The sequence below is a fragment of the Paenibacillus cellulosilyticus genome (assembly GCF_003182255.1).
GTDB lineage: Bacteria > Bacillota > Bacilli > Paenibacillales > Paenibacillaceae > Paenibacillus_T > Paenibacillus_T cellulosilyticus.
Map to the genome: position 1 here is coordinate 389,305 of NZ_QGTQ01000001.1, position 115,343 is coordinate 504,647.

The window sequence follows — 115,343 nt, forward strand, 5'->3', positions numbered from 1 at the left end:
GGATTCAATTAAGACCTCCTATAGATTCGTCAACCTATGCGAAAAAGCCTGCCTCCCAGCGGCGAAGTTTAATGAAAATGACACAAGCCCGTTACCATCCGGGGTACGGATGAACGGGCTTGCATGCTGGCTGCTGCGGACGTCATTCATTGTCACTTGGCGTAGATGCCGTACGGAATTTTCCTATAATATCCCGCACATACTTGATCATGACGGACAGTGCCCCTATGAAATAGAGCACGACGAGCGTCCATTCCGTCGGATCGATGGATACCATCGAGAGGATGAAGTTGAGCGGAAGTACGTAGAATACGATGTCCTTCAAGTAAGGGAGGAATGTCACTTCGAACGTTCCTGCCCAGAAGGAAATAGCGAACGCGATTAAGAAGTCGATGATCATTAGGCCGAATATGCCCAGCAGGCAGTATGTGATCCAATCCACGAGTGTTTGTGTCATTGTTATCACCACCTTCCTACACCATATGTATAGGAAGCTGACATGTTCACCAGTGGACCTGCCTAGAAATAAAACGTGAGAGACGGCACTTACCCTTTTATAGTTAATAAAAATTTAGTACACTATTCATACTTACTTATGGAGGCGATACATAATGGCCGAGACGGCAAAGAAAATGGAAATAGGGATTAGTACGTTTCTGGAGGCGACGCCTCATCCGGTAACCGGTGAGACAGTCAATCACGCAGAGCGGCTGCGCAACGCGGTGGAGGAGATCGTGCTGGCGGATCAGGTCGGGCTCGACGTCTATGGCATCGGCGAGCATCATCGCCCGGACTACGCGGGCAGCGCGCCGGCGATCGTGCTCGCTGCAGCGGCTGGGATGACGAAGAACATCCGGCTGACGAGTGCAGTAACCGTATTGTCCTCTGACGACCCGGTTCGTGTGTATCAACAGTTCGCAACGATTGACGGCATCTCGAACGGCCGTGCCGAGATTATGGCTGGCCGGGGCTCGTTCGTGGAGTCGTTCCCGCTGTTCGGCTACAGCCTCGAAGACTATAACGAGCTGTTCGATGAGAAGCTGGAGCTGCTGCTTGAGATCTGCAAGTCGGAGAAAGTAACATGGCGCGGCGGTCATCGCCCAGCTATTCAAAATCTCGGCGTCTATCCGCGTGCGGTGCAGGAGCCGCTGCCAGTATGGATCGCAACAGGCGGTAACCCAGAGTCCGCTATTCGCGCGGGCATGCTCGGACTGCCGGTCGCATTCGCGATTATCGGCGGTATGCCGGAGAGCTTCGCGCCGCTGGTCGATCTGTACAAGCGTGCTGCAATCCAGGCGGGACATGACCCATCGAAGCTGCAAATTGCATCGCATTCGCATGGCTTCGTCGCCGATACGATGGAGCAAGCGGTCGAATCGTTCTACCTGCCGACGGCAGCACAGATGACCAAGATCGGCAGCGAACGCGGCTGGGGCCGGCCGTACGATCGCGCTACTTACGACGCTTCGCGCAGCCTGCGCGGCGCGCTCTATGTCGGCGACCCTGAATATGTCGCAGAGAAAATCGTTCTGCTGCGCAAAAACCTTGGCCTGACGCGCTTCTTCCTGCACGTGAACGTCGGCACGATGCCGCACCGCGAGGTGCTTCGCGCGATCGAGCTGCTCGGCACGAAGGTCGCGCCGATCGTCCATAAGGAGCTTGCTCGCCTAGAGTCGAACGGATAGTACGCAGTGGCATAAACGAAATATGAACCAGCGGCAGCCCGGCACCTCGATGAGGTGTTGAGCCGCCGCTGGTTTATTTTATAGAGTGTGATATTCGTTCCGGACCTTGAAACCACCCACTATTAATGCCGCCACCCTCTGAGCAACCTCTTCTCTGCTCATCACGGTTTGGCCCGTGGCCCACTGCAGGGCACCCTCGTGAATCATCTGCGCAAATATCGGGACATACATACTCTTCTCATCCGCTGTAAGGATCTGTTCCATGCTTCTCGTCAAATATGCCTTCAGCTCATTCACTGCTTTGTCCTTTAACTGCGGAACAACTAGGCTTACATAGCTGCTGCGGCACTGAATATTAGGCTGTTGGTAGAAGTCGCATAACGCTAGAACGAGCTGCTGCATGCTGGCCTGATCGAATTTCACTTCACCTTGCGTGCGGTTAAGGATAGCCGTTGACGCAGAATCCCCCATCATATAACCCAGCAGCTCGTATTTGTCGTTGAAGTGGGCATAGAATGTCGCTCGATTCACCTGTGCGCCTTTCGTGATGTCCGCAATCGTTATTTTCTCGAAATCCTTGATTGAAACTAATTGAATGAATGCGTTGATCAAAGACTGCTTCGTCTGTGTCGTTCGTATATTTCTTACTTTCTCCGCCATAGCGTCCTCCTTATGCCGACAATTAGCCGCACTTGTTGCTATAGCAACATTCGCATACCGATTGTTGGTGGTTCCCCTCGTATTGTCGACGGTATAGTACCAATTAAAGCAACGCCTGTTACTTTAACATATCACGGACGAGGAGCGGATAAACAATGAAAACTGTTGCAATCATAGGTGCAGGTCCTGGACTAGGCTTGTCGCTGGCGAAAAAATTCGGAGCAAACGGATTTAATGTGGCCGTTATCTCCCGTAACCCTGATAAATTAGCTGCGATCGTGAAGGAGCTTCATGAGCTGAACATTGAGGCGCGTTCATTCGTGGCGGATGTAACGGATCTAGAGAGTTTGAAGGCGGCTCTTCAAGCTGCGAAAGAAGCGTTTGGCCCGATTGATGTGCTGGAGTTCAGCCCTTATGCAGGATGGGACAAGTTCACAAGCGTGTTGGAAACGACGCCTGCGAGCGTATCGGAGCAGATTAACAGCTACTTGCTGCCTGCCGTCCTCTCGGTCAATGAGGTACTGCCGGACATGATGAAGAATGGCTCTGGCGCCATCCTGTTCACGACAGGCATATCTGCAATGTTCCCGCTGCCTTTCGTCGGCAATGGCGGAATCATTATGTCGGGTGTACGTAACTATGCGGCCAACCTTTATAATGTGCTGAAAGAGCAAGGCATCTATGTCGGTCACCTCTCCGTCGGAACGCTGATACAGGCTGGTACTGCTGGAGATCCGGACGTTATCGCTGATGTTTGGTATGACATGTACGAGAAGAAAGAGCTTTTTGAACAAGTATTCCCGCTTGGGTTCGATCCGACGAAGATGGGCAACTAGTGCTAGATAAGTAGATACTTGAAGACAACTGCTGAAATAGCAGTTGTCTTCTTTCTGTTGTTTCAACAAGATCGCTGCGCTGGCGTTGCGGCTCCAATCTATGGTCAATTGCCAGACGGCATTCATCCCTTGCGATTGGTAGAGAGGGACATATACTTAATCAAATCCAATTGAGGAGGGTCATCGTGTCCAAACGAGGGGATCGTCTGACCGTTATCATTGAGAAGCGCGGCAAGCGAATCATTACACGCGCGCCGCTTCATGGCGTGGATCGATTCGTATTCGTCGTCAACCATCAGTTTACGAATGCGCCGAATACGACACAGCTGGCGAGTGGTGCGGGCCGCAGCAGCGCGGCTGGCAGTAATGCCGCGATCAAGTCGCCGCATACCGAGCAGCAGCAAAGCGTTGGCGCAGGAGGAACAGCCAAAAACGTTTGGGTACCTGACAAGCACAAACACAAATATCTGTATGATCACGGCCATGGACATCCTAGCAAGCATGGCCATCAAGCGCAGCGTGTACACCGCAAGGAAGTCATTATCGTTCTCAACGATCAGGTTGTGAAGCTTCCGAAGAACGCAGCGAACGCCTCGGCTACTCAAGTCGCCAGCGGCGCAGGCAAATATAGCACAAGCGGCACAAACTCAGCTATCGAGAGCGCCGGAACACGACAGCAGCAAGCCGTTGGTGGCGGCGGCAAGGCGATCAACAAGCAGCAGAAGCAGCGTGTTCGGAAGCCTGGGCACAAGCACAAGCATTCTGGAGGCCGGTACGGGAAATAAGCCCTGCCATGCTGGTACCAAGAGGCAGCGCTGTGTACATGGTTCCGAACTCGGCCTAAAGTGGCAAGAAGGCATCCCATACACGGGATGCCTTCTTGCCACTTTTTTTTGCGTTATTTCACGTTATCATAAAGCTCCACAGTCTCGCTAACGAACTATAGGGCACTTGTTCGAGGCACTAGGCCCTTTGTTTGCCCCTCTTACTAGGCTTCCATTTACCCCAAGAAGTCAGCTTGCGTTCTATCACCGCGCCATGCCAGTATTCAACGCGTAACAGCTCTGCTTCCTTCTTCGCCGGCCCAGTCAAGTCAGATGTAGTTATAAGCAGCGATAGCACGCAATTGTGATTCCGCTTAGCACCTACCAGCTCACGTACAGTTTGAACATTCACCGCATTCGTTTCAGCATAACATTTTGCCTGAACGGCGGTTCGTTCTCCTCGTTTATCGACGATGACTAGATCGACCCCGCCATCATTACCTCCAACCCCTACCTCATGCACCTTGTATCCCCGGTCTTTGAAGTAAAGGGCAAGCAGTCGCTCAAATTCCGTACCATTTATTTCATCCAATGGAGTAAGCAGCAATTCCTCGTCTGGTCGACATGTTTTGGAGGAACGGGAAAAGGAAGAGCTTGCACTTTTATTACTTTTACTATGTTTATTCGTGCTTCTTGTCTGTTTCTTGCGTCTCTTTCTCTTAGGTGGTTCTAATATACCTCTAATTGCTCCAAGTACGATGCTTACAATAACAAATCCCCACAATAATGTCATATGTACCCCTGTAAATTTGATATGAATTCCATCATATAGGAACATCGACTAATTGACTAGACTACCAGCGTGTCAATTTCTTGTTTTTGTTAATTATATGTCGAATATTGCCGTTTTGTGGTATTATTGATCTAATTATCAAGCAATATATTCGGCAAAGGAGGATGAATTGTGGGCTTTCTAGAAACACTGCACCGCCGTAACAAATTGCTAGTTTATATTATATGGGGGATGCTGCTCCTCGGGGTAGTCGTAGACGTGATCACAGGGGCAGGCGCGGACTCCATCCAGATGTTAGCGATTGTCGGAACGATTACTTGCGGACTAACAACGGTGCTGCATGTCAAGCGCTGGCTGACAACGTACATCATGTATATCATCTCAACAATAGTCACCGTACTGACGCTGTTGTTGATTACGACTGGGCCTATTATTACGACTTACTTCCTCGTCTATGTGAACCTAGCGATTATGACGCTGTACTGCAGCTCGCGTGCTATCGCTTATTCGACATTGATGGGCGGTGCGCTTACTGCCTTTCTGTACCTTAGTGACTACAAGGAAGACGTGTTCGGCATCAACGACTGGATGACGGTGAGTATGTACTTCCTCATGATCGCCATTCCGCTGTATGCATCAACCCGTTTCAGTGAACGGCTGCAGAACGAAGTATTCGCACAGCGTGAAGAAGCGATCCAAGAGAAGAATAAATCGCTTGAGCTCGTCGGCCAAGTATCTGCATCGGTCGGCATGCTTAATGAGTTCAGCTCTAACTTGAAGTCGAACATCACCTCCACGGGCACGATTTCCAAAGAAGTGACGACCGCCTTTACCGAAATTACATCCAGCATCGAGACGCAGACATCCAGCATTAACGATATTAGCGAATCGATCCGCTACATAGAAACTTCCGTTACATCACTGGCTGACCGCTCGACAGAGATGACCCAGTTGTCCGTAAGCTCCGCTCAATTAACGAAGGTCGGCAGCGACGAAGCTGAATCGCTCGATACGCAGATGAGGCAGGTTCACGAGACGATCGATACGGCGGCACAGCTGATGAACGAGCTCGGCGATCAAAACTCACGCATTAGCGACATCGTCGCAACGATCAAACATATCTCGACGCAGACGAACCTGCTGGCACTCAATGCGGCCATCGAAGCCGCTCGTGCAGGTGAGCATGGCAAAGGTTTTGGTGTTGTCTCCCACGAAATCCGCAAGCTGGCCGAAACATCGCAGCAATCGACCGAAGAGATTGAGCAGATTCTCGCAAGCATTCAATCGAAAACGCTACAGGCTGCAGATTACGTTCTTCAGGGGCAGCAATCGGTCGCAAATGGCAGCTCTGCCGTACAGAAGGTCGTTGAAGTTATGCGTTCGCTCGCCAACGACTCGATCCACCTCGAGCAGCAATCGACGCAGGTGGATCGTTCCGCCGGCGAATTGCATGAACAATACACGCGCATTACGGATCAAATCGTCACGATTGCAAGCATTACCGAAGAGAACATGGCTTCGATTCAAGAAATGTCGGCCAGCATGATTACACAGGACAGCCGCATTCTCGAAGTCGTCGAGAGCTTCCTGCAGTTGGACAAGCTTACATCCGATTTGAACAAAATGACCGATCGATAACAGCAATGGTCTACCTAAGCTATCATTAAATCATCCTCTTACAGAGACAAGCCCTCATCATCAACGACGAGGGCTTGTTGTTTTTATTTCAACAACAAAACAGGACAGGGCGCATGCTGAGCTACCGCGTGACTGACACTGCCAAGCAGCATTTCTTTCACCAGACCAAGGCCGCGGCTGCCCATCACTATCAGATCGGCAAGGTTATCGGCTGCCGTATCACAGATAATGGTGGCTGGATCACCTGTCTGATGAATCGCTTGAAACAGTACGCCGGCTGCCTTCAGCTTACTAACGGCCGCATCAAGCACCTGCTTGTCCTCTGCTGCAATATGATGATCCAGCTCTGTGCCGAATATCGGCTCATTCAAAGCAAAGGATGCGTTGACATGAATAACGATCAGTCGGATATCGGACGATAATGTCTGGGCCAGCTTAATGGCATGCTCAAGTGCTTTGAACGCCTGCGGCGAACCGTCTACCGGAACAACAATTCGATTATACATCTCCTATACGCCTCCTCGACCATTCATTAGTTGTGTACACCATACCCTAATGATATACCCCATATGCCGTTAGTGTAAGCGCATCCAGTTGACTGCATTATGACTTACATCATTATGCAGCCAAGCCAACACAGTCCCCCTGCGCAACGCAATAAGGGTACCCATCCCCACACAAGGATGAGCACCCCTTCTACTTCCTGAACTATTCCTCTCCCTCATCTTCGAGCACAATATCGAGCACTGTCGTCTGCCCTGCGATGATGAGAGCCTCACGGACAACCGTCTGTTTCTCTGGGAAAGAGAACACAGCTGCGATGGTGCCTGGAGGCAAGTTCGTAAGTGTATACCGGCCACTTGCATTGCCGATCGTAGAGCGCATAAAGACATTGACGCTAACGCTTATCGGAAGAGCCGGCAGCTGTGGGCGGTTTACTCTCCTTCTTCTGCGCGTGGCTGCATGAATCTGTACCTGCTGCTGTGAAGCCGGTTGGCGCACAATGAGGAACACCTCTGCCAAAGACATATCAAGCGGTCGGCCATCCGTATCGCGGATCGTACCTGTCAGGTTGCCAAACTCAGACGGCAGGTCAAAATTAACTATCGCCGATCCGCCGCTTGCAATTTGAGCAATCTGCGCCGACGAAGCGTAGGTCGGTGCTGTCGCCGTTACAATATAGGAGCCCGGCGCCATGGAGCGGAAAGCATATCGTCCTTCTGCATCGCTTGCGATTGACTCGATGACAATCTTGCTCTCCGTCAGGACCGACAGCACGACACCAGAGACCGGTGCACCGGTAGCCGCGCTACGCGTAACACCGCTGATCGACAGCGGGCCCGGGGCAAGCGACACATTCAACGTCGCACGCTGGCCTGGCGAGAGGTTAGCCGTCGTCTGTCCGAACTGAAATCCTGGAACGACCGCTATTATCGCCGTCTCGCTCTGCGAGCCAGTGCCAACTAGGTAAAGTCCCGTGCTGTCCGTAACTCCCTGACCGACTATGATGCCGTTGCGATCGACAACCGTAACAAGTGCATCCGGTACAGGCTTCCCTGTCGATTGGTCCGTAATGGTACCATCCACCAGAGCGGTCGTCCGCCGCACCGCAAAATCCTGCCGAATCTGCTGCCCTCTTCCTGCAAAGAAGGAGGACTGTATCGTATTGTAACCCGAAACAGACAGATTAAGTGTGTAATTGCCCTCAAGCAGCTCCTCCAGTACATAGCTGCCATTATGATCGGTTGACGTCAAACTAAGCGGAGCGGCAAAATTGTTGAACGGCCGCAGCACGACGACGCCGTTCACAATCGGCAGTCCGGTCGCAGCATCGGTCACACGACCGATAATAGAGGCTGGGAGCGGCTGCAGCGCGAAGCTGTATTTGACCTCGGCACCGGGCGTGATCGTAAATCCCCCCTGGCTGGCCGCGAAGTTCTGCGCAATTGCGATACAGAGATAATCGTCCGGCGTCAGCTGCGGATAGCTGTAGCTGCCGCTGTTATCGGTCAACACCGTTGCCAGTTGAACCTGACTGCGCGTAAACAGCTTCACCTCTACCCCCGCCAATGCGGTACCATCCACAAGGTTCGTTACGAAACCGAAGACCGTTCCCGGATTCGGCTGCAGGCGAAAATCAATCGTAATGTTCTGACCCGGCAGCGTATTGAGGGCCGCCGACCGGGAGCCAAACCCTACCGCCGAAACGAACAATGTCAAGCGGGTGAGCGGTGAGGAGGACAACATGAACGTGCCGTTATTATCGGTAAAGGTCGTATCGATCGGAAACCCTGTTCGACCGTTCTGGCCGACTAACGCCCCCTCGATCGGCTTGGAATTCGAATCGTCGAATACTGTACCTGTAATTCGGATAACCTCCGGTACGAGCGTGAACGAGACTGACACCACCTGATTCGCTTCCAGAAAAATCGTCTGTGAATCGGTTACGAAGCCCGGTGCGGTGACACTAAGCTCATACGTGTTCGGAGGCAGGTCAGGAATATTGAACCGACCACTTCCATCTGCGAACTGTGTTGTGTACAGCGTGCCAGACACGGTAAACAGCCGAATCGACGTACCGTTGCTGTCCAGCGGCAATCCGCCAGCAACCATAATGGAGCCAGAAATGGTACCCGTCAGCTGCACGAGTGAGAGCGAAGCACTTGTCGTCTGATCACTTACAACCGTTGCTCCAATGACGCCAGTCGCATAGCCAGCGGCAAAGACGAGAATGGCATATGCAGCGGGGGCTAAGCTTGTAATGAGGAAATCGCCAAGCTCGCCTGAGACAGCGGCTGCGACAGTCAAACCCGACGCGTCGGATTGCCGGACTTGAATTTCCGCACCTGTAATGGGAAGTTTGGTCACGGCGTCGATTATATTGCCGCTAATACCGCCAGCATTCGCAATCAACACGAAATCGATGTCCTGTAAGCTTGCACCCGGCGTAATTTGTACTGCACCGATAACATTCGTGAAGCCAATAGCTGATACGATGAGGCTTAGCGTTCCCTGGGGCAGATTGCCGACAACATAATGCCCGAACTGTCCTGTCTGACCATCCCCACGTACAACCTCATTGCGATCGACTACAATAATCGTCGCATTCGTGATGGGATCACCCTGCTCACCTGTAACAGTCCCTGCGATAGAACCGGGATTCGCACGAAGCTGAATTATCGTTTCTGTTGTCTCTCCTGCCCGTATTGTGGCACCAACCGCATCAGCGGAAAATCCACTTGCTTCCGCAGTCAACGTATAACTGCCCGATTGTAGAAAAGGGAACCGGAACCCGCCATCGGCTATCGTATAGACACTTTGCAGAAGCGTGTTGTGAACGGTATAAAGCTTGATCTGTGCGATATCGACCACCGGATTGATCGTACCGACCAACACCCCTGTTACTTGTGTAATCGCGATATTCGCTACGGTGACCGTGTCGGGTACAACAACTGCTCCGGTCAGGTTATTCTCATATAGCGGGGCCGAGGCCAATATCGTATATCCGCCGGGTCGCAGACCGTCAAGTCGATAAAAGCCACTGCTATCACTTAGTGTAATTGCGAGTGCGATGCCGTTCTGCGTATAGGCCGCAATCGAAATGCCTGCGATCGGTTCGCTAGTTATCTGATCGGTAACGGTTCCCTGGATCGATCCAGGCTGTGGCAGCAAAATGATATTCGCTTCCGTAACCGTATCCGACAGCACTTCCCTTGTTACCTGATCCGTCCGGAAGCCAACTGCCGACACAGCAATCGCATAAAATCCCGGGGCAAGGTCACCGCTGACATAGCGACCGGTGAGATCAGCGAAAATGAGAGATATTTGTAATCCAATACTATTAATAATGGCTACGGCCACCGTCACATCCGTAATCGGCTCACGCAGATCATTCAGCACGACGCCTTCAATTCGGCCTGGATTGCGCAGCAGCTGGAATGACAAGGTCTCCTGTCCCGGCGGTTCAATCTCGATGACGCCGACCGTGCTTTGAAAGCCCTGCAGTGAAACATTCAGAAGGAAAAGCCCCGCTTGCAGATCGTTCACAATATACTGCCCCTGCTCATCTGTAAGTGTTTGGGTCAACAATGACATCGAAGACAGCCGATTGAAAAATACCCGGACACTAACGCCCGCCAGCGCTGTACCTGTCTCATCCGTTACGAAGCCACTGACCTCGCCTGTAAGTGACTCCAACTTAAATTGAACAACCGTATCCTGCAGCGGCTGAACCAACACCCCTAACGACTGAGTAGAGAAGCCCGCTGCCTCTGCACGGATGATATATACATCAGGGAACAGGCCCACGATGTTGAACTGTCCGTCGACATCGGTTGCGCTCTTAACAATAACCGTACTGTTCAGCAATACCGTCAGAACTGCATTCTCGACCGGCTGACCAGACGTCGTGATGACCGATCCGCTGATCGAGCCAGATTGACGAATGAGTGCAATGCTGACGAATGTATCCTGATTAGAGACGATCTGCACCCCCATCGACCGATTCGCAAAGCCGGACTCGTTCACAATGAGCGTATAGCTGCCAGGTGCAAGCGACGCGATACCAAATTGCCCAGCCTCGTCCGTTGACGTTGTCGTAAGCGTAATGCCATCGACATCCTGCAATATAAGCGAGACCCCCGGCAGAGCCGCTCCGCTTCCCCCCTCTTCTCGAACCTCTCCAGATAAACTGCCGGGCGCTGGCGAAAGTACCAAATCCACCGTAACGATTGCCCCCGCTCCTACACGTACAGCGGTAGATGCGGCAGTAAATGCCGGAGCAGTTGCACGGATGAGGTATACGAGATTCGGTACGAGCTGATTAACCGTATACTCCCCGTTTGCCGCAGTCGTCACTTCGATTAAGGATACTGTCTGATCGTTCGTTAATGATACAAGTGCGTCAGCAACCGGCTGGCCCGCCGATGTGGTAACTATACCCGTAACTCCGCCCGGACTTGGCTCCAATGCAAGATCGATCTGGAGGGCGGCCGCCGGCGTGATGTTCAATACACGGGATTGTTGTTGGAAGCCGTCAGCCCCTGCAACTAATCGAACCTGCTCCGCTGGGATGCTGGGGAAGGTATAGCGTCCGTTCGTATCTGTCATGGTCTCGCTAATCATGACACCTACAGAATCAAGCACACGCAGCGTTGCCCCTGGCACAATCGCGCCGTTCTGTGCAGACGTGACTGTACCTGATACGGTGGCCGGCTCTGGCACAAGCATCACATTCAATGTCACACTTTGTCCTGCCTCGATGGTTACCGGAAACTGAAGCGTCTGGAATTGTGCCAAGGAGAACTGAACCGTATAGCTGCCGGGCGCAATGCCCGTTAAGCCATATCCCCCTTCCGCGAACGAGAGAGTTTGCGGCGTACCTGCCGGAAGCAGCTGGACAAGCACATTTTGGAGCGGCTGCGCGGTATTTTTATTTTGAATAATACCCGACACGCTCCCTGATGCTTGTACTTGAACCTGCAACTCACCCGTCACACTAGGCAAAATGTTGCCGGTAAACTGATCGATCCCCGTTATAAGGAACGTATTGAGCGTCTGCGTGCCGGCGTTCGTTAGAATGATGTCGATGGAGGCCACCAGCAAGGCGGATGCACTGCTGTCCAAGCTCCCGATATTCCAGCTGAGCGTCCGCGTCGTCGCATTATAATTGGCACTGCCAACGGTTGTACTAAGCGGGGTTACATTCTGAATATCGCCTTCATTAAAAGGAAGTGACGCGAGAATCGTCGACGCGCCGCTAGAACCAGTGTTGCTCACTAGGAGCTGGAACTGCAAGGTGACGAGTTGACCGGCGTTCAACACCGCAGGCGGATTCACAAGCTGCTGCTGCGCTGTTAACGATGCACGAACGTTGGCCTGATTGAAGGTGACGATGTCGGAGAAAGGCAGCGAATCCTTGTCGAAGCTTCGCGTTGTCTGGGACGTGAAGAACAGCATTCGTATCGGCGTATTCGCATTAATGACAAGCTGGCTGAACAGCGTGCCCGTATCGAGGATGAAATCGAGAAAGTAGTTCGACGCACCTCCAAACGTAGAGCCGTCCTCTGTCAGCCGCGCACGCCCCAGATCAAAGTTATTGATCGGACGCGAGAAGTTCGCGTACTCATCGGGCGGGTCATCGAGTGGACTGCCGCTCTGCGCGCTGTTGCGGAACAAATTAATGTGACTGTTAGCGCCTGTTAGCGCCAGCATCCATTCATAGTTCGAAGAATCACCGTTAATGTCGAACAGAACGCCCCATACATTGCTTTGGAACGTCGTATTTACACGCGGATCACCCTGCAGCCGGAAGCGGAAATACGCATTTTGCCCATCATAGGCGTAATAGGCGGGAGGGAACTGTGCATCACCGACAATATCGAGGTAAACGGGGGTTACATCACCTGCAGGATCAGATGGGATCATTCCATTGACCCGTATCGGCACGAACTGAATATTCGATGGGAATGTCACGCTATGATGCCTCCTTATAACCGAGTAAACACGCTACTTCTAGCTATATGTAGGTGTCTAGCGCACCATAACTATCCCAATTTTCTAATGTTTTTGTAAGATGCTGTCGATATAGGTAGATGGGTCTATTCGCTTCCAAAAGCAGCCTACAATTCATAATGTTTAGGGATGGTGTCTCATGGTTCATGTAACACAACGCAGCATTGCACTCTCAATCATTCTTTCACTGGTAACTTGCGGAATCTATGCAATCTACTGGTTCATCGTCTTAACCAATGACGTTGGTAAGCTGAGTGGAGACAATAACTTCACGGGCGGCAAGCATTTCCTGCTTACGCTTGTCACCTGCGGCATCTGGTCCTATGTATGGGCTTATCAGGTTGGCAAGCACGTTGAGGAGGCACAGCGCCAGCGCGGCATGCACTCATCCGACAATTCGATCTTGTACCTCGTGCTTACATTCTTCGGGCTCGGCATTGTGGCATATGCGATTGCGCAATCGGATGTTAACAAAATGGCGTAATGTTCTAGCGCATCCCTCACAGCGGCGTTTGTTGGTTCGAGGCTCTTGGATCGTTGGTGCTGGTCTAACGTACTTACTCGTCTGGCTGCCGCTGACGGGAATCGGCATTCCTTGCGTCTTTCATCTAGCAACCGGGCTTTATTGCCCGGGCTGCGGCATTACGAGGGCTGTCACCAGTCTATTACATCTACAGCTTTATCAAGCATTCCGGTACAATCCGCTCGTCTTCACCCTTGTCCCGATCTACATCCTCTATTGGTTCGCCGTTAGAGGCCAGCATTTCCGGATGAGCAAAGTAACGATGGGCGTTATGCTCGCGATCACCATCGCTTTCGGTATTCTTCGTAATTTACCGGCTTGGGACTTTCTAGCCCCAACCCTCCTGAATTAGCGAGCCGTCAGGCAATGGCGAAATCGACAATCAATAGACAAAGGCGCTGCATATGCTGCAGCGCCTTTGTTGTGCTTGAACGAGGCTAACGTTACTTATACAACACCTTGTCCACGTTGTACTTCGCCCGGTACTTATTCACAATGTACGTCTCATAGATCTCACGTTCAACCGGATCCTCTACGATGTAGACCTCGATTGTAGCCACCTCTTCACGGTGGTTCTTCATTAGCGATACCGTATCTTCAAAATGCTTCTTGATTCTCGGCCGCAGCTTCCGCGCCTTCCCAACAAACAGCAGCTCCTGTTTATCGTTGTAGAATAGGAAGATCCCGCCCTTTTCTCTCGTAATGAGATGGAAGTCGGTAAACCCGTATATGTTGCTCATTTGCGGGTTCTTCTGCTTCTCGATCGATACGTCCATTGCCGGCATCGTGATCGTAATCACGTTCGTTCACTCCTCATCGTTAACCACAGTCTACAACCACACTATCATATCTGTCCGCCTAAACGCAAAAAAAGGATTGGACCGCTGCAGATGCAGCAATCCAACCCTTGTCCATTATAGATGGATTACGCTTTGTTCGACGAACCGAACTCACGGATTTTACCGATAACCGTCGTTTTAATCGCTTCACGGCCTGGTGCCAGGAATTTACGTGGATCGTAAACTTCAGCGTCGTTCGTGAGGATTTCACGAGCAACTTTCGTGAACGCGATTTGGTTTTCCGTGTTAACGTTGATTTTAGCCGTACCGCGAGCAATCGCTTTTTGGATGTGCTCCGTAGGGATACCCGTGCCGCCGTGCAATACGAGTGGCAGGCTGATCGTTTTGCAGATCTCTTCCATTTCAGCAAAGCCCAGTTTAGGCTCGCCTTTGTAAGGACCATGAACGGAACCAAGTGCTGGTGCGAGGCAGTCGATGCCCGTGCGTGCAACGATCTCTTTGCACTCATTGATATCAGCGTAGATAACGCCTTCAGCTACTACGTCGTCTTCTTGGCCGCCAACCGTACCAACTTCAGCTTCTACCGAAACGCCGCGTGCATGAGCGTATTCAACAACTTCCGAAGTGATGCGAATGTTCTCTTCGATCGGATCATGCGAAGCGTCGATCATAACGGACGTGAAGCCTGCGTCGATTGCCGCTTTACATTTGTCAACGCTCGAACCATGGTCGAGGTGGATTGCCACAGGAACTGTGATGTTACCTTCTTCGATCAGGGATTTAACGATTGCCGTAACAACCTTGAAGCCGCCCATGTAACGAGCTGCGCCTTCGGATACGCCCAGAATAACTGGCGATTTCTCTTCTTGAGCCGCCGCCAGGATTGCTTGCGTCCACTCGAGGTTATTGATGTTGAATTGACCAACTGCATAACCTTCCGCCAGAGCCTTGATAAGCATTTCTTTCATCGAAACCAATGCCATTGTAAATCCTCCTTAAAAATAATTACAGGTGTCAACCTTTCAATCATACCCAATTACAGCATTAGCTATAATCGGCCCGAACGGAATGGGGGCTTTCGGCTTTCCACGTTCACGTTCTACTTATATTCCTACATGTTATCACAAATTTTATTATAAAACTACCAATAGCAGGGCAGCAATTTGGAAACCGCTTCGCTGCACAATTGTGACTGCAAACCTATAGGTCGCCACTAGATATGACTTTCTTCCTCTTCGCTCTATTGCGTGTATGGAAACATTTTGTTGCGCTGTAAGTATTGAGTAGAGAGTCCGAGAATGGAGGTTTCCGTTGTCGATCATAAGACAGCCAAGCAGTTGAGGCGCTCTAGGCATCCGCTGGCGAGGAAGTGCTGTCACTTCGTCATTATGTCCCGAATGCCCGAATCATAGGCGCTGAGATTCGTACAAAAAAGAGCAGCAGGCGCGATGCCTGCTGCTCTTACTTCTTTTGGTCGATTGTCTTCCCTTCTGCAGGAAGGCGAATGGCAGCAACCGTTCCTTCACCCGCCTCACTGCTAAGCGATAGAACGCCGCCGTGAGCTTGGATGATTTTGAAACAAACCGTTAATCCAAGGCCCGTACCCGACTGTTTCGTCGTATAGAACGGCTCGCCTAGACGATCGATGACATGCTGTGGAATGCCGACCCCTTGGTCCACAATTTCAATTAATACGTCCCCTGCCTCATCCGTCCGAATCTGGATGCGCAGCGTCCCGCCCTCTGGCATCGCTTCGATGGCATTCTTCATCAGATTGACGAGCACCTGCTTAATCTGATTCACGTCACATAACACATTCGGCACATCCGGCCGTTCATCGATCTGAATGATGACATTCGTCAGAATGGCCTGCGAATCCATAATGGGCACGATATCTTCCAACATGCGTCCGATCCGATAGGAAACAAGCTGACTCAGCTGTCCAGGTCTCGAAAGCACCATAAATTCGCCGACGATATAATTGATCCGCTCCAGTTCAGTTAACATCATCTCGTAGTAACGCTGCTTCCCCTCTGCCGACCGATGCAGCAGCTGCGTGAAGCCTTTCAGCGCTGTCAATGGGTTGCGAATCTCGTGCGCCACGCCTGCCGCTAGCTGGCCAACGACCGACAGCTTCTCTGATTGAATCATCCGCTGCTCGGACAATTTACTCTCCGTTACATCGAGCAGTGTACCCGATATAGCCGGCCGTCCTTCATAGAATGCACCTGATGCCTGCATCTCCAGATAAAGCTCTGATTGATTGGATCCAAGCCCAGTTACACTGAGACGAGTCGTATGTCTCACATCCGATATCGACTGAAAATGCACCCTCAGCCTTGCCTGATCTGGCTCAGGTATGTATTCGGCCAGCGGCCTGCCGAGCATCTGTCCCGGCTTTACGCCAAATATGCTCTCAACCTGCTGATTTACATAGACGAGCCTGCCATCCTGCTCAATAAATACGCCGAATAAGGAGCTTTCGACGAAGTTCCGATAATTGATATCCGTCTGCAGCAGCGTCACACCGGCTGAATCCAGCTCATGGATACCTATGGTTAGTCTTACGACGAGCAGCACGATCGTAAGGATCGCGCCTACGCTGAATATCGTAAACTCTCCGTTATAGCAAATCATGACGATAAGTGCCGCATTGGCGATAAGAATGAGTCCATACCTACGAATAAACCAGGCGAAGGAGCCTTTTTGAGCCGTATCTCCACAAGCGGGACGGCGGGGATCCAGCTCCGGCAATGCGGCGAAGCCCGTCATCAAGATACCAAGCATCCAGCAAGCGTCCGATATCCACGAATTAGTACCGGGCAGCAAGTAAATAAACATCGTATTGCCGGCGAGCCGAAGTATGAATCCGAATAGCAGCAGCCGGTTGGCGCGCGAAGAGTATCCCGAACTGCCCGATAAAGTGAGATAAAGCAGCAAAAAAATAACGACCGCATTCGCTGAGGAGTTAACAAGAATATAACCGATAACGTCGCCGTTTATGTTATTATCCTGCCAGAACAAGGACTCAAGCTGAAGCTTCCAATACAGCGTGCTCGCAACCACGACAAGCAGCGCGATCTCGACAATGAAGCCGCGTGCCAACTTCGCTCCGCGAAGCCGATCTCGATACTGGTAATAGATGCCTATAATAATAAATCCATAGTATAGCAGCCACAGATATCCGGGGAAACCGAAATAAATCGGCTCGCTTCCTGTAAGCAACACGCGTGATATCCAGCCTATATGTGCAATCGTATGATCAATCATGCCAAGGCCGAAGAACAGCCATAGCTTCGACTGCTTGCCTGACAGTCGATAGGCCCGAAACATCATCATCATCGTATAGAAGGATGCGGACAGCTGAAGAAGGTTGCTGACAACGACGCCGGAGAACGATTCCTTACGCCAGAAAGCCAGCCAAATTGCGCATCCTGCTAAAAGCATGAAACCTAGGTGTACGTAATATTTCTTGTTATTTATCATGCTGCCCCCCAGATAGCCGTGCTATCGAGCCGATTATTCATGTTGAAATATTGTATTCGGTTTAATAGGTTAAACTCCTTCATTATGCAGCCACCTAGCTAACTTTATCGTTGCGATAACCGAGTCTTATCTTGGAATACTTCACTCAAGCAGTCGGATACAGGATATTCGCGTTCAATGAAGCTTTGAGAACGAATGCCCACAACAGGAGGATGCTGCTCATCCGGCCGGAGAGCAGCATATAGGATGCCTTCGACAAGACTTATTCCATCACTTCGGGATCGGTGCTGTTCAGGGATGGGAGACTGCTCGGGGATGGGTATTACCCAATTTAGAGGAACTACAAGATTCCGTTGCATCATTATAGCAAACAGATACCAGGACTAGGGTCGATTTCCGATAATAATGTAAAAACCCATAAACATACACCTAAATCGAATAAAAATAACCCCCGATCCCACAATGATAGTAGTTCGGAGGCTTTTATCCGTTTATGCGCATAATTACAGCAATCGTCTAACCAATGCGAATATCAAGCCGCATGAGCATGGATAAAACAGTTGTTGCGTCATTCGGCTTGCAGCTGAAACGCATCAATCATCCGGTTCATATGCTTTTCTTTATCCGCCATATAAGTCTGCATATAATCATTGCCGTTACGGCGATCGAAGGCATCTGCCGCTGCAGCTATCTCTTGATCCAGCCAAGCAAGCGTAACCCGGCCGTCCTCGACAAGCTTCTTCCTGCGTTTCTTCTTATGCCATTCCCGGAGGAAGAAGCGCACCGACAGCAAATAGTTGAGTCGTTCCCAGCTGGACTTGCTCTCCAATCCATAACGAATCGTCTCGTTATAGATTTTGACCGCCTTCGGCAGATCGGTCACGGTGAAGAACTCCAGGAACACGCCTTGCTCCTCGATAAACTGCGGCCCCTTAATAACACGGAAGGCCTTCTTCCCGACAGCGATAGCCTCTTCGTATTGCTTCAGCTTCAAGAGCGGCACCATGACCTCGCTGTAGGTTGCCTGCGGGATCGAGTGACAGCTCATTTTGCCGTCCAGAATGGGCCGCACGGCTTGCATCCCTTTCTTCAGCTGGTTCGCCGCGAACAGGTAGTGGCCGAATGCGTTCTGCTCGCATGCCCGGCAATCCGCTAGTCCATCGCGTGACGCTCCGCGCCATTGCTTATAGCACTCCGCCGCCTCCTGCGTTAGTCCTCTCGAAAGCAGAAATCCGCTTCTCTTATGGTAATAGGGGCGAAGCGAATACCCATACTCGATGCATCGCTGTTTGAAATCTTCGAATACAGCCTCTATCTGCATCAAGCTGAATACGGGGAAGCGCCAGATCATGCCAATGACCCACTTGTAATACCACATCAACTCGTGGCGGGAATACATAGAAGGCGATTGATCGTACTTGGATAGACACCACGCGAATGCGGTAATCATTCGCTCCTGCGCACCCGCCTCCGATGCTGCCGTAAAGTAACTGATGCGTGCATGATAAGCATCCTCTTCGGTCATATACTGATCGGCGATTCGAATCATTTCCTCCAATACGGCCAGCTTCTGCTTCCCTTCCGGCATGCTCCAGCTGCTGCGTCTCAGCTCGTCATATCGGTTCTTCATCGGTTAACCTCGGCTCCATCAAGCCCTCGATTCATGAACTGCAGCAGCGAGTCATTCATCATCCTCAGTTCCGCCGGTCCCATCGGATGGTTGCCGAGCAGCAGTGCCTGCGTATAGAACAGTTCGATGCTCGCCTTACGTAGGTGAGGATCACGCGCCTCCATCGCTTTACGCACCATCGGGTTGTTGTAATTGAAGCACAGCTTCGCGTACGGCACATCGTACAGGTCATCCTTAATGACGCGCACGACATCAGCAAAGAGCGCATTCGCCTGCTGCTCGCTCTCCTCCGCCAGCCTGAAGAAGTTGACGTCCTGATTCGTGTTATACAATACCGGAATATCGGCTGGTTCGAACCAGCGAACGAGTGCGCGGCATTGGAAGTCCTCGAGCAGCGCATTGCTCTGATCAATGAACGGCTGTGCCGTCAGCTTGTCCTCCAGATCGAGCTCCTCGAATTGATTCGCGAACTCCAGCGTATTCAGAATGTCGACCTTTATGTCCTCGTCCAGCTCTGTTACTTTGCGCACCAAGTCTAAATCATGGACGTAACCGCCGTTAATCACCATCAGCTCCTGCGCACGCGCCACACGGGCAACCTGCCGGTATTCATCCAGCGTTGGCGTTACGAGCAGCTCCTTGTGGTCGCGCAAAATCTCAGCCATCGTCAGCTCGCCATAAGATGTCTCAAAGCGCAAATGCCGAACGAACAGCGCATACAGCTCGTCATCCTCAACGGCCATCGTCTTGATCGAGGCATAATGAATGAGCACGATGCGCCGGAACAGATCGGGATCACGATCAGCCAACTCGATCAGATAGCGTTTAATGCATTCGCCCAGCTCATCGCGGACGGCGAAGAACAGATCATTCTCTTGGAATGCCTCGCGCGATGCGGTAGGACGTAGACTGTTCGTATTAATGATGCCGTTGACGAAGAACGCCCACGGCGGAAGAATGTTGTTCATTCGATCCGAGAGCAGCATGTTTTTGAGATAGACGCGATGCTTCTTCTCGTCCTGCAGGCTGACTGCATACGGCAAAATATGCGCGATGCCGTTCACGCCTCCAATGAGCGAGGTTAGCGGGATGATATCGAGCGGCTTGTTGTACGTGATACCTTCGACATACGCCATCGCCTCCGGCTTATCCAGCAGCCATGGCGGCTTCGACTCATTGATCGTTCGTTCGAATTTATCTTCGACGAGCATAATGGTTGTCGGCAAATACTGCCCGTATTTCTCCAGCAGCTCGCTCACGCGATAATACTCAAAATATTCCTCGAACTCCGGCTTCGCCTTCAGGTAGACGGTCGTCCCGATCGGCACCTGCCGCTTCAGCTTCTTGATCGAGTAGGTGCCATCCGGCTTACCCCGCCATTCCAGTGCATCGTCTTCGAGTGCAGAACGCGTAATAAGCACAATCTCTTCGCTGACAACGAAGCAGGACAGCAAACCAACACCAAACTGGCCGATGAAATCATCCGCCGAATCTTGATCGTCCCGCTTCGTAGAACCGCCAATCCGAGCGAGAAACTGATCGATCTCGTCCTCCGTCAGCCCACAGCCGTTATCTGTGAAAGAAATGTTGTGCGAAGAATAAATTTCAACTTTAACTGCCTCGTCGAACGTGTGCCCCAGCCGTTTGCGCGCGGTAACCGCATCTACTCCGTTCTGCAGCAGCTCGCGGATAAATACACCCGGCTCGGAGTAGAGATGGTTGGACAGCAGATCGATAACGCCTTGCAGATTCACTTGAAAGTTCATATTTTTCATAATGGCACCCTCAATGTTTGTAGGAATAGAAATGAGTAAGCTCATTCATTCATATCGGTTAAGCTGCAAGATTCATTATATCAAATCGGTATCAACGCTTGGTGCGATTTCCGAGAATGGTATAAGAGGGCCACATTCATCCGACAAAATAAAAGCCTCCGATCCCACTACTATAGTGGTTCGGAGGCTCCATCTGCTTACCTGAAATTACAAGACGCGTCTTGCTGTGGCATAACGGCTTGAATAGTCGCTTAAGTTGCGAATATAGACGCCGTTCATGTTCGTGCCAATCGTGTTATGAATGAATTGGCCATTGCCGATATAGATGCCAACATGGTTAATCGTCGATGTCTTGCCATTATTGAAGAAGATCAAATCGCCCTTTTTCAAATTGCTCTTTGCTACATATGTACCTTGAAGCCGTTGGCTGCTCGTGCCCCATTTGAGACTGACGCCATATTTGCCGAATACGTACTTCGTGAAGGAGGAGCAGTCGAATATAAGCTTACTCGTGTTGTTCGTCCCGAACTTGTACGTTACTTTGCCTTGCAGCGACTTCGCATAAGCGATAATGCTGTCAGCCTTCGCCGATGCTGTCGTCGCGGCAGCTGCATGGGCTTGTCCGACATTGATGCCATCTATAACGGAAGCGCCAGACAGAAGAGCGAAGCAGCAGGTCGTCGCGATGACCGTCTTTTTCATCCAATTGAGTGTCACGATGATATACCTCCTGATGTTTGTCTCGAGTTGCAGGGAGAGTATACCATGGATTTTTAACCTATTAGTGGAATCTGAATAGTTTCTCACTTTGGCAATAAGTACATCCGTTATTAAAATATTACCTCTTTCGGTTCGTCTTCGCCTCTCGCGGATGCCAATTAATGATTAATATGAGCTGCTCCTGCATGTAGGACGGCGGGTACTTAAACCCGCCCTCAATCCAGTGAAAAATGAGGCCCAACAGCGCATTGATCGCATAAACCGCGGACAATTCGGGATTAATATCACTGTCCTCCCGCTCGTAGACAAGCTCCTCCATTGCGATCTGCTTGATCGCTTGGAACATTCGCTCCTTCAGGCCAAGAATAACCTTACTTTTAAGTAGAATGGTGTATACGGCCTCATTGGTATAAATATGCTCGAAAATTTGAACCGAATTCGCCGTCAGCTCGTCGATTCGGAATACGTCCTGATTCTCGTACGGCGCGCGGAACGATCGCAGCAGATCTTGAATCAAGTCCTCCATAATGTCGCCAAGCAGCGCTTCCTTGTTCTCATAATGCGTGTAGAACGTGCCGCGATTATAGTTAGCTCGCTCGACGATCTCGGTGATCGAGATCGCATCAAAGTCCTTCTGCTCCATTAGGTTAAGAAGCGCCTGTTTGAGTGCTTCCTTACTGCGCAGAACACGCCGATCCACTTTTTTACCCATCCCGGTCATAAAAATCCACCCTTCGTTATTCAACAAACAGGGTCAAAACGATCGATAACTGACAAACGGACCTTTTTTACTGATTGTTTGTCCAGTTCCACATTCATTATACTCGAATTACACAGATGTATGGTTATTGAACATCTGTATATAAACTAACTTAAACCTTTGGAGGTCATCCGAATGAGACTTTCTGGACAAGTAGCTGTAGTAACGGGCGCTGCATCGGGTATGGGCAAAGCAATCGCCGAGCTGTATGCGGCTGAAGGAGCGAAGGTCGTTGTTTCCGACTTGCGTGTAGAGGCTGCGCAGGCCGTTGTAGACGGTATTGAAGCCAAAGGCGGAACTGCCCTTGCAGTGGCAGCGAACGTAGCGAAGGAAGAAGACGTGCAGCAGCTGATCGACGCGACAGTCGAGAAGTTCGGCACGGTTGATATATTGGTGAATAACGCAGGGATCATGGACAACTTCGTGCCTGCCGGCGACCTGACGGACGATCTGTGGGAGCGCGTATTCGCGGTAAACACGACAGGCCCGATGCGCACGACGCGCAAGGTTCTGCCATTGTTCCTTGAGAAGCAAGCAGGCGTCATCGTCAACATCGCATCGGCAGGCGGCCTGCACGGCTCCCGCGCCGGCGCAGCATATACGGCATCGAAGCATGCGGTTGTCGGCTTCACGAAGAACGTCGGCTTCCAATATGCGAAGCAGGGCATCCGTTGTAACGCAATCGCGCCAGGCGGCGTTGCTACGAATATCGGGGCATCGATGACGGCTCCGAATCCATTTGGCGCTGAGCGTGCGATGGCGGGTCTTGGTATCAACCCACGCACAGGCGAGCCAGAGGAAATCGCGAAGGTCGCATTGTTCCTCGCGTCGAGCGAATCGAGCTTCGTCAACGGTACGGTCATTGCTGCAGACGCAGGATGGACGGCTTATTAATCACATTGGAACGTATAAGCTCCTAACGTGCAAAGAAGCACCCGTGGTTTGAACACGGGTGCTTCTTTGTGCATGCTGCACATTCATTGGACAAGCGAGGTTGCCTCTCGTACCACGGCTGCAATGACAGCCGTAATTCGAAATGGCTTGTCCGTCAGCAGCGTATATAGCTGCGCAACGCTGGCTAGTGACAGGACCGCGAAGACAGCGATCTCCCGCTTCAGCCGCTTCTGCTTCCGGTAGTAAAAGAAGAGCGTCACGGCAAACAGAACCACTAGAAGAAACGGAATCATCTCGCACCTCCTTTCCTTCCGGCATCGATTATATAAGCACCGATCAAGATCACCGGTATACGAACCGCATACAAAATGTGATTTATGCAGCACAGGTGGAGATATCGCCATTTATCGTACCCACAACTTTTTGTTTTATTCCAAATTGGTTATTTATGGATCCCCATTTGCGCCATTGTTGCATCAAGAATGGGCAACTTGTCCGCACCTTTCTATAACTCTTGCATAAGCTATAGTAGTCTTAGAAGAGAGGAGGATGCGCATATGGGAAGATTAATCGATGGAAGAACATCCCAGAACGCAAGCTATGGCAACTCCATATCGATCCCTATTCTTGTCGTCAATACTCCTCAACTGTTTGGCCAGATTGGACTCAACACAGCTGGTGTAGGCGACACGCCTCGCGTTCAGCTGAAAGGCACGATTGCACTGCAATTGCCACTTGATCTTCTTGGCATCACAATCTCGGTTGTACGCGGTACGGAAGCTACGGATCCATTGGTTTTCTCGATGAATTCGACATTCGAGCTCAGTATTCTTTCAGCACAGATCCTTACGTTCTCCGCTAATGATTACAACCCGCCGATCCCTGATGATGGACTGCTTGTCTACACGGCATTCGTATCGTCCGACCTGCTCGGCACGATCCGTGTTGGCCCTGAGAACTTCGACGGCATTCTGATCAGTGAATAATGTAATCGTGTAAGACCCTAAATCCCCTCTATTTGTTGGTACCGCTAACATACGAGGGGATTTTTTCGTTGAGCTATTATCCCAAAATAGGATTGACAGCCCATGATCATCCCCCTATTATTGATAATGATAATTGTTATCAATTAGAGAGGCCGACGGACCGGCCTTCCAATACAAGTATGAGGTGATTGGGTTGTTTACAAGAAGGAAGCGTAAGAAAGCAGCATTGACGATTAGTTTGACGGTCATGATGTTAGTTGCTGCAGCATGCGGCAGCAGCACGACAGACAAGGAGAATACGATTTTGAACCATAAATAACCGCAACCACGATAAGAAGACCATCCCGTGAAGGATGGTCTTCTCTGTATATCAAGTTCTCGCGGCTGCAGCAGCAATTACGTCTCCGTCATAATGCCGCCGTTAACGTGCAGTACCTGGCCCGTAACGTATGAAGAATCATCCGATGCGAGATAGATATAAGTCGGCGCAAGCTCGAACGGCTGGCCGGCCCGCTTCATCGGCGTCTCTAGTCCGAACGTCTTCACGTACTCGGCGGAATAGCTGGAGACAATAAGCGGCGTCCAGATCGGACCTGGCGCCACCGCATTAACCCGAATGCCTTTGCTCACTAATTGCAGCGACAAGGAGCGTGTGAACGATACGATTGCGCCTTTGGTGGACGAGTAGTCGACCAGCAGCGGAGCGCCCGCATATGCCGTTACAGATGCCGTCGATACGATAGCGCTGCCAGGCTTCAGGTGTGGGAGTGCCGCCTTCGTCATATAAAACATCGGAAAGATGTTCGTCCGGTACGTATTCTCCATCTGCTCATTCGTAATGTCCATAATGCTCGGCTGCGGGAACTGCACGCCTTGATTCAGGACGAGCACGTCCAATCTTCCGTAAGCCTCCAGCGTTCTTCTAACGACCTCTGCTGAAAAAGCCGGCTGACGCAGGTCGCCTTCAATGAGCAGGCAGCGGCCGCCGTACTTCTCCACCATCTGCTTCGTCGCTTCCGCATCCTGACGTTCATACAGATAGACGATCGCAATGCATGCGCCTTCTTTGGCAAAGCCAATTGCGACCGCGCGGCCAATGCCGCTGTCTCCTCCTGTTATGATCGCGACCTTCCCGGCTAGCTTGCCGCTTCCCTTGTACTGCGGATTATCCGAGATCGGAATCGGGTTCATGATGTATTCCAGCCCAGGCTGCACATTCTGATGCTGCGGCGGGAATGTAATCGGCTGCTGGGTACAGCGCGTCTCATAACCGTAATACGGGTAGTAAGGGATCACCGTTCATATCCTCCTTGGCATAAGGCTTAGCTAGAGCAGGATATTCGCCTATCTTCCGTTTGGTGACCCCTATACGTTATCGAATCGCGTGCAGGGCTTCGAGCGCCTCCTGCTCGCTGCTCATGAAGAAGAACTGCTTGCCATGATTGCACTCATATATGAAGTCCCTTAAGCTCTTGCTGTCATACACGCTGAAGTCGCCGACGATGGCTAACTTGAACCCATAGTTCACATACTTCTGCAAAATCTCGCCCGCCAGCTTCGTCTTCAGCTCGAAGAAATCTTCTGCAAGACCAGACTTATGAAGCAGCAGCTTGTCGCAATCCGCCTCATATCTTACCGTTGCCATCAGATCCAGTGCGTCCTGAACCTCCTTGATGACAACCTCATCACTTCTAATAATTGCAACGGTCGAATTGCCTTGCTGATCCAACTGAATTTGCATCTCTTACGCCACTCCTTTCCATGACTTGCTGCGAATAAAGGCACAGTGCGCGGCACTGTGCCTTCTCATTATTTTGGACAACGAGTATCGTTATTCCTCTTCTTCCTCCAAACGAATATCGGTATGCACAGCAACATCGCCCAGACCCGCAGACGGAATCGGATCGTATCGACCTCGCCGGGCTGGTTGATGCCTAGATCAATTTCAGCATCGGGTCAATAACGAGCGTTTCATTATGATCGTAATCTCCCACGGCCTCGAAGCCATATCGATTAGGCCCAAGCTGGCGAAAGCGGCACTGGACCGGAACCTCCAGCCCGCCGAACAATTGATGGCACACCGGCGGCTCTTCGATTAAGCTTCCCATCGACGTAGCGAGAATGAGGCTTCCACCACGATCCACGCTGAGCATCTCGATCCCGCTTATATCGAATTGAATGTCCCCTAGGTTACCGCCCGGATGGACCATGACATCGTATTTCAAGCCGCCTTCAGATCCGTAATACACGACGTCAATCTGCGGCCATAGATTGCGATAGATAACCCGTTGATGAAGCGGTACCGACTCCGTCACGATGCCCGCTTCCGTCTCGAGTAAGCGATGCCTCGTACTCGGCAGCTCGTCAAGCAGCTCAGGCATAACCGACCGTGCCGCCCCTGCAAAACGGTAATCCAGCCGAACTCCGCTCATTTGGCGCGATCTGCTTCTTCCTTCACATCCGTTTACCTTATCAATCATGAGCACGAACCGATCCGTTGCGAAGCCGCCCCGCATGCCATCCGCCCGCGCCGTGTAAAGGAAGCCCTGCTCCCGATTAGCCTCGTACTCGGCGAATGCGAACATCGGTGACTGCTCCTGCAAATTGCGCTGGACGCCTCGCCCTGGTTGAGACGAATTTCCGGACATGAATAAGACCCCCTTCTTACACATGATCGATGGACTTGGCAAGCGAGCCGAGAGAAACCATCGTCTCATGCATATGTGGAAGAGGGCCTTTCCTATTCGATGAATGACGAACCTGCAGCTTTCGAGCGACCGAATCTTGAATCTGTATTATCCACGCTCAGATGCAGACGATCAGATTGCGTTTCCAGATCGGCATCGCCTTTAGGCTAAAGAACCGGCCCATTGTTCAACCGTCATGACATCCGCCTGGCGTGGGAATACTTTGTCCATCAAGACGTGATGAACCTCTGGATCTATATCGAGACAAGCATCGGACAGCACGGTGATGGCAAAATCTTTATCAGCAGCTTCTCGTAAAGTCGACAGCACTACGCCGCTCGTTGATATGCCAGATAAAATGAGGGTGTCGATGCTTTTGGCACGAAGAATCTGTTCGAGCGAGCTGCCAGCGAAGGTGCTGACGCGTACTTTCGTGATGACGGGCTCGCCCGGCTGAGGCTTCACCGACTCATGGATCTGGATAGCTTCGTCTCCAGCCGAGATGCCTGACTGTGCGAGACGACCGAACATTTTGTTCCGTGGATGTACTTCAGGATAGCCTTCCATAAACCCTACACGTACATAAATGACAGGAATATGATGCGTTCGCGCCGCTTCGATTGCTCCCTGGAACGGTGCAATAACCTCTGCACTAGCTGCGTATCTTGGTACGATTGAATTTTGCAAATCCATCACTAATAATGCTTGTTGACTCATTCTTTGCCCACTCCTCTTCCCTATGCAAATATTAAGCGGAGACCTCTCCACTTGATAATAAGTGGAGAGGTCTCCGCTTGTCAAGGTGACGAACAGTGTCTATTGGACAGGGCGTTAGAGCCGTGGAATAATGGAATAATAGAAGAAGCTATGAGCAAGGAAGTGATTCTAACATGAATGAGGATACGGGTAGCGTAACCCGCCCCGAACGGCGTGATGCAGCAATGAACCGGCAGCGAATTATCGAGGCCGCTCTGCGGCTGTTCGAGCAGCATGGTGTCGAGCAGGTCAGCATGAACCAAATTGCGATGGAAGCGAAGATTGGCCCCGGTACACTCTATCGCCGTTATAGGAATAAGAGCGAGCTGTGCCTCGATCTGATGAAGGATAATCTTGATCTACTATTCGATGATCTGGAGACTTATCTGGATAGCAATAAGAGCAAGCCACCTGCTGTGCGATTGAGGGGAATGCTTCAGCTGTTTATCCGCTTCAGAGAGCGGAAAGCGCAGCTTCTCGCAGGAGTAGAGGACGGTACAACAAGTCCGCGATCGAGGCCGCGATCCGCCAGCCCTGTCTATGACGAGCTGCATCAGCTTGTTGTTCGTCTGTTCGACGAGATGGACCTGCCAGAGCTATCTGGTGGGCACAGCACTTTCCGAGCGGATATGCTGCTGTGGCCGCTCGCCAGCGACGGGTACTTGTTCCAGCGAGATGTTCGCGGGCATTCGCCGGATCAAATTCTTGATGAGATCTGTCGTACGTATATCCCGCAGCAGCTGCTTGATTGAATGCGAACGCGATTAAGGCAGCCGTCCGACTATGCGGATGGCTTGGGTTCAACAAAGAAGAAACAGTCGTGCAAAGAGCAATCTTTGCGCGACTGTTTTTAGTTGCAAGTCTATTGGCGACTTGTGACCGAGCACGACGCGTGTGGCGGGAGGCGCTGCGCGGCGGTAAAACCATTAATTCATTGGTCAATTCCCCTCGATGTCGATTAAGAGTGGTGAAATCACACTTAATTGTCTCTAGCGCTTACTTATAGGCATTTAAGAGTAGTATAACCGCTATTAATCTTCTGCCAGCATTCAACTATTGGGGTATGTATTGTTTTAAGTACGGTTTAACCACGCTTAATAGTACCCCGACCTCACATGCAAGCATTTAAGAGCGGTTTAACTACGCTTATGGCCTGGTACCTGCCCGTGTTCTGTTAACCCGCTGTGGCCTCGACGATTAGAGCCTGAACACCATATAATCCTCGTCCCAATACTGCTCCTCGTATTTCAGCGCACGCTGCTCCGTGCCATAAGTGATGAAGCCAAGCGATTGATAGAGCCTGCGGGCAGGTGCGTTGTCCGTGATGACCGCTAGGTTGATCTGCTCCAGTCCGCTGCAGCCTCGTGCTCGGTCAATAAGTGCAAGCAGCAAAGCACGGCCTGCACCTTGACCGCGTACCTCCGGCGCTGTGTACATCCCGTAGACATTGCCCTTATGTGAAATCTTCGCGCTGCTCTCCCGCACGAAAGTCACAATGCCGACCAGTTGGCCCTCTGCATCGAACGCGCCTAGCGTAAACTTGCCTTCTACTGGCTTCAATCGTTCCTCCACGAACGCCAAAGTAAAATCAACTTCACGCTCGTAGGTCGAGCCGAATGCTTCGGGGTTCGTCATTAACCCGCGAAGCCGCAGCGCTTGATATTGTGCGGCATCCGATGATTCCAATAGTCGAATATGCAGCATCGGCACCACCTCACCTTACGCTCCGAATTCACTACGGAGCATGCCATAGTAGACCAAATCCTCGTACGTATCTCCCTTACGAATATGACTGCGCAGCACGCCTTCATGCTTCATGCCGAGCTTCTCCATGACTTTGTACGAGCCCGGATTGCGTGTCATCGCCGCTGCATACACCCGGTTAAGCCCAAGCTCCTCGAAGGCGAATTGCAGGATACGTGCCGCCGCCTCTGTGCAATAACCATTGCCCCAGTATGGACGGCCAGTCCAATAACCCATCTCGGCTGCGTTGTGCCTCTGCTGCAGGTGAAGTCCTACAACACCAAGGAAACTTCCATCCTCCGTGCGTATCACAGCGAAGGAATAGCCTTCACCCCGGTCTGCCGCTTCCATCCTTCCTTGAATGAAACCAGCGGAGGAACCCGCCGGATAAGGATGCGGAATACCAAGCGTCGTATCTGCCACCTCCTTATCTGACACCAAATGTTCCATCGGTTCAGCATCCTGTGGCGCTAATAAGCGCAGCGTTAACCGCTTTGTCTGCATCATGGTCATCGAACAAACTTCCCTTCTCTTCTCTTCTCTTGATATTAGGACAACTACGACAAAAAAGCCCCATCCCCTAAGGGACGGAGCTGCTCCGCGTTACCACCCTGATTGACGTTATACGTCCACCTCGCCATCGTCCAACAACGATGCTTCCCTGTAACGGTGGAAATCCGTGCCCGCCTACTAAAGGTTCGGGGGCCTGCTCAGAGGCGATGCTTCCATCCGGCGTCCCGCTGCCTTGCACCAACCGGCAGCTCTCTGGCGGGTAATGACCGAATGTACTTGTCCTCTTCGTCGCATTTGACAACGTATCTAGCTATATATTAAGCAACACTATAACGGATAAGTAAGAATCTGTAAACGATAAAACAATAAAAAAGCACCTCCTGCAGCGATCAGCAGAAGGTGCTTCCTGTATAACATTGATCCTAAATCCTTAACCCTGTTCTAGCCCTTCCAGCAATGCTGCCGCTTCCTCGTGATCCGGCTCCAGCTTCAGCAGTTCCTTCAAATAATGAACGCCATCGTCCTCTTGCTCCAGCTCGAAGCTGCAGACGGCGAGGCAGTAGAAGACTGTCGATACAACATCGCCATTCTCCTCCTCCACCGCGATCTGCAGATAACGCTTCGCATCCTCGTACTTGTCCATCTCGAACAATATCAAACCAGCATCCATCGCGAGGTTATACCGCTGCGCCATGACGTAGTAAGCCGACCACATCCGCTCGATTCCTCGGTGAAGGTCCTCGATCTCTTCGTCGTTCGCATCCGGCAGCAGACTTGAGATCCGCTTCGAGCTCTGGATGAAGAATTCCGCATCGTAGCCGCCCAGACGCCAGAAGCTCATGAAATGGTGAAGGCTCATCGTATCCAAATGCTGATCGACCAATTCCTTCAGGCTGAAAAACTCATCCGGACCGTACCGCTCGATGAATCGGCGATAAGCGAGCTTCGTCTGATAATATCGCTTAGCGTTATCTACATGGATGATGCAGCCGACGTTTATATTGCGATAATGCTGCTCCGGGAACAGAGCAAGCGCCCCTCGCTGCTCGAATACATGCACGAAAGCATGATAGTTCGCCATAAGCGAGAAGCTGCCGTGCAGCGTCAGAATCGGCGGCTCAGCGAATTTCCAATTATCGAGCAAATGGTCGCCCTTGTCCGCTGTAAGCAGGACGAAGCCCGACTGGGACAACCCATTCATCCGTTCCAAGCAGGTCAAGCCGGCAACCGGGAACAGAAAATGCGAATCCTCCAGCTCCTCTTGATAGAGGGAAATCAAATCGCGGTAGAGGTAATCCTCCCGCTCGTAAGCGGGCTCCCGTCGATGCTCATATCGCAGCGAGATCTGATTGAGCTCGTCCGCAGGTTTCAGCTTCCCGTTAACCGTATCGCGCGCGGCTTTCTCCGTATACTCGACGTATACGTCCGCTTCATAAACACGTCCGTCCCCGATATAGAGCAGCTCCTGCGGGATGCTGTCGAAGACGTAGTTGGCAACAACGACGACAGGCTGCTGCAGATCGCCCGGCCGAATCGTCAAGCCGGATACGAACAGGTTCAGCTCTGTATCATTGACCGCATCAAATCGTGCAAAATCAAGCAGTCCTTCCGCTGCATAATGCTGCAGCTTCGGATGCTGCTGCCATGCCGTCACGTTGCTCATCGCCAGATCGGTCATGACATAGCGGAAAGGAGGCAGCTCCTTGCCCGCATAGTCCAAGAGCTCGCACAGCTCATGGATCACATGGTAGGCGAGCCTTCCCGCTCCAGCCCCCAGCTCGACGATATAGACGGTCTCCTCGATATGTCCCTGGCTCGCTCGATCCTGCATGATCCCCATGATCATCTCGGCATATGCGTTTGCGATCATCGGATTGCATGTTATATACTGCGGAACCTGATCATTGTTCCACGCCTTTAATCCCAGCTGTTCGTAATACTGCCGCTGCAGCTCCCAGAAAGGTGCTTCGGTGAAACGATAGCGTTGGCTGCCGTTATTTACTGTCATTATCAATAGTCCTGCCTTCTGAACGTTATGGTCTTATCTCCTATCGTAACAAAGGCAACCGTACAAGAACAACCTATGAGATCGAACATGAGAAAAAGGTACCCGTCGCCGAGTACCTTCCTTCCGTTCTATGCTGCGCCTACTCGCGCATGATGAATTAGCGGCTTGTATAGCCTGCGTCTACGTGAATCGTCGTTCCTGTCACATAAGAGGATAGATCGGAAGCGAGCCAGAGGCTGGCTTGCGCAACCTCTCTCGGCTGACCGAAACGGTTCAGCAGGCTGAGCTGTGGCGCATATTCTTTCTCGTCGAGGCCTGCTTCCTCCAGCGCACCGCGCAGCATCGGCGTGTCGATCGCACCTGGTGCTACGGAGTTGACGCGAATGTTTTTATCCCCGTTCTCGAACGCCGCTACCTTCGTCATACCAACAACACCGTGTTTCGCCGCTACATAAGCGATGTTGAATGGCTGCGGACGGAAGCCGCTGACCGAGGAGATGTTAATGATCGAGCCGCCTTGGCCTTGCTTGATCATTTGCTGCAGCTCGTATTTGAGACACAGTGCCGTACCTTTCAAGTCGATGGACATGAGGCGATCCCAGTACGCTTCGTCGAACTCCGATGCAAGCGCTTGGTCTGGCGTAATAGCTGCGTTGTTAACCGCAACATCGAGACGTCCATACAGCTTCACCGTTTCTGCGATGAGCGCTTGAACTTCTTCGGATTTGGAGATATCTACTTTAACGAACGAAGCCGTACCACCTGCTGCATTGATCTCCGCAACGACTTGGCTTCCTTTCTCAGCGTTGAAGTCGGCAACAACAACTTTGGCGCCAGCCTCAGCGAACAGCTTCGCCGTTGCTTCCCCCATGCCCATTGCTGCACCTGTAATGATGGCTACTTTGTCTTGCAATACTGGAAATGTCATTTTGCATAACTTCCTTTCAATATTTATTTACAATTAATGTAAGTTTAATGAAATGTGTGACGTCTTTGTTACAATTCAAGTATACGAACTTTGTTAATTTCGATTCAATGTGCAATAATACAAGCAATGTATGTTACTTTACATTCGCAATCCAAATGTATTGTAAATGTTTACAGAAGGGAGCTGCGCCTATGACTGTCCAATACCCTGATCGCCGAGTGAGGAAGACGAAGGAATGGCTGAAGACATCGCTGCTGGCCCTCATCGAAGAGAAACCTTTTCACCACATTACGATCACGGAGCTGGTTCAGCGGGCGGATTGTACGCGCGCGACCTTTTATGCCCACTATGATCAGTTGGAACGATTGCTTGATGAAATCATCACCGAAGCGTTCGAGGCGATGACGACTGCATTCCGTATGCCATACGCCGGCCAGAAGGCCGTTCGGTTCGACCAAATGCCGTCTAACGCGGTCGTCCTGTTCAATCATTTCTTAGCATACCGTACCTTCTACAAGCTCATGCTTGGTCCACATATCAATTACAACTTTCGCGAGAAGCTGACGAAGCATCTCGATCAGCTGTACCGACAGGAATTCGACCTCGTCGTCAGCGAATCGGACAAGCCGCTCGACCTCAAATATTTCAGCACGTACCGCATTCACGGCATTATCGGCCTCATCCTGACGTGGATCGACGAGGACTTCAAGGAGTCGCCGGACTTCATGAGTCAACAGCTCATACAGGTGCTGAAATTCAGTACGCCTGGTTTTTATGTGAGGACTTGAAACAGACGTGAAACACAAAAACAGCCGGATCATCGGTTACCCGAGATACGGCTGTTTTGTCGTTCATGCGATCCATCTATTCGTTATCCTTCTGGCAGTCCCCCATATAGTACGCGAAGATCTGCTCAATCGGCTTGAAGTACAGATGCCCATCCTCCCACGGCTGAAAATGCAGATCCATCCGCGAGTCGCTCCAATTCTCCGGTGTTCCCTTCGTATTCAAGCGTCCTTGTACGGTTGGCTCCTCCACCACATTCGGAAACTCCTGATACCCGAACAGCAAATTTTCGTGCATGCCGATGATCTCGTATTTGGGGCCGAAGAACGCACGCTCTTCCTGCAATTGATAATGGTAATAAATATAGCTGCTCGCCATCTCTGGCTTCAAATGCGCCACACGACCCCCGCGCCGCTCAACCGGCGACTTGCGCAGCCAATGCTCCGTGTCCGCGGGTTCGTTGAAGTGGAACACATCGACCATTCGAATCCACTTGCACGGCTCAGATCTTCCCGGCCAATCGCATAAGTACGGCTCTGCTGCGCCCGCCATCTCTTCCGGAGATACCTCTTGATCGATGCTTTCATAGTACAGGAACAGATTATCCTGCCAGTGGAAGGCTGCCGCCGTCATAAGGCGTCCCTGCCGCACAAGTTCTAACGCCTGCCCGCTGTCCGCCAGCGCCTTGATCCCTTCTTCCTTCCGCCCTTGCTGCCATGCTGCTCGATACATGAACCGTTGAATCATCGACTGCGCCCCCGTATTCACATGAAGTATCGTAGATTATCCTCATCCGCAAAATGTGCTGCCTGCCCGCCGTCCTATGTACGGGATAGCAGCCGCTGAATATGCCCCGCTAACGCCTCTGCCGCCTGCTGGTGCCCAAGCTTGCCTGGATGGCTTCTTGCACCGACCGTAGCTTCCGTCATATTCGGAAGCTCGCAGATCGTCACCTTACGGTCGCCTGATTGCTTCGAATAAGCGTCAACTGCGCGGCTGATCGCCGGAAGCATCGGCGTGCCCAGCATGCCGTAAGCCCACACGATATGCGCGTCCCGATTGTTTCGTCTCAGCTTCACCAGAAATTGCTCGGCCGCCGCTTCGAACGCCGTAAGGTCCTCCTCGTTATAGCTGCCGTACTCGTTCAACCGCTGTTTGTGCGTCTTCCCGGTCGACGGATTCCGCCATTCCGGCGAATGAAAGGCTCCACCGTCGTTCGTTCCCAGATTCACGACTACGACATCCGGCCTCCACGCTTCACAATCATAGGGTTCATGCGCGCCAAGCGCCTCATTATCTGCACCCTTAAGCAGGCCGCACACCTGCTCGTAGTAGGCGGGAATGTTGTTGTACGGATTGTTGTCCCAGCTCGTCAGTACGCCCCATCCGCTCTGCGAGACGACGCGGTAATCGGCATTCAGCGCATCCGCTGTCATCGCCGTGTAGTTGTCGAGCGCGCTGAACCACATCGGAATCCAGTCCGCTTCTTGCTGCGCGCCGATCGCGCCCTCGCCGGACGTAATGCTGTCCCCGATGAATTCGACCTTGCAGGGCTTGTCCTCCACAGGGAGAAACTCCCCATCGAACCTCACCGCATGAACCTGGAGTGAACATTGCGGATCTCCGCTCATTGCCTGCATGTCCTTGATGATCCGAACGTTTTTGACCGTGTCCCCATTCATCCCGCGGAAAACACAAATCCAGCGACGACCGTCGGTCACCATCTGCCTGCTTACTGCCGCCCCGTTGATGACAATGCTGATCCATGGCTCATAGCTGCTGTAGTGTGCCTCGACTTCAACCCACAGCTCCGTGCCCTTAGCATTCAGCTCCATTGCGCTTCCTGTCCAGAACAGCGTCAGCGGTGACCGCCGTCCCGTCGTCCTGCCGTGAATCTTGAGGTTCTCGATCTCGGTTAGTGCATGAACTCGCAATTGCTCATCCGTTCTCAATGAATACCCCTCCCGCTAGCTTGCCTATCTCCCAATGGAATTCATCATCCGTACAGCACTTTCCTCTATAGAAGATGCATCTTCGCCTCTGCCTCATCCCAAGGCACGATATACCCATGCCCCTTCGCGCAAAAGATCGAGGAAGACGTGTACAGTAGGTCCGCGTCTTTCCGATATCCCTTCCGTTCGATGATCTCCTGCTCATTATGGCAGCGGTCATAGCCGCCGAACGAGAGATGAATCGTGCCTCTGCCATGCGTATTCGCGGCAAGCTCCGTGCTGTAGTGCATGAAGGTCGCGACAGGCGCACTTCCTGTGACGATCGCATGCGTCGCCGTCGTCTGCGGCGCATCGAATCGGCCGCTTGCCCGTTGAACGTCTGACAGCACCTTGCCTAAATCGTCGATTTCGACTTTAATTTTGAACAAATAATAGGGCTCCAGCAGCACATTGTCCGCTTTCTCCAGCCCCTGCCGCAGCGCGCGGAACGTCGCCTCGCGGAAGTCGCCGCCGTGCGTGTGTTCGTTATGATCGGCGCCCTTCAGCAGCGTCACCTTCATATCCGTCACTGCCATGCCTGTCAGCAGACCGTGATGCTCGCGCTCGAACAGATGTGTGCGGATCACATTTTGACTGCCGATGCTCAGCTCATTCGGATGACATACGCTCTCGAACGCAAGGCCGCTACCTCGTTCGGCAGGCTCAAGCAGCAGATGCACCTCGGCATAATGTCTCAAAGGTTCGAAGTGTCCGTAACCTCGCACCGTGTTTGCAATCGTTTCTTTATATAGAATCTCAGGACTGCCGAACGTAACCGCTATCTGGAACCGATCCTTCATGATCTGCTGAAGTACTTCAAGCTGAATGACACCCATTACATGGATGTGGATCTCCTGCAGCGTTTCCTCCCAGATGACATTCAAGGATGGGTCCTCTGCGTCGAGCATCCGGAAAGCGCGAAGCACATCCTTCACGTTCAGCGACTCTGCGTATTCCACCTTCGACGTCAATGTAGGCACCAGCTCGTAATCAAGCTTGTCCGTACAGGTTCCAACGCCTTGCCCTGTCTCTGCAGCAGACAGCCCGATGACTGCGAACAAATCACCTGCAGACACCTGATCAACTGGCTGTGATCGGGTTCCGTTCACGATGAGCAGCCGAGTGACCTTCTCGGTTAACTGCTCATCGCCTTCACTTCCAGTAATGCGGTACGTCAGCTCATCACGAACCCGCAGCGTTCCGCCGAGCGCCTTCATATACGTCAGGCGAACGCCATTCTGATCGTAACGGATTTTGTAGACGCGTCCCCCGAACTTGGCCTGATCATCGTAGTTCACTGCGGTCAGCAGGTGAAGCTGGTCCAGAAACTCCACAACGCCCTCATCCTGCAGTGCTGAGCCACTCGCACAAGGATAAATTGCACTGCTCGCAACCATCTCCCGCAGCGTCTGCAGCCAATACGACTGATCCCCTGAACCAGACAGGAATGCGTCCAATACCTGCTCGTCCCGCTCCGCCATACTCTCTCGCAGCGCTTCTCCAACCTCACCATTAGCGAAGCTGCCGGTCAAGCTGCACACATCCGCCGTCAGATGCATCCGAATCTCATCCATGACACGATCGGCATCGGCGCCGACGCGATCGATTTTATTGAGGAAGAAGAACGTCGGAATACGATGCTTATGCAGCAGCTGCCACACCGTCTCCGTATGTCCCTGCACCCCTTCCACCGCGCTCACGACAAGAACGGCGTAATCCATCACCCGGATAGCCCGCTCCATCTCCGGCGAGAAATCGACGTGGCCCGGCGTATCGATCAAATAATAGGTTGTATCTTTATAGGACATGACTGCCTGATCGGCGAACACCGTAATGCCCCTCGCCCGCTCAATCTCATGGCTGTCGAGGTACGCATCCTTATGATCGACCCGGCCCCGTTCTCGAATGCTGTGCGTATGGTAAAGCAGCTGCTCGGCCAGCGTCGTCTTCCCTGCATCGACGTGCGCGAACATGCCTATCGTAATCGGTTTCATGCGACTCTCCTTGGTTCTCGACCTAGAATTTGAATACTGCTGTCACTTGTCCCTCTATCATAGCGCATCCTGTCGGATTTCGTCCTGCCCTCTCCTATTTGTTATAGTTGTGTGAATAGTGAGAATCGTTCTCCCTTGCGCATAGTGCAGCGTCTATATTTATGGTAAAATGAACCTTGTCTACGCCCAGTTGGCGCGATTACATACGTCTATAGTGAATGATTTGACTGTTCTTGGAACACAGTATCCTGTGGGACTTTGTCGAGTGCCAGATTGAGTCCAGATCCGATTGAAAAAACAACGTCAGTTTTCTTGACAATTGCCTAGATTAGAATTATTATAAACAGACAATAATTATCGCCCAGCAAGCTACCGGTCATCCGCACAGTATGCCAGGCAACACTATATATATTTGGAGGTAATGAACAATGTCTCTTATCGGTAAAGAGGTACTCCCATTCAAAGCAACAGCTTATAAAAACGGTCAATTCATCGACCTGACGGAAGCTAACTTCAAAGGTCAATGGAGCGTAGTATGCTTCTACCCAGCGGACTTCACGTTCGTATGCCCTACGGAGCTCGAAGACCTGCAAAACCAATACGAAACGCTGAAAGCACTCGGCACTGAAGTATACTCCGTATCGACGGATACGCACTTCACGCACAAAGCTTGGCATGACAGCTCGGCAACGATCGGCAAAATCACGTACGCAATGATCGGCGACCCTACGCACACGATCTCCCGCAACTTCGACGTTCTGATCGAAGAAGACGGTCTGGCTGACCGCGGTACGTTCATCATCGATCCAGACGGCGTGATCCAATCGGTTGAGATCAGCGCTGGCGGCATCGGCCGTGACGCAAGCATCCTCGTAAGCAAAATCAAAGCAGCTCAATACGTTCGCAACAATCCAGGCGAAGTATGCCCTGCTAAATGGCAAGAAGGCGCTGCGACGCTGAAGCCTAGCCTCGATCTCGTAGGCAAGATCTAAGGAGCGATTAACTATGGCACTCGACTCCGAAATCAAAGCACAGTTAAATCAGTATCTGCAGCTCTTAGAAAGCGACGTCGTGCTGAAGGTTAATGCGGGGTCGGATAGTATATCTGAAGAGATGCTGGCATTGGTCAATGAACTCGCCAGCATGTCTTCCCGCATTACCGTTCAGCAGGCACAGCTGGAGAGAACGCCAAGCTTTAGCGTCAACCGTGTTGGCGAAGATACTGGTGTTACGTTCGCCGGCGTCCCTCTGGGACATGAATTTACTTCCCTTGTACTCGCCCTGCTGCAAGTGAGCGGCAGAGCGCCGAAGGTCGAACAGAACGTTATTGACCAGATCCGAGCGATCAAGGGTGAATATCGTTTCGAATCCTACATCAGTCTAAGCTGCCACAACTGCCCGGATGTCGTGCAGGCGCTGAACGTCATGAGCGTCCTCAACCCTGGCATTTCGCATACGATGATTGATGGCGCAGCCTTCAAGGAAGAAGTTGAAAGCAAAGACATTCTCGCTGTACCAACGGTTTACCTGAACGGCGAATCGTTCGGCAGCGGCCGCATGTCGCTTGAGGAAATCCTTGCGAAGCTTGGTACTGGCCCCGATGCATCGGAGCTCTCCGATAAAGAGCCATTCGATGTGCTCGTTGTTGGCGGCGGTCCTGCTGGCGCAAGTGCAGCTATCTACGCAGCTCGCAAAGGCATTCGCACAGGTATCGTGGCAGAGCGCTTCGGCGGTCAAGTCATGGATACGCTCGGCATCGAGAACTTTATCAGTGTGAAATACACGGAAGGTCCGAAGCTCGCAGCAAGCCTCGAAGAGCATGCGAAGGAATACGGCATTGATATTATGAACCTTCAGCGCGCGAAACGTCTGGAGAAGAAAGACCTGATTGAGCTGGAGCTTGAGAACGGTGCTGTGCTGAAGAGTAAGACAGTCATCGTCTCGACTGGTGCACGCTGGCGTAATGTTGGCGTTCCAGGTGAGCAAGAGTTCAAGAACAAAGGCGTAGCCTACTGCCCGCACTGCGACGGTCCGCTGTTTGCAGGCAAGCACGTAGCCGTTATTGGCGGCGGCAACTCCGGTATCGAAGCCGCGATTGACCTCGCTGGTATCGTAAGCCACGTTACAGTTCTTGAGTTCATGCCAGAGCTCAAAGCCGATTCTGTATTGCAGCAGCGCTTGTACAGTCTGCCTAACGTGACGGTACTGAAGAACGTTCAAACGAAGGAAATTACGGGTACGGACAAAGTAAACGGCATTACCTACGTTGAACGCGACACCGGTGCTGAGCAGCACATCGAGCTGCAAGGCGTGTTCGTCCTGATCGGTCTTGTACCGAATACGGATTGGCTCGCTGAAACCGTCGAGCGTAACCGCATGGGCGAGATCGTTGTTGACCGTCAAGGCGCGACGACACTCCCTGGTGTATTCGCTGCAGGCGATTGCACGAACAGTGCATACAAGCAAATCATCATCTCGATGGGTTCGGGTGCTACGGCATCGCTTGGTGCATTCGATTACCTCATCCGCAACTACTAAGTCATTATCCAGCCGTCTGGCGATCGATTGATTCGATCGTTGGGCGGCTTTTTCGCGTTTATTGGGTTTATGAAAAAAGAGGCCGTTCCCCATTCATTCGGGGAACAGCCTCACTCGTCCGCATCACTTATTCGGTTCTAAGGTACTTATCCATAAAGTCCAGCACGCGATTGACATTGGCCGGCGTCTCGAATGCCTCGCTGCCATGGCCAGCGCCCTCCAGCAGCTCCAAGCTCACCTTGTCGCCGCCGATTACAGCCTGAAGCTTCTCTGCGAAGATGACCGACTGCATCGTCGGAATGAGCGGATCATGCGTTCCGTGTTGAATCAAGAACGGAGGCGTACGCTCGGAGATATACGTCTCCGGATTCGCTGCCTGCACCTGCTCGGGCACTTCCGCGATCGCGCTGCCAAGCAGACGCGACTCCGGCGAATCTGCCGCATGATGCACCTGATGCGGCGCCACGGCGCTGTGGACGAACAGCTCATCCATCGTCAGGAAGTTCGTTGGACCGAACCAATCGACGACGGCCTGCACCTCGCATGAGATCGATGCGTTCTCCCTGTTCGGGTCGTCCAGCTCTTCCGCATGCGCCGATGTACCCGCAAGCGCGGATAGATGGCCGCCAGCAGAACCGCCCCATAAGGCGATGCGGCTTGCATCAAGGCCGTACGCTGCTGCGTTTGCTTTCACCCAGCGAATCGCCGCTTTCACATCATAGATTTGTGCCGGGAACAACGCCTCGCCGCTCAACCGATAATTGATCGATACGATCGCATATTGTCGAGCGAGCCCTGCCAGCATCGGCCGGAGCTGATCATCCGCCTTATCGCCGAACATGAACGCCCCGCCATGAATATGAATAATGATTGGGAACGGGCCGCCGCCGCTCTCAGGAAGATAGATGTCCAGCTTCTGACTCATAGACTCCGTTCCATAGGACAAGTCTAACCATTTGCGTGTAATAGATTGCATTAGCTCCGACATCAGTCTCGGCTCCTTCTTCATGTACTAGTCCAAATAAGTGATTCGCGTATCGATCGGTGTTCTTGGTCTTGCAGCAGGCACTTCCGCCGGATAGCCGATGCCGAACACGCCGATTACGTCATAATCCTGCGGCACGCCGAGGATATCGCGGTTATGCGGCAGTGCACCAAGCGATGCCCAGTATACGCCGGCGCCAGCTTCGTGGGCGGCAAGCAGCAGGTTTTGAGAGAAGCAGGAGACAGCCATTACATTCTCGTCACGTTCGAATGGCGTTGCTGCTGGTCTCGACACAATGGCCAGCACGACAGGTGCGCCGCCAAAATCTGTTTTGTGCCGCAGTCTAGCGCGCGTCTCAGGCCCAACCATCCGAATCTCCCACGGCTCGTTCAGCCGGTGGTTCGGTGCATAGCTGGCTGCTTCGAGCCAAGCGAGCAGGTCGCCTTCGGCAATGGGGTCTGGCTTGAACATTTTGATCGTGCGGCGGCTTTTAATTAGGTCCATTACGGTCATCGGTAACTTCCTCTCCATCTTCGTCTGTTGGTTTATCGATATGTTCATTCGGTTCTTTGTCTTCTTGCGGCGGCATCTCGCGCAGCTCGAAAGCATGGATGAATTGTTGAATGATCGCATCCGTCGCCTTGAGCTCCCCGCTAATAACGGGCTTGATCGCTTCGTATTCGGGCTGATTCAACTGCTGGAGCAGCGTGGCGCGTTTCAGGCTCAGTGTTTCTAGGAAGGCTAGCGCTCTGCCTCTGCGGAACGTCTGCGCACTATGGAACCGATGCTTGCCATGCCCGCCGTGCTCATGCCCTTCCTCATGTCTGTGCCCATGCCCTCTATGACCATGATGCCCCCGATGTCCTCCGTGTTTGCCTTCTCGCATCTCCACATCCTCCTCACAAAGTTATCGTATACGTTTGTATACGTTAATGTTGATGTATACAAATGTATACCACGCCAACGGAAATGTCAAGCGATGACAGTTTGCAGGGACCGCGACTGCTGCCTTCATCGACAAAGAGCACCTCGATTGAGGTGCTCTCCTGACCCATCCATTATAGAGGAAGCGCTTCTGCTGCTTCCGACTTGCTCTTCCGAATAGCAAATACAGCCTGCAATATGACCAGCACTGCGAACAGCCCCATAACACCAGCCGAGTACATGTACATCGTCGAATAGCTCGTTGCCGAGGATACAACGCCAAGCAGGATCGAACCAATCGCGATACCGAAGTCGGTCGAATTGTAGTACATACTGTTGGCCATCCCGTACTGCTCTGGCTTAGAGGATCGAATCATCCAAGCTTGAATCGTTGGCTGAATGGCTCCGAAGCCGAGTCCATAGATCAGCGCCGATACGATCAGCATCGGCATGCTTTGCGCGTTCGACAGCATCACCATACTGATCGCGACGAGTACGCCAGCTGGAATCAGTACAGCCCGGTGACCCCTGCGGTCAAAGATACGGCCTGAGATCGGACGGATGAGAATAATCGTAACGGCATTGAACAGGAAGAACAGACCGACCTGCTCAATATGTACCGTTTTGCCGAACAGTACCAGGAAGCTAAGCAATCCACTATACGTAATGGACAGCATCGCGTTAAGAATAACAGGGAATACTAAGTTTCGGCTTACACCAACCTTAGCTGGTTTGCCCGACGCATTCGCTTTAGGCGCCTGCGCTTCAGCTTCCAATGGCGAACGCTTAGAGCGCGAAATCAACAGCACCGGGAAAATAAGCACGACAGAAGCTAGTCCAACCATCGTCAGCGGACCGAAGCCTGCCTGGTCCATCACGTTAAGTCCGATCGATGGCCCAATCGACATCGCAAGGCTCGTAGAAAGTCCGAAGTATGCGATGCCCTCACCCATTCGTTTGATCGGAATAATGCTGGAGACGAACGTCGGCAGGATCGTACTTGCCATACCAAATCCGATGCCGTACCCGATCCGCAGTCCCAAGAAGCTGTAGAAATCGCCGACCGTTGTGTACAATGCCGTCGTGATGCCGGCGATAATAAGCCCGGCAAGCAGCAGCTTCATCCGAGTGAATCGGCGCATAAGCGCCGCCGTTGCGAATCGTGCAACGATAGCTGACAGTGCGAATACAGATGTAACCATGCTGGCCGCTACGTTGCCAACATGAAATTCCTCCTTCACATACGCGGGGAAGGAGGAGATGAGCATTTGCAAACTTAAGAATAGTAGAAAAAAGCTAGCGGTAAGTGCGATAAAAGGCCGTGTCCATAACGGAGCCGGTGATTGTTCTTGCTGCATAAGTGCGTCCCCCTTTATGATGTTAGTTCTCTTCGTCTGTCTGATGGCCCGAATCGTCTAGGCTGCCAACCGTCTGCTGTATGCGCTGCAGCAGCTCCAGCATCAAGTCATACTCTTGATCGGACAAGCAGCGACGGACGTCCTCGGTCACGCTATCCTCAATCGACGTCGTCTCGCGAATGATCGATCTCCCGAGCTCCGTGCTGTAGACGAGGAAGGAGCGTCGATCGCGTTCGCCCGGTTTTTTGTAGATGAGACCTTTCTTCTCTAGATGGTCCAGAATGCGCGTCGTCGTCGGCTTATCCTTGCCCGTGCGCTCCGCGATTTCCTTCTGAATCAATCCTTGCGCACGATCAATCTGATTAAGCGTCGACCATTGCTCGGGTGTAATCCCATAAGGGCTCAGCCGATGCTGGAACAGCCCCGATACCTTCCGATAGGTCAGCCCAAGCGCGAAGCCGATCGGCAGCTGGCTCGTCTTGTTCGATTTATCCACTGTCTCAGACATGTTCAATCACCCGATCTCTAATTTAGTTGCTTAGACAACTATAAGCCTAACAACTAATTTTGTCAACTGTGGTGAGCGTGTTCTTCCGTCTGTCGGAGTAAAACCGCGTGTAGGAAGAGCGAATGAATCGTTAACCATGATTGTGCACAAAAAGGAGTAGACCCATCCAGCGCGCCGGACGGTCTACTCCTCAACTTAATGACTCGTTATTTATTGATAAATCCGATCGCCTGAAGCATCCGCTTCAGCATAACCGCTGCTTGCGCTCGGCTTGCAGGCTGGTTAGATTGGAATGTCTGATCCGGCATGCCTTGCACGATGCCAGCATCGGCTGCATGGGCAATCGCATCCGCTGCCCATGTCGGAATGGATGCATGATCCGCGAACTGTGCCAGATCATCGCTGCTTCCTTCCTCTTGCGCACCTGCCAGCTTCATCGCTTTGTCGATCATAACGGCCAGCTCTGCTCGGGTAATACGAGCGTTTGGACGGAATGTGCCGTCAGGGTACCCACCAACAAGACCTGCTTCAACAGCTGCATGAATGGCACCAGCGAACCAGTCATCAGAGCTAACATCAGAGAATGCGGTATGCTCACTGTTCGATGCATCGAGGCCCAGTGCCCTCGCCAACATAGCCGTAAATTCAGCGCGCGTAATGCTGGCATCCGGGTGGAACAGCCCTGCCGAATCTCCTTGTACCACAAGCTTCGAAGCGAGCAGCTCTACATCATTACGTGCCCAATGGCCAGCCAGGTCATGGAACGTACCCGCGAACTGCGCCACTACATAGATACTGTTGCCTGGACGCTGGAACGTGACGCTCGTTGTATCTCCAGACGTAGTGAACACGGCTGGTACGAAGCTGAACGCGCCCGTTGCAGGGTTGTACTGAAGAACGGTCGTCTCCTTCGGATCGAGCGTTCCAGGAAGTACGATCGTTCGAGCCGCATAGACCGTGCCGTAACTGTCGATGACGACCGCGGACTCATCGCCCGAATCCGGTTCGATTGAAACAATGAACTCGATCGGATCTCCCATCGGCTTCAAGCCTTTAGCATCCATTCTTGTCTGAAGGACTGCTAGCTCGTCTTTCGAAATGCTCTTCATTCGAATCGCGATATGCCAGCCTTCCTTCACAGCGCCAATAGCGTCCAGCTTCAAGGCTTGAACTGGAAGATCATACGTGACGTTACCCAAGTGCAGGGACAGGATCAGGTCTGGTTGACTATTCTGCAACTGAGCAAGTGCTTCTGTAGAGAGCTGTACGGTCGAATCTCCCGAACTCGCATCCGATCGTACGATAATCACGTGCGGCGCAGACTCCCCTGCCTGCTCAAGCATCGACAGCGCAGCCGTCATGTCGTCCGAATTAATTATCGCCGCGTTTGCTCCCGTTCCCGGCTCAAGCGTAATGACTGGGGCACCGGTGGCGCTGTCTACCGTCAGATTGCCCTCCTGCTGCTGCGAGCCACTGCTACCGCCTGGCACGAATACCCCGCCGCCCGCACTGCTGGTACTAACCTTTGCCGATGCCTCATTCCAGCTGACGAACTCCCCCGTGCTTGCTGCTGCTGTCACAACGTAATAATACGTTGTGCCCGAGGTTACCTGCTTGTCGGTATAAGTGGCTTGGAGCTGAAGCGAATCGGTAATATCCATCGTGCTAATGACCGTATAATCCCCGCCGCTTGTCTCGCTTCGCTTCACGATATAGCGGGTTGCATTCGGCACGCTGTCCCAAGTCAATTGAACAGCCGTACTCGATGCCGTCGCTGTGAGCCCGATTCGAGCGGCGTTACTCGGTACTGCCAAAGTCCGGCCCTCCGCGCCAGCCTGCGCAAGCACGACAGCTTTCACTTGCTCGGCTTGATCAGCCGTGTACGTGTACATATTGGAGGGGTTCCACATAACGCCCGGCTTCAAGATTGGATTGCCGCTGTTGACGAATACACTGCCTTTATCTTCGATCGCTCCTGCCGCGGCGCCGTCATAGTACGCAACTGGCACCCGTACATTCTCGAAGTAGTTCGCTTCAGAGTAGATTTGTGCATAAACCCCTACCCCGATCGAATACAGCTTATCTGCGCCGGAGGAAGAGTTGAAGTAGTTGTTATAAATATGCACTTGGCCGAAACGAACGCGTGGTACACGCTGGACGATGTCCTCGAAGTAGTTATGATGAATCGTCGTCCGAAGATCCCCGCTGTCCGCCGCCGAGTCGCTGCTGCCGATCAGCATCGTTTTATCATGCTTTGCAAAATGGTTGTACGACAAGGTTACCAAATCAGCGTTATTCGAAATATCGACGAACCCGTCGTGGTGCTGATAGTGTTTGCCCAGCAACGTGCCCTCTGCGCCGTCCGCGAACCGGTCGCCCGTCTCGTCGTTGAACGAGTTATGGTCGATCCACACTCTCTCCGCCGTCTTGATCGTAATGTTGTCGTACTGCGAATTCCAGTTGCCCGTCGAACCATCCGTCGGATCCCATTGCGGGAAGTAGTCGTAGGCGTTCTGGAACTCAATATTGCGGATAATGATGTTCTGAACCAGCTCCACGCTCAGGTTGCCCCCGATGATCTTCGCATCCGAGCCGAGGCCGATAATCGTCGTGTTCGACCCGACACTGAGCTTCATCCGAGCAGCCTGCGTCAATTGGGATGCTCTTCGCGCAGTCTCCAGCGTACCGCTAGGCAGCTGCTCCCAACCCCACACTGCAGGATCGTATGCTTCCAGATAAGCCTCCAGCGTATAAGCCGGATCACGATACTGCTCATAACCAAGCGGATTGTTGCTGTCGTCGACGTTAATATCAATGGCGCCTTTGATAAAAATGATCTTAGGCGTCGCATTCGTCTTCGCCGACGCACCGCCAAGCGCATCGACGAGCTCCTTGCGGGTTGACACGACATAAATATGGTCTTCGCTCGCGCTCTCGCCACCGCTGATGCCAATGCCATAGGTCGCCCAACCGTTCGTGTTCGGGCCAAGCGCCTCAAGCATCGACGTATTAATGACTTTCACTTGCAGCGTCAGAACGGTTCCAGAGGAATAACTCAATTGCAGATCATGGATACCGTAATCGAGCGAGTCCAGATAGTTGCGCTTGATTGTGAGCCCGCTTCCTGTGACAGCATAGTCGGTTGACGCGATCAGCGTGTAAGCACCGTTCGCTACAGATTCAAGCGTATCGCCAGCTGAATTCAACTGAACATCGAGATCGGCGGACTTTGCTGTATTTTTATCATAAATCACGCTGGTTCGCGACAACGAAGGCTTGTCCACGATCATCGGCATGGCGATATGCTGCGTAGGGTCCCAGCCCTCGAAGATCACAGGAATCGTCAGCTCGCTTGCCTCCTCCGCCGTCAGCTGCGTCGATAGGGAGACATCTCTGCCGATAGCATTAGCGCCCGCGCCATAGCTGTTATACTCGCCATAAATCATAGGCTGGACGTTCCACGATTTCCAACCCGCCGCCGTAATATGGTCGTCGATCTTCGTGTTAATGAATCGAACGCTCGGACTGTTCTTCCAAGGACGGCCGAGATAGTGAGCGCCCGTAGCGGAAGCGTCCTTCGTCAACCGGCTGTCCATGAACACATAGCCCGGGTCGGTCGCATTCGTCTGCGCCGCAGCCGTCACATATCCCCCCGACGTAACCGTCGAGTCCGGATGCTCGCGGCTAATAATGTCGCTGTCGTCGATGACGATTGCTTTCGCCTCGCCGAAGATGAAGTCGACGTCGCCAGCAATGGTGCTGTTATGGAAGTATTGCCGTCCCGAGCCGTTATAGAGCGTATCTTGATAGCCCAATAGGGTCACATTCTCGAAGCTCGACTGATCGCTCTTCACGGACAACGCTACTGCCGTGCCCACCGTATCGCGTGGTCCCGCATCGTTGGAGATTGTCAGATTAGCCGCAGTGAAGAAGCTGCCCGTAACCGCCACCGTCGGCGTATCAAATGTGCTGCTAATGCCCGGAATTTGCATGCCATCGGCAAGCTTGCCATTGCCGCTCGGACCGGCATAATCGCCATACACGATCACCGTGCCTTCACGGCTTTCGCCGACAAAACTTACGTATGGCGCATTGACCTTGATCTTCTCGCGATAAGTGCCGTTTCGGATGTAGACGACTTTGCGAACGGCATTGTTATCCCCAATGGAGTCGACTGCGGCCTGAATCGTCGTGTAATCCCCCGCTCCCGAGGCATCTACCGTTATGACCTCAGCTGGCAGCGCCAGCACTTCTTCGGAGTCTGGGCTGGAGACATCGGCGTTGTCGGCTGTGACGACATAAGCATAAGTTGTTCCGTTTATCACCGTGGTGTCTTCGTATGCGGTCGTCGTAATATTTTGCGCAACGATGCCATAATCGCCGCTTTCAACCGCTTTCCTCTTCACCGTATAGGAATCAGCATCGGCAACAGCCTGCCAGGTAAGGTTCACCTTGCCCTCGTCAGCGGCTGCGGACAGTCCTGCAGGTACACTTGGCGCACCTTCGGCCGCTTGGTAAGGCGTCGCCTGTGCTTGGTTGGAAATCATGCTCTCAGACTTGGTGCCTGCAGCGGTCACGACATAGTAATATTTCGTGCCGACTGCGGCCGACTTATCGGTGTAGCTCGTTCCAGCCGTCTGGTCGAGCAGCGTATACGGACCGCCATTGATCGCGCTCCGCTTCACCTTATAAGAGTTGGCTGCGGCGACAGCGCCCCACGACAACTTCACCTCGCCATTGCCAGCGACTGCCGTTAGGTTAACGGGACGCGGCATCGCACTCGTCGGAGCGACCAGCAGCGGCGCCGATTCTTCGCTCTCTCCTCCGGTGCTGAATGAGCTGATTTTGTAATAATACGGTGTCTCATTAGTTAACCCGGTATCGCGATAGGAGGTCTCTGTGATCGGGTCGTTCGGACTCAGCTCCGTGTAGATACCATCAGCTGAAGCGCTCCTCTTCAAAATATATCGAATAGCATCCGGCACCGCATCCCACTGCAGCGTGACCATACTATCGCGTGCGACCGCATGAAATCCGCTTGGTACAGCAGGCGGACTGATGCCGTCCGATGGCGTTGCCGACATCACGGAGGATGCCGTTTCCCCGTATGCATTGCTAGCTGTGATCCGGTAGTAGTACGTCGCATCGTTCTCCAATCCGGCTCCACCGTTATCATCGAGATAATCGATCGTGGCCGTGGTCCCGTCTGAGGCCTGAATGCCTGCTGCAATTGGGGCGAACGGACCTCCGATGTCGCTGGACCTGCTTACGGTGTAACCCGCAGCCCCATGCACACGATCCCAGCTCAAGCTCACCATCGCGTTGCCGGCATAAGCGTTCAAAGTGCCGAATGCTGCTGGTGCTGTCTTGCGCTCGTAAACCTTCACATTATCCAGCTGGATATAGCCCGGATTACCGTCTGACGTCGAAGCGTCAAGACCGCCAATATTGACCGTGCCCGTCTGGAACATCGTCTGGCCATCCAGCCTCCACGTCCTGTCGCCGTCCGTAATCGTGACGTTCACACCCTTCAACGTATAGGACAAATCGACCTCAACCCGGATATGGTACCACTTACCTGGCGAATAATCGGCTGCCGGAACGATCGGATAATAGTTCGAGCCGACCCGCAGATATATATTTCGGCCGTTGGCGCCGTTCGTCGTCTCGATATCCGCAATTACGTTCGAGCCCTTGCTGTCGACCAAGCGCATAATCTTCGTGTTGTTCTGCAGCACCGCATTAATGGATGTATCTTGGCGGAAATCCAGCTCGCCCACGATTACGTTGTTTTCTTGCGTGGCGAACAGCTTCTGCATTTTGATGCCTTTAGAAGTGTTGGCATCTTGCAAGTAGGCTGCATGGTTGTCCGCGGCTGGCGCCCAGTCCGGCGCGCTTGCGCTGACGATCTGAGCGAACGTCTCGTTAACCGTCGTCGACACGGAGTAACCAGCCAAGGTGCCATTCACAACGGCGTCGGCTGACAACCCTCCTTCGAAGCCGTCATCTATGAGCATCGCTGTTGGCATAACGGCCGCTTCCTCGGACGAAGCACCTTCTTCTGTGCCGTTCGCTGCCGATACGGTATAGTAGTACGTCTTGTCGTTCAGAAGCCCGCTATCCTGATAGCCAATCGCATCGACGTTAGCAGCAACTGTCGTATACGGACCGCCGCTCGCCTCACTTCGCTTCACTGTATAGGAAGTCGCACCTGCCGTACGATTCCAGATCAAGCTCGCAGTCGTATCCCCTGGAGAGACCAGCAGCCCTTCCGGTGCACTTGGTGCATCTGACGAGATCGACGACTGCTCTATGACTTGGTCCGATTCAGCGTCAGCCTCTGCGTCGTCGGCGTTCTCCTCCAAGTCGGACGCTCCAGTGCCTGAAAGGTCCCCCGTATCAGCAGTATCTTCGGCCGATGTCGATTCCGATGAGGAATCCGGCTGCATAAGCTCGGAGTCAGCGTGCGCTCGCTCCGCCGACCATACCGGCACCAGATAGGACATTAACAGCAGGCATAAGACCATTTTGAATAATCGACTCATATCAACAGTTCTCCTTCGCCCTTAGTTATTCGATGTTAGCGGTTACAAACATTGGATGACCGCCTCTTCCTGCAGCGATACAAGCCCTCCCCTCTCCCTCGCGGATCTATAACAGCACTACTTACAGCGTACGAGCAGTAGGAAGCATCCAACAATAATCAATCAGGAAGAAATATACATATTGGACCATTCCAATACAGAAAGTGAGCTAATGATTATTGCGTATTCGGGCATACACAAAAAAAAGCTGACAACGGACAAACCCGTCGTCAGCTTTCCTTCTATTATCTGTGGCTTATTACGCAATAACGAGCTGCGCGAACTTGCGCTTGCCCGCTTGAATGATGTCGCCGTCCTTGATCGCAATGCGCTCGTTCGGGTCGAGCAGCTTCTCGCCGTTCAGCTTAACCGCTCCTTGTACAAGGCTGCGGCGCGCTTCGCTGCTGGACGATGCGAATCCGAGCGCCACGAGCAGCTTGCTCACGATTACGCCACCGTCCTCAAGCAGCTCTGCGTTAACTTGGAATGGCTCAATATCGTCAGGCATTGCGCCTTTCTGGAATACCGTAATGAAGTGCTGCTCCGCCTGCTCAGCCGCCTCTTCTCCGTGGTACATGCTGACGTATTGCTTCGCCAGCTGCACCTTTGCATCACGCGGGTGAACGGTTCCGTCCTGCAGGCCTTCGCGGAGCGCGGCCAGCTCTTCGTTCGTAATCATCGTGCTCAGCTCGTAGTACTTCAGCATAAGCTCATCCGGGATCGACATCGTTTTGCCGAACATTTCGTTAGGCGCTTCGTCGATGCCGATGTAGTTGCCGAGGCTTTTGCTCATTTTCTGAACCCCATCAAGACCTTCGAGCAGCGGCATCAGAATGGCAGCTTGGCTGTCTTGGAAGCCAAATGCGCTCTGCAGCGTCCGTCCCATCAGGATGTTGAACGTCTGATCGGTACCGCCGATCTCAATATCGCTCTCGAGCGATACGGAATCATAGCCTTGCATCAATGGGTAGAAGAACTCGTGAATATGGATCGGCAGGTTGTTCGTGTAGCGCTTGGCGAAATCGTCCCGCTCCAGCATACGAGCAACCGTCAGCTTCGCCGCTAGCTGCAGCACATCCTCGAACTTCATCGCTCCGAGCCATTCCGAGTTGAAGTAGAACTTCGTCTTCTGCGGGTCGAGGATTTTGAACATTTGCGCTTCGTAGGTTGCTGCATTCCGCCGTACATCCTCTTCCGTCAACTGCTTCCGCGTCTCGGATTTGCCCGTCGGATCACCGATCTTTCCGGTGAAGTCGCCAATGATGAGCTGTACTTCATGGCCGAGATCTTGGAACTGCCGCATCTTGTGCAGCACAACGGTGTGACCGATATGGATATCCGGTGCGGAAGGGTCTAGCCCGAGCTTCACCTTCAGCGGCTTGCCGCTCACGACGGATGCAGCGATCTTGCTCGCCAGCGCATCCTCAGGAATGATCTCAGCCGCACCTCTACGGATGATGCTAAGCTGACGTTCTACCTCACGCTGCTGTTCTACCGATAATTGCATGCTTGTGTTCTTCTCCATGTTCATCTACTCCCATCGAATGATTTGATTCGGATGAAATAAAAAAGACAGCCTTTCATCCCTGTAAAGGGACGAGAGACTGTCTTCTCGCGGTACCACCCTAATTAAAGAAGCTTCCGACGCTTCTTTCGCTCATTCGTATAACGACATGGTTACATGCCGGGACAAGTGACGCCAGCACGAGCTGGGCCGCTTCTCCAAACTCCGGATACGGTAATTCAGACAGCTGACCTGCACCGGTTCGCACCACCCACCGGCTCTCTGTAGCATTCCTTCGGCTATCCTACTGCAGGGCGCTTAAGCGCACTGCCTTATCCATCATGGTTTGTTGAGTTATTGAGTTGATTGAATATTGTTACACATTTAATCACATATCCGATCGAGTGTCAACCATCCGGAATCACTCCCGCTATCTAACGGATGCCGTTAAGGCTATCTTGTCTTATACGCGCATTTTGGGCTCTTAACAGTTCCATCAGAGGCTATTGCCTCCGTTCCCATGGGTTTAGAAGTGAACCGTGCCCCATAAGCTCGATTACATCCGTTATAAATCCAAATGTCGTATTTTCAAGCCAATAGGCGTTATAGCACACAATAGCGATGGAAGCTGAAGCTGCTACACGCTCGAGGCAAATTGGTTCTGATACATGTGATTATAAAATCCATTCCTTGCAATCAATTGATCATGCGTACCCTGCTCCGTAATCTGCCCGTCTTGGATGACTAGGATCGCATCGGCCTCCTGAATCGTGCTCAGCCGATGGGCAATAACGAAGCTGGTCCGGCCCTTCATCAGCGTCTTCATCGCCTCTTGAATATGGAGCTCCGTGCGCGTATCGACGCTGCTCGTCGCCTCGTCGAGAATGAGGATGCACGGGTTCGCCAGCACCGCGCGAGCGATCGTCAGCAGCTGACGCTGCCCTTGGCTGAGGTTGCTGCCTTCGGCGTTCAACGGCGTGTCATAACCGCGCGGCAGCTTGCGGATGAAGGTGTCGGCATTCGCCAGACGTGCGGCTTCCTCAACCTCTTGATCCGTCGCATTCAGACGGCCATAACGGATGTTGTCTCGAATGGTGCCGGAGAACACATAGGCATCCTGCAGCACGAGTCCGATTTGCTGGCGAAGCGCCTGTTTATCCAGCTGCTGAATGTCCTCGCCGTCGATCAGAATGCGGCCCGAACGGATGTCATAAAACCGCGTCAGCAGATTGATGACCGTCGTTTTGCCCGCACCCGTCGGACCAACGAGAGCGATCATCTGCCCCGGACTCGCATGGAGCGACAAGCCCTTCAACACATCTACCTCCGGCTTGTAGCCGAAGCATACATCCTCGAACACGACTTCGCCATGGATGAGCGCCTGCTGCGACTGTGGCGCATCATCCGTGACTTCCGGCTTCAGATCAAGCACTTCGAATACACGCTCAGCACCCGCAATTGCGGATTGGAACATGTTGTACTGGTTGGCGAGCTGGTTGATCGGCTGGCTGAACTGGTTGGAGTAGTTCAGGAAGCTGACAATAACGCCAATCGTGATCATATCGTGATACGCAAAGATTGCACCGAATACAGCGATAACAAGGAAGCTGATGTTGCGCATCGTGTTCATCATCGGACCCATCGAGCCAGACAAGCTCTGCGCCTTGACTCCGATCGCGCGCAGCCGCTCGTTAATTTCACGGAACTGCTCGACTGCTTTCTCTTCCCTGCCGAATACCTTCACGACCTTAAGGCCTGAGATGTTCTCCTGTACGAAGCCGTTCACCTCGCCGAGCTGCTTCTGCTGCTCCGAGAAGAAATGGCGCATATGCTTCGAGATCCGCTTCGTTATGAACGCAATGAGTGGAATCGTAAGCATCGTAATAAGCGTCATCCAGATGCTTAAAGAGAGCATCATGACCAAGCTGCCCACGAGCATCAGTACACTAGAAATGAGCTGTACAACCGTCTGGTTCAGCGTATTGGAGACGTTCGAAATATCGTTCGTCGTCCGGCTCATGAGCTCGCCGTGCGTTTTTTGATCGAAGAATTGAATCGGCAGCCGCTGATATTGGTTGAACAGATCCTCGCGCATATCGCGCACCGTGTTCTGTGATAGACTCGAAGCCATGTATTGCTGAATCCACGTGAATAGTGCACTAAACAGGTATACGCCAAGCAAAATCATACCCATTCGTACAAAACCATCAAACTGCTTCGGCATGATATAATCGTCAATCATCCGACCGATCAGATAAGGACCTAACAGTGCAAAGACGGACGTCAGCACGGTACATAGGATAACCCAAACCAGCGCTTGGCGCTGCTGCTTCAGATAGCCCCAAATGCGGCGCATCGTGCCTGAAGCATTCTTCGATCGAACCTTCGGTACACCTGCATGGTTCGGTCCGCCGCCTGGTCTGAAGCCCATTTGGTCAAAGTTCGTCGGTGCCTTACTGGTGGATGCATTAGGATTGGAAGGATTGCTGTTTGCCATAAGACACCTCCTGCTTGCCGTATTGCGAGCGATAAATATCTTGGTACACGTCACACGATGCCAGCAGCTCCGCATGCGTACCTCTGCCAACAATCTCGCCCTCGTCGATGACGAGAATTTGCTGCGCCTCCATCACGGACGAGATGCGTTGTGCGATAAGGAATGTAATATTGTCTTTCGTCAGCTGCTTCAGTGCATCACGAAGCCGTCGTTCGGTCACAAGATCGAGTGCGCTTGAGCTGTCATCCATGATGAGAATCGGCGGCTTCACGAGCAGCGCCCGCGCAATCGACAGCCGCTGCTTCTGCCCGCCGGACAAGTTGACGCCGCGCTGACCAAGCTTTGTGTTGTAGCCATCCGGCAGCTTGGTGACGAAGTCGTGTGCTTGTGCTGTTATTGCGGCAGCTTCGATCTCCTCCTGCGTCGCATTCGGCTTGCCGAACGCAATGTTGTCACGGATTGTACCTGTGAATAGGAACGCATCCTGCAGGATCATCCCGATCTGCCGACGCAGCTCAAGCAGCGGCAGATTGCGAATATCGATGCCATCAATCTGAACGGAGCCGGAAGTGACATCGTACAGCCTTGGCAGCAGCTGAACGAGCGTTGATTTGCCCGAGCCCGTCGCACCGATGATCGCAACCGTATCGCCGCGCCGCGCTTCGATGTTGATGTCCTTTAGGACGAGGTCTTTAGCTGCCGTAGAATGGTTATAGGAGAAGGAAACCTGCTCCAGCTTCACGTGTTCAGCCGTGATAGGAGCGCGCTTCTCCTGCTTCGACTCCTCAATTGCCGAATACGTGTCGAGCACCTCACGGATGCGTTTCGCCGATACGTTCGCCTGCGTAATGTTCATGAGCAAGCCGCTAACCATCAGCAGAGAAGACAGCACCTGTACGACATAGTTAACGAAAGCAACCAGGTCGCCGACTTGACCCATGCCGGACGATACTTGATCGCCACCATAAAGCAGGATGGCCACGAGGCACCCGTTCATAATAAACGTAACGATTGGGGAGTTAAGCGCGATAAAGCGCGCTGCCCGAATCGAGATTTCCGTATAGTCGCGGTTCACCGCTTGGAACTGCTCTTTCTCATAACCGGAGCGTACGAATGCTTTAATAACACGGATACCAGCGAGATTCTCTTGGATCCGTGTATTCACGGCATCGAGCTTCGTCTGCACCGCCGCGAACAGCGGCGACGAGGACCGAATCAGCAGAACGAGTACAACGATGAGCACGATTAATGTACCAAGAAGAATGAGTCCGAGCCGCAGGTTAATAATAAGCGCCATGACAACACTGCCGATAAGCAGACTTGGCGCCCGCACAAGCCCTTGCAGCGCCATCTGCAGCAGGTTCTGCACCTGCACGACATCGTTGGTCATCCGCGTAATGAGCGAGCCGGACTTGAACGTGTCCATGTTGTCGAACGAGAAGGTCTGAACCTTCTTGAACAATGCTTCACGAATGTCCGCGCCGAAGTTCTGCGACGCGCGGCTGGCGAACAGGTTGCACCCGACGCCTGTGACGAGCGAGAGCAACGCCACGACCGCCATCAGAATGCCTGTCCGCTCGATCACATGGAAGTCGCGCGGGACAACCCCGAAATCAACGATATGAGCAGCTAGTGTTGGCTGCATGAGATCGAAGAATACCTCAAGAATCATGAACAGCGGGCCAAGGATGACGAACTTCAAATATGGCTTAATGTACGAGGCTAATCCCCACATGGCTCACCGTCTCCTTCTGCGATCGACTCTGTCTGCGGGTTCTCTGCATTTGCATCTTCCTCTACCTCTACCTCTACCCGGTTAAGTTCGAAATGCTGCGTATATTCTGCTATGACAAGCTCGATCGCCTTCAGTTCGCCTAGTACAACCTGGCGAATGGTCTCAAGCTCTGGTGCATCCAGCTGTTGTCTCAACGTTTCCCGTCTCACATGAAGACGCTCAAGAAACTCAAGCGCCCGTCCTCTACGGAACGTCTGTGCACCATGATGATGGTGATGATGTTTTCCTCTATGCCCTTTATGTCTTCCACCTCTATGTCTGCCTTCCTCTGGCATAGGGCCTTCCTGTTCTCTCATTGTCACACGCCCTTTTGCATACATTTGTATACAACTAAATGTATACAAATGTATGCAACGTGTCAAACACTATTGTTCCAACCACGATGCGCTGCTCGCTTCTAGCCATCCCCCTTCCCGCATACCCTATACCAAATTATTTGGGTGCAGGAGGCGGCTCTCATGATCAAGCAGCCTAACATTCTTCTCCTACTCGTTGATGAAGAGCGGTATCCGCCTCCCTACGAGAATGCGGAAATTAGAGCCTGGCGGCAGTATAATCTGCTCGCGCAGCAGTGGCTAAGAGAGAACGGGTTGGAGTTCCACAGCCACTACATCGGTAGCGCGGCGTGTGCGCCAAGCCGCACTACGCTGTTCACCGGTCACTATCCTTCGCTTCACGGTGTCACGCAGACGGACGGCATCGCCAAGCAGGCGGCGGATTCGGATATGTATTGGCTCGATCGGAACACGGTGCCGACGATGGGCGATTATTTTCGAGAGGCAGGGTATGAAACGTACTACAGGGGGAAGTGGCATCTGTCCAACGAGGACATTATGATTCCGGGAACGCAAAATGGGCTGCCAAGCTATGATCCAGTAACGGGGATTCCGAACGCGGATCAGCGCTTGTACGAGGAAGCCGACCGACTGGAAGCGTATGGCTTCTCGGGGTGGATCGGACCCGAGCCGCATGGCCGAAACCCGCGCAACTCCGGGTCATCCGCCGGCTTCGGAGCGAGCGGACGGGATGAATATTATGCAGATGAGGTTGTGAGGCTGATCGGGGAGCTTGACCGCAGACGCAATCGTAAACCATGGCTGATTACAGCCTCAATCGTCAATCCGCATGATATCGTTCTATACGGTGACCTGACCACCCGCTTGCCGCAATTCCGATTCGATGTCGATCCATCGATTCCAGAGGTCTCGCCGCCGCCGACTTTGCACGAGAATCTCCAGACGAAGCCTCGCTGCCAAGCCAGTTACCGCGATCTATACCCGGTGGCCCTGCAGCCGATAACGAATCATTCGTACTATCGCAGACTTTATTACCAGCTTCAAAAGAACGCCGATCAGCAGCTGCAGAAAATACTTGAAGCGATCACGCACACCTCCTGCTTCGAGGATACGATTATCATCTTCACATCCGATCATGGTGACCTGCTGGGCGCACATGGCGGGCTGCATCAGAAAATGTACTGCGCATACGAAGAAATGCTTCACGTTCCCCTCGTCATTTATAATAAAAAGCTTATTCCGCAAGCCCGATCGATCAGCGGGATGACGAGCCATCTCGATCTGCTCCCAACGCTGCTTGGACTGGCGAACATCCCGGTCGACGATGTACGGAGCCGACTGCAGGGCCGCTTCAGCGAGGCCCGCCCGCTGGTGGGACGCAATCTTGCTCCCGTAGTCAGAAACCCGGATGCGCCCTTTCCTGATTCGCCGATCTACTTCATGACCGACGACGACATGCTGCGCGGGCAGCACCAGACCGGCCCGCTCGGCAATCCGTATCCGCCCGCCGCACAGCCTAATCACATCGAGGCGGTCATTATAACCCTACCTCGTAATGGGCGAAACGAGCGTTGGAAGCTCTCCCGATATGCGGATGACCCGAAGTTTTGGAGCACGCCGGGGGTACAGGACGTTACGTATTGGCCGACTCATCCGGCCCATAATCCAGCCGAAATTGCCTGGGCTCCGCGAGTCAAAACAATTCCCGTTCCTGATGAATACGAGCTGTACTGCTTAACCGATGATCCGCTCGAAACCCGCAATCTCGCTCAGGCTGCCTACTCGTCAGCATACGCCGATGTGCTCGCCTCCATGATGAGCGTGCTTGCCGAGCAGCGTGCAAGGAAGCGCCTAACGCCGGGGAGGACACGTTCATATAAAATTTAAAAGAAAAAGAGATCACAGCTCGAAGCCGTGATCTCCTCCACATGCGCTTATTGTGTATTCATACACTTGAGCACGGCCTCGAGCCGATCGAAGTTCTGTTCATTGCCATCGCCCTCTTTGTCTGAACAACCAATTACAGTGACTTGCCGAGTGCATCCAGCATCTCGCCCGTGCCGTGCTCACGAATTTCCGGCGTATCATGCCCGTCGAAGAATGCTCCCTGCTCCGTGAATACGAGCTTCGTACCTTCCTCCACCGGAATAAGCTCAACCGTTGTTAGCGAAGCGGAGATGCGCGTCTCTCCCATATCCAGCGTGTACGTATATACGATGCGCTGCTCCGGCACAATCTCTTGGTAGCAGGCGTCGAACGTAAAGACCGGACCTTCCGGCGGCCCGCCGCTGCTGTACTCGCGTCCCCCGACGCGGAAGTCGAATATGTCTGCCTTCGAGAACCAACGAGCCTTCGCCTCAGGATCGGACCAAGCTTGATAAACACTTGCCAGCGAAGCGTTATAGGTGCGCTCCACCGTGAAAGTTGCATGTTTGACGAATCGTTCAGCCATCGTTATTCCTCCTTCGATTGGTTGCCCTCATTATCTCGAACAATAAAGCTTCCCAGCGCATTCAATCGGTGTTCCCAGTTCTTCTGCCGCTCAATGACGACCTTCTCGTGGCTGACCCGCATCGCTTGCAGCAGTCCCGTGAAGTCATCTACCGTCAGCAGGGCCTGTCCCTGCATTCGCTTAGATACGTGCTGCAGCTGCTCTAACAGCTGTTGCTGCTGCACAATTTGCTCCTTCACCCGCGTCATCTGAAGCTTGACGATCTCGGCCGGACTAATCTGCTTCCCATCCAGTGCCGACTTGATCTCCTCAAGTGACAAGCCCAACTCCTTCAGCGAAACAATCTGCTGCAACCGCGACAGGTCGGATGCGTCATACAGCCGATGGCCGGAATCGGTCTGATTCGATGGTGAGAACAGCCCAATCTGGTCGTAGAACCGAAGCGTCCGCACCGTAAGCCCCGTCAGTTCAGCTAGATCTCCTACTTTCCAATATTGCGTCATCGCAGCTCCCTCGTTAGCGCTAACTTGTTTACCGGTATCTTCACTATAAAAGATGACGTAACGTAAGGTGCAAGTGTTTTTCGTAAAAAATGATAATTATTCCCTGGGCAATAGCATGAACAAAAAAGAGGCACCGAAATTACTCGGCGCCCCTTTCTATTTGGCTCAATATTCGTTCTACCCGCTATCCCTCAGCATGCGAGGACCTCATGTTGTCCTAATATTTTTTATTACTAATCCTCCAAGCAAGCCAATAAACATAGGAGTGAATGGTTATGTCTCATCATGCGTGAATCATGCGTGAAGAAGAATGTACGGGAGGAGTGAACAGCCAGACAAATACCAGCCCCATTAACGGACACGGTTGCTGCCAGTCAAATCACTATGGAGGGGGATGACGTTGGAGGGGTATTTCCAATGTATTCACCAAGTTGTTCAGTAATGCCGCCTTTACCCGATCACCGACGTTGTCTACCGCTTAACATTTAAAATTAAAACATGAGGAGGATACCTGTGTTACCAAATCAAACAAAGAGCCGGATGCCGGTTGAGGAGCTTTTGAATTTCCCGCTGACCTTCGTTCAAAATGTAGGGCAGACCCGTGAAGAAATCCGTTTCTTGTCCAGTAAACCAGGGTGTCATGTTGCCTTCTCCTCCGAAGAGGTACTGTTTGTTTTGACTAGGAAGGATATGCCGGATGAGTCGGTTGGCACAGCGCTCTCCTTGCAATTTATCGGTGCAAATCGGTCTGTTCAAATCACAGGGCGTCGCAAAGACTCGAATAAATCCCATTATTTTATGGGCAATGATCCAGCGAATTGGCGTACTGACCTGCCCAACTATCGAGAGGTTGTCTACCAAGAGCTATGGCCAGGCGTTGATCTCGTTTTCTACGGGGAGAATGGAAAATTTAAATACGACGTTGTGGTGAAGCCCGGCGCCAAACTCGATGATATCCGGTTCATATACCGTGGCGCAGAACGGTTATCCCTGAATGAGGCAGGCGATCTTCAGATCCATACCTCGTTAGGCACACTCGTGGAGGAGAAGCCCGTCAGCTACCAGATCATTGATGACCGCAAGGTTTTGGTGGAGAGCCATTACCTTGTGCCTGACGAACAAGATGCCTGCGTCTATGGCTTCGCAATCGAAAACGATTACCGGACGGATCTTGAGCTCATCATCGATCCGATGTTTTTGCTCTATTCTACTTATCTTGGCGGAAGCGACACAGATATCGGATTTGGTATCGCGGTCGACAATCAAGACAATGCCTATATAACGGGGCAAACCTTATCGCTTGATTTTCCCATTGCCCCCGGTGCATTTCAACCTGGCAAAGACGGATCTTCGAGTGTGTTCGTCACGAAAGTGAATGCTTCCGGTACTGCTCTTGTTTATTCTACGTTTCTAGGGGGCAATAGTTCGGACCTAGGACGGGGCATCGCGATCGATGACGCAGGCAGCGCTTATGTGACGGGGCAGACTCTTTCTCCCGATTTTCCGATAACAGCCGGAGCTTTTCAACCGTTCATCGGCGGCACCCAAGATGCGTTCGTAACCAAATTAAGTCCATCTGGAGGTTCTCTCGTATACTCCACGTTTCTTGGCGGAGATGGCGTGGACACTGGCTTCGCTATCGCTGTTAATAGCGCAGGAAACGCTTATGTTGCGGGAGGCACCTCTTCCGTCAATTTCCCTGTCATCAACGAAATTCAGCCTTTTATCGCGAATGAGCATGCCTTTGTTTCCAAACTGGATCCTGCCGGAAGTTCGCTTGAATATTCTACTCTCCTAGGCGGGCATGGGCTGGATGAGGCGCGCGGCATCGCAGTCGATGAATCGGGCGATGCATACGTCACAGGCTCCACTACCTCGCCAGACTTTCCAACGACACCTGGCGCTTTTCAGATTTCACTGACGGGTGTCATAGCCGTTTTCGTATCGAGAATAAATGCAGCGGGGTCCAGTCTGGCGTACTCTACTTACCTGACCGGGAACGGAGACGATGAGGGCAGGAGCATAGCTGTCGATGAGCTGCGTCAGGCATACGTGACGGGAAGCACGACTTCATTTGATTTTCCGGCTACGCCAGGGGCGTTCCAACCGGGTTATAACGGCGGGGCGTCGGACGCTTTTGTAACCAAGTTAAGCCCAGAAGGCAATTATTTGGTCTATTCGACCTTCTTAGGAGGCAATGAATCGGACGCAGGCAATGGCATCACGCTGCGAAGCGGCTTCGCTTATGTAACTGGAAGCACTTCATCGTTGAACTTCCCTGCCACGCCTGATGCATTCCAGCCATTCCCTCATGGCGGCGGAGATGCATTCGTTACGCAATTGAACATTCAAGGCAATGAGGTTGTGTTCTCTTCCTACATCGGGGGCAGCTCTAGTGATGTCGGCAATGCCATTGCCGTTGACAGCTCGGGCTGCGTATTTGTAACCGGCCAGACGTTTTCCACTGATTTCCCAGTCACGCCTGGCGCCTTCCAGCCGTTCTTGCATGGAGGCAGCGATGCCTTTGTGATCAGGATTTGCTTGAGCTTAGGAACGGGGATTCTCAAGTTTCCAGATCGATTCGAAGTGCGCCGCGGCGAAACCGTGACCTACACCATTGAGATCCAGAACCCTAGCGCGGCAACGCTCACGAATGTCGTCGTTAAGGATCCCGAGCTTGGTGTTAGTGAATTGATACCCGAGATCCCGCCATTTTCAGTTTTTGTCATCAAATTTGAATTTGTCGTTCCTTTCGATCTGCCCTTTGGCATATTCAGAAACACGGTGCTCGTCTCTTCCGATCAATTCGGCAACGGCGGCGAATCCGGAGAACCGCTTACTGCCGATGCAGAAATACTCGTTACCGGATCTCCAGTACTCGTAGCTGCCAAGACTGTAAACCCGCCTGCTGCCCATCCAGAAGAGACCGTTATCTTTACCATTACGCTGGAGAACCACGGAGACGCCGATCTGATCAATGTTCACCTTATCGATCCGCTTCTTGGATTGGACCATTTCTGGGGCATCATCGCCCCTGGCGAGGTTGTGATCATCGAATGGCCGTTTATTATTCCTCCGGATGCGCAAGCCGGTGTCACGATTGTCAATACGCTGACCATTACGGCTGACAATCTTCCTAATCCTGAGGAAATCGGAACAACGGTTGAAGTGCTGCCGGTTCCTAGGGTGGAAATCACGAAAACAGCTGATCGAAACTCTGTTTTCCCAGGCGAGATTGTTCATTACACATTAACGATTAGCAATACCGGAAACGTGGATCTTACGAATATTCAAGTATTCGAGGATCTCACGGGACAGAACTTTCATTTCGCTATCCTTCATGTAGGGCAAACGATTGAGTTCGTTGTACCTTTCTTTGTGCCGTTGGAAATGGAGCCGTCGACGTATGTGAATACAGCAACTGTTGTCACAGACCAGACGGGAGAACCCGAGTCCTCCAGTACGGAAGTGACGGTGCTCGCGGAGCCGCGCCTAGGGATTCGCAAGGTTTCGGATACGTCTACTGCGGTGATTGGACAGACAATTCAATACACCATTACTCTGGAGAATATAGGGAACCAGACACTAACCAACATTAAAATCTTCGATCCGGTCCTCGGGATCGACTTCCTGGTGCCCGTCCTTCATGTAGGGGAAATCCAGGATCATTCTTTTGCATTCACCATCCCTCGTGATACACCGGTCGGTTCGGATATTGTTAATATTGTCACCATTCATTCAGATCAAACCGGCCCTGAGCAGGCCGAGTCGATCGTTACCGTTGTGGGGATCGGTCTGTCGCTTCTGAAGGAATCGAGCCTTGCTGCGGCAGAGCCGGGGGATACGGTGATTTACACGCTGACCGTATCGAATTTGCTCGACGTTCCGCAGACCAATGTCGTGCTGTTCGATGAGCTGCTGGGACTGAATGAGACGATCCCCGTCTTGCTCACAGGCGAAACGATCACTCGAACGTTCTCGTTGACCGTTCCAGTCAATACAGCACCCGGTACCGTTATCCTGAATACGTTCATCGTCAGTTCCGATGAAACGCCACAGCAGGAGACGATCAACGAGGTAGTCGTGGTGGAGCCACCTGGACCAGCGCTGCTCATTCAGAAGCTTCCTGACCGCAACTCGGCTGTACCTGGCGAAACGATCACTTATACACTGACCGTGATGAATCTGCGCAATTTCCCTCTGACGAATGTCGTGCTTACGGATGCTCTGCTGGGGCTGAACGAGACGATTCCTATTCTGCTGGCGAATGAGGTGGTTACTCGGGTATTCACTTTTACCGTTCCAACAGACGAAGCTGCAGGCAGCATCATTCGAAACACGTTCATTGTCAGCTCCGATCAATCGCCGGAGCTCGACACGGTCTCCGAAGTCATTGTTGAAGAACTGCCTGGACCAGCTCTTCTGATTCAAAAGGTTTCCGACCGGAATGCAGCTGCACCGGGCGAGACGATCACCTATACACTCACCGTAACGAATCTGCGTAATTTCCCGCAAACAAACGTTGTGCTGACGGATACGCTGCTGGGACTAAGCGAGACGATTGAGGAGCTACCTGCCAACGCGACCATTTCCCGAACTGTGACGTTCACCGTTCCTGCAGGCGCAGTGCCCGGCAGCGTCATTCGGAATACATTCATCGTCAGCTCCGATCAATCGGAGCCGGCGGAAACGGTTAACGAGGTCATCGTACAATTGCCGCCGGAGCCGGCTCTTCTTATCCATAAGCTTCCCGACCGCAATACAGCGGTTCCTGGCGATACCATCGCTTATACATTGACCATAACGAATCTGACTAATATTCCTCAGACGAACGTCGTGCTCACCGATGTGCTGCTGGGACTGAGCGAGACGATCGCGGAGCTTCCGGCGAATGCTACCATTACCTTGGAGGCAGCCTTCGTCGTCCCTGCAGATGCGGTGCCCGGCAGCATTATTCGCAATACGTTAATCGCCAGCTCTGACCAATCCGTACCGACGGAAACCATTAATGAAGTGACCGTGGAAGAGCCCGTCGTGCATGCGCTTCTTATCCAGAAGCTTCCCGACCGCAATACGGCTTCTCCTGGCGATACGATTACCTATACGCTGACCGTAACCAACCTGGTCGGCATCCCTCAGACGAATGTATCGTTGTCCGACCCGCTGCTGGGGCTGAACGAGACGATTGCTGAACTGCCGGCGAATGCAACCATTACCTTAACATTGACGTTCACCGTTCCGGTAAACGCGGTGCCCGGCAGCATTATCCGCAATACTCTCATCGCCAGTTCTGATCAAACACCGTCGGAGGAGACCGTTAATGAGGTGACGGTAGTTCCGGGACCGGTGACAACGTTAACTGTGCGCAAACGCTCTGATCGAACTGCCGCAGAGCCGGGTGAAACGATCCATTACACCATTGAGGTTACAAACACCGGCGGGATTCCGGCAACCAATATCATCGTACGCGACTCCTTAACAGGTCAGCAGTTCACGATTCCGGTCATTGCTGCGGGTGAAACAGAGAGAGTGAATCTCACGTTCACAGTACCGGCGGGTATGACATTCGGCAGCATCATTGCTAACCGAGTCACCGTCACTTGGGATGAGCAAGCACCTGGTTCGCCGCCTGCGCAAGATGAAGAAAGAGTAACCATTGCCGATCCTGTTGAATTGCCGGAACTTGAGATTGAAGCAACACCGGAAACGCCAAGACCAGGGGAGACCGTGGTCAAAACGATCACCGTCATCAACGTCACTAGCAACACGCTGACGAACGTGCGCGTCTCTGACTCTCTGCTTAACTTCCGGACGATTATTCCTACGCTTGCACCTGGAGAGAGACAGGTATTTACGCTGCATTTACCAGTCCCACCCCGAACAGAAGGCGGGACACAATTCCGCAACATCGTTACGATTTTCTCTGACCAGACACCACCTCAGCAGCAGGAGGTCGTGATTACGGAACAGTCATTGCCGGATGCATCTTTGACCGAAACAGTTGATCCTGCAATAGGAAGACCGGGTGAAACGGTGTTCTTCACCATTCGGGCTTGTAATACAGGAAATGTTCCGCTCATTAATGTCCGTCTCGTTGCCCCGCTGCTCCGAGTGCAGCTGCATATTGAAAGGCTCGAAGTAGGGGCATGCGAAACTTTGCGAGTACCCTTCGTGCTTCCGGATGTTGATGAGGATACCGTCATTGTTAGTCCAGCGACGCTCACATCGGACAACGGACCGACTCGTACAGCCCGTGCATCGGTACAGGTCATTGCCGAAGACGAAGAATAAAACAAGCGGACCGATTTGTCTCATGAACATTCACCATCCCAGCGGAACAACGCTTACAATGAACAGCCTTCTGGCGGCTATTGCCGCTGGTGGGCTGTTCACTTTTTATGGTGCGGCATCGCCCTCGTTAGCGCTAACTTGTTTACCGGTATCTGCGCCGAATCACTCGGCACCCCTTTCTTGTTCGATTGAACCACCTTTTTCCCGTTAATTCATTGATTTGTGTGAGAAAACCTCTATCGAGGCCTTTCGAAGATGAGCGACCGCGTGTAGAGGTTGGTTTTATCGCCAATAAGAATTGGTATTTTCGAGAGACTCGAAAACTTATAAATTCTTATGTGGTAAAAAAACAAATTATCAAAACATTACCTATGTCCGATATATATTCCTGTAGCCCGATAATCTGAAAATAAGTGCTGGCACTTCCACGCGGGCGGAAAAATTTGTATGGAAATTTCACTTAAATAAACGGGGGAAGACAGCATGAGAATTTTGACAAAAAGTATACTGACGTTTGGCTTAATTTTTCTGTTTCTAGCAATCGGCTTCGCCATCCAGATCAACGCTTCGTTGAAGCAGAGCAGCTCCATTCGCGAGATTAACGAGAGAACGTTAAAATCGACGCTGCTTGCAGACGACGTCAACCTGACGCTGGCGCATATTCATCAGCAGTTTCTAAGTTACATGAATCAGCAAGGCGGACCGGGCGGTCCACAAGGACAAGGAGCGCCAGAGCAGAACGGCCAAGAACAGCCGGCAGCCAGCGGACAAGACGGGAAGAACACCGACGATAAGGCTCCGCAAGAAGGCAGTCCAGATAGAGTAGATCCGCTTGTTGCTGCGGAGACATACAAGGGTGAACTGCTCAAGATGTTAAACGAATATGTACAGCTTAACCCAGATACCAAGGAAAATATCGCACATATCGAGCAGCTGTTCTCAGCGTTCTACGAGCAGGCATCTTCCATGCCCAAGCAAGGTGCCCAGGGCCAGAATGGTCCTCAAGCGGCAGAAGATGGCTCTGATTTCGGCAGCATCATGACGGAAATGAACACGAAGGTTAATGATTTACGCTCAGTAAACGCGGACAAAATTACGCAGGCGCTTAGCGAGGTTTCCCGCAACAGCACGCTGATCGGAAAATACTTGAATGCACTGCAGCTGTTCATTCTCATCATCGGCATTATTATTACTGCTTTGTTCGCAAGATCGCTTATTCGTCCGATTAAAGGACTGATCGCTGCGACTCAGGTTATTGCCGATGGCGATCTGCGCAATCCGGTTCATGTCAAATCAAAGGATGAAATGGGCATGCTGGCGGCGATTTTCGAGCAGATGCGGCAGAACCTCTCGGCCTTTATCGATGCCTCGCAGCGGACGGCAGAGCAGTTAGCCATGGCATCCAGACAGCTTGGCACGCAGGCGGGACATACAACCGAGTCCATCGAAGGAATGGTCGGATCCGTGCAGCAGATCGCATCAGGCGCCGAGTCGCAAACGAAGAGCGCCGACGAGACGCTCCGGGCGATGGAGGAGATGGCTCTGGGCATTAACCGTATTTCGGAGAACACGGTGAATGTAGCGGATATGTCCGATGAGACCGATAAAGAGGCGAAGGAAGGTAATCGGCTGCTCCTTACGGCGGTTCACCAGGTGGACAGCGTGCATGAGGTTGTTCGCCAATGTGCCGATATCGTCCGCAAGTTAAGCGAGCATTCGGCCGTGATTACTCAGATGCTTGATGTTATTAAAAATGTTTCCTCGCAGACGAATCTGCTATCGCTAAATGCCGCAATTGAGGCAGCTCGTGCCGGCGAGCAAGGGAAGGGCTTCGCTGTAGTCGCACAGGAAATTCGCAAGCTGGCCGAGCAGACAACGCAATCGTCCGGCCAGATCGATGCCATTATTGAGCTCATCCAGCTAGATACGGAGAAGGCGGTCAATATGACCGAGTCCGGACTTACGGAGGTCGCGCGAGGCCGCGAGGCGATTCATCTGGCAGGACAGGCATTCGGCAAAATAACGAATGCGACGGAGCGCACCTCGGAGCAAATCCAGGAGGTATCCGCTGCCGCCGAGCAAATGTCGGCAAGCGCACAGCAGGTGCTGGCGACGGTCAACCATCTCGCTGCAATCGCGAAGGACGCCAACGAACAGAGCAGCGATGCGGCAGCAGCGACCAATGAACAGCTGACGGCTGTTCAAGGTATGCTCGCCTCGACGCAATCGCTGTCTAAGCTCGCACGCGAGCTGCAGGAGAGCATCAGCCAATACAAGGTTTAATACTCGTAAAATAGACAGCCCTCTGGCGGCATTGCCGCTGGAGGGCTGTTTCTTATTCGATTGGTGCGAATATATCGATGGTAATGCGGCCTTCTCTGCCTTCATTGGCGAAGGCATACTTCTCGATAACCATCCCCCGCGGGTCCTCCTTCAGGCCATGCTCATCTCGGTAGCGCTGCAGCTCCCCGTAAGGGTCAGGCTCCCATGGCGACACTCCATCATACTCAACCTTCAAGTACATATGAGCAGGAACCGAGAAGCCCATCATTCCTTCGGGTACATGCTCCAGGCTGCTTACCTGCATGCAGTAGAAATACGTAAACATGACTTCGCAGCTGTACCACGGGGCATAGAAGCAATCCGGGTCAATAACGTTCTGAATCTCAGCTCGTCTGCGCAGGAAAGCTTCTTTGACCTCGCCGATTCGACTGAAATCACCATGCTTGAACGTTACATTAACGATCATTCCGATGAACAAAAGCTCCGGCAGCTCCTGACGGCTGATCGGAATAGCCTGCTTAATGACTTCTGACTGGCTCGACATCTCAATCGTCCTCTCTTCGCGCTTAGTTGGCAATTCGCCTCATGTGGAGCATGACCGCAAGAATGGAGTTGCTGGCAAGATGCTGCTCGAATGCGGCATGCCCAGGCAAAGCAATGTGCGGCGACTGTACAAGCAGCGGCTTTGCCACTCGTACCATAATGCGCGGCTCATCTACAGCTGCTAGAATGCTTCGAAGCTTCCCTCTTGCCCGGCGAATCCGGCTCTCAACCGTGTTGATCGATTCCCGCGTCATCGTACTAATCTCTCTTGCGGTGTAGCCGCGCCATTCATGCCAGATGAAATCACGTCGGAAGGGAGCATCCAGCATTAAGAGCGCGTCTTGCAGCTGTTCTCTTCGTATGTATGCATCTTCGAGCCTGTCGGGCCCGCTCAACTCCTGAGGCATCCAGCTCATCTCCGGCTGCCGCTGCCGCGCCCGCACCCAATCGATTGCTTTTCGCTTCACCATCGTGTAAAGCCACGATCTCACTCGCTCAGTATCTCGAACGGTGTCCAACTTCACATACGCTTTCGTGAACACGTCCTGCGCCACATCTTCAGCAATCTGCTCGTCGCGCACGATGCGATAAGCAACTGCTCTCACCATCGGATAGTAAGCATCGAATAGATTCGTGAACGAAGCTTTACGATCGTCCCTATGCATGCCGCTCCCCTCCTCCCCACATGCGTACAGACGATGAAAAGATGCCGAAACGTGCGGGCATCTTCATTTTTTTCAATATTTTGTATGAGATTCTCCGTTCACCCTGCACGATCCTGCTGCTGCTCGCAGCCGCTCTTCCGAATGATACAGCACAGCAGCGCATTAATATCGTTATCATCCTCGAGTATGCTTGCTGCCTCAGCCGCCGCATTCGCTGTTAAGCGCAGTACCGCTACACCTATTCCTCCGCATCCATTAACAAGCATGGCGTGAAGTCTATTATTCGTCCCCCGTACCCTTCTGCTTCTCCCTTATCGCGCCGGAGCCAATTCCTCCGATGACCATTAGCGCGAGCGGTCCAATATTCCAGATGAATTTATCGTTGAATGCCGGCATGCTCAGGCCTACCATTTTATCCAGCACGAGAAAGACCAGTTTAATCAGCATAAGGATAAGGCCAATAACGAATATAATATCGAATGTTATCTTCAGTCCGGCACTTGCTGCTGGTTTGTTGTTGTTACTCAATCGAGTTCACTCCTTATAGTTGAAATCCGTGTACGGAATTCATCGATATAAGCGTTCAACCAATCGTCTCCGTAATCCAGAACACCTGCATCACTCGGGATAAAAGCAACGTCCAGGCTCATCACCCACAGCCGTCGCACCGCGATAAACAAATCGACCGACAGCTCTTCGTGCTTCGAGAAGCTTCTCACGGTACGATAACCGGCCATCAGCGCATCCCACAGCTCCTGCCGTTTCTCCTCCGCTGGCTGGCGTTTCCTTGCCTTTACCTGTGCTAAATCATAAGCCCGCCACCCTGGCGATGTCCATTCGAAGTCGTAATGCACGTAATGATCGCCAACGAGAAAAGCATTATTGTTGCCGTGCATATCGCCATGGCACATGCCCCAACCCAACCCCTGCTCCGCGGCATGTTCAATGCCAGCCTTCAGAGCGGCTCCATACTTACGCAGGAACGACGTATGGGGATGCGCCTCTCCTATATACTGTACAATTCGGCCTAACGACTCATCGATTAGGCAGGTGGTATCGAGCTGATAACGATTCGCTGGCCGTTCCACTGTAATACGATCCATTGCAGCATGCAGCTGCGCGGCGGATTTGCCGAAGGCGAAGCAGGATTCCGCATCCTGCAGCATCTTCTCCTCCCCACTGACATATTCGAATAGAACAGCCATCCGCTGTCCCTCTGGCGCGTTAATAGCGCTGTACAGCCCATTATCCTGCTTATAGATTGGCTTAGAAACGCCCGTACTCACCTTGCTGCCGCCAAGGATATCCGCTAGCTGAACTAATACGGACAGCTCATAGTCTACATCTGACTCTCTAACTTCTGTGCGGTACAGTCGTAAAATATACAGTCCGCTCGTCGTCCGTACCTGGTACGTATCATTCAATCCTTTGAGCAGATATACGCACGCCAGCCATTCTCCGATGTTGTATTCTTTCTCTAGACAGTATGTAAGATAATTCGGCGATAAGACCGATCGTACCGCAATTGGTTTCGTATACATGACAGTGTCCCCTTGTATGATAATCGGATTTATAAAGACGACAAGCCCACCTGATAGATGGACTTGTCGTTGTCATTGTCACCGCTTACTGCTCGTTGTGCCGCTTCTTCGTGAGCCTATTGTAGCTGTTCCTATTTTATTGGGAATTCCAACTTCTGTATACTGGACTTAAGGATTGGAACGATTCCATCTCTCCATCAGCAGCTCACCGTTGAGGCTCATGGCCGCCACTGCTCCTGTGGATGCCGCTGCAATCGCCTGATACATTTCTGTCCCGGCATCGCCTGCGCAGTAGACACCTGGCACATTGGTTCTGCCGAGCATATCGGTCACAACCGATCCCGTCTCCTTCATCTCACAGCCGATGGATGCAGGCAGCTCAGATCCAATCGTAAGCTGCGGCGCGAAGAAAATACCGGTGCACGGCACCGCCGTGCCATCCTCTAATTCCACACGCTCCACCATGCCGTCATTCGATAGGATCGAACGAATCGGCGCATCGAACACGGAGACGCCATGCCGGCGCAGTTCTTCGCGTTCCTCCTCCGTCATCTCATCCGGCCCGTTGGTGCAAATGGTGTAACGGCTGGACCATCCGGGAATCATTTTGGCCAAATGAACCGCGCCTGCCCCCTTAGCGATAATAACGAGCTCTTGGTCCCGCAGCTCCCAGCCATCGCAGTACGGGCATACGAACGCACTCTTCCCGTACACCTCTGTAAGTCCAGGGATCGGAAGCGGCAGGTCCTTCTTCCCGATTGCAAACAATACCTTCCGGCTCGTATACGTCTGCCCTTGCTCGGTTGTAATTTGGAACTGCCCGTCGCTTCCCTCGATGGATACTGCCGTCTCTGCAGCGAATTCTACCGATGGATACTCGCTAATCTGCTCCTTCGCGATACGCCGGAATTCACTTGGTTTAATCCGATCTCGCGACAAGAAGCCATGCATCTCATGGGTTACCGCGTTGCGTGGACGCGCATCATCGAGCACGAGGACGTCCTTTCTCGCTCTGCCAAGCGCAAGCGCACCGCTCAGCCCTGCCGGGCCGCCACCGATAATGATGCAATCGTAAGTTTTCATTTGTTATTTCCTCCTCGGTTTTTATTAGGGACATTAAAGACTCCTTATATCTACAATACAGCGATAAAAAAACGGAACTTAATCCGTTGCAGGGAGACGCTTTGCGACATCGCTTAATTTCTTGCTGGCGAGCAGCTGCTCCATCTGACGTTCTGCATCCCGTACGACTTGTTGAATGAGACATTCATCCCCGTGATCCAAGCTGCATTCCAGTAAGCTTGCAGTGCCTTCAATGGCTTGAATGACGTGGAGGAAAGAAATCTCATCCTGCGCCTTCCGCAGCCGATAGCCACCGTTCGCGCCTGGTGTGGAGACGATAAGTCCTGCTTTGACGAGCTTCGTCATCAGCTTCGAGAGGTAGGTCGGCGATACGCCCAGCTTCTCCGCCAGCTGCTGCACGCCAACCGGCTTATCCGGCGCTGATGCCACGAGATTAAGCATCGCATGAAGCGCATAATCGGTTGCTTGGGAATATTTCATGATGGGAAAACCTCCATTAACCATTAAGGACTATATGTATCTATAATAGCTTTAATGTGCGTGGTAGGCAAGTCTCCAATGCGTTCCCTAAATAATTCGCCGACAACCCGATCAGACTATTACTCTTCGTGACAGTCACACATCCGTCTACAAGCAGAAAGCCGCCCTGCAAGGACGGCTTTCGTTTCAATATAGCCTCAAGAGAAAGGCTTGTATTAAACCTCAACAGGGATGAGGATATCGAATTCAGGCTCGCTTGTATACGGGTCCTGATCCATCGGCATGATTTCGAAGTGCGTCACATCGCCTACATGCAGCTTGTATCCATTCCTTTCAATCCATGAGAAGATATTGCTATAGGAGGCGTTGATCGTCTGTCCCTTGCGATGCTCGCATTTGGCATAGGTCAGTGTCGGGAGCTCAATGGTGATCATCCCTTCCGGGATGTCTTCGACGTGAGACACTTCGACAACCCCGTAATGGGTGAACCCGTCCTCGCCGTTGATATGATGGGACAAGCCCAGAAGCTTATCCGGGTTGATGACATGCTTAACTTCGTGTACACGATTAATAAATTCCGTATGCATCGCCCGAATCTCGCCTGCTGCTGCGCCAGCGAACGTACCCACCCATTTCAATCCGACCGCCACAAAAGCTTCCTTCGTCACCAGCATCGCATCTTTCACCTGTTCCATCGACTCGCCTCCGAATGATTTGTGGTATGACTTTCCTATACGTCCACTATACAATAAAATAGTGACAGAAGCTGACAGATTATCAAATCGAGTAGGTGAAAGCTTGACCAAAACACAGCGGCTCCATGAATTGATCGCTCGAATCTATGAGAGACAGCAGTTTACAGTAGATGAGTTAGCAGAAGAGTTCCATGTGTCTTATCGGACCATGCTCCGGTATTTGCAAGAGCTGAGCGGCATGGGGGTTCCGTTATATGCGGAACCTGGCCGGGGCGGCGGGTACAGTCTTCTGAACCAAGCAGCCTCGCGCCGCGTCCAGCAGCAGCCCGGTCTGTTCAGCCGATGCATCAAGCCGATGACGCATATTGTGGGCGTTGAATTCAAGGCACCTTTTACTGCCGTATATATGGCTCGCGTTCATATGCCTGCGGTGTGGGAAACGCTGATGAAGAGAGAACATGAGATCATAAATGTGGTGGATCGCACAAGTTACGTGGGTGTTGCGCTAAGCAGAAGCCATATCTATCACTATGTCGCAGGCATCGAAGTCACGCATCCGCGCGCCGTGCCCGAAGGGATGATCAGCATCACGCTGCCCCCGCGCGAGTATGCCGTCTACAACCACGCCGGTGCTGTCGGTCGATCTGAGGTGGACGACACTTACTTCTATCTGCTCGATAAGCTCCGCAAGCAAGGGCTCGATCATGATCCGAATGCTTATACGCTAGAAGTATTCGATGGAGCGAAGCTGAAGGAATTGACGGTCTACATACCGTTGAAATCATGATGCATTTGCCAGTCTACTATCTCGCCTGATTCTCGTAATAAGCTTTGTCCGCCGCTTTCTTGCTTTTCCCTTTGCCACCGGTCCAATAGCCGAGGATGATGCCAGGATTCTTGAATAGACCCCAGTCTCCGTGCGTATCGAACTTCCGGGTGGACGTGCACAGCTGCGCATTCCGAATCGTACCGAACCGCTGCCCTTTCTTCTGCCCATGCTTCTTCAGACGCTTCGCGAAATCCGCATCCTCCGTCATCAGCATCTGCTCGTTGAAACCGCCAATGGCGAGGAAATCTTCTCGACGGCACCAGAACATTCCGACTGAGATATTGCCGTACTTGAGCATGAGCGGCAGCAGGATAATGAGCAGCGAACAAATAATGCCGGCCGACACTCGATCCATCCGAATCGCCCCTACGCCGCCGCCAATCGTCTGTCCATCGGACAGCAGCCGCTCGACTTCGGCCAGCATGTTCTCGGACATGCGGCTGTCCGCGTCGATCGATACGATCCACTCTCCTCTTGCGGCTCTAACGCCCGCATTACGGATGACCGACAGATTTTTCGTATCTTCTCGAACAATTACGCAATTATACGACCTTGCGATTTCCTCCGTTCGGTCCTCGCAGCGATTCAGAACGACGACGACTTCGATCGTCCCCGTGAAAGCTTTAGACGCCTCTTGAATCGAGTCTAAGCAGCCAACAATGTACTTCTCTTCATTATGCACTGGAATAATGACGGACAGCTTAATCTTCTCGTTAGCCTCTGCACCAATAAACATATGAATGCCTCCCTATGAGCGTCGAATGCCGGATAACAACAGTTCGGTCGATTTGCGGAACAGCACCTTCATCTCATCCTTGGACATGAAAGCATGACTGTCGCTTAGACCGGAGTAAAAGCTGAGCACGATAAACGCTAACGTCTTCGGGTCCTCTTCCTTCAGGTAGCCCGATGCGATTACCCTGCCGATAAAATCCTCGAAATGCCGCATGTAGTCATTCATAATCCCGATAAAACGAATGGCGCTCTCGCTTCCCGCCGTAACGCGTAGAAACTCCTCCGCCGCCTTCGATAACGGCCGCTGCAGCGTATCCACGAAATAGTCCGAGAACACATAGAACAGCTCTTCCATATCGTCGATGCCAACGGATCGTCTCGACCACTCCTCCCACGAACCGGTGAAGGCTGTCTCTGCAATGTGGACGAACAAATCCTCCTTGTTAACGAAATGGTGATACATGCCACCCTTGCTACAACCTGCAGACTTGCAGATGTCTTGGATGGAGGTGGCCGCATAGCCCTTCTGTGAAAATAACGCCTTCGCGCAATCAACGATGCGCTGCTTGGTGACCTTGTCTGACGCTTGGCTCAACTTATACATCCCTTTCCTCAGGTGCATACCGACCGTTCGGTATGTAGTGTATATTACCTGTTATTCTTCCATTTGTGAACCAGATTTTATAATAACTTTTTGTACAAATTGTGTAATTTTACAAAAGTGGAAGGTGTAACCCTCCCCGCTGGCCGAAACTCTTACGAGAGACTGTTGATCAAATAAAGGAGGCAAGAATATGCAGCGCTCTATCTTTTACTTATGGACAACATTTTCGAGCTATATGATTGGAATCGGGGTTTATATATTGATTTTAAAATATTTAGGGGAGCCATTAACGAGTTCGGGGATAAGCCGGCTTATATTCTGGACATTACCCACCTACCTCTGTATCCTGTTAGGGCTGTTTTTATTGATTATCGTTTTACTTAGAAGTATCAATAAATACACGTTGTGGCTTCAAACGCTTCTGTTTATTGCTGCCAGCCTACTCCCAGCGAGTGTTGTTCCCATTTTATCCGGAGCCGGTGTTATTTTTGAAGCATCTTTTCTGCTGTCCAGTGAAGGATTGCTGTTTATGACGGCGTTTGTGACAACCGCAGTGTTATTCTCTTATGGGATATGGATTGCGCTAAATCATAAAGGTAGACGTGCATATTGGATTGTCACAGCCAGCCTCGTCTTGATTATGTTTATTGTATAGAAAGAGGATCTATTTCGACCGTAAGCATAGTTCCCCCAGTCCTGTTTCGTGTCTCTGTTGCACAGGTGTGTGTAGGTGTGCACTGTTAATGCGTTATAATAGCACTCTACGGGGGTGGAGACAGTGAAGGAGCAGAATCATTCGAACCTTGAGAGTAAAACAGGCATGAGCGCCGGGAAAGCAATCGTGTTACGCGAATCACGGGTGCCCGTTTTGATATTTGTTATATTAATTTACTTATCTGTACTAACGTCACACGATTCTGACGGTAAGACGCCATTTGAAACGCTTTTATTCTCGGGGCTCATCTTAATCCATGCGATTATGCACAGTTATGCCGGTGTCATCTTTCTTACTCGACCATGGGGTTATTTCATGCTGCAAGGGTTGATTATTTTCGGCAGCGCACTCCTGATGCCAGGCTCGTACTCGGGCTTATTTCTAGGGTTATCGACCGTTCTGGTAGGTCAAAGTATAGGCGTTTATACCGAGCGTTTAAAACCGATTACGGTAGGTATTTATTGCTGCGTATTGTATGCCTTAGCTGTAGTTTGGGTCGGAAAAGCCGAAGATTTCTTAACTACATTGCCATCGCTTATTTTATTAATGGTCATCGTTCTTGGTTATGCTCATTTGTTCTTCAAACAAGTTCGAGAAAAAACGCAAACCAGACTGTTTCTTAATGAGTTGGAATGGGCGCATCAGAAAGTCGAACAGTTGACGATCGCCAATGAACGTCAACGGATGGCCAGGGACCTGCACGACACTTTAGCGCAAGGCGTTGCGGGGATAATGATGCAGCTTGATGCTGCAGACTTGCAACTGAACAAAGGGAATGTGTCACGAGCCCAAGAGATTATTCAAATGTCAAAAGGACAAGCCAAAAGAACCTTGTCAGAGGCAAGAGGTGCAATTGACGACTTGCGAAAGCATTCCTCCAAAGTTATGGATTTAGAAGAAGCGGTGTTGGACGAAACAGATCGTTTCTCTCATTCAACAGGTACGCAAGTACAAACCCAGATTTCGATACGTCAGCAGTTTCCGAAATTAGTGGAGGAACACACCTTACATATCATTCGAGAGTGTTTAGCGAATACAGCCAAATATGCAAAGGCAACAAATATAAATATTGTCCTTACAGATAGTGAAAACGAATTGTACCTTCGTATTGAAGATGATGGTGTCGGCTTCGATACGAAGCTAATCGGAAAGCAGCTAGGCAAATATGGATTGATTGGGTTGCATGAGCGTGCAAGAATAATGGGTGGACAAATCAACATCGAGAGCGGAAAAACGGGTACCCATGTTTCGCTGCATATTCCACTGCAACAGGAGGAATGATTGACATGACCTATAGGATTCTGATTGCAGATGATCATCGAGTCGTCCGAGAAGGACTGAAATTAATATTAGAGACCGATCCCCAATATGAAGTTGTGGCAGAGGCTCCGAATGGAACGGAAGCCGTTGTACTTGCTGAGCAGTTTAAGCCTGATGTGATCCTCCTAGATCTGAACATGCCTGAGATGGGCGGTTTGGATGTCATGATCAAACTGAAAGAGTTGTCTCTCGATATTCCAGTCATTATATTGACGACGTTTAACGAAAATGAGCTGATGGCTCGCGCCTTAGCTTTAGGGGCAAAGGGCTACCTGCTCAAGGAAATGGGAGGAGAAACGATATTTCGCTCCATCGAAGCTGCTGTGAGAGGGGAAACGCTGCTCCTACCGGAAATCACCGATAAAATTTTTAAAGACAATATCCTATTTGAGCAAGAACATAAAGAAGTTAAACAAGAAAAGAGCTTGTTGACGGAGAAGGAGTTGTTGGTTCTACAAGCCATTGCACGTGGTTATCGAAGTAAAGAAATCGGCCATGAAATGGGGATAACCGAACGAACCGTCAAACACCATTTAACGAGCATCTATCAAAAGCTAGCGGTCGACTCTCGATCGCAAGCTGTCGCTGTCGCGATTGAGCGTGGCGTTCTGCAAATTTAAGTTAAAAATTGACGAGGTGTTAGCCTGTGTCGTTACCCGATCGTACAGTAAGGGGGTTTCCCTTATGTACGATTTTTTTTGTGCCAAGAACGATTAAGATGGGTTTATTGCTAGTGCGTAGATAACAAAGGAGTGAAAGAGAATGGCGAATATGCTGTACAAATTAGGCAAGTGGTGTGCGCAGCATAAAGGAAAGACGATTCTAATATGGGTAGTTATTGTGGGAATTATTGTTGTGCTGGGTAGTACTTTTACTGGTGAGAAGTCTGACCAATTAACCATACCAGGAACGGAATCGCAAAATGCCATTGACTTGCTGGCCGAAGAATTCTCTGTTGATGGTGCAGATGGAACTACAGGGGGCACGGTTAGAGTCGTATTTAAAGCTCCTGAAGGAACAACCTTTGATGATGCAGCAATAAAAGAAGCTATAACGACATTTGTAGACAACGCTAAGAAAGACACAGAGATCGGCTCCGTGTCCAATCCCTATACACAAGGTACGATCAGTGCGGACAAACAAATCGGTTATATGGATCTGACTTACAAGGAAGCGGCAGCAGACGTCTCTGACGAGTCTAAAGAACTTATCAGGAACAATATTGAACTCGTTCAGAGTGAGGGCATTCAAACAGAGTCTAGCGGAACTGTCCAAGTGGCAGAAGGTGGGGAAAGCGCAAGTTCAGAACTATTCGGTATTGTTATCGCGTATGTTGTTCTAGGCATCACCTTCTTATCCATCTTATTGGCGGGAGTTCCGTTAGTAGCTGCGTTGATTGGTGTGTTGTCCGGAACGATGCTTTTGAATTTCGGATCGAGCTTCATCGAGGTAACGGGCACAGCATCTTCTCTCTCGACCATGTTAGGACTAGCCGTCGGTATTGATTATGCGCTATTAATTATTTTCCGAGTCCGTCAAGAAGCTAGAAAATGCAGTATTATTGAAGCCATTGCTACTGCAAATGCAACGGCTGGCAGTGCGGTATTATTCGCAGGATTGACGGTAATAATCGCACTGGTTAGTTTAGCTGTTGTTAACATTCCGTTCCTAACTCAGATGGGATTGGCAGCTTCTCTAACCGTTCTGTTCGCGATGGCGATTTCTGTAACGCTTGTTCCGGCACTTCTCTCCTGTCTTGGTAATCGCCTGATACCCAGGAGACAAGTAGAAACTAGAAGTCATACAACCAACGTTATGAAGCTCAACATTTTCGGTAAGTGGGCACGATTTGTTTCCCGGTTTTCTGTCCCTGTGATTGTCATTTCACTGGCATTAATTGCTTCAATAAGTATTCCTGCTTTGCACATGAAGACAGGTTTGCCCGATGACGGCTTCAAATCAACAGATACAACCGCACGAAGAGCATACGATCTGTTGGCGGAAGGGTTCGGACCAGGCTTCCATGGACAAATAACAGCCGTTGTTAAAACAAACAGTGGCGATTCGACCGCGAAGGCAGCTTCTGATTTTACCAACCTTGTTCAAACCATGAATGGAGTCGTAACGGTAACTCCTCCCGTATCTAACGAGTCGGGCACTGTCTCTATTTTGACCATTGTTCCAAGTACGCTGCCAACATCGGAGGATACCGAAGAGCTTGTACACAGCATAAGGGCTCAAAGCAGTACAATTAAATCCGATTACAATGCGGACATTATGCTAACCGGTACTGCCGTCGTAAATATTGATATATCAAACACCTTGCTTGACGCATTACCCGTATTCATTGCCACGATTGTAGGACTTGGCGTCATCATTCTTGCTATTGTGTTCCGCTCCATACTCGTACCGCTGAAAGCGATCATCGGCTTCTTATTTACGATCTTCTCTTCACTAGGTATTGTGACGTTGGTGTTCCAAGACGGCTATTTGAGCGAGCTGTTTGGCATCTCAAGCGTCGGACCGATATTGAACTTCTTGCCGATTCTATTGGTAGCGATCGTATTCGGTCTTGCCATGGATTATCAAGTATTCTTGGTCACTCGCATGCGAGAGGATTACGCGCATAGCGGAGATGCGAAGAACGCTGTCATATCGGGTATGCAGCATAATGGTCTTGTCGTTACAACTGCAGCCGTTATTATGATCTCGGTATTCGGCAGCTTTATAATGGCAGAAGATGCAATCTTGAAATCATTGGGCCTTGCCCTCACTGCCGGCGTAATCATCGATGCATTCTTAATTCGAATGACGCTGGTACCAGCCATTATGTCTTTGTTGGGCAAGAAAGCATGGTACATGCCGAAGTGGTTGGATCGATTGCTGCCGAAAGTGGATATTGAAGGTGAAGGTTTTCAAAAAAATGAACAGCTATAAGTCGAGCCAATAATCGGATGCACTGCTGCTTTATGAGGGAAAAAAGGACAATCGCGAGAGGTTCGCGATTGTCCTTTGGATTTCTAGCACACCGTTCAAGTTATACACTTATTCTCGTGCCGCAATAAGACTGCCTCTTTTATACCAATGCAAAGTAATCATCAGACACACGCTGATCACGACTACCACGAAGCTGGTCCATTGGCCAGCCGTCCAGTCGAGTGCATAGCGCGGCGAATCGCCGCGAAGAAACTCCAGGTTGAACCGTCCGACGGAGTACAGGATGTTATAGATGAGAAACAGCATGCCTGACTTCAACTGACGTCTCTTCAACAGCAGCAGCAGGGTGAAAATAATAAGGTCCCATTGGCTCTCGAACAATTCGGCCGGCCACAACGGCTCTGCACCGTACTTATCATAAGCCAGCGTACCTTCCCGGTACACCATACCGAAACCAAGTCCGGTCGGCGAGCCGTAGGCGTCACCGTTCATGAAGCAGCCGATTCTGCCGATCGACTGCCCTAATACGATAGCTGGCGCAAGCACATCCGCCAGCCCCCAGAACGACAGATGATGTTTCCTCGTATACACGATCATCGCTAGGAAGCCGCCAATAAGCGAGCCCTGAACGGATATGCCGCCATTCCAGATTGCAATAATCTCCGCAGGGTGCTGGGAATAATAGCCCCATTGGAAGAAGAACACATGCCAAATACGTGCACCAGCAATCGCCCCGACGAACAGGTAAGGCACCATATTCGTGATGTGCTCCCGGTACGGTGTTCCTGCAGCTAAGTAATGGGCGATCCCAAGTGCCAGCATCGCGGCCAGTGCCGTAATGACTCCATGCGTATACAGCGTAAATCCACCGATTGAAAACAATTCAACACTCATCGTAAAGCCCCCCTCAATCGTACTACGATATGTAGTATAATAGTCCAAAAAAATGAGGATTTTAGGAATCCCCACTAATCATCAGCAGCGTCAACAAGGACAGTGATATTAGCATCGGTCTCACAATCGCAACCTTCACCTTAACGGCCTGATCCGGCTCCAGCACCTGCGCAATCCGATACTGCATCGTCGCCGAGGCAAAATGTACGGCAGCCGCATGCTGCCTCCTATTCCCCAGCTTCGACAGCCTCAGCAGCACACTGGCAAGCGGCAGCTCCGTACCCATTCGCTCGATGGCGAACCGATCGGCAAGCAGCTCCATCCACGTATGATAATACCGATAAATCGGACGCATAATCGGCAGGTACCCGAAGCTTTCCGTCAGCAGCTTCGTGAAGAACAGCTTCGCATTGTCGCGATTGCGGCAGTGATGCCATTCATGCAGGATGATCGCCTTCAGCTCCTCCTCGCTGAACATGTCCATCACCGTATCGGAGATGACAATCGTCGGCTTCCGCATGCCGATCGCCATCGCGACGAACGCATCGTCTCTGACGACAAGCATAGGGACGCCAAGGTCACGGTACTTGTAGCGCAGACGCTTAGTCAGCTTCTCGTGCCGGATGAAACGGAAATGCTTCCCCCATTTGTATGACAGATACGCTTGCGCACTAACCCGCCATATGACTCTTACAATCGTATAACCCGCAAGTAAACCAAGCTCGATATACGCCACAAGCAGGCATTGCGCACTGTTGCTGTGTATCGAATGGTTCGTATATATCGCAAGCTGCACACCCACCATAACGATGAAGAAGATTGCGAGCGCATAAATCCATCTCAGCTTCGCCGGCGCGTTCATTGCTTGTTCCTCTTCTTGATCTCGCTCAGCTTGTGCTCAAGCCTCTCAATCATCTCTTGATCCACATCCTCAAGCGCATCGATCATGTGGCTGACGACAAGACTGCCATACTCCTGAATCAGCCCTTGCGATACCGCCTTCGTCTGCTCGGACAGAAACTGCTCCTTGGACTGCACCGTGCTGAACCGCGCCGCTTGCGTGCGGCCCGTACCAACCAGCACTTTGGACAGATGACCCTTCTCCAGCAGTCGATTCATGACGGTCGTCACCGCATTGATCGAGATCGGATTGTCTTGATTCAGGATAGACTGCACTTCCTTAATGCTCATCCCTTCAGAAGACCAGAGCAGGTCCATGATCTTCGCCTCGAGTGGCCCGAAGAATCTGTTCAGTCCTTCGCCGCCGACGTTCAGCTTCTTGATCCTCATTTCCTCACATCCTTATATACTACACATTGTAGTATGATGAATGACGAGCTGTCAATAACATGGGAATTACCGGTAGTGGTCTACTCTATTGGATGATGGCCGTTGTGCTATAATGGGCTAATAGTTCGTATACGGAGAGGATCTCGAATCATGCGTAAAGGTGAACTTACGAAACTTCGAATCATCGAGAAAGCCGCCTACCTGTTTAATGAGAAAGGGTACACGGCAACGACGATGCAGGACATTATGGACGCAACCGGCCTCACCAAGGGTGCGCTCTACCGCAGCTTCTCCAATAAAGACGAGATCGCCATCGAAGCGTTCCAGTATGCGGGACAAGTGCTGTGGCAGCATTTCTCCGCGGCGGTTGAGAGTCAGGATACGATCATCGGCAAAATCGTAGCGATGTGCGATATTTATCGCGACACCGCCTATAATCCTCCCATTCAAGGGGGCTGCCCCTTCCTGAATACAGCGGTCGAGAGCGATCATTCCTTCCCTGTGCTGCGCGATCACGCGATTGGCGCCTATACGCAAATGCTCGGCTTCATTCAGTCACTGCTCATCCAGGGCATCCAATCCGGGGAGCTTCGCGAAGATATGGATATCGAATCAACCGCCTCCTTCTTATTCTCATCCATTGAAGGCGCCATTATGGCAAGCCGACTGACGAGAGACAACCGCCATGTCAGCCATGCGACAGATAACATCAAGCGGCTGCTTGACGCCTACAAGGCGTAATCGCAGCCAAATATCTCATATAACACAGAAAGCACGCTCCACGGGGGAGCGTGCTTTCTGCGTTTATTTCTTATCCGCGCCGAGGTCGAGCCAATTCATCTCTTCACGGGTTAGCTTGACTCGCGAGCCTTCATCACAGGAGCGGAGCTCTTCAAGCGACTGGGCGCCGATGAGGGCACAGGTCGGGAATAGCTGGTTAAGCACATAAGCTAGTGCAATCTGGATTTGCGTCACTTGCTTCTCCTCAGCCAGCTGCTTGGCGCGTTCATAACGCTCCCAGTTATCGTCGCTGTAGAAGACGCGCACCAGATCGGCGTTGCTGCGGTCTTCCTTCGTAAAGCGGCCGGTGAAGAAACCGCGTGCCTGCGATGACCAGGAGAACAGTGGCAGTTGACTTGCTTCATGCCAACGAATCGTCTCTTCGTCTGCCGAGACGCAGCCTGCCCAGAACGGCTCATTCGCCTTCGCAAGGCTTAAGTTCGGGCTGCTGAACGAGAAGCCGACCAGACCATGAGCCGCGGCATAATCATTCGCTTCCTGAATCCGCCGCCACGTCCAGTTGGATACGCCGATGGTTTGCACGGCGCCGGATTTGATATGCTCGTTCAGTATTTCGATCACTTCACCAGCAGGGACATTGGGATCATCACGGTGCAAGCCGTACATATCGATCGTGTCGACTTGAAGGCGTTCAAGACTCGTTATCAAGTCACTGCGGATCGCTTCGCGGCTAACGCGTGGACCATTCTTATCATGGTGCGCGCCTTTCGTCAGAATAACCCATTGATCACGTGTACCGCGCTCTTGCAGATAACGTCCAATCACTTCCTCGCTTTGTCCGCCGCAATAAATATGAGCCGTATCCAGGCAGTTGCCGCCGATAGCGAAGTACGCATCCAGGTTAGCAGAAGCTTTCTCATAGGCGTCATGGAAGAAATAATCCGTGCCTTTCATTAATCGGGCCACAGGTTTGTCCAATCCTTCAAGTTTCAAATAATCCATCCTCAGCAGCCTCCTTGGATTATAAAGTGACTCTCGTCCGTTCACGAGCGGACAACAAGCATGCATCAATGACTTTCATATTGCGGATTGCATCTGAGGTAGCGAATGCGAGGCGAGTGCCGCTTGCAATCGAACGGGCAATGGAATCCGCCTGCTCCGTATAGGCATTCACATAAGGGACTTCAATCTTACGGCGTTCGCCGCCGGTTGTCAGATAGATATGGCCGCTTTCCTCCGAAGGCGTCACGAATGCCGATGGGACTTCAATAATGCCGTCCGTGCCGAGCACCTCCAGCGGATTGCGGAACGCCGCCCACATGCCGCAGTCGAAGGTTAGCGATACATTGCCTCCGAACTCAATCAATCCGGAAGCCATCATATCGACATCATCATGCTGCGGAGAGAACAATGCGTTCACCGTTACAGCCTCCGGCTCTTGGCCCAGCAGCAGTCGTGCCGCGTTAATCGGATAACAGCCCACATCATAGATGGAGCCGCCGCCCCAGTCTTTGCGGAAGCGAACGTTCGCCGAGTCATTCGGGTTGTTGAATGTAAAGGCGCTGCGGATGCCGCGAATCTCGCCGATCGCGCCGGATGCGATCAAATCTCGGATCTGGTCGTAGCGCGGATGATAACGGTACATGAAAGCCTCGGATAACAGAACGCCGGCCTTGTCCGCCGCTTCAGCCATCTCGGCCGCCTCATGAGCGTTCAGGGCGAGAGGCTTCTCGCACAAAATATGTTTGCCTGCCTCGGCTGCGCGGATTGCCCATTCCTTGTGCAAGTGGTTGGGCAGTGGAATATAAATGACGTCAATCGAAGGATCGGCGAGGAGCGCCTCATAACTGTCATAGGCGGTTCCGATATTCAATTCCTCCGCAGTACGTTTTGCTTTGTCTGCATCACGGCTTGCAATGGCAGCCGCCTCGTTCAGTTCTGATAAATGGAGGCCTGGAATGACCGCGCGTTGCGCGATTTTGGCGCATCCCATAATGCCCCATTTGAGCTTTTTACTCATGCTTCACCCTCGCTTCGTATGAATGATTTATGACTATATTGCGATTATAGAAGTTCGGATTTAAAATTAAAATGATATTATTTTGTGTTCGGTTATAACAATATTGTTCAGGAGGCACATGCCATGAAACGACAAAGCCTGCTGCTTACGCTCCCGAATATGCCGTACTTCTGTTTCCCGGAATCCGTAGGCCAATACCGTGATGATCCGGAGCATAGCGTAGAACGCGAGGCGGGGGCCCTTAACAATTTCAATATTCATTATTGCGTGTCGGGCAAGGGCTATGCGGAGATCGATGGGATTGTGCATGAGCTTCGGGCAGGGGAGGCCGTACTTTATTTCCCCCTTCAGAAGCAGCGCTATTACAGCAACAAGGATGATCCTTGGGATGTGCGGTGGTTTCATTTCTACGGCGGAACAGGGTTGAGGGATTATCTAATCGAGCAAGGCTTTCACCGAAACCCACTGTGGAAGCTCGGCCAACCTAAGGTGTGGGAGCAGGCTCATGAAGAGCTGCTCGACGAGGCGGAGACGAACCGGATGCTGCGCCCCGCTCAGCTGTCCATGCTTACGTATATGCTGCTGACGATCTTTGTCGAACAAGCGGTTGCGCTTGCGGGAGGCAAGGCCGGAACGTCAGGCGAGCGGATTATGGAGCTTCTGCCCCTTATGCAGCAGGATGCGGTGAAGCCGTTTATTCTAGAAGAATGGGCGGATAAGGTAGGCGTGACTCCCTACTATTTCTGTAAGCTGTTCAAGAGCGCTACACGTATGACACCGATGGACTTCATTACCCGCTGCCGCCTGCAGGCAGCAAAGCAGTGGCTGCTAGAGAGAAAGGATGACAACATCGGCCGCATCGCAGAAGAAGCAGGCTATCCAAGCGTCAGCTATTTCAATAAACGGTTCATGGAGCATGAAGGAATGACGCCTACAGCCTACCGGAGATTGTATGGGGTATAACGCAGAAAACCGACTCGCCTTATGAGGGCGAGTCGGTTTTTTGAATCCATTGAACACAACAACCTGGATACGTATGGCTAGTGTTCCTTATGCCGTTCGAATCGACCGTCTCAACACGGTACGAATGACGATTTCCGCTGCCAGAAGCAGCAATATAATCGTTGCATAGATCGAGATGACATAGCTATTGGCGTACTCCAAGCCGAATCCATTGATGAGCAGCGTATGCAGCGCGTGAATCAACAAATTGGTGAAGACGAATGCATAGCTTCGCGTCATCCATTCCCGATGCTGCGGCAGCTGCTTCTTGCGGATCTTCACGATAGCGATGACCGTAAAGATTGGCCAAATGATATTGAGCAGGTTGAACGCCATACTTGCTGCTTTTCCACCCGTCGCATAAGGTGCCATGTAGCCGGATGTAACGACTACGATCAACACAGATACCGCATACAAATACCCATTCCATCGGTGAAACTTGCGCTGACGCTTCTTCAGAATCGCTGTAGAGAAATTAATCGCACCCGAGATCATGAGCAGACAGGCAAACACAACGTGAACCTTCATGACCGTCAACCAGCTACTTACATGCAGCGCACGCTTCAGGTCTGTTTTGTGATCGAGGAAGGCTGCCGCCTTCGGATCGCCAATGAAGTTGGTGTACACGGTATACACAATGAAAACCACCGCAATCAACAACATCAGCCCATATGCCCTTCTACTCCAAGTCATATCATCATCCACTCCGTATATTTAACTTTTACAAAAGAGACCGAACCGTCCGGTTTCTTTTTATTATACGGGTAATTGTCCATCTGACGAGTCCAGTTTTGTTCGATTGCATGTATTTCCGGGGCAATAAGCGCCCTCCGTCACGAAATGAACACACAAAAAAGGCACCTCATCGGTGCCTTCTCATGGATCAAGAGATTAGCGAAGGTTCGGCCAGCCGCCCCATATTTCGATCTGGTTCCCGTCGGGATCGGTAAGCACGAAGATGCTGCCGCCCTCGTCTTCTGTAATGGCGCTTACCTGCTGTCCCTGCTCTTGCAGCGATTGGTGCAGCGCCTGAATGTCCGATACCTGCAGGCCGAACACCGGCCGACGAGCCGTATCTTCCGCACTCGGAAGCGGATAATCCGTCCGCATGAACATCCAGACACCCGTCGTTGTGCGAAGCTCAATATTTTGCCCCAGTTCAGGATTCCATTGAAAGCCGAGATGCTTCGCATACCACGCACCGGAACGATTCGCGTCCGATACGGGAATGTAGATATAGCTCGTAACGATTGCTGCTGACCCCATTTGATTCATGGTCTACTCGTTCCCTTCCTGCGGCCAGCCGCCCCATAGATTTCCCACATGACCATCCGGATCACGGAAAATAAAGCTGTACCCGCCGGATGGCTTGTACACCAGCTCTTGAATGTCAGCGTCCTTCTTCTTGAGTTCCTCATACGCTTCATGGATGTTGTCGACTTGGAGCGAGATGATTGGTTGAAGCTCGCCTCGACTGTTCGTGAAGTCCATCTTCGGAACGTCCGGGCACAGAATCAGGCCAAGGCCGACGCCACCGACATTGAGCCACGCTTCGGTATCACCCTCCGTGTAATCGAATGTGAACGGGATGCCAAGTAGCTCTTGGTACCACCGCAGGGATACCGCCAGATTGCGGACGGGCAGCGAGACGACCGCATAATTTTTCACCTGAACTGACACACTGAATTCCTCCTCGAGTTGTTATTCATCATCCATAACGTACGACGAAGCGGTAAGAAACGGGTGCGATCAACTATTTTGAAAAAACTCGATCAAATGGCCGTTTGGATCTCGCATCGTGAACGAGTAACGACCCGCCTCCCGCGCTACCTTCTCGATCGTCACGCCTTGTGCGGCGAGACTGAGATAAGCGCGGCAAATCATGCCTGCGTCGCCTTGGCGGAAGCCCTTCAAGAACGTCTCGAACAATGATGCCGTCATAACAGCGCCATCCGGGCTCTTAAGCTTGACGCCGACTTGCCCATTGTTCTGCCGATCGCCTGCCATGAAGGCCTGCAAGCGCCGGCGCGCCCGCTTCAGCCCCTCCTTCACTGCACCTTCCGTCATACGCAGCAGTGCCGCAGACTCGGATGCACTGAACGAGAAGGCATCGATCAGAATGACGAGCACTATTTGCCTCGGATTGAGTGATTCCGCCAGCTGTTCCAGCAGCTCTCGGGCCAGAATACCATCCACGGAGAACGGAACAGTCGGGAGATGTTCCTCGTCGAATGCAGTATCGCCCTGCCGCTTGCGCTCCGTACGATAGCGGTCGATCCAAGCATTCTTCGCAATGCGGAACAAGAAGGAGCGGCTGATTGGCCGCTCGGAGTCACGCTCCAATGCGAGCAGCACCTTCGCCAGCACATCCTGCGTCAAATCGTCTGCATCCCAGTCGCTTCTGGTCAGGGAGCGGCAGTAAAGCTTTAATCCCGGTATGTAAGGCTCCAGCTTAGTGAATGCGTCCAGTATGGTCAGCCCCTTGTCGATTATTGGATCAGCAACTATGATAATAGTAATATACCAAATATTTCTTATAGGGTTGAGTCCTATGCTATCCATTAAACAGTTTGCCGAGAGAACGGATCTATCGCCGAGTGCGCTTCGATTCTATGAAACGAAAGGCATATTAATACCTGCTATGCGGCTGGACAGCGGTCATCGCAAGTACGAGCAAGGGCAGATCAGCCAAGCCCGACTCATCCACAGCCTGCGCCAGGCCGGTGTCGGACTGACGGAGATTGGACATTTCTTGACCGCTGGTTCCGAGGACCGAGACAAGCTGCTGCAGCGCTGGCGGCATGAATCCGAGGTAAAGCTGCTGTCTGTCCAAATTGCGAACCAATTCCTCCAAGGCTTCCAACCCGAGCAGAACGAGCTCCATCTCGTAAACATCGAGCAGGAGCTCTTCGTCATTTGGTATACGGTAACGGTACCTCGGCAAGGACCGCTGCCGTACAAAAAGGCTATTCGAGCGTACAGGCAACTACTGCTATCTCATGGTGTCAAAATTGTCGATGATGGCTATGTGCGCACCCTCGATGTGCAAGGGGATCAACTTCTTGGTGAGATTGGTTTCCATATCCGTCCCAAGGATGTAGGGAAGATTCCCCCGTCTGACAGCGGATTTACGATTAGGCAAATCCCGTTTGCACTATTCGCTACGCTCGAGCACAAGTACGGCGAGACGTATGTCTGCCAGCGCATTATATCCATTTTGCACAAGTTCGGCTTCCAGCAGGCAGGGGACCATTTTGACAAATATATTGCAGGTAATGACGACCGGCTCCTGCTCTACGTTCCAGTATCGATTCGAGCTTGAACTTCAAGTTACTTGAAGATTTATGATAAGGGCATGAACGAATCTACTTATCGAAAGGTGCGAGGACGGTGCATTTTACGAAGTTTGATTTCTTGACGCTGTGGGTACGGGCTTGTGAGCGGCAGAGCAATATCGACTGGTATGTGCAGCACTTAGGATTAACGATCGGATGGGACTCGCCGGAGGAGAAGCTGACGCTTCTGCAATTCCCTAATAAGCAGCCGTTTACGCTGCTGGCTCATTATCCGAATGAGCCATTGCCAGAAGGGGACGTACATGTATGTCTGACGACTAGCCGTCTGCGGGAGACGAAGCTTGCCTTAGCGCAAGAGGAGGTCGCTAGCTCCGACATTTATGAGACACCATGGGGTGTGGAAGCATTCGACTTCTGGGACCCGCAAGGAACGAGGCTGACCGCTGTTTCAGCACCTGTTCGATCTGAGCAGCAAGGAAGTCGTTTCCACTCCTATTTCCTACATATTGCGGTGTCCGACCTAGCAGTTGCTCGGCAATGGTATGAGGAGCATCTCGCGATGGTCCCCCTGGAGACGGAGACATGTTCGGTTAAATGCATGGGTCTGCGCATGGCCGAGGACAGACAGATGGACTTGCCTATCTATCTTTCAGCAAGGAACGGAGACGCAAAGGCGAATGCTACTACGGCGATTCGACCCTTCTTCCAAGTGGCAGGCAAGCGTCAGCTCGAGACAGCTCGTGAGGCGTTCCAATCCGCCGGCATCACGGTTAGCCCAATCACGGGCAATTCGGACGATTTCATGCGATGGTTCGATCTATGGGATCCGGATGGAAATCCGTTGTATGCCATTGCTTATTAAAGCTGTGAAAGAGGGTCATCCTGCACGGATGGCCCTTAGCTGGACTGGTATCGGTCGAACGGGGAGCGCTGAATATCGTATGCAAAAAAAGCATACCGCTTCTCTTCGAAGCGGAATGCTTGGGGGTCGTTACTGTCATCTGACTGAGTTTGCTATCGCGACGAGTACCTCCGCGGGTACTTAGCACTCACTCTTTTACATAGACACTTAAGCGTTACTCGAACTAACCGAAACTTCAATATGCGAGTCAGACGAGAACTCGAACAGGCCTTTGTCCGTCAGCTTCAGCTCCGGGATAACGGGCAGCGTCAGGAAGGACAGCATCAGACAAGGATTGAAGGTTTCCGGCGCCCCAATACGAGCAAGGGACGCATTCAACCACTTCAACGATTCGTACACTTCCTCGTTCGGGCGATCCGACATCAGACCTGCGACCGGAAGCGGAAGTGCTGCCACAACGTCCTGACTGTCAACGACAGCTATTCCACCGTTGCTCGCCATCACCTGTTGAATCGCAATGATCATCGCATCATCCGACGTGCCGACCACGACAATGTTATGCGAGTCATGGGCTATCGTGCTTGCAATCGCCCCTTCTTTCAACTGAAACCCCTTCACGATTCCAAGACCGATATTGCCCGTCGCCTTATGCCGCTCAATAACAGCTATCTTCAATTGATCGTTCTCCGTATCGCTGATGAACAATCCATCCTGCACTTTGACCGTTTCCACCCGATGACGGGTAACGAGTGAGTTCGGAATAATCTCGATGACATTGCACTGGTTCGAGTGAACCGGAAGCTTCAAATCGTCTTGCGTCATTTCCTTCACATGCAGCTGCGGCAGCGGATGACGTTGAGGCACTGGTGGCTGATCGTTAAATGCAGCATCAACGATTCGCTTGTCATGAGCGACGAGCCGCCCTTTCTTGTACACCTGATGGATCGACAGGCTATTCAAATCGTCCAGCAGCAGGAAGTCCGCCTGGTAACCAGCCGCAATCGCACCTAGATGACGCAGCCCGAAGCACTCGGCCGTATTGAGCGTCACCATTTGAACCGCAATGATCGGGTCCAAGCCCCTCTGAATCGCCAGTCGGACGATGTGGTCGACACTACCTTCTTCGGTCAGATCATCCGGCAGCTTATCATCGGTGACGAATACGCATCTTCTCGCGTTGCGTTCGGTAATGACCGGCAGCAGCGCCTCCATGTCCTTCGCTACGGTCCCTTCGCGAATCATTAAGTACATCCCAAGGTCCAGCCGATCCTGCGCTTCTTGGCTGCTGATGCCCTCATGGTCCGTCCGAATGCCTGCCGCCATGTAGATATTCAAGTCATCCCGGCCAATTCCCGCCGCATGACCATCAATGAAGCCATCATGACGTTGTGTCGTCACCAGCTTATCGACCATCTGATCATCCCCGCGGGCCACCGAAGGGAAATCCATTACCTCCGCGAGTCCGAGCACTTGCGGATCAGAGAGAAAAGGTGCCAATTGGTCGGCACTCAGCGTCGCGCCATTGCTCTCAAATTGTGTCGCTGGAACGCAGGAAGGCAGCATGACGAACACGTCCAGAGGCAGTCCCTCGGCGTCATCCAGCATGTATTGAATACCGTCCGCTCCTGCTACGTTAGCAATCTCATGCGGATCGGTAATGACGGTCGTGACGCCATGCGGAAGAACAACCTTCGCAAATTCTCTTGGCAGCAGCATCGAGCTCTCGATATGGACATGGCCATCGATAAGCCCTGGGACGATGATTTTGCCGCTGGCATCGATCGTTTCATGCCCCTCATATGTACCGATCCCTGCGATAACGCCATCGACGATCGCGATGTCGACCTTCATCAACTGTCCCGTGAACACATTGACGATCGTCCCGTTCTTAACGACGACGTCCGCGGGCATTCGTTTACTCGCGACTGCGAGTCTTTTTTGTAACGTTGCAGCATTTATTTTCATAAAATAAGGCCCCTTTGTTCTTAAGTTAGACCAACTCTTATTGTGGAGTCGGACGCTGGTAATTATGCCAAGAATCGCAACAAAAAAGCCTTCCTGAGAAGGCTTTTTTGTTGCGATTGGTTAGTCCCTCGCCGTTAATGCGCTGCAGCGCTTTGTACTTACGGTTGCAGCCGGTCTTAATAAGACTAAAATGCACCAAGTTATATTGCAAAGGTTTCATAGGCGCTTATTAGCCCTATACGGAGCAGCTACAGCCGATTTTACCACTATTAGCCTCTCCTGCAACCGTTATACACCCAAATCCTTCGTTTTGACCCAAATAACCGCTGTGACATTCATTAGCCGACTGGTATCCAGTAAACCAATTTCTCGTCAAAACCTTCGTTCAAATTTAAACGAGGCGAAAGGCCTCTTTAACTCTTTCGAGCTGAACTAGTATACCGGCAATAGCCCTTTGCTCCTCGGGGTGCTGACTGACCGAGCCATACTTCATGGCCTTGTCTATCGCGCTTGCCAGGTCATCTTGTATGCTGTGCGATAGCAGGCCTAGCAGTGTACCGTCATTTGATAGGTCTAGTCTGATTAAACCTGAGTTATAACTAAAGTGTAAGCCGATCCGACCTACCTGTATGCTAATATCATCCAGCGTATACGGCTCTGGCATGTCAACCAGCGCCGAAAATGCAAGGTCGAACATCTTCAAAAAGTCAGCGTTTAGACCGTGTCTCGTAGACGTAAACGCCCCATCTGGACGTATATGCTCCTGGCGAACCCGCTCTAACTTCATGCCCTTCGTTACCGCGCATAACCTCTCTTTGTCCTCAATGGGTGCCATGTCGTCATTCTCGCCATGCCAAGATAGGATTTGAGCTCGATTATCAAATCCATCATAAAGACGAACCAAATCATATAGCTCGGGAAATAGCACTGTTTTACCCGCAAGATATGAAAGCGTGCTCCCTCCGCTTATTTCCCTACCATAATGCAGGTACATCGGATAGTTATACGACGAATTATCAATGATCGACGAGAACAGTCCTGGAGACAAGCGGTTGCATAGGTATGTAAGATAAGCCCCGTGGGAGTGACCGTATGCAATGATCCTGCGTCCGTTAAAATCTAAGTTGTTATCCTTCAAAATCTCAATGACCATCGTGACGGCCGTAAGATTGTCCAATGCCTGCATGGTCGTCATATCGTTAAAGTTGTCTATCGATTCCTCGAGCTCCTCGTGCTGCATAAACTCCCAGCCAAAATAGTCGCACTGTATGCAAACGAGGTTGTACTGATCCGCGAATACGTCACGCATCTTTTTGTAGACGTTGGAGTTGGCATGGCCGCCATATCCAGCAATAAAGAGTAGAAGCCCGGTCTCCTTATTAACTCCCTGTTCTGGCTCACTAAAGTATAGATTCATCGTACGTAAATTGTTATTGTAAACGTTACGGTGCGCACTTATGTTTACTGTGTAAGACTTCGCCATGTTATTCACCCGTTTTCCTTGGATTATATTACACTAACCACGTAAACAACTGACGTGCAGTCATTCCGTCCATACTTCGATCTGTCCGACCTCTTGCCTAGGCACAGACTGAAAAAACGGCCACCGCACTAACGGTGACCGTCCTTCATTACCTTAATCCAAAATGCCGCTCAACGTTCGCCAGCCTATCCTCAAGCTGTGTCGAGGCATTGCGTATGAAGTACTGCACGCCATGCTGCTGCGCCTGCTGCAAGTAATGATTTGATGTGTTCACGACATTGTCCAGCGTCTTGCTGCGAGCCTGCTCAGGGTCGGATAAGGATGGAAAGAGGTCTTCCATCCCTCTTGGATGATCCCTGTCAATAAACATGATCAAGATCCTGCTTCAGCAGTCGTTCGGCTATTTTCATCGATCATTCCCCCTGTAATGGAATAGATTACAGAAGGGCGTTTCTAGTCCTCAATGTATGGAACGACATCGTCGCTGGCATGTACACACTATCTTTAGTAAATCCTTACCATTGTCTCACATAAGGAAATTATTTTGTAGGAAAAATATTCCTTAATTATAACTTACCTACCCTAAGCGCATACAACTGTTCGCTCAGCGAATCCAACCGATCCTTGATGAGAATCTGCTCCGCATAACGCTGCGGGATACCGCTGAAGCCGTAATAGACGCCTGCCAGACCACCTGCGATCGCACCGATTGTATCGGAGTCGCCGCCTTCGTTAGCCGCCCGTTGAACGACCTCCTCGAAGCTGTTCGAGGTGAGCAGCAGATGGAGTACCCAACGCATCGTATCAACGACGAAGCCGGTCGGACCGCAGTTCGGCTGTGCCCCTGGCTGGAGCAGCTCCACATATTCTGTGCCCTTGATCTCATCCGCAATGGCGGCCCTCAGCTCTGCCCCTTCCTCCAGCATCCGATGGGCGATCCGGTTGTACATCTCACAAGTCGCAGCGCATCGCTCATCATAATGGGTCATCTTCGCCTGCTGTCGAGACAGCCGCTCTACATCATTCAGTTCCGCATAAGCCAATGCCACCGGCAGGCAGCGCATTAATGCCCCGTTGCCCGCGCTTTGACCCAAGTTCATATGAGCGACAAACGAAGCTTCCGTCCAATTACCATCATAACCGCTCAGCACACTCCGAATAATGTTGCCGATATCCTTCGGGTTGGAACGATACCACGTTAGAAAATGCTCCCCGATCGCCGCCACAGGCGCGTCCGGCTGCTTCACAATGCCATCCGCCACGCACAGCGTCATCATCGTATCGTCTGTCACCTCGCCCGGCTCCAGCTCCCATACACCGCCACCGACGATCTCCGTCAAATAGCCGTGTTTCTTCTGCACCGACATCCGTGACATGAACTCCGTCGTACCGCCAAGTGCGTCGCCAACCGCAACACCATATAGACCGCCTCTGATCCGATCATGCAGACTCAATGACTTCATCCTCCACACTCCCCTCAGTAAAGATCACCATCTTGATTAATCAAAGGTTTTTACATTGTCATTTCGACTTTATTAATTTATATAGTCATTATGACATAAAAGATTGAGATGTCAACCGCTTTTTCCAAATCGGGTTGCCCCAAACGCACCCATGTTTGCATACAAAAAAGGCGCCCTTCAAGGGCAATGCCATTATCTTAATGACATTGCCCTCATGGGACGCCTCCTATCACTGTCTATCCGATTCTAATCCAGCACAGACGCCAGGAATCGCTCGAGCGATGCAATGTCCGTCACGTTCTTATTGCATGTATGACCGTCCATGCACACATAGTTGCCAACCGATTTATAGTAGTCCGGTGAACTGTTCGCCGGTCTCTTGCGGGTGATGGCCGAGAACAGCGCCAGCTTCTCGTAACGGTTGCAGACGAAGCAGTAGCTCTTCTTATTCGTCTCCGTGAACCGACCTTCCACGCCAACGAATGCCCCGTCCTTGTGATACACGATGAACATTTTGTTCGTCGCGATATCGACCCAGCTCAGATAGGACACATAGCGGAAGTCGACCTGCGCAAGATCGGGCAGCTTCAGCTTCTTGTTCTTCGGGAACAGCTTCCGAATCTGCTGATCCGTAATCGGCGGGAACGCAACCAAATACGGTTCGAGCGCCTGCACATACTTCTGCAGATCTTCACCTGTCTTCAGCTCAGACACGGATTCGAGCATCGAGATCCGTTCATCCTTAATATCCGGGAACAGCTCCGCTACCTTCGCTTGTGCGCTTGAGCGAACACCCGCCACGACCTTCGGATCTCCGACCGTACGGAGTGTATGAAGGACGTAATCGGCTTGATTTTTAATCATATTATATTGATAGCCTCTAATGAATGGTTCACACATGGCATGTCAGCCCCTTATTGTTAGTTGAGTCATGGTAGGTCAATAAGGTGCAAAGCCATTATTAGAAGACGATAGCTGCTGCGTTAATTGGGCGAAGCCGAGGCCTTCCCATGCAAAGATCGCCTCCCTTTCAGGCTTTGCATGAGGCTGTGCCAGTCCGGCAATCTCGTGCCATTGCCATCGGTATCTAACCCCCTTCGCTTACGAATGGGTTTATTATAGTGCAGCCCGCGGGCAAAAGAAAGACTGCAAAACGCCCTAAATGCCGGTTTAACACAAAAGTGGAAAATGAAGGGATTGCGGAAAGTCTGTCGAATAACCTTACACAATGAGCACCTGACAAATCAACAGGGAGTTGTTTGAATGGCTGAAGTTGCTATGCGCCAGATCGCCCGCATTTGCTTCACGTATGTGCCTGTAACGGACGTACGCCTTTCTGCTGCTTGGTATGAAGAAATTCTTGGTTTTACAATAGACCTCGTGTTCGATACGCACGCGATTCTCCAGCCTGATCTTCAGCTGCTGCGTTCAGACGGGCCAGTGGTTCAAAACATGGTGAACGGCAAGCCGCTGCCTCGCACCGCGTATTTCACCAATCATATTCATGAACACTACGCCTACATGCAGGCAAAAGGAGTTCGCTTGGAGCCGATTATCGAAGAAGGGGAATGCGGCTGGCACTTCGACCTATACGACCCGGATGGCAATGTCATTACCATCTGGCGCGCGAAAGATTAAATGAGTACGCACAAGAACCACTCCTGACAAGGAGTGGTTTCTTTATGGCTGTCGACAGAATGAGGTAGCGGAGCTTCTCTTCAAGATATATATTCAAGGACGGTGGCTCGTGAAGGAAACCATCGCAGACGCAGAAAACCCCAGTAGCTAGTACCGGGGTTTCATTGTTAATCGATATACGTGACATATTCACCTGTTGGTTTGCGATAGCCGCGAGGGCGCATGCTCTCTGGGGCAGATTTACCGACCGTGATCATCATGACCGGAATGAAGCCTTCAGGCACTTCGATTAATGCCTCGAGTGCTTGACCTTCTATGCTGTGCATCGGGCATGTATCCCAGCCCTTGTCCTTGGCGATCAGCATAAGGTTCATCGCAGACAAGCTAGCATTGCGCACAGCGTCCTCCCGTTGAAAATCTTCTCCGCGGCTCTCGTAGAACTGGATCGTGTTGTCCACGACCATCTTATATTCCTGTTCACTCAGCAGCCCTAACGTCTTCAAACCTTCGTTAAGCTCAGCTGCATTCAGATGCGCTTTCGTATTGCCAAGTACAAAGATGACGGCCGATGCTGTTCTAATCTTATACTGCTTGTAGGCTGCTTCGTAAATGCGTTCGATCAAGCCACGATCCGTCACCGCTACGAAATGCGCATGCTGCAAGTTGTAGGCTGTTGGCGTATACTTCGTTAATGCGAATATCTCTTCTAACTCATTCCGGGGTATATCTACATGTTCAACGAACCGATTGGCGGATCGACGATCGACAAGTACGGATTGAAAATCGCTCACTTCCATTACCTCCTAGTAGGTGAAGAAATCATGATGCGTACCTACTATATAACGGTAACCTACTTGTTATTTTAAAGGGCTCTGCCTTCTTCTCCACACATATGACACATATACGATGCAGAAAAGCACAATAACAAAGAACGAATAGCGATACATCGCTGCATAGCTGGTTGCTTCAGCAAGACGTCCGAGGAGCATCGCACCGCCGCCAATCCCTAGGTCGAACATCGAATAAAAGGTTGCATTGGCCTGCCCCCGCTGGGCTGGCTCTACACGGTTTAATATCCAAGCTTGCAGCGAGGGCTGTACCGCACCAAAGCCAAAACCGAATAAAATCGCCGAAATCGCCAGCGTCATCTGGCTATCCGCGTAGGACAATACGATCAGCGAGGCCGCTATCAGTACGCTGCCGGGCAGGATGACCCATACATGCCCTTTGCGGTCGAACAGCCGTCCCGAGATGAGCCGCACGACGAGCAAGCATACTGCGTTAAGCGTAAAGAATAAGCCAACATTGCCGATATTCACTTCTTTGCCGAACAGCGTAATAAAGCTGACGATTCCGCCATAGACGATCCCAATCAGCAAAGCGAGCAAGGATGGGAACAGCGCCTTCGGTTCGAACAGCTGCGAGCGGAAGGAAGGCTTCGCCTGCGGCTTTTCAACGTTAGCGGTATGAACGTCCTTATTGCCGCGCTTGCTCTTCACGCCCCAAGCACACAGAAAAGATAAGATCGTGCTGACTGCGGCAACGAGAATCACACCAGGCATTTGTCCAGCTCCGTCTAGAATGGCCAAACCAATCGCAGGCGCCAGCGCCATCGCGAGTGTGCTCGCAAGGCCAAAGTAGCCGATGCCCTCGCCGCGACGTGCTGCCGGGATGACATCCGCCGCCAATGTGCCAGACGTAACCGTGACCACACCCCAGCCAACACCATGGACACAACGAGCCAGCAGCAGTAATACGACCGAGGTCGTCCAGTGATAACCCGATATAATGACGAAGCAGAGAAGAAGCCCTGCCATCAGCCAGCCCTTCTTGCTGTCCCCCATCACCGCTCCAACCAACGGGCGCGTCACAAGCGCAAAGACCGTAAAGATGCCGATAATAAGGCCAACGGCCGTATTGTCTCCGCCTAAGTCCTGCATATAGACCGGCAAAGTAGGCAGCAGCATCTGAAACCCGAAGAATAAGAAGAAGCTGGCGAGCGTAATGAGGATGAAATCAGCCGTCCACAATTTCTCGACCCGCTGCTGTTGTACATTTTCCATAATGATACCTCCAACAAACTAAATTAGTGAGTAACCTCACTAATTTCATATACTGTGAGTGTACTCACTAATTGGCGGAACGTCAACACAGAACATTCGATTCAAAAAGAGCTAGGATGAGGTAAGATAAGGTTATACTTACTGTGGAGGGAGGCCGTCGAACGAATGCATGCATCTACATACAATCAACCGGATGAAGAGTCCGCTGATATATTTTACTTATTAGTCACGACTGCCCGCATATTGAAATTTGAATTCGAGAAGCAGTTGGCCGCACTAAACCTGCCTATCCCAATTTCCGGCCCGCGTCTGCGTCTCATGATGGAAGTCTGGAAAGCTGAGCGCATTCGCATGAATGAGTTAGCGGCCAAGCTAGAGCTAAAGCCACGTACAATTACGGATTTCGTTAATGCATTAGAGCGCAATGGGCTGATTCAGCGTTCGATAGATCCTACCGACCGACGAGCAACGATCCTGTCGCTAACCGATATGGCCAAGCCCCATATCAAGACGATCCGGTCCGTCAGTGCCGAAATAGCGGAAAAGCTCATGGAGAAGCTGTCGGCTGAACAGCGCGGACAGCTGAAGGACCTGCTGGTAACATTAGTCTGAAGTGCAGGACTGACGAAGCACTTACGCATTTCGCGTGAGTGCTTTTTATTTTGCCTCAAGCTCAGATGCTGTTGGTTCAATTCACATTCGCATACGGAGCTTTGTCCGCCACAAGATTGAGCACGATGCCGTGCTCCAGATAAGCTTTTGCGCCGCAGAGCACAATCGTATACCCGCCCATGTCGCCGATAGCCCGACCAACGATTTCGTCCCCGCTGCCCGTATAACCGGAGGTTGTGATCTCCACCATCGTTTCGTTGTCCGATCGCGATGTGAAATTCCACTCCGTCTCTATGCGATCCGACCATTGAATTCGGATTCGCTCATTGCGCTCGACTGCTAACACATGCAATTCGTCCGAAACACCGTACATCTCCCACTCCCAACGAATATCACTTCCCTCTTCTAGCCGCCCGCTGCTCTTCGTGAACCAGAACTTCGTCGTAATGGACGGATCGATGAATGCCTCGAACACCTCTGCCACTGGCTTACGAATCATCATTTCGGCTTTCACGTTCGGTATTTCATTCAAGGTTGTCATCGCCTTTACCCCTTTCGTGGATCTTCCGTTTGATCTCACTATACCATTTCTTGCTTATTTCTAAACTACAAAAGCCCTTCGCCGCAAGTTCGCGATCGAAGGGCTTCTCATATATATCTATTAGCCTTGCTTCGTCTTAAAGCTCAGATAACCGTCGTCCACCGGAATCGTCTGACCGTTAATGGCGCTGGCCGCGTCGCTGAACAGGAAAGCTACGACGCTCGCTACCTGCTCCGGCTGAATAATTCTGCCCCGCATATGCAGGGAGCCAAGATGATTCTTAATTGAATCATCATTGCCGAGAATCGGCGTGTTGATGAAGCCAGGAGCGACTGCGACGACGCGAATGTTATGCTCGGCAAGCTCCAGCGCGCCGGACTTCGTCATCATGACGACGGCAGCCTTCGCGGCGTTGTAGTTGAAGCTGCCGACCGCCGCCATCGTGCCATAAATCGAAGCCGTGTTGACGATCGTGCCGGCTACGCCGAGCTCGACCATCTTTTTCGCCGCATAATACATGCCGTAATAGACGCTGTGCTGATCCACGTCAATGACACGGTGGTAGGACGCAGGGTCCATCTCTAGGAACGGCTTCACTAAGCCGATACCTGCGTTATTGAAAATACCGCTTAGCGTACCATACTTCTGGACCGTCCAATCGATGAGTGCCTTGACCTCGTCTCCTTTGGAGACATCCACTTTATAAGCGCCAGCCGTGACATTCGATGCTTCAAGCTCCGAGACAAGCTGCTCTGCAGCAGTATCGTTATAGTCGGCAATGACAAGCGTCGCCCCTTGAACCGCCAACTTCAGCGCGGTTTCTTTGCCAATCCCACTGGCCCCGCCCGTGATGATAAAGACTTTGCCTTTCTGTTCTGTCATCGTATACTCTCCCTCTCATTCGTAATGCCAATCTGAACCAAGGAATAGTATTCGCACGAATCAGGTTTTTAACCGACTACATGGCTGAACCAGCTGCGAGAAAGCCCCTTAATGATCGACGCATCGATTAGCTTTTCAGAAAATCAGGGCTCAGATAGCTCGGATTCGGATACTTGTAGAAACCCTCTCCCGTTGCAACGCCCAGCTTGCCTTTATCGATATACTCCGTCTTCAGCAGCTCCGCGACCTTCTTCATCTCAGGATCGCCCGTCGCTTCCGCCTTCGCATTGCCGATATTGTAGGCGGTCGTGATGCCAACGATGTCGAGAATAGCGAACGGTCCGCGCGGCGCTCCCGTTGCGACCATCCACGTCTTATCGATCGTCTCGGGATCGGCAATGCCTCTCACCAGCAGCTTCTGGCCCGCATCCAGAAACGGAACGAGCAGCGAGTTCAGAATGTAGCCCGGCTGCTCCTTCTGCAGCGGCAGCGCCACCATTCCGATCGCGCGAGCGAACGCGATGACGTCCTCGAACACCTTCGAATCAGTGCCCGGATGCTTCATAATCTCCGCCGTGTTGTTCTTCCAGATCTCATTGGCAAAATGCAGCGCCAGGAACTGGCTCGGCCGCCCCGTCGCTTCAGCGAATTGGCTAGGCAGCAGCGTCGAGGAGTTCGTTGCGAACACCGTCTTCGCGGGCGCGATAGGTCCTAACTGCTGATAGAAGTCGGTCTTAATCGGCACGACCTCCGGTATTGCCTCGATGATGAGATCGGCGTCGGCTGCAGCCGCAGCCAGATCGCTGTTGAACGACAGCCGCTCGTATGCGGCATCGACCTCTTGCTGCGTCGCCCCTAGATCCGCTTGATACCGCGGCTTCAGCTTCGTGATGCGGTCCTTCGCTTTATCGAGTGCCTCGTCATTAATATCGTAGACCGTAACCTTGAAGCCATGAAACGCCGTCTGGTACGCAATCTGACTGCCAAGAACGCCGCTGCCGGCTACCGTTACATTTTTGAAATCCATCGCTATTCTACTCTCCTCTGCAACGTGATGACGTTACATCATTCCCTGCTTGCTCCATAGCCATGCAGAGGCCCTCTACAGACAAGATGAATAACCGACAATCAAACCATCTTTGTTGGATAACCAACACCGCCAAACGACTCCGGCTTCCCTGTTCTCCCAGCGGCTTGCCCCACACAACAAATCATTTCATAAGTTTATTTCATCGATCTACAACAAACGAGTTCATTATTGTTGGATTCACGTCAATATTCAACAAACCGATTGTTGTAACCCGTTTACCTTTTCGATCATAATGGGGGTACAAATTCTTATAAAATTTATCGGAATATACAAGTTTGCGCGAATCGCACAAAAATCCGATCAAAATCAAATCACGCCGTTTAGTCCACTAAAGGCACCTCTTCGGAGTTCAACTCCGCGAGGTGCCTTTGTGCCTTCTTCATGATCACGGGGCTTGCCTCTTGATATAAATCCATTCTTAAAGGAGAGATAGGTATGTCATTAAAATTTGCTTACTGGGTACCCAATGTCAGCGGAGGACTGGTCATTTCCAAGATTCCTCAGCGCACAGGGTGGTCGTTTGAAGACAATGCCAAATATGCACAAATCGCCGAAGAAGCAGGCTTCGAGTATGCTCTGCTGCAGACGAGGTTTATTGCAAGCTACGGTGCCGAAAATCAACTGGAGGCTATCGCATTAGCTTCCGCCCTAGCGACCGTCACTTCCAAAATCAATTTAATCGCTGCAGTGCTGCCCGGGCTATGGCATCCCGGTACGGTTGCCAAAATGCTATCCACGATCGATCAAATCAGTCACGGTCGCGTTGCCGTCAACATTGTAAGCGGATGGTTTAAGGGGGAGTTCCAGAGCTACGGCGAACCATGGCTCGATCACGATGAGCGCTATCGGAGATCGGAGGAATTCATTCGCGTGCTGCGCGATCTATGGACGCAAGACGAAACGAACTTCCGCGGCGACTTCTACCGCCTGAATAACGCGCCGTTGAAGCCGAAGCCTATTGCCACACCGCCGGTCTTCCAAGGGGGCAACTCCTCTGCTGCCCGGCAGATGGCTTCCCGTGTATCGGATTGGTATTTCATGAACGGCAACACAATCGACGGGTTCAAGAAACAGATTGAAGAAGTGAAGGCGCTCGCCGCTGCCAATAACCGCAGCATTCAATTCGGTGTGAATGCATTCATTATCGTTCGGGACACAGAGGAAGAGGCTAGACAAGTGCTGCGGGACATTATCGCTCATTCCGATCCTGAAGCAGTGGAAGGCTTCCGAAGCCAAGTCCAGTTCGCCGGCAAAGCGTCTCCCGAGCAGGAAGGCATGTGGGCTAACTCCAATTACAACGATCTGGTGCAATATAACGACGGCTTCAAAACAGGATTAATCGGAACTGCCGAACAAGTCGCGGAACGAATCATTGAGCTGAAGAAAATCGGCGTCGACCTTATTCTGACCGGCTTCCTTCACTATGATGAGGAAATTCAAGCATTCGGGGATCAAGTCATTCCGCTTGTCCGGGAGAAGGAAGCCCAACTCGCCGCTCAAGTATTAGTCCAATAATCGATAGGGATTCAGGAGGAATTACAACATGCAAACGGTTGGTCTTATGCTATGCGGCGCTGTCCTATTTCTCAACGCGTTGATGCTGCTAGGGCATGTGGATAATAAGAGTGCTGGCCTATTCAATATATTTATTGGCGCCATTCAAATCATCACGCCGTTCTATGTCATCTTCACAGCCGGTGGCGACCAGTGGACGATATTCAACGCTTCAGGCGTATTCCTGTTCGGACTGACCTTCTTATTCGTGGGCATATCGAACCTTACGAATTTCAGCGCATCAGGCATCGGATGGTTCTCCTTATGGGTTGCCGTTCTTGCGCTCGCTTATGCGGCTATGAGCTTCATACAATTCGATGATGTGAAGTTCGGCATCATCTGGCTGATGTGGGCCTTCCTATGGACGCTGTTCTTCTTGCTGCTCGCCTTGAACAAAGAGATTGCAGCCTTCACAGGCTGGGTCACTTTATTTGAAGCCTTGTTTACCGCTACAATACCTGGGTTTCTGATTCTGATTGGCCGATGGAATCAAGTGAGCTCTACGCTTGTCGAGGTCATCGCACTCGTGTTCGTTATAGCGACTATTGCCCTGTACGTCCGGACTCGCCCGGCAGTCAGGCACAGAGAGCGTAACTCGAAGCCCGTATCAGCCTAAAATGAAGCCCCATCCTACATTATTGTGGATGGGGCCTCTAAATGTCGCCGGTGGAGTCACCTTAGTGAATAGATTGGCATGTAGACCGTCGAGGGCTTGGACATACTAGTCGCGAATGACTACATGCCAGCCAAGGAGAATGATAACGATGGATGCTCTCTCCGATCACCAAGAAGCCGTCGAGACCGTGCATAAATTGATTAAAGACATTGAAATCGCCATGCTGACCACCTCCTCGGAGGAAGGGTTAGTGTCTCGTCCCATGAAGACGCAGGACGCCGACTTTGATGGTACATTATGGTTCTTAACGAAGAAGGATACGAGCAAGTTCCATGAGCTGCTCCATAACAAACAGGTGAATGTTGCTTACGCAGGACATTCATTCGTCTCCATCCGCGGCGAAGCCGAGCTTGTGGAGAGCGTCGAGAAGATCAAGCAATTCTGGAATCCCGTCTACGAGAAGATGTTGGAGACCAACTACGATGATCCGAATCTCGTGCTGATCCGAGTAACGGCCGATGCAGCAGAGTATTGGGATTCGGGTAACAAGTTCAAGATGGCGAAGTTCTTGTTCCACCGACTGTTAGGCCAGAACACAGAAGGATCCGCTATTAACCAATCCGTACAATTGCATTAAACATAAACAAAACCCCATTCCGCCTTATCGGTGAATGAGGCTTGTTCCTGTTCCTTACTGGTGAAGCGAAGCCAGCTTCTTGAAGTGGTCAATCGAAGGATTCGAGAGGCCGAGATGCTCACGAAGCGTCGAGCCTTCGTATTCCTCGCGGTACAGACCGCGGCGCTGCAGGACGGGCACAACTTGGTCAACGAAATCGTCGAGGTCGCCTGGCAGTACCGGCGGCATGATGTTGAAGCCGTCGCAGCCGTAGCCGTCGAACCACTCTTCCATCAGGTCAGCAAGCTGCTCTGGCGTACCAACGAATTGCATGTGACCGCGCGCTCCGAGCAGTCGACGTCCAAGCTCGATAATGGACAAGTTGTCCTTGCGCGCAAGGTCCATAATGAGCTGCACGCGGCTCTTCATGCCATTGCTTGCTTCGACTGGGTCTGGAATGTCCGGCAGCGGCCCATCGGCTGGGTATGCGCTAAGGTCCGTCTGAAGCATGCCCGATACCATCATGACCGCTTCCTGCGGGTCAATCAGATCAAGCAGCTCCCGCTCCTTGCGGCGAGCTTCTTCTACCGTCGATCCGAGAATCGGCGACAGACCTGGCATGATATGCAGACTGCCCCGCTCGCGGCCACCCGCAACCAGCTTCTCGTTGACCGTGCGATAGAATTCCTGCGCAGCAGTCAGTGATGTCTGTGCCGTGAAGATCACCTCGCCGACGCTTGCGGCGAAATCCTGCCCCGGTCCAGAAGAGCCCGCTTGAATGAGCACCGGGTAGCCTTGCGGCGGACGCGGCACATTCAGCAGCCCTTGCTTCGTGGAATACCACTGCCCACTGTAATCCGCTTTACGGAGTTTGGATTCGTCGGTGAATGAGCCCGATGCCCGATCCATCACGAGCGACTCCTGCGGCCAGCTGTCCCACAGCGCCGTTACGACGTCGACGAATTCCTTCGCCATCTCGTAACGCGTTCCATGCGCAGGATGCTTCTCTCTACCGAAGTTGTGCGCTTCCGTGTCTACTTGGGACGTAACGATATTCCAGCCCGCGCGTCCTTTGCTCAGGTGATCGAGCGTAGCAAAGCGGCGCGCCGCGTTGTAGGGTTCGTTGTAGGTAGTGGACAACGTGGCCGTAAGGCCGATTTTGTCCGTTACCATCGCCAGCGATGACAGCAGCGCTACCGGGTCCAGCATGCCTGCGGCAGCCCGGCTTGGGTAGATCAAGTGCAGCAGGTCAGCGAAGAAGATCATATCGAACTTGCCTCGCTCCGCGGACTGCGCTATTTTTTTATACCATTCAATGTCGAACATCTGCTCCACGCCCGATGCCGGATGACGCCATCCAGCGTGATGATGTCCAGTAAAATAAATAAATGCACCCAGATGAAGCTGGCCTTGTCGTTGTCGAGCCATGTTCGTCCCCTCGCTTTCTAGTCTCTAACCTTTATAGCTGTTATTCCATCGCAGGCATCTCTTCTCTACCAGTCGAACCACTGAATCCGACAGCTTGCCGACCAAGGCGAATAGAATAATGCCGACGAACACAATATCCGTCTGCGCATACACACGCGCATCTTGAATCATATAGCCAACTCCGGCGCTTGCACCCATCATCTCAGCCACCGCCAGCAGCAGCCAGGAAGCGCCGACCGATAACCGAATGCCAAGCAGAATGTTCGGCAGCGCCGCAGGAATAATCAATTTCGTTAATAGATGAAGCTTCGAATATTGCAAAATCCGAGTCACTTCATACAGCTTGCGGTCCGCGCTGCGTACCCCGAGATGCGTATGAAAGTACAGCGGGAAGAACGATCCGAGCGCGATGAGCAGCACTTTCGAGAACTCGCCTACGCCGAACCATAGAATGAACAGCGGAATAAGCGTCAGCAGCGGAACTGTCCGCAGCATTTGGATCGTCGGGTCGAGTGTTTTCTCCGCCCATTTGCCAAGTCCCGTGAATATGCCGAGCAGCAAGCCGGTAGCACCACCGAGCAGGAAGCCTCCCCCTGCACGAATGGCACTGCTCGTGACATGATCAGCCAAAGCACCGGTCAAAGCGAGCTGCCAGAATGCCTTCGCGATCTTAGAGGGTGCTGGAAGCGCCGAGTCGGACACCAACCCAAGTGCCGACGCCGCTTCCCATAGGGCAAGCACGATAACAGGCAGCACCCAGCCATACAGCCAGTTCGGCAGCCCTGCGCGCCGCGCCTTGCCGATCGAAGCTTTCTTCTTGCCAGCCTTCGAAACCAACGTCACGTCACTCATCGCCTTACCCCTCCCCACCTATAGAATCGCGCCAGCGCAGCAGCCTGCTCTCCGCCAGCCTTACCAATGAATCGGTCACCTTGCCAACAATCGCGAACACGATGATGCCGACAAAAATAACGGAAGTCAGCGAGAACGATCTCGCATCGTTGATAATATAGCCAAGCCCGGAGCTTGAGCCCATCATCTCCGCTACCACTAACCCAAGCCAGCTTACCGCAATCGAGAGCCGAATGCCGAGGAAGATGGAAGGCATAGCGGCAGGCAGGATCAGCTTCGTAATCGTCTGCCACCTCGTGAATTCTAAGACGCGTGCTACATCGAATAGATTGCGATCGACCGAGCGAACGCCCAAGAATGTGTTCACATAAAGGGGGAAGAACGCCCCCTTCGCGATCAGAATAATCTTGGAGGTCTCGCCAAAGCCGAACCATAAAATGAACAGCGGCGCTACAGCCAAGTGGGGCAGCGTCCGCAGCAGCTGCAGGGATGGATCGAGCAGCCGCTCCGCCTTGAGCGAGAAGCCGACCCATAATCCAGCGACTAGGCCAAGACCTCCGCCGAGCAGGAATCCGAGTGCTGCCCGCCACGAGGAAATCCGCAGGTTCGTCAGCAGCTCGCCCGAGGCGAGCATCCGCCCGAATTCATCCAAGATGTCCTTCGGAGGCGGGATAAGTACGGCGTTCACCCACCCGTTCGACGATGCAATCTGCCAGATGATTAATACAGCCAGCGGAATGAGCATCCCGATCAGGAGATGAATCGCCCGGAACATAAGCTTATGTCTCATGATCTGCATGGCTGCACCTCTTCTTCTTATTTAAGCGCCGCTTCGATGTATTGATTGTCGAATACGTCAGCTACGTTGATCTGTTTGCGAATCGTGCCCAGCTCCAATTGGAAGTCAGCTGTCTTCTGCTGATCTGCGATTGTTTCATCGCTTACTGGAATATTGATCATTGTGGAACGGGATTGGATACCCTTAATCAGCTCAAGTGGAATGCTGCGCTCATCCGCATAGCGTTGGAACGCTTCATCCTGGTTGCCTGCTTCCCATTGGCGAGCCTTCTCGAACGTCTTCAGGTACAGCGTCACCAGATCCGGATACTGCTTCGCGAAATCACTACGAACCAATTGGAACGACGGAGACAGAACGCCTTCGCTCTCGCCATCTGCGAGGACGCGAGCTTTACCGCTCAGTGTATTCAGAGAGATGTACGGGTCCCAGACCGCCCAAGCGTCTACTTTGCCGCCTTCGAACGAAGGCTGTGTTTCGTCCGGCTGCAATTGAATCTCTTCAATATCCGACTTCGAAAGGCCGGCCTTATCGAGTACGCGATAGAGGAAGTTATACGCGTTGCTGCCTTTCGTTACAGCAACCTTCTTGCCCTTCAAATCCGCAATGCTCTTGATCGAGCTATCCGTCGGCACGATAATCGCGACGTTGTTCTTACCGTCCAGCAGCTGCGAGATGATCGTGAAGTCAATTCCTGCTGCTTGTGCAGAGATCGGCGGCATGTTGCCCATGCCCGCGAAATCGAGGTGGTTCGAAGCCATTGCCTCGATCATTGGAGGACCACTCTGGAACTCTACCCATTCAACCTTTGCACCCAGCTCGCCAAACGCATCCTCAAACCATTTCTCCTCCTGCGCCTTGCCGAACAAGCCGCCTTTGCCTTGTACACCAATCTTCACCGTTACGCCGTCGTAAGAAGCCGGTGTGTTCGAAGCGCCCTCTTCTGTGTTCGTCGTCGCGCCTGCATCGTCAGTGGACTTCTCTTCTTTATTCGAATTGCCGCAGCCCGCCACAACCAACACCAATGCAAGTACTATTGCGATCCAGCCAAATCTTTGTCTCATTTATACGCATCCCCTTACGTTTATAAATTCATGAGTTAGTATCATTCCGATTAAATGCCGGCGCCCTGATCAACTAGCGGCGGCTGCTCGACCTTCTCGAACTCGCTCAGCACGCGGGTACGAAGCTCCTGGAAGGAGTGCCCCACTCGTTTGCGCGGGTACGGAAGATCAATGTCGATAACGTTGCGAATGTGGCCCGGACGAGGGTTCATAATGACAACCTTCTCTCCTAAGAACACGGCCTCGTCTAGATCATGCGTGACGAACAGCATCGTCGTCTTGCTATTCTGCCAGATGTCCAGCAGCACCTCTTGCAGATGGGCCCGGGTGAAAGCGTCAAGCGCACCGAATGGCTCATCAAGCAGCAAAATCTCTGGTTTCCGCAGCAGCGCTCTTGCGATCGCAACCCGCTGTGCCATCCCGCCAGACAACTCCTTCGGATAAGCCTTCTCGAACCCTTTCAAGCGAACGAGCTCGATCAACTCGTCGACCTGTCGGCGAATCTGCGGATTGTTCAGCGGTAAATTCGCAGCGATGTTCTTCTCGACGTTCAACCAAGGGAACAAGCGCGGCTCTTGAAAAATAAACCCTTTATCTACGCCCGGCCCTGTAATCGCCTTGCCGTTAAGCTCTACCTTGCCTTCATAAGCCGTATCGATGCCGGCTACAATCTTGAGCAGCGTGCTCTTGCCGCAGCCGCTCGGCCCGATAAAGGTAATGAATTGTCCCTGCTCCACCTGCAGCCGAATATTGCTTAGCGCGACAATCGGTCCTGCAGGAGCAGCGAACGTTTTGTTCAAACGCTCAATATTCAGCATGAGATGCCGCCTCCGCCTTAAATTTATTTTTCATACCTGTTTACTCGGTATTAATCTTAAAAAAATGGGGCCTATGCCCTTGTCGTTGAACGTTTCAAATCTCTGGCTGTCCAGTCGATCTGTTTATGTACGTCCGTTTTCACAACTTGAATGTTTATTCGGTTTGTGGATGGCTAAATTGTAGCAGTCGATTTCAGCTGTTGTCAATCAATTTTTTTGATAAATTCTATAAGCTTACTCGGGAATAATTATAATTGCGGTTTCGCAGCGAATAAGGAGACAATCGAACTTGCCCTTGCTTGGATCGGAACCTCTGCTCCTGGCATTCGCTGAAGCGTCAGACCTTGGATTAAGCTAACGAAGTAATAGGCCAGCTCCAGCGGGTCACCGTTAACGATATGCCCGTCCCGCTGGCCTTGTTCCATGACGGAGGCGACCGGACAAAGGTTGTTCGTAAACCGCTCGGTTACCGCACGTCGAATCTCCTCGGATGAAGCATCGGATAGACGCGCCGTATGAATGAGAATCGTGTAGGCCCAGCTGTTGTCTAGTGCAAGCCAAGATTCGCATAGCTGGAAGAGCTTGTCCTGAGCGCTGCCCTGCTGAACGGACAACCCCGTGACATGCTTCCCGTAGTCGGTCTGTCCCCTTCTCAGAATCTCGCTAATGATCTCATTCTTGGACTTGAAATAGTGATACATGCTGCCGATGCTCATGCCCGCTGCAGCAGCAATATCGTTAATGCTTACCGATCCAATCCCTCTAACCGCGATGGTCTCAAGGGCGGAATCGAGAATATGATTGATTCTTTTCTCCCGCTGCAGAAGGTCCCTCTCTACGTTTCTTGGCGACATAATTGGCGCAGCCCCTTTCTTTTGACATCCATTATAGCAGTGTTCATACAAAAGACCAGCCAGATTAGCCTGGCTGGCCTCGTCATTGAAGTGATTCTATTTCATGCTGCATGCTCTACTGGCTAAGTGATTTCACCTCATACAGCGAAGTATCGACCTGCTGCAGGAAAGGCGTCCATTCTCCTGCTGCGCACAACACAAGCCGATGCATCGCGCGGGTACATGCGGTATAGAAAAGCTTGCGTTCGCTCTCCCGATCATACACCTTCGAGGAGGCATCGTAGATGAGCACCGCGTCGAACTCGACACCTTTAGCGAGATACGCAGGAATGACGAGCGTTCCTTTCTCAAACGTCGGCGTCTCCTTCGTAATGAGCCGCAGTGCCGGGCAGCTCTGTGCCTGTAGAAGCTCGTAGACATCGCGGCTTTCCGCAGCTGTCTTCGTGATGACAGCGATCGAATCGCAGCCTTCCGCTCGAAGCGCCTCCAGCTGCTTTGCAATCTCCTCGGCTAGCTGTTCCTCGCAATCTACCTGCACGAGGAGCGGCTTCTCCCCACTCCGGTCGAACGGCACGATCTCTTGGGCGCCGATAAGCAGCGACTTCGTAAACTCCACAATTTCGCGGGTGGAACGGTAGCTCCGGACGAGACGAATAAGGTTCGTCTCCGACTCTCCATATAGTCGAATCAGCGGCGATTGTGCGCCATGCAGCTCCGTTGCCTGTGTGAAGATTGCCTGCCCGAAGTCACCGAGCACCGTCATGCGGGCGCGCGGGAACAGCCTTTTGAGAAACTCATATTGGAACATCGAGTAGTCTTGACCCTCATCGACGAACACATGCCGGACCTCCGTGCTCATCCGGTTGCCCTCTACCAGCTCCTTCAAGTACAGGAACGGTGTCGCGTCCTCGTAGAACAGCTCGGACTGGCTCAGCTTCTCCTTCGTCTGCTCACAGATGAGAGGCCACAGCTCCGGCAGCTCGGTCTCGCCGGTCATCGCCATATAAGCATCTTTATCGCTGAACAGCTGTGTGTACAGCTGTTCAGCATCGATGAACTGCATCCGCTTCACACTTCGTCTGAGCGGCGCAAAATGCTCCTTCACAATCATCTTGCGCAGCAGCTCTTCCTCATGCTCGGCATAATCGAAATCCCCTTCGTCCCGCCGAACTTTGTTGCTCATCTTCTCGCGGATATTCTCATACGCTTGCGAGAATTCGAAGATGCTTCGATCTACCCGCAGCTCCTGATAGGCAGCGGCATACTGGTCTTTATCAAGGTAGTCAAGCTCCTCATCCACCCAGAGCGCCTCCCGCTCCTTGGGCTCCAGCTGGGATAGCTGCTTCAGCAGCCACTCCTGCAGCAGCGTAACGCGATTCGCTAGACGAATGGAAGGATCATAACCGTAAAATTGGGCTTCCATCTGCTCGGCCGTAATCAGATCACGATCAAGCAGACGAATGCTGCGGAATCGCATCCCCTCTCGTCCGAGCCAGCCTGCATAATTGCGGAGCGCTTGAAGGTACGCTTCCGATGCCTTATACGCAATCGCCTGCAGCCGTGCCTCGTACGCCTTAGTGGACTGTTCCGTCAGCACATATTCGATCTGATCGAACGGATCTTCCAGCTTCAGCTTTTTGCCGATGCCATGTTCCAGATACTCTTGGAAGGTCGTCTGCTGCATATTTTCCTCGCCAAGCTCGGGAAGGACGGTCGATACATAGCTGTTGAACATCGGGTTCGGCGAGAACAGCACGATCTGGTCCGCCTTGAGCCGCTCGCGGTGTTTGTACAGCAAGTAAGCAACCCGCTGAAGCGCCGCTGACGTCTTGCCGCTGCCAGCCGCCCCCTGAACGATGAGCATCCGGCTGTTATCGTTGCGAATGATTGCATTTTGCTCCTTCTGAATCGTTGCCACGATGCTCTTCATTTGCGGATCTGCGCCTTTGCCGAGCACCTGCTGGAGCAGCTCATCACCTATCGTCACACTCGTATCGAACAAGTGCTGGAGCTTGCCGCCGCGGATCTGGTACTGCCGCTTCAGCTCCATCTCCCCTGTAATTCGGCCACCCGGCGTATCGTACGAAGCAGCTCCCGGAGAATGGTCGTAATACATGCTCGCGATCGGTGTCCGCCAGTCATAAATCAAGAAGCTCATGCCGTCCGAATCAACGAAGGAGGATACGCCGATATAGACCTGTTCACGGATGCCTAGACCATCCTCTATGAAATCAATGCGGCCGAAGTACGGGGACGGCAGCAGACGGTTCACGCTTCGCCACTGCTGCTGCCGCATCCGATAGCTGCGCTCCCGGTCGGACAACAGCGCCTCCTGCTGGCTGATGCTCTGGACCGTCTCCTCGAAATCCTCGTGCGTGCTCGTGTTGACCGTTACTTCTTCCCAGAATCGTTTGCGGATTTCTCCTGCCTGATCTCGAAGTCCAGCAACTTCCGGCTCCAACTGCTCGATTCTGGCCTGCAGCTTCTCCGTCACCTGATTGAGCCGTTCCTGCTCCTGTTTCCAGTCCTGTTCGTTCATCATGACTCCGAACACGCTCCTTCCCAATTTCGCAAAAAACATTTGACATGGCTTCAAATCTCATGGTAAGATTAAAGTGTAAATAAGATGGGTTAACTTTGATCAACTTTATAAATTGCTCAGTGGTTTTCTAATCATACCACAGCGTTTCTTTGCGCGCAATTTCATATTTAGTGATAAATCCGGCCGCTGGCCGGTTTTTTTGTTGTCTTCTGACTGACCATGCACAAAGCCCCATCACCGAATAGGCGGATGGGGCTTTGTTATGGGGTGGATGCTCATAGACGAGCTATTCCGTTTCTGTTTATTCGCGCTTAGTCGACCTTCACGAGCATTTTACCGATATTAGAACCGTTAAACAGCTCCATGAATGCCTCCGGCATGCGGTCGAAGCCTTCGAAGATCGTTTCCTCATAGCGGAGCTTGCCTTCAGACAGCCATTGGCCGAGCGCCTTAGCTCCCTCAGGCAGGCGATCCATATACTCGCCGAGCACGAAGCCCTTCATAAGCGAACGAGTCTTGATCAGCTTCACATACGGACGGGGACCAATGTCGCTTTTGCCACTCGCATCGTTGTAAGCCGAGATGGAGCCGCACAGCGGAATGCGCGCATAATCATTCAGATGGTTCATAACCGCATCGGTAACCGCGCCGCCGACGTTGTCGAAGTAAACATCCACGCCCTGCGGGCAAGCTTGCCCGACCGCCGCAGACAGATCGGCTTCCTCTTTGTAGTTGATCGCCGCGTCAAATCCGAGCTGCTCCGTCAGCCACTTCGTTTTCTCCTCCGATCCTGCGATACCGACGACGCGCGCGCCTTGGATTTTGGCAATTTGCCCAACGATCGAACCGACCGCGCCTGCAGCTCCCGAGACGACAACCGTTTCCCCTGCTTTCGGACGGCCGATATCCATCAGTCCGAAATATGCTGTCAGACCCGTCATCCCGATGACCCCGAGATAAGCCGACAACGGCGCCACTTGATCATCGACCTTGCGCAGCTGGCTCCCATTGTGCACGCTGTACAGCTGCCAGTTCAACATACCGAGCACTTTGTCGCCTGGCTTGAACTGCTCCGAGCGTGATTCCACGACCTCGCCAACACCGCCGCCTTCAATAACCTCGCCGATCCGGTACGGCTCTACATACGACTTGGCCGCACTCATTCGGCCGCGCATGTACGGGTCAACGGACAGATAGATCGATTTGACGACAACCTCATTCTCCTCCGGCTGCCGAACGGGCGCTTCCTTCACAGCAAATGTCTCATCGGTCGGCAAGCCCTGCGGGCGCGATTGCAGCGTAATTAATTTGTTCATCATGGTATGATTCCTGCTTTCATGTATAGGTTGTGAAACGATCGGACTGGGGAGAGCAAGCAGATCTGATGGATAGTTTTAAAACTTTCAAACTATATATCCAAAAAACAAGGCCCTCGGTACCGTTATAGGGTCTCCAAGAAACCTGGCAATATGGCCTTAAATTGATTGTCTTCCAAGAAAATTTTCTTATTCTGTCCTTCCCGCACATAGCGGATAAGATCTGCATCGTACATAATCTTCAGATGGTACGTTACGTTGGACTTGTCCATTCCCATCGCTCTGGCAATCTCGCCGCAGCTGTTATGGTCAGGCTGCTCCTGCAAGTAACGGACGATCTCGATCCGCTTCTTCTCGGAAAGCGCCTTGAACGCAAGTGCCCGCTTGTCGTCGTCAACAGTCGATTGTTTGATAGTCATAGAACTATCCTATAAAGCGACGCCGCCTCTGTCAAGCCGCAGCCATTTCCAGCAAGCCAGATACAACGAAGCCACCCCGCTATGGAGTGGCC

At 51.9% G+C, this 115,343-nt stretch carries 104 protein-coding genes and 1 other annotated feature; of the genes, 30 read left to right on the forward strand and 74 right to left on the reverse strand.

Annotation, left to right across the window (positions count from 1 at the left end; translation table 11 throughout):
- Nucleotides 1-142 precede the first annotated feature (142 nt).
- Nucleotides 143-457: a hypothetical protein gene (locus DFQ01_RS01650; RefSeq protein ID WP_110042132.1), complete on the reverse strand. Its 315-nt coding sequence runs from the start codon at nucleotides 455-457 to the stop codon at nucleotides 143-145.
- Nucleotides 458-611: 154 nt separating this feature from the next.
- Between DFQ01_RS01650 and DFQ01_RS01655 the strand changes: the two genes are divergently transcribed.
- Nucleotides 612-1,685, forward strand: a complete 1,074-nt coding sequence (locus DFQ01_RS01655; protein WP_110042133.1) for an LLM class flavin-dependent oxidoreductase — start codon at nucleotides 612-614, stop codon at nucleotides 1,683-1,685.
- 78 nt (nucleotides 1,686-1,763) lie between these two features.
- On the opposite strand, the gene DFQ01_RS01660 is transcribed toward DFQ01_RS01655, so the two are convergent.
- A complete protein-coding gene (locus DFQ01_RS01660) occupies nucleotides 1,764-2,345 on the reverse strand; it encodes a TetR family transcriptional regulator (protein ID WP_110042134.1) in 582 nt (193 codons plus the stop codon).
- Nucleotides 2,346-2,500: 155 nt separating this feature from the next.
- Here DFQ01_RS01660 and DFQ01_RS01665 point away from each other — a divergent pair, with 155 nt between their 5' ends.
- A complete protein-coding gene (locus tag DFQ01_RS01665; RefSeq protein WP_110042135.1) occupies nucleotides 2,501-3,181 on the forward strand; it encodes an SDR family NAD(P)-dependent oxidoreductase in 681 nt (226 codons plus the stop codon).
- A gap of 218 nt (nucleotides 3,182-3,399) precedes the next feature.
- A complete protein-coding gene (locus DFQ01_RS01670; protein WP_425452347.1) occupies nucleotides 3,400-3,966 on the forward strand; it encodes a hypothetical protein in 567 nt (188 codons plus the stop codon).
- Between the two features lie 178 nt (nucleotides 3,967-4,144).
- On the opposite strand, the gene DFQ01_RS01675 is transcribed toward DFQ01_RS01670, so the two are convergent.
- A complete protein-coding gene (locus DFQ01_RS01675; protein WP_110042137.1) occupies nucleotides 4,145-4,738 on the reverse strand; it encodes a restriction endonuclease in 594 nt (197 codons plus the stop codon).
- Between the two features lie 171 nt (nucleotides 4,739-4,909).
- Between DFQ01_RS01675 and DFQ01_RS01680 the strand changes: the two genes are divergently transcribed.
- Complete coding sequence (locus DFQ01_RS01680; protein ID WP_110042138.1) at nucleotides 4,910-6,376, forward strand: methyl-accepting chemotaxis protein; 1,467 nt, start codon at nucleotides 4,910-4,912, stop codon at nucleotides 6,374-6,376.
- Nucleotides 6,377-6,459: 83 nt separating this feature from the next.
- Here DFQ01_RS01680 and DFQ01_RS01685 read toward each other — a convergent pair whose 3' ends face one another.
- Nucleotides 6,460-6,882 (reverse strand): universal stress protein, encoded by a 423-nt coding sequence (locus DFQ01_RS01685; RefSeq protein ID WP_110042139.1) that lies wholly within the window; start codon nucleotides 6,880-6,882, stop codon nucleotides 6,460-6,462.
- A gap of 202 nt (nucleotides 6,883-7,084) precedes the next feature.
- Complete coding sequence (locus DFQ01_RS01690) at nucleotides 7,085-12,850, reverse strand: carboxypeptidase regulatory-like domain-containing protein (protein ID WP_110042140.1); 5,766 nt, start codon at nucleotides 12,848-12,850, stop codon at nucleotides 7,085-7,087.
- 178 nt (nucleotides 12,851-13,028) lie between these two features.
- On the opposite strand from DFQ01_RS01690, the gene DFQ01_RS01695 reads away from it, so the two are divergent.
- Both DFQ01_RS01695 and DFQ01_RS01700 read left to right on the forward strand, forming a co-directional pair.
- Nucleotides 13,029-13,373: a DUF4234 domain-containing protein gene (locus tag DFQ01_RS01695; RefSeq protein WP_110042141.1), complete on the forward strand. Its 345-nt coding sequence runs from the start codon at nucleotides 13,029-13,031 to the stop codon at nucleotides 13,371-13,373.
- Nucleotides 13,354-13,764 (forward strand): DUF2752 domain-containing protein, encoded by a 411-nt coding sequence (locus DFQ01_RS01700; protein WP_110042142.1) that lies wholly within the window; start codon nucleotides 13,354-13,356, stop codon nucleotides 13,762-13,764. Before DFQ01_RS01695 ends, DFQ01_RS01700 begins: the two co-directional genes overlap by 20 nt.
- 91 nt (nucleotides 13,765-13,855) lie before the next feature.
- Here DFQ01_RS01700 and DFQ01_RS01705 read toward each other — a convergent pair whose 3' ends face one another.
- From DFQ01_RS01705 to DFQ01_RS01735, 7 genes are all read right to left on the reverse strand, one after another.
- The gene (locus tag DFQ01_RS01705) at nucleotides 13,856-14,212 is read right to left on the reverse strand and encodes a nucleotide excision repair endonuclease (RefSeq protein WP_174812892.1); all 357 of its coding nucleotides are present in this window, start codon (nucleotides 14,210-14,212) and stop codon (nucleotides 13,856-13,858) included.
- A gap of 125 nt (nucleotides 14,213-14,337) precedes the next feature.
- The gene (gene fba / locus DFQ01_RS01710; protein ID WP_110042143.1) at nucleotides 14,338-15,195 is read right to left on the reverse strand and encodes a class II fructose-1,6-bisphosphate aldolase; all 858 of its coding nucleotides are present in this window, start codon (nucleotides 15,193-15,195) and stop codon (nucleotides 14,338-14,340) included.
- A gap of 478 nt (nucleotides 15,196-15,673) precedes the next feature.
- Nucleotides 15,674-17,698 (reverse strand): ATP-binding protein, encoded by a 2,025-nt coding sequence (locus DFQ01_RS01715; protein ID WP_110042144.1) that lies wholly within the window; start codon nucleotides 17,696-17,698, stop codon nucleotides 15,674-15,676.
- Nucleotides 17,699-18,266: 568 nt separating this feature from the next.
- Nucleotides 18,267-19,328 (reverse strand): hypothetical protein, encoded by a 1,062-nt coding sequence (locus DFQ01_RS01720; protein ID WP_110042145.1) that lies wholly within the window; start codon nucleotides 19,326-19,328, stop codon nucleotides 18,267-18,269.
- Nucleotides 19,325-21,103 (reverse strand): HSP90 family protein, encoded by a 1,779-nt coding sequence (locus tag DFQ01_RS01725; RefSeq protein WP_245946477.1) that lies wholly within the window; start codon nucleotides 21,101-21,103, stop codon nucleotides 19,325-19,327. Before DFQ01_RS01725 ends, DFQ01_RS01720 begins: the two co-directional genes overlap by 4 nt.
- Before the next feature lie 207 nt (nucleotides 21,104-21,310).
- Nucleotides 21,311-21,820, reverse strand: a complete 510-nt coding sequence (locus DFQ01_RS01730; protein WP_245946478.1) for a C40 family peptidase — start codon at nucleotides 21,818-21,820, stop codon at nucleotides 21,311-21,313.
- Between the two features lie 121 nt (nucleotides 21,821-21,941).
- Nucleotides 21,942-22,544: a TetR/AcrR family transcriptional regulator gene (locus tag DFQ01_RS01735; protein WP_110042146.1), complete on the reverse strand. Its 603-nt coding sequence runs from the start codon at nucleotides 22,542-22,544 to the stop codon at nucleotides 21,942-21,944.
- A gap of 174 nt (nucleotides 22,545-22,718) precedes the next feature.
- Between DFQ01_RS01735 and DFQ01_RS01740 the strand changes: the two genes are divergently transcribed.
- Nucleotides 22,719-23,477 (forward strand): SDR family oxidoreductase, encoded by a 759-nt coding sequence (locus tag DFQ01_RS01740; RefSeq protein WP_110042147.1) that lies wholly within the window; start codon nucleotides 22,719-22,721, stop codon nucleotides 23,475-23,477.
- Between the two features lie 83 nt (nucleotides 23,478-23,560).
- Here DFQ01_RS01740 and DFQ01_RS01745 read toward each other — a convergent pair whose 3' ends face one another.
- Entirely contained in the window at nucleotides 23,561-23,770 is a 210-nt protein-coding gene (locus DFQ01_RS01745; RefSeq protein WP_110042148.1) for a hypothetical protein, read from the reverse strand.
- Between the two features lie 264 nt (nucleotides 23,771-24,034).
- On the opposite strand from DFQ01_RS01745, the gene DFQ01_RS01750 reads away from it, so the two are divergent.
- Together DFQ01_RS01750 and DFQ01_RS31840 are read left to right on the forward strand one after the other, a co-directional pair.
- Nucleotides 24,035-24,463, forward strand: a complete 429-nt coding sequence (locus DFQ01_RS01750) for a hypothetical protein (RefSeq protein WP_110042149.1) — start codon at nucleotides 24,035-24,037, stop codon at nucleotides 24,461-24,463.
- A gap of 193 nt (nucleotides 24,464-24,656) precedes the next feature.
- On the forward strand, nucleotides 24,657-24,782 hold the full coding sequence (locus DFQ01_RS31840) for a hypothetical protein (RefSeq protein ID WP_281271956.1): 126 nt from the start codon (nucleotides 24,657-24,659) through the stop codon (nucleotides 24,780-24,782).
- A gap of 77 nt (nucleotides 24,783-24,859) precedes the next feature.
- Here DFQ01_RS31840 and DFQ01_RS01755 read toward each other — a convergent pair whose 3' ends face one another.
- The 4 genes from DFQ01_RS01755 to DFQ01_RS01770 form a co-directional block, all read right to left on the reverse strand.
- Complete coding sequence (locus tag DFQ01_RS01755; protein WP_110042150.1) at nucleotides 24,860-25,759, reverse strand: SDR family oxidoreductase; 900 nt, start codon at nucleotides 25,757-25,759, stop codon at nucleotides 24,860-24,862.
- Nucleotides 25,760-25,835: 76 nt separating this feature from the next.
- Complete coding sequence (locus DFQ01_RS01760; protein WP_110042151.1) at nucleotides 25,836-26,204, reverse strand: DUF4180 domain-containing protein; 369 nt, start codon at nucleotides 26,202-26,204, stop codon at nucleotides 25,836-25,838.
- Between the two features lie 193 nt (nucleotides 26,205-26,397).
- Entirely contained in the window at nucleotides 26,398-27,111 is a 714-nt protein-coding gene (locus tag DFQ01_RS01765) for a DUF7948 domain-containing protein (RefSeq protein WP_110042152.1), read from the reverse strand.
- Nucleotides 27,112-27,312: 201 nt separating this feature from the next.
- Nucleotides 27,313-27,867 carry a cysteine hydrolase family protein gene (locus DFQ01_RS01770; protein ID WP_110042153.1) on the reverse strand — a complete coding sequence of 185 codons (555 nt, stop codon included), beginning with the start codon at nucleotides 27,865-27,867 and terminating at the stop codon, nucleotides 27,313-27,315.
- Between the two features lie 173 nt (nucleotides 27,868-28,040).
- On the opposite strand from DFQ01_RS01770, the gene DFQ01_RS01775 reads away from it, so the two are divergent.
- Nucleotides 28,041-28,658, forward strand: a complete 618-nt coding sequence (locus DFQ01_RS01775; RefSeq protein WP_110042154.1) for a TetR/AcrR family transcriptional regulator — start codon at nucleotides 28,041-28,043, stop codon at nucleotides 28,656-28,658.
- A gap of 445 nt (nucleotides 28,659-29,103) precedes the next feature.
- Here the strand turns inward: DFQ01_RS01775 and DFQ01_RS01780 are convergent, their stop codons facing one another.
- The 4 genes from DFQ01_RS01780 to DFQ01_RS01795 form a co-directional block, all read right to left on the reverse strand.
- On the reverse strand, nucleotides 29,104-29,610 hold the full coding sequence (locus DFQ01_RS01780; RefSeq protein WP_245946479.1) for a GNAT family N-acetyltransferase: 507 nt from the start codon (nucleotides 29,608-29,610) through the stop codon (nucleotides 29,104-29,106).
- A 15-nt stretch (nucleotides 29,611-29,625) separates the two neighbouring features.
- The gene (locus DFQ01_RS01785; protein WP_110042155.1) at nucleotides 29,626-30,162 is read right to left on the reverse strand and encodes a GNAT family N-acetyltransferase; all 537 of its coding nucleotides are present in this window, start codon (nucleotides 30,160-30,162) and stop codon (nucleotides 29,626-29,628) included.
- A gap of 67 nt (nucleotides 30,163-30,229) precedes the next feature.
- Nucleotides 30,230-30,460: a binding site (T-box leader), on the reverse strand.
- A 132-nt stretch (nucleotides 30,461-30,592) separates the two neighbouring features.
- Nucleotides 30,593-32,170: an SAM-dependent methyltransferase gene (locus tag DFQ01_RS01790; protein WP_110042156.1), complete on the reverse strand. Its 1,578-nt coding sequence runs from the start codon at nucleotides 32,168-32,170 to the stop codon at nucleotides 30,593-30,595.
- Between the two features lie 157 nt (nucleotides 32,171-32,327).
- The gene (locus DFQ01_RS01795; protein WP_110042157.1) at nucleotides 32,328-33,098 is read right to left on the reverse strand and encodes an SDR family NAD(P)-dependent oxidoreductase; all 771 of its coding nucleotides are present in this window, start codon (nucleotides 33,096-33,098) and stop codon (nucleotides 32,328-32,330) included.
- 191 nt (nucleotides 33,099-33,289) lie between these two features.
- Between DFQ01_RS01795 and DFQ01_RS01800 the strand changes: the two genes are divergently transcribed.
- Nucleotides 33,290-33,886 (forward strand): TetR/AcrR family transcriptional regulator, encoded by a 597-nt coding sequence (locus DFQ01_RS01800; protein ID WP_110042158.1) that lies wholly within the window; start codon nucleotides 33,290-33,292, stop codon nucleotides 33,884-33,886.
- 76 nt (nucleotides 33,887-33,962) lie between these two features.
- On the opposite strand, the gene DFQ01_RS01805 is transcribed toward DFQ01_RS01800, so the two are convergent.
- The 3 genes from DFQ01_RS01805 to DFQ01_RS01815 form a co-directional block, all read right to left on the reverse strand.
- Nucleotides 33,963-34,631, reverse strand: a complete 669-nt coding sequence (locus DFQ01_RS01805) for a hypothetical protein (protein WP_110042159.1) — start codon at nucleotides 34,629-34,631, stop codon at nucleotides 33,963-33,965.
- A 74-nt stretch (nucleotides 34,632-34,705) separates the two neighbouring features.
- Nucleotides 34,706-35,836: an SGNH/GDSL hydrolase family protein gene (locus DFQ01_RS01810; RefSeq protein ID WP_110042160.1), complete on the reverse strand. Its 1,131-nt coding sequence runs from the start codon at nucleotides 35,834-35,836 to the stop codon at nucleotides 34,706-34,708.
- Between the two features lie 65 nt (nucleotides 35,837-35,901).
- A complete protein-coding gene (locus tag DFQ01_RS01815; protein ID WP_110042161.1) occupies nucleotides 35,902-37,869 on the reverse strand; it encodes a GTP-binding protein in 1,968 nt (655 codons plus the stop codon).
- Between the two features lie 428 nt (nucleotides 37,870-38,297).
- On the opposite strand from DFQ01_RS01815, the gene ahpC reads away from it, so the two are divergent.
- Together ahpC and ahpF are read left to right on the forward strand one after the other, a co-directional pair.
- Entirely contained in the window at nucleotides 38,298-38,861 is a 564-nt protein-coding gene (gene ahpC / locus DFQ01_RS01820) for an alkyl hydroperoxide reductase subunit C (protein WP_110042162.1), read from the forward strand.
- 13 nt (nucleotides 38,862-38,874) lie between these two features.
- Entirely contained in the window at nucleotides 38,875-40,407 is a 1,533-nt protein-coding gene (gene ahpF, locus DFQ01_RS01825) for an alkyl hydroperoxide reductase subunit F (RefSeq protein ID WP_110042163.1), read from the forward strand.
- Between the two features lie 127 nt (nucleotides 40,408-40,534).
- Here the strand turns inward: ahpF and DFQ01_RS01830 are convergent, their stop codons facing one another.
- The 10 genes from DFQ01_RS01830 to DFQ01_RS01875 all read right to left on the reverse strand — a co-directional run bounded on the left by DFQ01_RS01830 (nucleotide 40,535) and on the right by DFQ01_RS01875 (nucleotide 56,858).
- A complete protein-coding gene (locus tag DFQ01_RS01830) occupies nucleotides 40,535-41,395 on the reverse strand; it encodes an alpha/beta hydrolase (protein ID WP_110042164.1) in 861 nt (286 codons plus the stop codon).
- Nucleotides 41,396-41,419: 24 nt separating this feature from the next.
- Complete coding sequence (locus tag DFQ01_RS01835) at nucleotides 41,420-41,905, reverse strand: nitroreductase family protein (RefSeq protein WP_110042165.1); 486 nt, start codon at nucleotides 41,903-41,905, stop codon at nucleotides 41,420-41,422.
- Complete coding sequence (locus DFQ01_RS01840) at nucleotides 41,883-42,278, reverse strand: hypothetical protein (RefSeq protein ID WP_110042166.1); 396 nt, start codon at nucleotides 42,276-42,278, stop codon at nucleotides 41,883-41,885. Before DFQ01_RS01840 ends, DFQ01_RS01835 begins: the two co-directional genes overlap by 23 nt.
- A gap of 172 nt (nucleotides 42,279-42,450) precedes the next feature.
- Complete coding sequence (locus DFQ01_RS01845; RefSeq protein WP_110042167.1) at nucleotides 42,451-43,674, reverse strand: MFS transporter; 1,224 nt, start codon at nucleotides 43,672-43,674, stop codon at nucleotides 42,451-42,453.
- A gap of 22 nt (nucleotides 43,675-43,696) precedes the next feature.
- Nucleotides 43,697-44,182, reverse strand: coding sequence for a MarR family winged helix-turn-helix transcriptional regulator (locus DFQ01_RS01850; protein ID WP_110042168.1), 486 nt, complete (start codon nucleotides 44,180-44,182; stop codon nucleotides 43,697-43,699).
- Between the two features lie 206 nt (nucleotides 44,183-44,388).
- Nucleotides 44,389-50,727 carry a pectinesterase family protein gene (locus tag DFQ01_RS01855; protein WP_110042169.1) on the reverse strand — a complete coding sequence of 2,113 codons (6,339 nt, stop codon included), beginning with the start codon at nucleotides 50,725-50,727 and terminating at the stop codon, nucleotides 44,389-44,391.
- Between the two features lie 298 nt (nucleotides 50,728-51,025).
- A complete protein-coding gene (tyrS, locus tag DFQ01_RS01860; RefSeq protein WP_110042170.1) occupies nucleotides 51,026-52,291 on the reverse strand; it encodes a tyrosine--tRNA ligase in 1,266 nt (421 codons plus the stop codon).
- 616 nt (nucleotides 52,292-52,907) lie between these two features.
- Nucleotides 52,908-54,767, reverse strand: coding sequence for an ABC transporter ATP-binding protein (locus DFQ01_RS01865; RefSeq protein WP_110042171.1), 1,860 nt, complete (start codon nucleotides 54,765-54,767; stop codon nucleotides 52,908-52,910).
- Nucleotides 54,739-56,502 (reverse strand): ABC transporter ATP-binding protein, encoded by a 1,764-nt coding sequence (locus tag DFQ01_RS01870; RefSeq protein WP_110042172.1) that lies wholly within the window; start codon nucleotides 56,500-56,502, stop codon nucleotides 54,739-54,741. Before DFQ01_RS01870 ends, DFQ01_RS01865 begins: the two co-directional genes overlap by 29 nt.
- Nucleotides 56,490-56,858: a hypothetical protein gene (locus tag DFQ01_RS01875; protein ID WP_146216827.1), complete on the reverse strand. Its 369-nt coding sequence runs from the start codon at nucleotides 56,856-56,858 to the stop codon at nucleotides 56,490-56,492. The genes DFQ01_RS01870 and DFQ01_RS01875 overlap by 13 nt, the downstream gene beginning before the upstream one ends.
- 162 nt (nucleotides 56,859-57,020) lie before the next feature.
- Between DFQ01_RS01875 and DFQ01_RS01880 the strand changes: the two genes are divergently transcribed.
- Nucleotides 57,021-58,745 (forward strand): sulfatase-like hydrolase/transferase, encoded by a 1,725-nt coding sequence (locus tag DFQ01_RS01880; RefSeq protein ID WP_110042174.1) that lies wholly within the window; start codon nucleotides 57,021-57,023, stop codon nucleotides 58,743-58,745.
- 133 nt (nucleotides 58,746-58,878) lie between these two features.
- On the opposite strand, the gene DFQ01_RS01885 is transcribed toward DFQ01_RS01880, so the two are convergent.
- Together DFQ01_RS01885 and DFQ01_RS01890 are read right to left on the reverse strand one after the other, a co-directional pair.
- A complete protein-coding gene (locus DFQ01_RS01885) occupies nucleotides 58,879-59,310 on the reverse strand; it encodes an SRPBCC family protein (protein WP_110042175.1) in 432 nt (143 codons plus the stop codon).
- 2 nt (nucleotides 59,311-59,312) lie between these two features.
- Nucleotides 59,313-59,813, reverse strand: coding sequence for a MerR family transcriptional regulator (locus DFQ01_RS01890; RefSeq protein ID WP_110042176.1), 501 nt, complete (start codon nucleotides 59,811-59,813; stop codon nucleotides 59,313-59,315).
- Between the two features lie 513 nt (nucleotides 59,814-60,326).
- On the opposite strand from DFQ01_RS01890, the gene DFQ01_RS01895 reads away from it, so the two are divergent.
- Together DFQ01_RS01895 and DFQ01_RS01900 are read left to right on the forward strand one after the other, a co-directional pair.
- Nucleotides 60,327-66,104: a DUF7507 domain-containing protein gene (locus DFQ01_RS01895; RefSeq protein WP_174812893.1), complete on the forward strand. Its 5,778-nt coding sequence runs from the start codon at nucleotides 60,327-60,329 to the stop codon at nucleotides 66,102-66,104.
- Nucleotides 66,105-66,587: 483 nt separating this feature from the next.
- Nucleotides 66,588-68,387, forward strand: coding sequence for a methyl-accepting chemotaxis protein (locus DFQ01_RS01900; RefSeq protein WP_110042178.1), 1,800 nt, complete (start codon nucleotides 66,588-66,590; stop codon nucleotides 68,385-68,387).
- Nucleotides 68,388-68,439: 52 nt separating this feature from the next.
- On the opposite strand, the gene DFQ01_RS01905 is transcribed toward DFQ01_RS01900, so the two are convergent.
- The 8 genes from DFQ01_RS01905 to DFQ01_RS01935 form a co-directional block, all read right to left on the reverse strand.
- Nucleotides 68,440-68,931 (reverse strand): GyrI-like domain-containing protein, encoded by a 492-nt coding sequence (locus DFQ01_RS01905; protein WP_110042179.1) that lies wholly within the window; start codon nucleotides 68,929-68,931, stop codon nucleotides 68,440-68,442.
- Nucleotides 68,932-68,953: 22 nt separating this feature from the next.
- A complete protein-coding gene (locus DFQ01_RS01910; RefSeq protein WP_110042180.1) occupies nucleotides 68,954-69,595 on the reverse strand; it encodes an RNA polymerase sigma factor in 642 nt (213 codons plus the stop codon).
- A 98-nt stretch (nucleotides 69,596-69,693) separates the two neighbouring features.
- Complete coding sequence (locus DFQ01_RS30955; RefSeq protein ID WP_174812894.1) at nucleotides 69,694-69,861, reverse strand: hypothetical protein; 168 nt, start codon at nucleotides 69,859-69,861, stop codon at nucleotides 69,694-69,696.
- Nucleotides 69,862-69,874: 13 nt separating this feature from the next.
- Nucleotides 69,875-70,123: a hypothetical protein gene (locus DFQ01_RS01915; RefSeq protein WP_110042181.1), complete on the reverse strand. Its 249-nt coding sequence runs from the start codon at nucleotides 70,121-70,123 to the stop codon at nucleotides 69,875-69,877.
- Nucleotides 70,120-71,136: a phosphotransferase gene (locus tag DFQ01_RS01920; protein WP_110042182.1), complete on the reverse strand. Its 1,017-nt coding sequence runs from the start codon at nucleotides 71,134-71,136 to the stop codon at nucleotides 70,120-70,122. Before DFQ01_RS01920 ends, DFQ01_RS01915 begins: the two co-directional genes overlap by 4 nt.
- A gap of 168 nt (nucleotides 71,137-71,304) precedes the next feature.
- Complete coding sequence (locus DFQ01_RS01925) at nucleotides 71,305-72,219, reverse strand: NAD(P)/FAD-dependent oxidoreductase (protein WP_110042183.1); 915 nt, start codon at nucleotides 72,217-72,219, stop codon at nucleotides 71,305-71,307.
- Nucleotides 72,220-72,297: 78 nt separating this feature from the next.
- Nucleotides 72,298-72,699, reverse strand: a complete 402-nt coding sequence (locus DFQ01_RS01930) for an RrF2 family transcriptional regulator (protein ID WP_110042184.1) — start codon at nucleotides 72,697-72,699, stop codon at nucleotides 72,298-72,300.
- 215 nt (nucleotides 72,700-72,914) lie between these two features.
- A complete protein-coding gene (locus DFQ01_RS01935; protein WP_110042185.1) occupies nucleotides 72,915-73,394 on the reverse strand; it encodes a GyrI-like domain-containing protein in 480 nt (159 codons plus the stop codon).
- A 103-nt stretch (nucleotides 73,395-73,497) separates the two neighbouring features.
- Here DFQ01_RS01935 and DFQ01_RS01940 point away from each other — a divergent pair, with 103 nt between their 5' ends.
- Nucleotides 73,498-74,181, forward strand: coding sequence for a GyrI-like domain-containing protein (locus tag DFQ01_RS01940; protein WP_110042186.1), 684 nt, complete (start codon nucleotides 73,498-73,500; stop codon nucleotides 74,179-74,181).
- A gap of 16 nt (nucleotides 74,182-74,197) precedes the next feature.
- Here DFQ01_RS01940 and DFQ01_RS01945 read toward each other — a convergent pair whose 3' ends face one another.
- Together DFQ01_RS01945 and DFQ01_RS01950 are read right to left on the reverse strand one after the other, a co-directional pair.
- The gene (locus DFQ01_RS01945) at nucleotides 74,198-74,959 is read right to left on the reverse strand and encodes a glycosyltransferase family 2 protein (RefSeq protein ID WP_110042187.1); all 762 of its coding nucleotides are present in this window, start codon (nucleotides 74,957-74,959) and stop codon (nucleotides 74,198-74,200) included.
- Between the two features lie 12 nt (nucleotides 74,960-74,971).
- Complete coding sequence (locus tag DFQ01_RS01950) at nucleotides 74,972-75,562, reverse strand: TetR/AcrR family transcriptional regulator (RefSeq protein WP_110042188.1); 591 nt, start codon at nucleotides 75,560-75,562, stop codon at nucleotides 74,972-74,974.
- Nucleotides 75,563-75,752: 190 nt separating this feature from the next.
- Between DFQ01_RS01950 and DFQ01_RS01955 the strand changes: the two genes are divergently transcribed.
- The 4 genes from DFQ01_RS01955 (at nucleotide 75,753) to DFQ01_RS01970 (ending at nucleotide 80,534) form a co-directional block, all read left to right on the forward strand.
- Nucleotides 75,753-76,217, forward strand: coding sequence for a hypothetical protein (locus tag DFQ01_RS01955; RefSeq protein WP_110042189.1), 465 nt, complete (start codon nucleotides 75,753-75,755; stop codon nucleotides 76,215-76,217).
- A gap of 123 nt (nucleotides 76,218-76,340) precedes the next feature.
- On the forward strand, nucleotides 76,341-77,558 hold the full coding sequence (locus DFQ01_RS01960; protein ID WP_110042190.1) for a sensor histidine kinase: 1,218 nt from the start codon (nucleotides 76,341-76,343) through the stop codon (nucleotides 77,556-77,558).
- A 5-nt stretch (nucleotides 77,559-77,563) separates the two neighbouring features.
- On the forward strand, nucleotides 77,564-78,217 hold the full coding sequence (locus DFQ01_RS01965; protein WP_110042191.1) for a response regulator: 654 nt from the start codon (nucleotides 77,564-77,566) through the stop codon (nucleotides 78,215-78,217).
- Between the two features lie 142 nt (nucleotides 78,218-78,359).
- Nucleotides 78,360-80,534, forward strand: coding sequence for an MMPL family transporter (locus tag DFQ01_RS01970; protein WP_110042192.1), 2,175 nt, complete (start codon nucleotides 78,360-78,362; stop codon nucleotides 80,532-80,534).
- A gap of 108 nt (nucleotides 80,535-80,642) precedes the next feature.
- Here the strand turns inward: DFQ01_RS01970 and lgt are convergent, their stop codons facing one another.
- The 3 genes from lgt to DFQ01_RS01985 all read right to left on the reverse strand — a co-directional run bounded on the left by lgt (nucleotide 80,643) and on the right by DFQ01_RS01985 (nucleotide 82,718).
- Nucleotides 80,643-81,428, reverse strand: a complete 786-nt coding sequence (gene lgt / locus DFQ01_RS01975) for a prolipoprotein diacylglyceryl transferase (RefSeq protein ID WP_110042193.1) — start codon at nucleotides 81,426-81,428, stop codon at nucleotides 80,643-80,645.
- A 61-nt stretch (nucleotides 81,429-81,489) separates the two neighbouring features.
- A complete protein-coding gene (locus DFQ01_RS01980; RefSeq protein ID WP_110042194.1) occupies nucleotides 81,490-82,290 on the reverse strand; it encodes a M56 family metallopeptidase in 801 nt (266 codons plus the stop codon).
- Nucleotides 82,287-82,718 carry a BlaI/MecI/CopY family transcriptional regulator gene (locus DFQ01_RS01985; RefSeq protein ID WP_110042195.1) on the reverse strand — a complete coding sequence of 144 codons (432 nt, stop codon included), beginning with the start codon at nucleotides 82,716-82,718 and terminating at the stop codon, nucleotides 82,287-82,289. Before DFQ01_RS01985 ends, DFQ01_RS01980 begins: the two co-directional genes overlap by 4 nt.
- A 150-nt stretch (nucleotides 82,719-82,868) precedes the next feature.
- Here DFQ01_RS01985 and DFQ01_RS01990 point away from each other — a divergent pair, with 150 nt between their 5' ends.
- On the forward strand, nucleotides 82,869-83,459 hold the full coding sequence (locus DFQ01_RS01990) for a TetR/AcrR family transcriptional regulator (protein WP_110042196.1): 591 nt from the start codon (nucleotides 82,869-82,871) through the stop codon (nucleotides 83,457-83,459).
- A gap of 63 nt (nucleotides 83,460-83,522) precedes the next feature.
- Here DFQ01_RS01990 and DFQ01_RS01995 read toward each other — a convergent pair whose 3' ends face one another.
- Both DFQ01_RS01995 and DFQ01_RS02000 read right to left on the reverse strand, forming a co-directional pair.
- Nucleotides 83,523-84,461, reverse strand: coding sequence for an aldo/keto reductase (locus DFQ01_RS01995; RefSeq protein WP_110042197.1), 939 nt, complete (start codon nucleotides 84,459-84,461; stop codon nucleotides 83,523-83,525).
- 19 nt (nucleotides 84,462-84,480) lie between these two features.
- Nucleotides 84,481-85,479 carry a Gfo/Idh/MocA family protein gene (locus tag DFQ01_RS02000; protein WP_110042198.1) on the reverse strand — a complete coding sequence of 333 codons (999 nt, stop codon included), beginning with the start codon at nucleotides 85,477-85,479 and terminating at the stop codon, nucleotides 84,481-84,483.
- A gap of 123 nt (nucleotides 85,480-85,602) precedes the next feature.
- On the opposite strand from DFQ01_RS02000, the gene DFQ01_RS02005 reads away from it, so the two are divergent.
- Complete coding sequence (locus tag DFQ01_RS02005; RefSeq protein ID WP_110042199.1) at nucleotides 85,603-86,442, forward strand: AraC family transcriptional regulator; 840 nt, start codon at nucleotides 85,603-85,605, stop codon at nucleotides 86,440-86,442.
- Between the two features lie 87 nt (nucleotides 86,443-86,529).
- On the opposite strand, the gene DFQ01_RS02010 is transcribed toward DFQ01_RS02005, so the two are convergent.
- The 4 genes from DFQ01_RS02010 to DFQ01_RS02025 form a co-directional block, all read right to left on the reverse strand.
- Complete coding sequence (locus tag DFQ01_RS02010) at nucleotides 86,530-87,144, reverse strand: DUF2306 domain-containing protein (protein WP_245946480.1); 615 nt, start codon at nucleotides 87,142-87,144, stop codon at nucleotides 86,530-86,532.
- A 228-nt stretch (nucleotides 87,145-87,372) separates the two neighbouring features.
- Entirely contained in the window at nucleotides 87,373-87,756 is a 384-nt protein-coding gene (locus DFQ01_RS02015; RefSeq protein ID WP_110042201.1) for a VOC family protein, read from the reverse strand.
- A 3-nt stretch (nucleotides 87,757-87,759) separates the two neighbouring features.
- A complete protein-coding gene (locus tag DFQ01_RS02020; RefSeq protein ID WP_110042202.1) occupies nucleotides 87,760-88,161 on the reverse strand; it encodes a VOC family protein in 402 nt (133 codons plus the stop codon).
- 69 nt (nucleotides 88,162-88,230) lie between these two features.
- Nucleotides 88,231-89,043, reverse strand: a complete 813-nt coding sequence (locus DFQ01_RS02025) for a sigma-70 family RNA polymerase sigma factor (protein ID WP_110042203.1) — start codon at nucleotides 89,041-89,043, stop codon at nucleotides 88,231-88,233.
- Here DFQ01_RS02025 and DFQ01_RS02030 point away from each other — a divergent pair.
- Entirely contained in the window at nucleotides 89,033-89,803 is a 771-nt protein-coding gene (locus DFQ01_RS02030; protein WP_174812895.1) for a helix-turn-helix domain-containing protein, read from the forward strand. The two genes, DFQ01_RS02025 and DFQ01_RS02030, sit on opposite strands and share 11 nt — an antisense overlap.
- Before the next feature lie 68 nt (nucleotides 89,804-89,871).
- Nucleotides 89,872-90,639, forward strand: coding sequence for a VOC family protein (locus tag DFQ01_RS02035; RefSeq protein WP_110042205.1), 768 nt, complete (start codon nucleotides 89,872-89,874; stop codon nucleotides 90,637-90,639).
- A gap of 207 nt (nucleotides 90,640-90,846) precedes the next feature.
- On the opposite strand, the gene ade is transcribed toward DFQ01_RS02035, so the two are convergent.
- From ade to DFQ01_RS02060, 5 genes are all read right to left on the reverse strand, one after another.
- Complete coding sequence (gene ade / locus DFQ01_RS02040; protein WP_110042206.1) at nucleotides 90,847-92,604, reverse strand: adenine deaminase; 1,758 nt, start codon at nucleotides 92,602-92,604, stop codon at nucleotides 90,847-90,849.
- 391 nt (nucleotides 92,605-92,995) lie between these two features.
- Nucleotides 92,996-94,087 carry an alpha/beta hydrolase family protein gene (locus tag DFQ01_RS02045; RefSeq protein WP_110042207.1) on the reverse strand — a complete coding sequence of 364 codons (1,092 nt, stop codon included), beginning with the start codon at nucleotides 94,085-94,087 and terminating at the stop codon, nucleotides 92,996-92,998.
- A gap of 148 nt (nucleotides 94,088-94,235) precedes the next feature.
- Entirely contained in the window at nucleotides 94,236-94,457 is a 222-nt protein-coding gene (locus DFQ01_RS02050; RefSeq protein ID WP_110042208.1) for a hypothetical protein, read from the reverse strand.
- 196 nt (nucleotides 94,458-94,653) lie between these two features.
- Nucleotides 94,654-95,550: an ADP-ribosylglycohydrolase family protein gene (locus DFQ01_RS02055; RefSeq protein WP_174812896.1), complete on the reverse strand. Its 897-nt coding sequence runs from the start codon at nucleotides 95,548-95,550 to the stop codon at nucleotides 94,654-94,656.
- 246 nt (nucleotides 95,551-95,796) lie between these two features.
- A complete protein-coding gene (locus DFQ01_RS02060) occupies nucleotides 95,797-96,450 on the reverse strand; it encodes a FusB/FusC family EF-G-binding protein (protein WP_110042210.1) in 654 nt (217 codons plus the stop codon).
- 363 nt (nucleotides 96,451-96,813) lie between these two features.
- Here DFQ01_RS02060 and DFQ01_RS02065 point away from each other — a divergent pair, with 363 nt between their 5' ends.
- Nucleotides 96,814-97,188, forward strand: coding sequence for a VOC family protein (locus tag DFQ01_RS02065; protein ID WP_110042211.1), 375 nt, complete (start codon nucleotides 96,814-96,816; stop codon nucleotides 97,186-97,188).
- A 167-nt stretch (nucleotides 97,189-97,355) separates the two neighbouring features.
- Here the strand turns inward: DFQ01_RS02065 and DFQ01_RS02070 are convergent, their stop codons facing one another.
- Together DFQ01_RS02070 and DFQ01_RS02075 are read right to left on the reverse strand one after the other, a co-directional pair.
- A complete protein-coding gene (locus DFQ01_RS02070; RefSeq protein ID WP_342769971.1) occupies nucleotides 97,356-97,985 on the reverse strand; it encodes a nitroreductase family protein in 630 nt (209 codons plus the stop codon).
- Nucleotides 97,986-98,045: 60 nt separating this feature from the next.
- Nucleotides 98,046-99,251, reverse strand: a complete 1,206-nt coding sequence (locus tag DFQ01_RS02075; RefSeq protein WP_110042213.1) for an MFS transporter — start codon at nucleotides 99,249-99,251, stop codon at nucleotides 98,046-98,048.
- A gap of 165 nt (nucleotides 99,252-99,416) precedes the next feature.
- On the opposite strand from DFQ01_RS02075, the gene DFQ01_RS02080 reads away from it, so the two are divergent.
- Nucleotides 99,417-99,863, forward strand: coding sequence for a MarR family winged helix-turn-helix transcriptional regulator (locus DFQ01_RS02080; protein ID WP_110042214.1), 447 nt, complete (start codon nucleotides 99,417-99,419; stop codon nucleotides 99,861-99,863).
- Nucleotides 99,864-99,939: 76 nt separating this feature from the next.
- Here DFQ01_RS02080 and DFQ01_RS02085 read toward each other — a convergent pair whose 3' ends face one another.
- From DFQ01_RS02085 to DFQ01_RS02095, 3 genes are all read right to left on the reverse strand, one after another.
- On the reverse strand, nucleotides 99,940-100,404 hold the full coding sequence (locus DFQ01_RS02085) for an SRPBCC family protein (RefSeq protein WP_110042215.1): 465 nt from the start codon (nucleotides 100,402-100,404) through the stop codon (nucleotides 99,940-99,942).
- A 120-nt stretch (nucleotides 100,405-100,524) separates the two neighbouring features.
- Nucleotides 100,525-101,286 (reverse strand): SDR family NAD(P)-dependent oxidoreductase, encoded by a 762-nt coding sequence (locus DFQ01_RS02090; protein ID WP_110042216.1) that lies wholly within the window; start codon nucleotides 101,284-101,286, stop codon nucleotides 100,525-100,527.
- Nucleotides 101,287-101,413: 127 nt separating this feature from the next.
- Entirely contained in the window at nucleotides 101,414-102,313 is a 900-nt protein-coding gene (locus tag DFQ01_RS02095) for a 3-hydroxyacyl-CoA dehydrogenase (RefSeq protein ID WP_110042217.1), read from the reverse strand.
- 498 nt (nucleotides 102,314-102,811) lie between these two features.
- Here DFQ01_RS02095 and sfnG point away from each other — a divergent pair, with 498 nt between their 5' ends.
- The 3 genes from sfnG to DFQ01_RS02110 all read left to right on the forward strand — a co-directional run bounded on the left by sfnG (nucleotide 102,812) and on the right by DFQ01_RS02110 (nucleotide 105,183).
- Nucleotides 102,812-103,891: a dimethylsulfone monooxygenase SfnG gene (gene sfnG / locus DFQ01_RS02100; protein ID WP_110042218.1), complete on the forward strand. Its 1,080-nt coding sequence runs from the start codon at nucleotides 102,812-102,814 to the stop codon at nucleotides 103,889-103,891.
- Between the two features lie 28 nt (nucleotides 103,892-103,919).
- Nucleotides 103,920-104,546 carry an AmiS/UreI family transporter gene (locus DFQ01_RS02105; RefSeq protein WP_110042219.1) on the forward strand — a complete coding sequence of 209 codons (627 nt, stop codon included), beginning with the start codon at nucleotides 103,920-103,922 and terminating at the stop codon, nucleotides 104,544-104,546.
- A gap of 148 nt (nucleotides 104,547-104,694) precedes the next feature.
- Nucleotides 104,695-105,183 carry a pyridoxamine 5'-phosphate oxidase family protein gene (locus DFQ01_RS02110; protein ID WP_110042220.1) on the forward strand — a complete coding sequence of 163 codons (489 nt, stop codon included), beginning with the start codon at nucleotides 104,695-104,697 and terminating at the stop codon, nucleotides 105,181-105,183.
- A gap of 54 nt (nucleotides 105,184-105,237) precedes the next feature.
- Here the strand turns inward: DFQ01_RS02110 and DFQ01_RS02115 are convergent, their stop codons facing one another.
- From DFQ01_RS02115 to DFQ01_RS02155, 9 genes are all read right to left on the reverse strand, one after another.
- Nucleotides 105,238-106,590, reverse strand: a complete 1,353-nt coding sequence (locus DFQ01_RS02115; RefSeq protein ID WP_110042221.1) for an LLM class flavin-dependent oxidoreductase — start codon at nucleotides 106,588-106,590, stop codon at nucleotides 105,238-105,240.
- A 24-nt stretch (nucleotides 106,591-106,614) separates the two neighbouring features.
- A complete protein-coding gene (locus DFQ01_RS02120; protein WP_110042222.1) occupies nucleotides 106,615-107,442 on the reverse strand; it encodes an ABC transporter permease in 828 nt (275 codons plus the stop codon).
- 4 nt (nucleotides 107,443-107,446) lie between these two features.
- Nucleotides 107,447-108,241, reverse strand: coding sequence for an ABC transporter permease (locus tag DFQ01_RS02125; RefSeq protein WP_110042223.1), 795 nt, complete (start codon nucleotides 108,239-108,241; stop codon nucleotides 107,447-107,449).
- Between the two features lie 17 nt (nucleotides 108,242-108,258).
- Nucleotides 108,259-109,302, reverse strand: a complete 1,044-nt coding sequence (locus DFQ01_RS02130; protein ID WP_110042224.1) for an aliphatic sulfonate ABC transporter substrate-binding protein — start codon at nucleotides 109,300-109,302, stop codon at nucleotides 108,259-108,261.
- A gap of 50 nt (nucleotides 109,303-109,352) precedes the next feature.
- Complete coding sequence (locus DFQ01_RS02135; RefSeq protein ID WP_110042225.1) at nucleotides 109,353-110,120, reverse strand: ABC transporter ATP-binding protein; 768 nt, start codon at nucleotides 110,118-110,120, stop codon at nucleotides 109,353-109,355.
- A gap of 248 nt (nucleotides 110,121-110,368) precedes the next feature.
- Nucleotides 110,369-110,974 carry a TetR/AcrR family transcriptional regulator gene (locus tag DFQ01_RS02140; protein ID WP_110042226.1) on the reverse strand — a complete coding sequence of 202 codons (606 nt, stop codon included), beginning with the start codon at nucleotides 110,972-110,974 and terminating at the stop codon, nucleotides 110,369-110,371.
- 115 nt (nucleotides 110,975-111,089) lie between these two features.
- Entirely contained in the window at nucleotides 111,090-113,513 is a 2,424-nt protein-coding gene (helD, locus tag DFQ01_RS02145) for an RNA polymerase recycling motor HelD (protein ID WP_110042378.1), read from the reverse strand.
- A gap of 314 nt (nucleotides 113,514-113,827) precedes the next feature.
- Nucleotides 113,828-114,835, reverse strand: a complete 1,008-nt coding sequence (locus DFQ01_RS02150; RefSeq protein ID WP_110042227.1) for an NADP-dependent oxidoreductase — start codon at nucleotides 114,833-114,835, stop codon at nucleotides 113,828-113,830.
- A gap of 122 nt (nucleotides 114,836-114,957) precedes the next feature.
- Nucleotides 114,958-115,251 (reverse strand): ArsR/SmtB family transcription factor, encoded by a 294-nt coding sequence (locus DFQ01_RS02155; protein WP_110042228.1) that lies wholly within the window; start codon nucleotides 115,249-115,251, stop codon nucleotides 114,958-114,960.
- Between the last annotated feature and the right edge of the window lie 92 nt (nucleotides 115,252-115,343).

What these genes read in the sequence shown, in the direction of transcription:
- DFQ01_RS01650 (WP_110042132.1), bottom strand. Translation starts at nt 457, where the DNA reads ATGACACAAACACTCGTGGATTGGATCACATACTGCCTGCTGGGCATA.
- DFQ01_RS01655 (WP_110042133.1), top strand. Translation starts at nt 612, where the DNA reads ATGGCCGAGACGGCAAAGAAAATGGAAATAGGGATTAGTACGTTTCTG.
- DFQ01_RS01660 (WP_110042134.1), bottom strand. Translation starts at nt 2,345, where the DNA reads ATGGCGGAGAAAGTAAGAAATATACGAACGACACAGACGAAGCAGTCT.
- DFQ01_RS01665 (WP_110042135.1), top strand. Translation starts at nt 2,501, where the DNA reads ATGAAAACTGTTGCAATCATAGGTGCAGGTCCTGGACTAGGCTTGTCG.
- DFQ01_RS01675 (WP_110042137.1), bottom strand. Translation starts at nt 4,738, where the DNA reads ATGACATTATTGTGGGGATTTGTTATTGTAAGCATCGTACTTGGAGCA.
- DFQ01_RS01685 (WP_110042139.1), bottom strand. Translation starts at nt 6,882, where the DNA reads ATGTATAATCGAATTGTTGTTCCGGTAGACGGTTCGCCGCAGGCGTTC.
- DFQ01_RS01695 (WP_110042141.1), top strand. Translation starts at nt 13,029, where the DNA reads ATGGTTCATGTAACACAACGCAGCATTGCACTCTCAATCATTCTTTCA.
- DFQ01_RS01700 (WP_110042142.1), top strand. Translation starts at nt 13,354, where the DNA reads ATGTTAACAAAATGGCGTAATGTTCTAGCGCATCCCTCACAGCGGCGT.
- fba (WP_110042143.1), bottom strand. Translation starts at nt 15,195, where the DNA reads ATGGCATTGGTTTCGATGAAAGAAATGCTTATCAAGGCTCTGGCGGAA.
- DFQ01_RS01715 (WP_110042144.1), bottom strand. Translation starts at nt 17,698, where the DNA reads ATGATAAATAACAAGAAATATTACGTACACCTAGGTTTCATGCTTTTA.
- DFQ01_RS01720 (WP_110042145.1), bottom strand. Translation starts at nt 19,328, where the DNA reads ATGAAGAACCGATATGACGAGCTGAGACGCAGCAGCTGGAGCATGCCG.
- DFQ01_RS01725 (WP_245946477.1), bottom strand. Translation starts at nt 21,103, where the DNA reads ATGAAAAATATGAACTTTCAAGTGAATCTGCAAGGCGTTATCGATCTG.
- DFQ01_RS01735 (WP_110042146.1), bottom strand. Translation starts at nt 22,544, where the DNA reads ATGACCGGGATGGGTAAAAAAGTGGATCGGCGTGTTCTGCGCAGTAAG.
- DFQ01_RS01740 (WP_110042147.1), top strand. Translation starts at nt 22,719, where the DNA reads ATGAGACTTTCTGGACAAGTAGCTGTAGTAACGGGCGCTGCATCGGGT.
- DFQ01_RS01745 (WP_110042148.1), bottom strand. Translation starts at nt 23,770, where the DNA reads ATGATTCCGTTTCTTCTAGTGGTTCTGTTTGCCGTGACGCTCTTCTTT.
- DFQ01_RS01750 (WP_110042149.1), top strand. Translation starts at nt 24,035, where the DNA reads ATGGGAAGATTAATCGATGGAAGAACATCCCAGAACGCAAGCTATGGC.
- DFQ01_RS01760 (WP_110042151.1), bottom strand. Translation starts at nt 26,204, where the DNA reads ATGCAAATTCAGTTGGATCAGCAAGGCAATTCGACCGTTGCAATTATT.
- DFQ01_RS01765 (WP_110042152.1), bottom strand. Translation starts at nt 27,111, where the DNA reads ATGTCCGGAAATTCGTCTCAACCAGGGCGAGGCGTCCAGCGCAATTTG.
- DFQ01_RS01770 (WP_110042153.1), bottom strand. Translation starts at nt 27,867, where the DNA reads ATGAGTCAACAAGCATTATTAGTGATGGATTTGCAAAATTCAATCGTA.
- DFQ01_RS01775 (WP_110042154.1), top strand. Translation starts at nt 28,041, where the DNA reads ATGAATGAGGATACGGGTAGCGTAACCCGCCCCGAACGGCGTGATGCA.
- DFQ01_RS01780 (WP_245946479.1), bottom strand. Translation starts at nt 29,610, where the DNA reads ATGCTGCATATTCGACTATTGGAATCATCGGATGCCGCACAATATCAA.
- DFQ01_RS01785 (WP_110042155.1), bottom strand. Translation starts at nt 30,162, where the DNA reads ATGACCATGATGCAGACAAAGCGGTTAACGCTGCGCTTATTAGCGCCA.
- DFQ01_RS01790 (WP_110042156.1), bottom strand. Translation starts at nt 32,170, where the DNA reads ATGACAGTAAATAACGGCAGCCAACGCTATCGTTTCACCGAAGCACCT.
- DFQ01_RS01795 (WP_110042157.1), bottom strand. Translation starts at nt 33,098, where the DNA reads ATGACATTTCCAGTATTGCAAGACAAAGTAGCCATCATTACAGGTGCA.
- DFQ01_RS01800 (WP_110042158.1), top strand. Translation starts at nt 33,290, where the DNA reads ATGACTGTCCAATACCCTGATCGCCGAGTGAGGAAGACGAAGGAATGG.
- DFQ01_RS01805 (WP_110042159.1), bottom strand. Translation starts at nt 34,631, where the DNA reads ATGATTCAACGGTTCATGTATCGAGCAGCATGGCAGCAAGGGCGGAAG.
- DFQ01_RS01815 (WP_110042161.1), bottom strand. Translation starts at nt 37,869, where the DNA reads ATGAAACCGATTACGATAGGCATGTTCGCGCACGTCGATGCAGGGAAG.
- ahpC (WP_110042162.1), top strand. Translation starts at nt 38,298, where the DNA reads ATGTCTCTTATCGGTAAAGAGGTACTCCCATTCAAAGCAACAGCTTAT.
- ahpF (WP_110042163.1), top strand. Translation starts at nt 38,875, where the DNA reads ATGGCACTCGACTCCGAAATCAAAGCACAGTTAAATCAGTATCTGCAG.
- DFQ01_RS01830 (WP_110042164.1), bottom strand. Translation starts at nt 41,395, where the DNA reads ATGTCGGAGCTAATGCAATCTATTACACGCAAATGGTTAGACTTGTCC.
- DFQ01_RS01835 (WP_110042165.1), bottom strand. Translation starts at nt 41,905, where the DNA reads ATGACCGTAATGGACCTAATTAAAAGCCGCCGCACGATCAAAATGTTC.
- DFQ01_RS01840 (WP_110042166.1), bottom strand. Translation starts at nt 42,278, where the DNA reads ATGCGAGAAGGCAAACACGGAGGACATCGGGGGCATCATGGTCATAGA.
- DFQ01_RS01845 (WP_110042167.1), bottom strand. Translation starts at nt 43,674, where the DNA reads ATGCAGCAAGAACAATCACCGGCTCCGTTATGGACACGGCCTTTTATC.
- DFQ01_RS01850 (WP_110042168.1), bottom strand. Translation starts at nt 44,182, where the DNA reads ATGTCTGAGACAGTGGATAAATCGAACAAGACGAGCCAGCTGCCGATC.
- DFQ01_RS01855 (WP_110042169.1), bottom strand. Translation starts at nt 50,727, where the DNA reads ATGAGTCGATTATTCAAAATGGTCTTATGCCTGCTGTTAATGTCCTAT.
- tyrS (WP_110042170.1), bottom strand. Translation starts at nt 52,291, where the DNA reads ATGGAGAAGAACACAAGCATGCAATTATCGGTAGAACAGCAGCGTGAG.
- DFQ01_RS01865 (WP_110042171.1), bottom strand. Translation starts at nt 54,767, where the DNA reads ATGGCAAACAGCAATCCTTCCAATCCTAATGCATCCACCAGTAAGGCA.
- DFQ01_RS01870 (WP_110042172.1), bottom strand. Translation starts at nt 56,502, where the DNA reads ATGTGGGGATTAGCCTCGTACATTAAGCCATATTTGAAGTTCGTCATC.
- DFQ01_RS01875 (WP_146216827.1), bottom strand. Translation starts at nt 56,858, where the DNA reads ATGAGAGAACAGGAAGGCCCTATGCCAGAGGAAGGCAGACATAGAGGT.
- DFQ01_RS01880 (WP_110042174.1), top strand. Translation starts at nt 57,021, where the DNA reads ATGATCAAGCAGCCTAACATTCTTCTCCTACTCGTTGATGAAGAGCGG.
- DFQ01_RS01885 (WP_110042175.1), bottom strand. Translation starts at nt 59,310, where the DNA reads ATGGCTGAACGATTCGTCAAACATGCAACTTTCACGGTGGAGCGCACC.
- DFQ01_RS01890 (WP_110042176.1), bottom strand. Translation starts at nt 59,813, where the DNA reads ATGACGCAATATTGGAAAGTAGGAGATCTAGCTGAACTGACGGGGCTT.
- DFQ01_RS01900 (WP_110042178.1), top strand. Translation starts at nt 66,588, where the DNA reads ATGAGAATTTTGACAAAAAGTATACTGACGTTTGGCTTAATTTTTCTG.
- DFQ01_RS01905 (WP_110042179.1), bottom strand. Translation starts at nt 68,931, where the DNA reads ATGTCGAGCCAGTCAGAAGTCATTAAGCAGGCTATTCCGATCAGCCGT.
- DFQ01_RS01910 (WP_110042180.1), bottom strand. Translation starts at nt 69,595, where the DNA reads ATGCATAGGGACGATCGTAAAGCTTCGTTCACGAATCTATTCGATGCT.
- DFQ01_RS30955 (WP_174812894.1), bottom strand. Translation starts at nt 69,861, where the DNA reads ATGCTTGTTAATGGATGCGGAGGAATAGGTGTAGCGGTACTGCGCTTA.
- DFQ01_RS01920 (WP_110042182.1), bottom strand. Translation starts at nt 71,136, where the DNA reads ATGTATACGAAACCAATTGCGGTACGATCGGTCTTATCGCCGAATTAT.
- DFQ01_RS01925 (WP_110042183.1), bottom strand. Translation starts at nt 72,219, where the DNA reads ATGAAAACTTACGATTGCATCATTATCGGTGGCGGCCCGGCAGGGCTG.
- DFQ01_RS01930 (WP_110042184.1), bottom strand. Translation starts at nt 72,699, where the DNA reads ATGAAATATTCCCAAGCAACCGATTATGCGCTTCATGCGATGCTTAAT.
- DFQ01_RS01935 (WP_110042185.1), bottom strand. Translation starts at nt 73,394, where the DNA reads ATGGAACAGGTGAAAGATGCGATGCTGGTGACGAAGGAAGCTTTTGTG.
- DFQ01_RS01945 (WP_110042187.1), bottom strand. Translation starts at nt 74,959, where the DNA reads ATGTTTATTGGTGCAGAGGCTAACGAGAAGATTAAGCTGTCCGTCATT.
- DFQ01_RS01950 (WP_110042188.1), bottom strand. Translation starts at nt 75,562, where the DNA reads ATGTATAAGTTGAGCCAAGCGTCAGACAAGGTCACCAAGCAGCGCATC.
- DFQ01_RS01955 (WP_110042189.1), top strand. Translation starts at nt 75,753, where the DNA reads ATGCAGCGCTCTATCTTTTACTTATGGACAACATTTTCGAGCTATATG.
- DFQ01_RS01965 (WP_110042191.1), top strand. Translation starts at nt 77,564, where the DNA reads ATGACCTATAGGATTCTGATTGCAGATGATCATCGAGTCGTCCGAGAA.
- DFQ01_RS01970 (WP_110042192.1), top strand. Translation starts at nt 78,360, where the DNA reads ATGGCGAATATGCTGTACAAATTAGGCAAGTGGTGTGCGCAGCATAAA.
- lgt (WP_110042193.1), bottom strand. Translation starts at nt 81,428, where the DNA reads ATGAGTGTTGAATTGTTTTCAATCGGTGGATTTACGCTGTATACGCAT.
- DFQ01_RS01980 (WP_110042194.1), bottom strand. Translation starts at nt 82,290, where the DNA reads ATGAACGCGCCGGCGAAGCTGAGATGGATTTATGCGCTCGCAATCTTC.
- DFQ01_RS01985 (WP_110042195.1), bottom strand. Translation starts at nt 82,718, where the DNA reads ATGAGGATCAAGAAGCTGAACGTCGGCGGCGAAGGACTGAACAGATTC.
- DFQ01_RS01990 (WP_110042196.1), top strand. Translation starts at nt 82,869, where the DNA reads ATGCGTAAAGGTGAACTTACGAAACTTCGAATCATCGAGAAAGCCGCC.
- DFQ01_RS01995 (WP_110042197.1), bottom strand. Translation starts at nt 84,461, where the DNA reads ATGGATTATTTGAAACTTGAAGGATTGGACAAACCTGTGGCCCGATTA.
- DFQ01_RS02000 (WP_110042198.1), bottom strand. Translation starts at nt 85,479, where the DNA reads ATGAGTAAAAAGCTCAAATGGGGCATTATGGGATGCGCCAAAATCGCG.
- DFQ01_RS02005 (WP_110042199.1), top strand. Translation starts at nt 85,603, where the DNA reads ATGAAACGACAAAGCCTGCTGCTTACGCTCCCGAATATGCCGTACTTC.
- DFQ01_RS02010 (WP_245946480.1), bottom strand. Translation starts at nt 87,144, where the DNA reads ATGTTGTTGATTGCGGTGGTTTTCATTGTGTATACCGTGTACACCAAC.
- DFQ01_RS02015 (WP_110042201.1), bottom strand. Translation starts at nt 87,756, where the DNA reads ATGAATCAAATGGGGTCAGCAGCAATCGTTACGAGCTATATCTACATT.
- DFQ01_RS02030 (WP_174812895.1), top strand. Translation starts at nt 89,033, where the DNA reads ATGCTATCCATTAAACAGTTTGCCGAGAGAACGGATCTATCGCCGAGT.
- DFQ01_RS02025 (WP_110042203.1), bottom strand. Translation starts at nt 89,043, where the DNA reads ATGGATAGCATAGGACTCAACCCTATAAGAAATATTTGGTATATTACT.
- ade (WP_110042206.1), bottom strand. Translation starts at nt 92,604, where the DNA reads ATGAAAATAAATGCTGCAACGTTACAAAAAAGACTCGCAGTCGCGAGT.
- DFQ01_RS02045 (WP_110042207.1), bottom strand. Translation starts at nt 94,087, where the DNA reads ATGGCGAAGTCTTACACAGTAAACATAAGTGCGCACCGTAACGTTTAC.
- DFQ01_RS02050 (WP_110042208.1), bottom strand. Translation starts at nt 94,457, where the DNA reads ATGTTTATTGACAGGGATCATCCAAGAGGGATGGAAGACCTCTTTCCA.
- DFQ01_RS02055 (WP_174812896.1), bottom strand. Translation starts at nt 95,550, where the DNA reads ATGAAGTCATTGAGTCTGCATGATCGGATCAGAGGCGGTCTATATGGT.
- DFQ01_RS02060 (WP_110042210.1), bottom strand. Translation starts at nt 96,450, where the DNA reads ATGTGTGAACCATTCATTAGAGGCTATCAATATAATATGATTAAAAAT.
- DFQ01_RS02065 (WP_110042211.1), top strand. Translation starts at nt 96,814, where the DNA reads ATGGCTGAAGTTGCTATGCGCCAGATCGCCCGCATTTGCTTCACGTAT.
- DFQ01_RS02070 (WP_342769971.1), bottom strand. Translation starts at nt 97,985, where the DNA reads ATGGAAGTGAGCGATTTTCAATCCGTACTTGTCGATCGTCGATCCGCC.
- DFQ01_RS02075 (WP_110042213.1), bottom strand. Translation starts at nt 99,251, where the DNA reads ATGGAAAATGTACAACAGCAGCGGGTCGAGAAATTGTGGACGGCTGAT.
- DFQ01_RS02080 (WP_110042214.1), top strand. Translation starts at nt 99,417, where the DNA reads ATGCATGCATCTACATACAATCAACCGGATGAAGAGTCCGCTGATATA.
- DFQ01_RS02085 (WP_110042215.1), bottom strand. Translation starts at nt 100,404, where the DNA reads ATGACAACCTTGAATGAAATACCGAACGTGAAAGCCGAAATGATGATT.
- DFQ01_RS02090 (WP_110042216.1), bottom strand. Translation starts at nt 101,286, where the DNA reads ATGACAGAACAGAAAGGCAAAGTCTTTATCATCACGGGCGGGGCCAGT.
- DFQ01_RS02095 (WP_110042217.1), bottom strand. Translation starts at nt 102,313, where the DNA reads ATGGATTTCAAAAATGTAACGGTAGCCGGCAGCGGCGTTCTTGGCAGT.
- sfnG (WP_110042218.1), top strand. Translation starts at nt 102,812, where the DNA reads ATGTCATTAAAATTTGCTTACTGGGTACCCAATGTCAGCGGAGGACTG.
- DFQ01_RS02105 (WP_110042219.1), top strand. Translation starts at nt 103,920, where the DNA reads ATGCAAACGGTTGGTCTTATGCTATGCGGCGCTGTCCTATTTCTCAAC.
- DFQ01_RS02110 (WP_110042220.1), top strand. Translation starts at nt 104,695, where the DNA reads ATGGATGCTCTCTCCGATCACCAAGAAGCCGTCGAGACCGTGCATAAA.
- DFQ01_RS02115 (WP_110042221.1), bottom strand. Translation starts at nt 106,590, where the DNA reads ATGGCTCGACAACGACAAGGCCAGCTTCATCTGGGTGCATTTATTTAT.
- DFQ01_RS02120 (WP_110042222.1), bottom strand. Translation starts at nt 107,442, where the DNA reads ATGAGTGACGTGACGTTGGTTTCGAAGGCTGGCAAGAAGAAAGCTTCG.
- DFQ01_RS02125 (WP_110042223.1), bottom strand. Translation starts at nt 108,241, where the DNA reads ATGCAGATCATGAGACATAAGCTTATGTTCCGGGCGATTCATCTCCTG.
- DFQ01_RS02130 (WP_110042224.1), bottom strand. Translation starts at nt 109,302, where the DNA reads ATGAGACAAAGATTTGGCTGGATCGCAATAGTACTTGCATTGGTGTTG.
- DFQ01_RS02135 (WP_110042225.1), bottom strand. Translation starts at nt 110,120, where the DNA reads ATGCTGAATATTGAGCGTTTGAACAAAACGTTCGCTGCTCCTGCAGGA.
- DFQ01_RS02140 (WP_110042226.1), bottom strand. Translation starts at nt 110,974, where the DNA reads ATGTCGCCAAGAAACGTAGAGAGGGACCTTCTGCAGCGGGAGAAAAGA.
- helD (WP_110042378.1), bottom strand. Translation starts at nt 113,513, where the DNA reads ATGAACGAACAGGACTGGAAACAGGAGCAGGAACGGCTCAATCAGGTG.
- DFQ01_RS02150 (WP_110042227.1), bottom strand. Translation starts at nt 114,835, where the DNA reads ATGATGAACAAATTAATTACGCTGCAATCGCGCCCGCAGGGCTTGCCG.
- DFQ01_RS02155 (WP_110042228.1), bottom strand. Translation starts at nt 115,251, where the DNA reads ATGACTATCAAACAATCGACTGTTGACGACGACAAGCGGGCACTTGCG.